The sequence below is a fragment of the Pseudomonas sp. WP18 genome (genome assembly GCF_036689585.1).
GTDB lineage: Bacteria > Pseudomonadota > Gammaproteobacteria > Pseudomonadales > Pseudomonadaceae > Aquipseudomonas > Aquipseudomonas chlororaphis_E.
Map to the genome: position 1 here is coordinate 4902595 of NZ_CP144758.1, position 113935 is coordinate 5016529.

At 62.0% G+C, this 113935-nt stretch carries 108 protein-coding genes, 1 tRNA gene and 1 pseudogene (2 of these 110 running past the window's edge); 60 read left to right on the forward strand and 50 right to left on the reverse strand.

Annotation, left to right across the window (positions count from 1 at the left end; all coding sequences use genetic code 11):
- From V5F23_RS21710 to V5F23_RS21740, 7 genes are all read left to right on the forward strand, one after another.
- A protein-coding gene (locus V5F23_RS21710) for an Rnf-Nqr domain containing protein (protein WP_338496515.1) crosses the window boundary here: on the forward strand, positions 1-66 show its final stretch. 507 nt of this gene lie to the left of the window's left edge; the window shows 66 of its 573 coding nt (coding positions 508-573); its start codon lies beyond the left edge, outside the window; it ends in the stop codon at positions 64-66.
- Positions 63-1082 carry an electron transport complex subunit RsxB gene (gene rsxB, locus V5F23_RS21715; protein ID WP_338496516.1) on the forward strand — a complete coding sequence of 340 codons (1020 nt, stop codon included), beginning with the start codon at positions 63-65 and terminating at the stop codon, positions 1080-1082. The genes V5F23_RS21710 and rsxB overlap by 4 nt, the downstream gene beginning before the upstream one ends.
- Positions 1069-2055, forward strand: coding sequence for an RnfABCDGE type electron transport complex subunit D (locus V5F23_RS21720; RefSeq protein WP_338496518.1), 987 nt, complete (start codon positions 1069-1071; stop codon positions 2053-2055). The genes rsxB and V5F23_RS21720 overlap by 14 nt, the downstream gene beginning before the upstream one ends.
- Positions 2052-2663: an RnfABCDGE type electron transport complex subunit G gene (locus V5F23_RS21725; protein WP_338496520.1), complete on the forward strand. Its 612-nt coding sequence runs from the start codon at positions 2052-2054 to the stop codon at positions 2661-2663. Before V5F23_RS21720 ends, V5F23_RS21725 begins: the two co-directional genes overlap by 4 nt.
- Positions 2656-3189 carry an Rnf-Nqr domain containing protein gene (locus V5F23_RS21730; protein WP_338496523.1) on the forward strand — a complete coding sequence of 178 codons (534 nt, stop codon included), beginning with the start codon at positions 2656-2658 and terminating at the stop codon, positions 3187-3189. The genes V5F23_RS21725 and V5F23_RS21730 overlap by 8 nt, the downstream gene beginning before the upstream one ends.
- The gene (gene nth / locus V5F23_RS21735) at positions 3186-3824 is read left to right on the forward strand and encodes an endonuclease III (RefSeq protein ID WP_053148056.1); all 639 of its coding nucleotides are present in this window, start codon (positions 3186-3188) and stop codon (positions 3822-3824) included. The genes V5F23_RS21730 and nth overlap by 4 nt, the downstream gene beginning before the upstream one ends.
- Positions 3825-3931: 107 nt before the next feature.
- Positions 3932-4114, forward strand: coding sequence for a hypothetical protein (locus tag V5F23_RS21740; protein ID WP_042729354.1), 183 nt, complete (start codon positions 3932-3934; stop codon positions 4112-4114).
- 70 nt (positions 4115-4184) lie between these two features.
- Here the strand turns inward: V5F23_RS21740 and V5F23_RS21745 are convergent, their stop codons facing one another.
- Positions 4185-4811, reverse strand: a complete 627-nt coding sequence (locus V5F23_RS21745; RefSeq protein ID WP_042729353.1) for a response regulator transcription factor — start codon at positions 4809-4811, stop codon at positions 4185-4187.
- A gap of 451 nt (positions 4812-5262) precedes the next feature.
- Between V5F23_RS21745 and V5F23_RS21750 the strand changes: the two are divergent.
- Positions 5263-5520, forward strand: a pseudogene (locus V5F23_RS21750) (hypothetical protein); the annotation flags it as partial.
- Positions 5521-5809: 289 nt separating this feature from the next.
- Here V5F23_RS21750 and V5F23_RS21755 read toward each other — a convergent pair.
- Positions 5810-7027, reverse strand: coding sequence for an argininosuccinate synthase (locus tag V5F23_RS21755; RefSeq protein WP_024779511.1), 1218 nt, complete (start codon positions 7025-7027; stop codon positions 5810-5812).
- A gap of 127 nt (positions 7028-7154) precedes the next feature.
- Positions 7155-8150 carry an OmpA family protein gene (locus tag V5F23_RS21760; RefSeq protein WP_047736610.1) on the reverse strand — a complete coding sequence of 332 codons (996 nt, stop codon included), beginning with the start codon at positions 8148-8150 and terminating at the stop codon, positions 7155-7157.
- Between the two features lie 191 nt (positions 8151-8341).
- Between V5F23_RS21760 and pyrC the strand changes: the two genes are divergently transcribed.
- Both pyrC and rnt read left to right on the forward strand, forming a co-directional pair.
- Positions 8342-9388 carry a dihydroorotase gene (gene pyrC, locus V5F23_RS21765; protein WP_042729350.1) on the forward strand — a complete coding sequence of 349 codons (1047 nt, stop codon included), beginning with the start codon at positions 8342-8344 and terminating at the stop codon, positions 9386-9388.
- The gene (gene rnt, locus V5F23_RS21770) at positions 9385-10062 is read left to right on the forward strand and encodes a ribonuclease T (RefSeq protein ID WP_003204947.1); all 678 of its coding nucleotides are present in this window, start codon (positions 9385-9387) and stop codon (positions 10060-10062) included. The genes pyrC and rnt overlap by 4 nt, the downstream gene beginning before the upstream one ends.
- Positions 10063-10279: 217 nt before the next feature.
- Here rnt and V5F23_RS21775 read toward each other — a convergent pair whose 3' ends face one another.
- Positions 10280-10882: a peroxiredoxin gene (locus tag V5F23_RS21775; RefSeq protein WP_338496525.1), complete on the reverse strand. Its 603-nt coding sequence runs from the start codon at positions 10880-10882 to the stop codon at positions 10280-10282.
- Between the two features lie 316 nt (positions 10883-11198).
- Between V5F23_RS21775 and V5F23_RS21780 the strand changes: the two genes are divergently transcribed.
- Positions 11199-11417 carry a bacterioferritin-associated ferredoxin gene (locus V5F23_RS21780; RefSeq protein ID WP_042729348.1) on the forward strand — a complete coding sequence of 73 codons (219 nt, stop codon included), beginning with the start codon at positions 11199-11201 and terminating at the stop codon, positions 11415-11417.
- Between the two features lie 199 nt (positions 11418-11616).
- Positions 11617-12090 carry a bacterioferritin gene (bfr, locus tag V5F23_RS21785; protein ID WP_042729347.1) on the forward strand — a complete coding sequence of 158 codons (474 nt, stop codon included), beginning with the start codon at positions 11617-11619 and terminating at the stop codon, positions 12088-12090.
- A gap of 226 nt (positions 12091-12316) precedes the next feature.
- On the opposite strand, the gene grxD is transcribed toward bfr, so the two are convergent.
- The 3 genes from grxD to V5F23_RS21800 all read right to left on the reverse strand — a co-directional run bounded on the left by grxD (position 12317) and on the right by V5F23_RS21800 (position 15277).
- A complete protein-coding gene (gene grxD / locus V5F23_RS21790) occupies positions 12317-12658 on the reverse strand; it encodes a Grx4 family monothiol glutaredoxin (protein ID WP_042730403.1) in 342 nt (113 codons plus the stop codon).
- A gap of 91 nt (positions 12659-12749) precedes the next feature.
- The gene (locus tag V5F23_RS21795; protein ID WP_212802959.1) at positions 12750-14858 is read right to left on the reverse strand and encodes a molybdopterin oxidoreductase family protein; all 2109 of its coding nucleotides are present in this window, start codon (positions 14856-14858) and stop codon (positions 12750-12752) included.
- A gap of 131 nt (positions 14859-14989) precedes the next feature.
- Positions 14990-15277 carry a hypothetical protein gene (locus V5F23_RS21800; RefSeq protein WP_042730401.1) on the reverse strand — a complete coding sequence of 96 codons (288 nt, stop codon included), beginning with the start codon at positions 15275-15277 and terminating at the stop codon, positions 14990-14992.
- 403 nt (positions 15278-15680) lie between these two features.
- Here V5F23_RS21800 and argF point away from each other — a divergent pair, with 403 nt between their 5' ends.
- Together argF and V5F23_RS21810 are read left to right on the forward strand one after the other, a co-directional pair.
- Positions 15681-16601: an ornithine carbamoyltransferase gene (argF, locus tag V5F23_RS21805; protein WP_042730400.1), complete on the forward strand. Its 921-nt coding sequence runs from the start codon at positions 15681-15683 to the stop codon at positions 16599-16601.
- On the forward strand, positions 16598-17707 hold the full coding sequence (locus V5F23_RS21810; RefSeq protein ID WP_338496530.1) for an ABC transporter ATP-binding protein: 1110 nt from the start codon (positions 16598-16600) through the stop codon (positions 17705-17707). The genes argF and V5F23_RS21810 overlap by 4 nt, the downstream gene beginning before the upstream one ends.
- A gap of 135 nt (positions 17708-17842) precedes the next feature.
- On the opposite strand, the gene V5F23_RS21815 is transcribed toward V5F23_RS21810, so the two are convergent.
- On the reverse strand, positions 17843-18625 hold the full coding sequence (locus V5F23_RS21815) for a PhzF family phenazine biosynthesis protein (RefSeq protein WP_338496533.1): 783 nt from the start codon (positions 18623-18625) through the stop codon (positions 17843-17845).
- A gap of 145 nt (positions 18626-18770) precedes the next feature.
- Complete coding sequence (ybaK, locus tag V5F23_RS21820; RefSeq protein ID WP_047736617.1) at positions 18771-19241, reverse strand: Cys-tRNA(Pro) deacylase; 471 nt, start codon at positions 19239-19241, stop codon at positions 18771-18773.
- A 321-nt stretch (positions 19242-19562) separates the two neighbouring features.
- On the opposite strand from ybaK, the gene V5F23_RS21825 reads away from it, so the two are divergent.
- From V5F23_RS21825 to V5F23_RS21875, 11 genes are all read left to right on the forward strand, one after another.
- The gene (locus V5F23_RS21825) at positions 19563-20414 is read left to right on the forward strand and encodes an MIP/aquaporin family protein (RefSeq protein ID WP_042730396.1); all 852 of its coding nucleotides are present in this window, start codon (positions 19563-19565) and stop codon (positions 20412-20414) included.
- Between the two features lie 78 nt (positions 20415-20492).
- Positions 20493-21998 carry a glycerol kinase GlpK gene (glpK, locus tag V5F23_RS21830; RefSeq protein ID WP_042730395.1) on the forward strand — a complete coding sequence of 502 codons (1506 nt, stop codon included), beginning with the start codon at positions 20493-20495 and terminating at the stop codon, positions 21996-21998.
- Positions 21999-22087: 89 nt separating this feature from the next.
- On the forward strand, positions 22088-22843 hold the full coding sequence (locus V5F23_RS21835) for a DeoR/GlpR family transcriptional regulator (RefSeq protein WP_042730394.1): 756 nt from the start codon (positions 22088-22090) through the stop codon (positions 22841-22843).
- Between the two features lie 323 nt (positions 22844-23166).
- Positions 23167-24705: a glycerol-3-phosphate dehydrogenase gene (gene glpD / locus V5F23_RS21840; RefSeq protein WP_123578451.1), complete on the forward strand. Its 1539-nt coding sequence runs from the start codon at positions 23167-23169 to the stop codon at positions 24703-24705.
- A 447-nt stretch (positions 24706-25152) separates the two neighbouring features.
- Entirely contained in the window at positions 25153-26067 is a 915-nt protein-coding gene (locus V5F23_RS21845) for a glutamate/aspartate ABC transporter substrate-binding protein (RefSeq protein WP_042730392.1), read from the forward strand.
- 195 nt (positions 26068-26262) lie between these two features.
- Positions 26263-27009, forward strand: coding sequence for an amino acid ABC transporter permease (locus tag V5F23_RS21850; protein WP_042730391.1), 747 nt, complete (start codon positions 26263-26265; stop codon positions 27007-27009).
- Positions 27009-27680 (forward strand): ABC transporter permease subunit, encoded by a 672-nt coding sequence (locus tag V5F23_RS21855; RefSeq protein ID WP_042730390.1) that lies wholly within the window; start codon positions 27009-27011, stop codon positions 27678-27680. The genes V5F23_RS21850 and V5F23_RS21855 overlap by 1 nt, the downstream gene beginning before the upstream one ends.
- Entirely contained in the window at positions 27677-28411 is a 735-nt protein-coding gene (locus tag V5F23_RS21860; protein ID WP_003204983.1) for an amino acid ABC transporter ATP-binding protein, read from the forward strand. Before V5F23_RS21855 ends, V5F23_RS21860 begins: the two co-directional genes overlap by 4 nt.
- 214 nt (positions 28412-28625) lie before the next feature.
- A complete protein-coding gene (locus V5F23_RS21865) occupies positions 28626-30527 on the forward strand; it encodes an ATP-binding protein (protein ID WP_047736619.1) in 1902 nt (633 codons plus the stop codon).
- Positions 30528-30571: 44 nt separating this feature from the next.
- Positions 30572-31852, forward strand: coding sequence for a sigma-54 dependent transcriptional regulator (locus tag V5F23_RS21870; RefSeq protein ID WP_244868300.1), 1281 nt, complete (start codon positions 30572-30574; stop codon positions 31850-31852).
- 26 nt (positions 31853-31878) lie between these two features.
- Positions 31879-32208, forward strand: coding sequence for a GlpM family protein (locus V5F23_RS21875; protein WP_170862026.1), 330 nt, complete (start codon positions 31879-31881; stop codon positions 32206-32208).
- A gap of 315 nt (positions 32209-32523) precedes the next feature.
- Here V5F23_RS21875 and V5F23_RS21880 read toward each other — a convergent pair whose 3' ends face one another.
- Both V5F23_RS21880 and V5F23_RS21885 read right to left on the reverse strand, forming a co-directional pair.
- On the reverse strand, positions 32524-33138 hold the full coding sequence (locus V5F23_RS21880; RefSeq protein ID WP_042731005.1) for an NAD(P)-dependent oxidoreductase: 615 nt from the start codon (positions 33136-33138) through the stop codon (positions 32524-32526).
- A 103-nt stretch (positions 33139-33241) separates the two neighbouring features.
- Complete coding sequence (locus V5F23_RS21885; protein ID WP_042731004.1) at positions 33242-34120, reverse strand: MBL fold metallo-hydrolase; 879 nt, start codon at positions 34118-34120, stop codon at positions 33242-33244.
- Between the two features lie 112 nt (positions 34121-34232).
- Between V5F23_RS21885 and V5F23_RS21890 the strand changes: the two genes are divergently transcribed.
- Positions 34233-35138 carry a LysR family transcriptional regulator gene (locus V5F23_RS21890; protein ID WP_047736622.1) on the forward strand — a complete coding sequence of 302 codons (906 nt, stop codon included), beginning with the start codon at positions 34233-34235 and terminating at the stop codon, positions 35136-35138.
- Between the two features lie 213 nt (positions 35139-35351).
- Positions 35352-36860, forward strand: a complete 1509-nt coding sequence (locus V5F23_RS21895; RefSeq protein ID WP_338496539.1) for a sigma-54-dependent transcriptional regulator — start codon at positions 35352-35354, stop codon at positions 36858-36860.
- A 46-nt stretch (positions 36861-36906) separates the two neighbouring features.
- Here V5F23_RS21895 and V5F23_RS21900 read toward each other — a convergent pair whose 3' ends face one another.
- Positions 36907-37824: an IS110 family transposase gene (locus V5F23_RS21900; RefSeq protein ID WP_047737935.1), complete on the reverse strand. Its 918-nt coding sequence runs from the start codon at positions 37822-37824 to the stop codon at positions 36907-36909.
- Between the two features lie 613 nt (positions 37825-38437).
- On the opposite strand from V5F23_RS21900, the gene gcvH reads away from it, so the two are divergent.
- The 6 genes from gcvH to V5F23_RS21930 all read left to right on the forward strand — a co-directional run bounded on the left by gcvH (position 38438) and on the right by V5F23_RS21930 (position 45514).
- Positions 38438-38821: a glycine cleavage system protein GcvH gene (gene gcvH / locus V5F23_RS21905; protein ID WP_042731001.1), complete on the forward strand. Its 384-nt coding sequence runs from the start codon at positions 38438-38440 to the stop codon at positions 38819-38821.
- 10 nt (positions 38822-38831) lie between these two features.
- On the forward strand, positions 38832-41681 hold the full coding sequence (gcvP, locus tag V5F23_RS21910) for an aminomethyl-transferring glycine dehydrogenase (protein ID WP_338496542.1): 2850 nt from the start codon (positions 38832-38834) through the stop codon (positions 41679-41681).
- Between the two features lie 105 nt (positions 41682-41786).
- Complete coding sequence (locus V5F23_RS21915; protein ID WP_047736629.1) at positions 41787-43163, forward strand: L-serine ammonia-lyase; 1377 nt, start codon at positions 41787-41789, stop codon at positions 43161-43163.
- A gap of 39 nt (positions 43164-43202) precedes the next feature.
- Complete coding sequence (gcvT, locus tag V5F23_RS21920; RefSeq protein WP_123578454.1) at positions 43203-44327, forward strand: glycine cleavage system aminomethyltransferase GcvT; 1125 nt, start codon at positions 43203-43205, stop codon at positions 44325-44327.
- A gap of 395 nt (positions 44328-44722) precedes the next feature.
- The gene (locus V5F23_RS21925) at positions 44723-44935 is read left to right on the forward strand and encodes a cold-shock protein (protein WP_042728773.1); all 213 of its coding nucleotides are present in this window, start codon (positions 44723-44725) and stop codon (positions 44933-44935) included.
- 90 nt (positions 44936-45025) lie between these two features.
- Positions 45026-45514, forward strand: a complete 489-nt coding sequence (locus V5F23_RS21930) for an RDD family protein (RefSeq protein ID WP_042728772.1) — start codon at positions 45026-45028, stop codon at positions 45512-45514.
- Between the two features lie 211 nt (positions 45515-45725).
- Here V5F23_RS21930 and nadA read toward each other — a convergent pair whose 3' ends face one another.
- On the reverse strand, positions 45726-46784 hold the full coding sequence (gene nadA, locus V5F23_RS21935; protein ID WP_047736635.1) for a quinolinate synthase NadA: 1059 nt from the start codon (positions 46782-46784) through the stop codon (positions 45726-45728).
- 392 nt (positions 46785-47176) lie between these two features.
- Here nadA and V5F23_RS21940 point away from each other — a divergent pair, with 392 nt between their 5' ends.
- The 6 genes from V5F23_RS21940 (at position 47177) to V5F23_RS21965 (ending at position 54109) form a co-directional block, all read left to right on the forward strand.
- The gene (locus tag V5F23_RS21940) at positions 47177-48952 is read left to right on the forward strand and encodes a copper resistance system multicopper oxidase (protein ID WP_338473843.1); all 1776 of its coding nucleotides are present in this window, start codon (positions 47177-47179) and stop codon (positions 48950-48952) included.
- A 10-nt stretch (positions 48953-48962) separates the two neighbouring features.
- The gene (locus V5F23_RS21945) at positions 48963-49880 is read left to right on the forward strand and encodes a copper resistance protein B (protein WP_338496545.1); all 918 of its coding nucleotides are present in this window, start codon (positions 48963-48965) and stop codon (positions 49878-49880) included.
- A gap of 54 nt (positions 49881-49934) precedes the next feature.
- Positions 49935-50321, forward strand: coding sequence for a copper homeostasis periplasmic binding protein CopC (copC, locus tag V5F23_RS21950; RefSeq protein ID WP_042728768.1), 387 nt, complete (start codon positions 49935-49937; stop codon positions 50319-50321).
- Positions 50322-50325: 4 nt separating this feature from the next.
- Positions 50326-51237, forward strand: coding sequence for a copper homeostasis membrane protein CopD (gene copD / locus V5F23_RS21955; protein WP_338496547.1), 912 nt, complete (start codon positions 50326-50328; stop codon positions 51235-51237).
- A gap of 156 nt (positions 51238-51393) precedes the next feature.
- A complete protein-coding gene (locus V5F23_RS21960) occupies positions 51394-52581 on the forward strand; it encodes a cyanate transporter (RefSeq protein WP_338496550.1) in 1188 nt (395 codons plus the stop codon).
- Between the two features lie 97 nt (positions 52582-52678).
- Entirely contained in the window at positions 52679-54109 is a 1431-nt protein-coding gene (locus tag V5F23_RS21965) for a hypothetical protein (RefSeq protein WP_338496554.1), read from the forward strand.
- Between the two features lie 149 nt (positions 54110-54258).
- On the opposite strand, the gene V5F23_RS21970 is transcribed toward V5F23_RS21965, so the two are convergent.
- The 18 genes from V5F23_RS21970 to V5F23_RS22055 all read right to left on the reverse strand — a co-directional run bounded on the left by V5F23_RS21970 (position 54259) and on the right by V5F23_RS22055 (position 68051).
- Positions 54259-54334: transfer RNA gene (locus V5F23_RS21970), tRNA-Lys, on the reverse strand.
- Positions 54335-54397: 63 nt separating this feature from the next.
- Positions 54398-55072 carry a 7-cyano-7-deazaguanine synthase QueC gene (gene queC / locus V5F23_RS21975; protein WP_161796097.1) on the reverse strand — a complete coding sequence of 225 codons (675 nt, stop codon included), beginning with the start codon at positions 55070-55072 and terminating at the stop codon, positions 54398-54400.
- 19 nt (positions 55073-55091) lie between these two features.
- Complete coding sequence (gene queE, locus V5F23_RS21980; protein WP_042728763.1) at positions 55092-55739, reverse strand: 7-carboxy-7-deazaguanine synthase QueE; 648 nt, start codon at positions 55737-55739, stop codon at positions 55092-55094.
- A 167-nt stretch (positions 55740-55906) separates the two neighbouring features.
- Positions 55907-56743, reverse strand: a complete 837-nt coding sequence (ybgF, locus tag V5F23_RS21985; RefSeq protein WP_123578462.1) for a tol-pal system protein YbgF — start codon at positions 56741-56743, stop codon at positions 55907-55909.
- A 6-nt stretch (positions 56744-56749) separates the two neighbouring features.
- A complete protein-coding gene (pal, locus tag V5F23_RS21990; protein ID WP_003178634.1) occupies positions 56750-57247 on the reverse strand; it encodes a peptidoglycan-associated lipoprotein Pal in 498 nt (165 codons plus the stop codon).
- A 52-nt stretch (positions 57248-57299) separates the two neighbouring features.
- Positions 57300-58580 (reverse strand): Tol-Pal system beta propeller repeat protein TolB, encoded by a 1281-nt coding sequence (gene tolB / locus V5F23_RS21995; RefSeq protein WP_172679705.1) that lies wholly within the window; start codon positions 58578-58580, stop codon positions 57300-57302.
- 17 nt (positions 58581-58597) lie between these two features.
- Positions 58598-59677, reverse strand: a complete 1080-nt coding sequence (gene tolA / locus V5F23_RS22000; protein ID WP_042728760.1) for a cell envelope integrity protein TolA — start codon at positions 59675-59677, stop codon at positions 58598-58600.
- Positions 59677-60129: a protein TolR gene (tolR, locus tag V5F23_RS22005; RefSeq protein WP_161796096.1), complete on the reverse strand. Its 453-nt coding sequence runs from the start codon at positions 60127-60129 to the stop codon at positions 59677-59679. The genes tolA and tolR overlap by 1 nt, the downstream gene beginning before the upstream one ends.
- Positions 60130-60152: 23 nt before the next feature.
- Positions 60153-60848, reverse strand: a complete 696-nt coding sequence (tolQ, locus tag V5F23_RS22010) for a protein TolQ (RefSeq protein ID WP_338496555.1) — start codon at positions 60846-60848, stop codon at positions 60153-60155.
- On the reverse strand, positions 60838-61305 hold the full coding sequence (ybgC, locus tag V5F23_RS22015; protein ID WP_003205037.1) for a tol-pal system-associated acyl-CoA thioesterase: 468 nt from the start codon (positions 61303-61305) through the stop codon (positions 60838-60840). Before ybgC ends, tolQ begins: the two co-directional genes overlap by 11 nt.
- 127 nt (positions 61306-61432) lie before the next feature.
- Positions 61433-62494, reverse strand: coding sequence for a Holliday junction branch migration DNA helicase RuvB (gene ruvB, locus V5F23_RS22020; protein WP_042728758.1), 1062 nt, complete (start codon positions 62492-62494; stop codon positions 61433-61435).
- Positions 62495-63103 carry a Holliday junction branch migration protein RuvA gene (ruvA, locus tag V5F23_RS22025; RefSeq protein WP_042728757.1) on the reverse strand — a complete coding sequence of 203 codons (609 nt, stop codon included), beginning with the start codon at positions 63101-63103 and terminating at the stop codon, positions 62495-62497.
- 112 nt (positions 63104-63215) lie between these two features.
- On the reverse strand, positions 63216-63740 hold the full coding sequence (ruvC, locus tag V5F23_RS22030) for a crossover junction endodeoxyribonuclease RuvC (RefSeq protein ID WP_024776477.1): 525 nt from the start codon (positions 63738-63740) through the stop codon (positions 63216-63218).
- A gap of 194 nt (positions 63741-63934) precedes the next feature.
- On the reverse strand, positions 63935-64681 hold the full coding sequence (locus V5F23_RS22035; RefSeq protein ID WP_014339920.1) for a YebC/PmpR family DNA-binding transcriptional regulator: 747 nt from the start codon (positions 64679-64681) through the stop codon (positions 63935-63937).
- A 118-nt stretch (positions 64682-64799) separates the two neighbouring features.
- The gene (gene aspS / locus V5F23_RS22040; RefSeq protein ID WP_338496557.1) at positions 64800-66575 is read right to left on the reverse strand and encodes an aspartate--tRNA ligase; all 1776 of its coding nucleotides are present in this window, start codon (positions 66573-66575) and stop codon (positions 64800-64802) included.
- Between the two features lie 75 nt (positions 66576-66650).
- Positions 66651-66872 (reverse strand): zinc ribbon domain-containing protein, encoded by a 222-nt coding sequence (locus V5F23_RS22045; protein ID WP_042728755.1) that lies wholly within the window; start codon positions 66870-66872, stop codon positions 66651-66653.
- A gap of 140 nt (positions 66873-67012) precedes the next feature.
- A complete protein-coding gene (locus V5F23_RS22050) occupies positions 67013-67357 on the reverse strand; it encodes a ribbon-helix-helix domain-containing protein (RefSeq protein WP_042728754.1) in 345 nt (114 codons plus the stop codon).
- 220 nt (positions 67358-67577) lie between these two features.
- Entirely contained in the window at positions 67578-68051 is a 474-nt protein-coding gene (locus tag V5F23_RS22055) for a Dps family protein (protein ID WP_030140806.1), read from the reverse strand.
- A gap of 395 nt (positions 68052-68446) precedes the next feature.
- Between V5F23_RS22055 and V5F23_RS22060 the strand changes: the two genes are divergently transcribed.
- A complete protein-coding gene (locus V5F23_RS22060) occupies positions 68447-69052 on the forward strand; it encodes a cold-shock protein (protein ID WP_338496559.1) in 606 nt (201 codons plus the stop codon).
- 70 nt (positions 69053-69122) lie between these two features.
- Here V5F23_RS22060 and V5F23_RS22065 read toward each other — a convergent pair whose 3' ends face one another.
- Together V5F23_RS22065 and V5F23_RS22070 are read right to left on the reverse strand one after the other, a co-directional pair.
- On the reverse strand, positions 69123-69329 hold the full coding sequence (locus tag V5F23_RS22065; RefSeq protein WP_042728752.1) for a SlyX family protein: 207 nt from the start codon (positions 69327-69329) through the stop codon (positions 69123-69125).
- A gap of 4 nt (positions 69330-69333) precedes the next feature.
- A complete protein-coding gene (locus tag V5F23_RS22070) occupies positions 69334-69759 on the reverse strand; it encodes an HIT domain-containing protein (RefSeq protein ID WP_338496561.1) in 426 nt (141 codons plus the stop codon).
- 887 nt (positions 69760-70646) lie between these two features.
- On the opposite strand from V5F23_RS22070, the gene V5F23_RS22075 reads away from it, so the two are divergent.
- Positions 70647-71993, forward strand: a complete 1347-nt coding sequence (locus tag V5F23_RS22075; RefSeq protein ID WP_047736650.1) for an OprD family porin — start codon at positions 70647-70649, stop codon at positions 71991-71993.
- A 94-nt stretch (positions 71994-72087) separates the two neighbouring features.
- On the opposite strand, the gene V5F23_RS22080 is transcribed toward V5F23_RS22075, so the two are convergent.
- Both V5F23_RS22080 and V5F23_RS22085 read right to left on the reverse strand, forming a co-directional pair.
- Complete coding sequence (locus tag V5F23_RS22080; protein ID WP_042728749.1) at positions 72088-72924, reverse strand: mechanosensitive ion channel family protein; 837 nt, start codon at positions 72922-72924, stop codon at positions 72088-72090.
- A 144-nt stretch (positions 72925-73068) separates the two neighbouring features.
- Positions 73069-73554, reverse strand: coding sequence for a YajQ family cyclic di-GMP-binding protein (locus V5F23_RS22085; RefSeq protein ID WP_042728748.1), 486 nt, complete (start codon positions 73552-73554; stop codon positions 73069-73071).
- Between the two features lie 141 nt (positions 73555-73695).
- Here V5F23_RS22085 and V5F23_RS22090 point away from each other — a divergent pair, with 141 nt between their 5' ends.
- Genes V5F23_RS22090 through V5F23_RS22100 form a run of 3 tightly spaced genes read left to right on the forward strand, consistent with a single transcriptional unit; the run spans position 73696 to position 77277 of the window.
- On the forward strand, positions 73696-74613 hold the full coding sequence (locus V5F23_RS22090; RefSeq protein ID WP_338496563.1) for a putative 2-dehydropantoate 2-reductase: 918 nt from the start codon (positions 73696-73698) through the stop codon (positions 74611-74613).
- Between the two features lie 46 nt (positions 74614-74659).
- Complete coding sequence (locus V5F23_RS22095; protein WP_047736654.1) at positions 74660-76696, forward strand: HAMP domain-containing sensor histidine kinase; 2037 nt, start codon at positions 74660-74662, stop codon at positions 76694-76696.
- 2 nt (positions 76697-76698) lie between these two features.
- Entirely contained in the window at positions 76699-77277 is a 579-nt protein-coding gene (locus tag V5F23_RS22100) for a cob(I)yrinic acid a,c-diamide adenosyltransferase (RefSeq protein ID WP_338496566.1), read from the forward strand.
- A 150-nt stretch (positions 77278-77427) separates the two neighbouring features.
- Here V5F23_RS22100 and V5F23_RS22105 read toward each other — a convergent pair whose 3' ends face one another.
- The 4 genes from V5F23_RS22105 to secA form a co-directional block, all read right to left on the reverse strand.
- On the reverse strand, positions 77428-78372 hold the full coding sequence (locus V5F23_RS22105; protein ID WP_047736659.1) for a Nudix family hydrolase: 945 nt from the start codon (positions 78370-78372) through the stop codon (positions 77428-77430).
- The gene (locus V5F23_RS22110) at positions 78369-79001 is read right to left on the reverse strand and encodes a glutathione S-transferase family protein (RefSeq protein ID WP_338496569.1); all 633 of its coding nucleotides are present in this window, start codon (positions 78999-79001) and stop codon (positions 78369-78371) included. The genes V5F23_RS22105 and V5F23_RS22110 overlap by 4 nt, the downstream gene beginning before the upstream one ends.
- 136 nt (positions 79002-79137) lie before the next feature.
- Complete coding sequence (gene argJ / locus V5F23_RS22115; protein ID WP_042731598.1) at positions 79138-80355, reverse strand: bifunctional glutamate N-acetyltransferase/amino-acid acetyltransferase ArgJ; 1218 nt, start codon at positions 80353-80355, stop codon at positions 79138-79140.
- A gap of 103 nt (positions 80356-80458) precedes the next feature.
- Positions 80459-83194 carry a preprotein translocase subunit SecA gene (gene secA / locus V5F23_RS22120; RefSeq protein ID WP_042731597.1) on the reverse strand — a complete coding sequence of 912 codons (2736 nt, stop codon included), beginning with the start codon at positions 83192-83194 and terminating at the stop codon, positions 80459-80461.
- Positions 83195-83501: 307 nt separating this feature from the next.
- On the opposite strand from secA, the gene V5F23_RS22125 reads away from it, so the two are divergent.
- Complete coding sequence (locus V5F23_RS22125; protein ID WP_042731596.1) at positions 83502-83957, forward strand: DciA family protein; 456 nt, start codon at positions 83502-83504, stop codon at positions 83955-83957.
- Positions 83958-84343: 386 nt separating this feature from the next.
- On the opposite strand, the gene V5F23_RS22130 is transcribed toward V5F23_RS22125, so the two are convergent.
- Positions 84344-85834 carry a helicase HerA-like domain-containing protein gene (locus V5F23_RS22130; RefSeq protein ID WP_338496571.1) on the reverse strand — a complete coding sequence of 497 codons (1491 nt, stop codon included), beginning with the start codon at positions 85832-85834 and terminating at the stop codon, positions 84344-84346.
- A gap of 186 nt (positions 85835-86020) precedes the next feature.
- On the opposite strand from V5F23_RS22130, the gene V5F23_RS22135 reads away from it, so the two are divergent.
- From V5F23_RS22135 to V5F23_RS22150, 4 genes are all read left to right on the forward strand, one after another.
- Complete coding sequence (locus V5F23_RS22135; protein ID WP_047736663.1) at positions 86021-87910, forward strand: methyl-accepting chemotaxis protein; 1890 nt, start codon at positions 86021-86023, stop codon at positions 87908-87910.
- Positions 87911-88097: 187 nt separating this feature from the next.
- Positions 88098-89219: a glycosyltransferase family 1 protein gene (locus V5F23_RS22140; RefSeq protein ID WP_042732170.1), complete on the forward strand. Its 1122-nt coding sequence runs from the start codon at positions 88098-88100 to the stop codon at positions 89217-89219.
- Positions 89220-89235: 16 nt separating this feature from the next.
- On the forward strand, positions 89236-90003 hold the full coding sequence (locus V5F23_RS22145) for a DUF2334 domain-containing protein (RefSeq protein ID WP_212802970.1): 768 nt from the start codon (positions 89236-89238) through the stop codon (positions 90001-90003).
- Positions 90000-90995: a lysylphosphatidylglycerol synthase transmembrane domain-containing protein gene (locus V5F23_RS22150; RefSeq protein WP_123578469.1), complete on the forward strand. Its 996-nt coding sequence runs from the start codon at positions 90000-90002 to the stop codon at positions 90993-90995. Before V5F23_RS22145 ends, V5F23_RS22150 begins: the two co-directional genes overlap by 4 nt.
- Here the strand turns inward: V5F23_RS22150 and V5F23_RS22155 are convergent.
- Entirely contained in the window at positions 90976-91173 is a 198-nt protein-coding gene (locus tag V5F23_RS22155; RefSeq protein WP_042732167.1) for a hypothetical protein, read from the reverse strand. The two genes, V5F23_RS22150 and V5F23_RS22155, sit on opposite strands and share 20 nt — an antisense overlap.
- A gap of 75 nt (positions 91174-91248) precedes the next feature.
- On the reverse strand, positions 91249-92097 hold the full coding sequence (gene purU, locus V5F23_RS22160) for a formyltetrahydrofolate deformylase (protein WP_003178545.1): 849 nt from the start codon (positions 92095-92097) through the stop codon (positions 91249-91251).
- Positions 92098-92403: 306 nt separating this feature from the next.
- Between purU and mvaT the strand changes: the two genes are divergently transcribed.
- Positions 92404-92781 carry a histone-like nucleoid-structuring protein MvaT gene (gene mvaT, locus V5F23_RS22165; RefSeq protein WP_042732166.1) on the forward strand — a complete coding sequence of 126 codons (378 nt, stop codon included), beginning with the start codon at positions 92404-92406 and terminating at the stop codon, positions 92779-92781.
- A gap of 83 nt (positions 92782-92864) precedes the next feature.
- Here mvaT and sbcB read toward each other — a convergent pair whose 3' ends face one another.
- Complete coding sequence (sbcB, locus tag V5F23_RS22170; protein ID WP_123578470.1) at positions 92865-94301, reverse strand: exodeoxyribonuclease I; 1437 nt, start codon at positions 94299-94301, stop codon at positions 92865-92867.
- 238 nt (positions 94302-94539) lie between these two features.
- Here sbcB and V5F23_RS22175 point away from each other — a divergent pair, with 238 nt between their 5' ends.
- From V5F23_RS22175 to V5F23_RS22200, 6 genes are all read left to right on the forward strand, one after another.
- Complete coding sequence (locus V5F23_RS22175; RefSeq protein ID WP_338496576.1) at positions 94540-95265, forward strand: RDD family protein; 726 nt, start codon at positions 94540-94542, stop codon at positions 95263-95265.
- Positions 95262-96236 (forward strand): stage II sporulation protein M, encoded by a 975-nt coding sequence (locus V5F23_RS22180; RefSeq protein ID WP_042732448.1) that lies wholly within the window; start codon positions 95262-95264, stop codon positions 96234-96236. Before V5F23_RS22175 ends, V5F23_RS22180 begins: the two co-directional genes overlap by 4 nt.
- Entirely contained in the window at positions 96223-97761 is a 1539-nt protein-coding gene (locus V5F23_RS22185; RefSeq protein WP_338496579.1) for a DUF4129 domain-containing protein, read from the forward strand. The genes V5F23_RS22180 and V5F23_RS22185 overlap by 14 nt, the downstream gene beginning before the upstream one ends.
- Positions 97758-98921 carry a DUF4350 domain-containing protein gene (locus V5F23_RS22190; RefSeq protein WP_338473847.1) on the forward strand — a complete coding sequence of 388 codons (1164 nt, stop codon included), beginning with the start codon at positions 97758-97760 and terminating at the stop codon, positions 98919-98921. The genes V5F23_RS22185 and V5F23_RS22190 overlap by 4 nt, the downstream gene beginning before the upstream one ends.
- Complete coding sequence (locus tag V5F23_RS22195; protein ID WP_042732447.1) at positions 98918-99922, forward strand: MoxR family ATPase; 1005 nt, start codon at positions 98918-98920, stop codon at positions 99920-99922. The genes V5F23_RS22190 and V5F23_RS22195 overlap by 4 nt, the downstream gene beginning before the upstream one ends.
- A 175-nt stretch (positions 99923-100097) precedes the next feature.
- Positions 100098-101429, forward strand: coding sequence for a DUF58 domain-containing protein (locus tag V5F23_RS22200; protein ID WP_338496581.1), 1332 nt, complete (start codon positions 100098-100100; stop codon positions 101427-101429).
- Between the two features lie 515 nt (positions 101430-101944).
- On the opposite strand, the gene V5F23_RS22205 is transcribed toward V5F23_RS22200, so the two are convergent.
- A complete protein-coding gene (locus V5F23_RS22205) occupies positions 101945-102304 on the reverse strand; it encodes a PilZ domain-containing protein (RefSeq protein ID WP_042728632.1) in 360 nt (119 codons plus the stop codon).
- Between the two features lie 291 nt (positions 102305-102595).
- Positions 102596-102967, reverse strand: coding sequence for a tetratricopeptide repeat protein (locus V5F23_RS22210; protein WP_212802975.1), 372 nt, complete (start codon positions 102965-102967; stop codon positions 102596-102598).
- Positions 102968-103236: 269 nt separating this feature from the next.
- Here V5F23_RS22210 and pyk point away from each other — a divergent pair, with 269 nt between their 5' ends.
- Positions 103237-104688, forward strand: a complete 1452-nt coding sequence (gene pyk / locus V5F23_RS22215) for a pyruvate kinase (protein ID WP_042728630.1) — start codon at positions 103237-103239, stop codon at positions 104686-104688.
- A gap of 185 nt (positions 104689-104873) precedes the next feature.
- Here the strand turns inward: pyk and V5F23_RS22220 are convergent, their stop codons facing one another.
- The 3 genes from V5F23_RS22220 to V5F23_RS22230 are packed head-to-tail and all read right to left on the reverse strand — an operon-like array spanning position 104874 to position 107686.
- A complete protein-coding gene (locus V5F23_RS22220) occupies positions 104874-105623 on the reverse strand; it encodes an enoyl-CoA hydratase (protein ID WP_047736672.1) in 750 nt (249 codons plus the stop codon).
- 28 nt (positions 105624-105651) lie between these two features.
- Positions 105652-106587: an iron-sulfur-binding ferredoxin reductase gene (locus tag V5F23_RS22225; protein ID WP_047736674.1), complete on the reverse strand. Its 936-nt coding sequence runs from the start codon at positions 106585-106587 to the stop codon at positions 105652-105654.
- Complete coding sequence (locus tag V5F23_RS22230; RefSeq protein WP_338496587.1) at positions 106580-107686, reverse strand: GGDEF domain-containing protein; 1107 nt, start codon at positions 107684-107686, stop codon at positions 106580-106582. The genes V5F23_RS22225 and V5F23_RS22230 overlap by 8 nt, the downstream gene beginning before the upstream one ends.
- A 388-nt stretch (positions 107687-108074) precedes the next feature.
- Between V5F23_RS22230 and V5F23_RS22235 the strand changes: the two genes are divergently transcribed.
- The 3 genes from V5F23_RS22235 to V5F23_RS22245 all read left to right on the forward strand — a co-directional run bounded on the left by V5F23_RS22235 (position 108075) and on the right by V5F23_RS22245 (position 112942).
- On the forward strand, positions 108075-109598 hold the full coding sequence (locus V5F23_RS22235; RefSeq protein WP_042728626.1) for a fumarate hydratase: 1524 nt from the start codon (positions 108075-108077) through the stop codon (positions 109596-109598).
- Positions 109599-109848: 250 nt separating this feature from the next.
- A complete protein-coding gene (locus V5F23_RS22240; RefSeq protein WP_042728625.1) occupies positions 109849-111615 on the forward strand; it encodes an ATP-binding protein in 1767 nt (588 codons plus the stop codon).
- Positions 111608-112942, forward strand: coding sequence for a sigma-54 dependent transcriptional regulator (locus V5F23_RS22245; RefSeq protein ID WP_042728624.1), 1335 nt, complete (start codon positions 111608-111610; stop codon positions 112940-112942). The genes V5F23_RS22240 and V5F23_RS22245 overlap by 8 nt, the downstream gene beginning before the upstream one ends.
- A gap of 284 nt (positions 112943-113226) precedes the next feature.
- On the opposite strand, the gene ispD is transcribed toward V5F23_RS22245, so the two are convergent.
- Together ispD and ftsB are read right to left on the reverse strand one after the other, a co-directional pair.
- Positions 113227-113934 carry a 2-C-methyl-D-erythritol 4-phosphate cytidylyltransferase gene (gene ispD / locus V5F23_RS22250; RefSeq protein ID WP_212802976.1) on the reverse strand — a complete coding sequence of 236 codons (708 nt, stop codon included), beginning with the start codon at positions 113932-113934 and terminating at the stop codon, positions 113227-113229.
- Positions 113931-113935, reverse strand: the 3' end of a protein-coding gene (ftsB, locus tag V5F23_RS22255; protein WP_003184873.1) for a cell division protein FtsB. 274 nt of this gene lie beyond the right edge of the window; the window shows 5 of its 279 coding nt (coding positions 275-279); the start codon falls outside the window, past its right edge — the gene reads right to left on this strand; the stop codon is at positions 113931-113933. The genes ispD and ftsB overlap by 4 nt, the downstream gene beginning before the upstream one ends.

Genomic DNA, 113935 nt, shown 5'->3' on the forward strand with positions numbered 1-113935 from the left:
CAGTTGATCAGCGCCGGACTGATGGCGGTGGCCTTTCTTGGATTGCGCGGGCTGGTCAAGACATGAGCCTGATTCAACGTATCGACGCGCTGCTGCCGCAAACCCAATGCGGCAAATGCGGGCACCCGGGGTGCAAGCCTTACGCCGAGGGCATTGCCCAGGGCGAGCCGATCAACAAGTGCCCGCCCGGCGGCCAGGAAACCATCGCGGCCCTGGCCGAGCTGATGAAAGTGCCCGTGCTGGAATTGGACACCAGCCGCGGCGCGGCCCCGGCGCAAATCGCCTTTATCCGTGAAGCCGAATGCATCGGCTGCACCAAGTGCATCCAGGCCTGCCCGGTGGACGCGATAGTCGGCGCGGCAAAGCTAATGCACACCGTCCTCATCGACGAATGCACCGGTTGCGACCTGTGTGTAGCGCCTTGCCCGGTCGATTGCATCGAGATGCGCCCCCTGCCGACAGCCAGCGTGCTGCCGATTATCGGCGGCCTGACCTCAAGCCTTGAGGAGCAACAAGCGCGCGCGGCCAAACGCAACCATGCCCGACGGCGCTTCGAGCAACGCAACGCCCGTTTGCGCCGTGAAGAAGAGCAGCGCCAGGCCGAACGCCTGGCCCGCACCCAACGCGCCGCCCAGGCCCCGGCTCAACCCCAGGCGCTCGACCCGGTTCAAGCCGCGCTGGAACGGGTGCGCGCGCAGAAAGCCGCCAACGCCGATGCCGCCTTGAAAAAGGCCAAGGTCGACCTGGCCATGAGCCGGGCGCAATTGAACAAATCCTTGAAGGCCTTCGGTCACCCGCCGACCTTCGAGCAACAATCGCAACTGATCGTGCTGCAACGCCAGTTCGAAGCGGCCGAGCAAGCCCTGATACAACTGGAAAGCGCCGCACCGCAAACCGCGCCAGCGCCAGCCCCGGCACCCGCGCCGAACGCCGAGCTGAAACGGGCCAAGATCCAATTGGCCATGCGCCGCGCCGAGCTCAGCAAGGCCCGCGCGGCGGCGGCCCCGGACAACCAGGTGTTGGCATTGGAGCAAGCGGTGAAGGACGCCGAGCGCCAGGTGGACGCCCATGTCACGCCCTGAGCCCATGGACGAACGACTGCGCCAGGCCATGCAGCGCGTGCTGCTGGCGACGCTGCCGGGGGCGCTGGCGCTGCTGTGGTTCCAGGGCTGGGGCATTTTGCTGAACCTGGCGCTGGCGGGGCTCACCGCAATGGCGATCGAAGCCGCGGTGCTGCGCCTGCGCCGCCGATCACTCGCCCCCGAGCTGTTCGATGGCAGTGCGCTGGTCAGCGCCACCCTGCTGGCCCTGGCCTTGCCAGCGTACGGTCCCTGGTGGCTGACCGTCACGGCGGTGGCCTGCGCCCTGCTCTTTGGCAAACACCTGTGGGGGGGCGTCGGCAGCAACCCATTCAACCCGGCCATGCTCGGCTATGCCCTGGCCCTGGTGGCGTTTCCTGCCCACATGAGTCAATGGCCTGCGCCCCACGCCGTGGGCTTGCTGGAAGGCCTGCAACAAGTGTTCGGCACACCGCCAGCACCCGACGCCTGGGCCGGGGCGACCGCGCTGGACAGCCTGCGGATCAACCGAAGCCTGACCATCGACGAGCTGTTCGCCCACAACCCGGCGTTTGGCCATTTCGGTGGCCGGGGCGCTGAATGGGTCAACCTGGCGTTCCTGGCCGGCGGCCTGTTTCTGCTGCAACAACGGGTGTTCAGTTGGCACGCACCGGTGGGCATGCTGGCCAGCCTGTTCCTCATCAGCCTGATCGGCTGGAACGGCTCAGGCTCCGATTCCCATGGCTCTCCGCTGTTTCATCTGCTCACCGGCGCAACCATGCTCGGGGCGTTCTTCATCGTGACCGAACCGGTTTCGGGCGCCAAGGCGCCACTCGCTCGACTGCTGTTCGGGGTCGGCGTGGGACTGCTGACTTACACCATACGCACTTGGGGCGGTTACCCCGACGGCGTGGCATTTGCGGTGTTGCTGATGAACCTTGGCGTCCCCGCACTGGAGCGCCTGGCCGCTGCACGGCAACGGCGGCAACCGGCATGAACAATCCCGGCGGCGTGGCCCTCCTGATCGCACTGGTTGCCCTCGGCAGCGGTGCCACTTACCTCACGCACCTGAGCACGGCCGGGCGCATTGAGGCGCAGCGACAAGCACAGCAGACCCGCGCCCTGCTCGACGTATTGCCCGTCGAGCGCTACGACAATCAGCCATTGGCGCAGCCGGTGATGACGACCGCCGTGCCCCTGGCACATAGCTCGTTGCTACAGGCCTACCGGGCCACTCGCGCCGGCCAACCCAGCGCGGTGCTGCTACGCAGCCAGACAACGGGGTATGAAGGCAGCATCGAACTGCTGATCGCAATCGACGTGCAAGGCCGCCTGCTGGGCGTGAAAACCCTGCATCAGTCCGAGACCCCCGGACTGGGCGCGGCGATTGCCGGTTGGCCAAATGCCTGGCTGCAAACCTTCACCGGCCAATCACGCCAGCAGACTGACGACAGCGCCTGGGCCCTGAAAAAGGACGGCGGACGATTCGACCAATTGGCCGGCGCGACCGTGACCTCCCGAGCCGTCCTGGAGGCGGTTCACGATACGCTGCGTTACTTCGACGAGCACCAGGCTCAACTGACCGGAGTGGTCGCGGATGAATAAGCCATGGGCCCTGACGCGCGGGCTGTTGCTCGTCCCATTGGTCGGCGCGAGCGACTCGCTGGCCGGTGCGCTGGGGGTATGGTTGGCCTGGGCATTGATCGTCGTTGCGCAAGACGCGGCGATGGGAAGTGTCCGACATCGCCTGAGCGCGTATCAACGCGTGTTCGCCTGTGCCGTGCTGGCGGCTACCCTGGCCGCTTGCACAGGCTTCGTGCTCCAGGCCTGGGCGCCGGAGCCGTTCCGGGTGTCGAGCCTTTACCTGGGCTGGATCGCCTTGAGCGGCGTGGTGCTGGAACAACAAGACGCCCTCGTTGAGCGGCGTCTGTCCGCTCGCCTCAGGCTTGCTGGCCTGTTCGGCCTCTGGATGCTTGGCCTGGGCGCCCTGCGCGAGCTGATCGCCAGCGCCCTGCCCCTGGCCGCGCTGGCCCCGGGCGGGTTCATCCTGCTCGGCTTGCTGCTGGCGGCCCGCCAGGCCTGGACGGCCGCCAGCCCTCATTCACCTACCAAGGACACGCCGCGCCCATGAACGCCGCCAAACGCCTGGAAATATTTCGTCGCCTTCACGAAGACAACCCGGAACCGAAAACCGAACTGGCCTACTCCTCGCCGTTCGAGCTGTTGATCGCGGTGATTCTGTCGGCCCAGTCCACCGACGTCGGCGTCAACAAGGCCACGGCCAAGCTGTTTCCGGTGGCCAATACGCCGGAGGCGATCTACGCCCTGGGCGTCGAAGGGCTGTCCGAGTACATCAAGACCATCGGGCTGTACAACAGCAAGGCCAAGAACGTCATCGAAACCTGTCGCCTGCTGATCGAGCGCCATGGCAGCGAGGTCCCACAGACCCGCGAAGCCCTGGAAGCGCTTCCGGGCGTCGGCCGCAAGACCGCCAACGTGGTGCTCAATACCGCGTTCCGGCAACTGACCATGGCGGTCGACACGCACATCTTCCGCGTCAGCAACCGCACCGGGTTGGCGCCCGGCAAGAACGTGGTGGAAGTGGAGAACAAGCTGATGAAGTTCGTGCCCAAGGCGTTCCTCCTGGATTCCCACCACTGGCTCATTCTTCACGGGCGCTACGTGTGTCTGGCACGCAAGCCCCGGTGCGGCAGCTGTCGGATCGAAGATTTATGCGAATACAAGCACAAGACCTCCGACGATTGAGGCGCTATTGGTTTTATTGATCTGTCGATTGAAAAAATCTTTTTTACCCGCCCGTGGTTTATCGATATAAGGAGCGCCAATGGCAGTCTTAGCCTGGAGTCGAACCCATGAGTACTGGCAAAGAACAACTGGATGTAGAAGACGAATTCATCGCCGTTGAGTCCGACGACGCAGAACCCGTGGTCGTGGAAGTGGCGAAAACCAACCTGAGCAAACGCCGCACCATTGATAATCTGCTGGAAGAACGCCGCTTGCAGAAGCAGTTGGCCGATTACGACTTTGACCTTTGACCGCTTGCTCCCAAACACCTAAAAGCCTCCCCGATGGAGGCTTTTTTATGGCTATGGGTGACCGCCAGACTCACACCAACCCATTGCGTTGTGCCAGCTCGATCAGATCGACCAGCGAACGCGCGTTGAGCTTCAACAATAAACGCGTCTTGTAGGTACTGACCGTCTTGTTGCTCAGAAACATCCCATCGGCAATTTCCTTATTGGTTTTTCCGCGCGCCAGTTGTTGCAGCACCATCATTTCCCGTCCGGACAAACGATCGACCATGTCCGACTCGCTGGCGTTACCCAGGCTGGAGCGCACGGTATGCAGCGCCTGGTTGGGGAAATAACTGTAGCCGGACAATACGGCCTTGATCGCGCTCAACAACTCGGTCAAGTCCTGTTGCTTGCACACATACCCGGCCGCTCCCGTCTGCATGCAACGCATGGAGAAATGCCCGGGCGACTGGGACGTCAGCACCAAGACTTTCATTGCCGAGGGAATGGCGCTCAGGCGGGCAATAACCTCCAGGCCATCCAACTTCGGAATACCGATATCGAGAATGACGATATCGGGCATAAGTTCCCGCGCAAGTTGCAACGCATCGACGCCGTTATCCGTTTCGGCCACAACTTCATAACCATGACGCTCCATCAGCAGACGTACAGCAAGACGAATGACGGGGTGATCATCCACGATCAGCACTTTATTCATGGGCAAATCCAACTTCGCTGTTCGAATTTTTAGAGCACGCACAATAGCCTAGTCATTTCTACCTTGGCATGCCGCCCCCCCCTGGCCGCTCGCAGCGAAAGACGAAACCTACAAGCTATACAGAAAAATCCTACAAATTCACCCGAAAAAAATGTGTCATGAATTTTTCGACGGCCCGCAAGCGACCTTTCTTAACCTCCCGGTAACCTCTGGACAAATCGTATTACGCCACGCTTCCACCCCGAGGCCGGTGGTTCAAGGCATGTGGCTAATAGGATCGTTAAAGCCTTGGTTAAATAGCCTCGCATCGAAGTGCCAGGCGCGTTCAATATAAAAAAACAGAAATCAAGGCAGCGTCCATTCACGCCTTGCCAGCGCCGCGGTATTGGACTAGTTATTAATAACCCTATCCATCAACTGACTCACCGAGCATATTGTATGAGCAACCCATATGAACAAACCCTTGAAGACCATTACCAACCCCATGACCCTCATCGCTGTATTTGCCACGCTATCGGAAACTTCCGCGGCCATCTCCCTGCCGTTTCTGGACGATGACGATCGCGAATACTATCTTTGGTTTTTGATCAGTTTTCCGTTTTATCTGTTATTGCTGTTTTTTACCACCCTGAACTTCAACTACCGCTCGCTGTATTCACCTTCCGACTTTCCCAAGGGCAAACATTTCCTCAAGACCCTGGATGATTCGCTCGGCCGGCGTAAACGGACGTTGCGCCGGACAAACAAACACCAGGCGTTGCCGACGCAATGTCATCGCCCCGGACGCAAGCGGCGGCGCCCTGGGTGCGTGGTGTGCGGGCAATCGCAACGCCCACGGTCCAAACGCGACAGACAAGCCACCCGCATCATCGTCTACGTCATTTACCGGGGCGCAGGCGAGGCCACGGCCAGGCAGGATGGATAATCCCTGCACAGAAAAGGGAGCCCCCAAAAAAAAACGGCCTGCGCAGGGCAGGCCGTTTTTTACACAGGCAGGGTCAGAACAGCTTGCGACCCTTGTTCGCCGCAATGCGCATGCGCAGGGCGTTGAGCTTGATGAAGCCGGCCGCGTCGGCCTGGTTGTAGGCACCGCCGTCTTCTTCGAAGGTCGCGATGTTGGCATCGAACAGCGAGTCGTCGGACTTGCGCCCGGTCACGATCACGTTGCCCTTGTACAGCTTCAGGCGCACGACACCGTTCACGTTGACCTGGGAAGCATCGATCATCTGTTGCAGCATCAGACGCTCAGGGCTCCACCAGTAGCCGGTGTAGATCAGGCTGGCGTACTTGGGCATCAGCTCATCCTTGAGGTGAGCGACTTCACGGTCCAGGGTGATCGATTCGATGGCGCGGTGGGCGCGCAGCATGATGGTGCCGCCCGGGGTTTCGTAGCAACCACGGGACTTCATGCCGACGTAGCGGTTCTCGACGATGTCCAGACGGCCGATGCCGTGCTCGCCACCGATGCGGTTGAGGGTCGCCAGCACGGTGGCCGGGCTCATTTCCACGCCGTCCAGGGCGACGATATCGCCATTGCGGTAGGTCAGTTCCAGGTATTGCGGGGTATCCGGGGCCTTCTCCGGGGAGACGGTCCAGCGCCACATGTCTTCTTCGTGCTCGGTCCAGGTGTCTTCCAGCACGCCACCTTCATAGGAGATGTGCAGCAGGTTGGCGTCCATCGAGTACGGCGACTTCTTCTTGCCGTGACGCTCGATCGGGATCGCGTGCTTCTCGGCGTAGTCCATCAGTTTTTCGCGGGACAGCAGGTCCCATTCGCGCCACGGGGCGATGACCTTAACGCCTGGCTTGAGGGCGTAGGCACCCAGTTCGAAACGAACCTGGTCGTTGCCTTTACCGGTGGCGCCGTGGGAAATGGCATCGGCGCCGGTTTCGTTGGCGATTTCGATCAGGCGCTTGGCGATCAGCGGACGGGCGATGGAAGTACCCAGCAGGTACTCGCCTTCGTAGACGGTGTTGGCGCGGAACATCGGGAACACGAAGTCGCGGACGAACTCTTCGCGCAGGTCATCGATGTAGATCTCTTTGACGCCCATGGCCTGAGCCTTGGCGCGTGCAGGCTCGACTTCTTCGCCCTGCCCCAGGTCAGCGGTGAAGGTCACCACTTCGCAGTTATAAGTGTCCTGCAGCCACTTGAGGATCACCGAAGTGTCCAGGCCGCCGGAATACGCCAGAACGACCTTGTTTACGTCCGCCATGCCATCACTCCACGGGTTCTACGGAAAGCCGTGAAGTCTAACGTCCAACGCGGATAATTTACAGGGGCGCGACAGCTTATGACGACGAAGCGACAGATTATGTCGAACGCGCGACGACCACGCGGGATCAGGACGTGCGTGCAGTGGCCCCGGCAGGCGCCTTGGCCGGCGCAGCGGCGGGGGCCGGAACCTTGGCAGGCGCGGCGGCCGGTGCGGGTGGCGCAGGGGCCGGTTGCGCAGCCGGCACCGGTGCTGGTGTCGGTGCCTGGGCAGGCTCCACACGCGCCAGTTGCACGACCACGCGACGGTTCTTGGCCCGGTTGGCGGCGGTGGTGTTGGGTGCCAGAGGGTAACGCTCACCGTGGAAACGCACGGTGATCTGCGATTCCTGGAAACCGTTGGCCTTGAAGAATTCCTGCACGGCCAGGGCCCGGCGGCGCGACAGCTCACGGTTGGTCAGGCGGTTGCCGCTGTTGTCGGAATGACCGTCAAGCTCGACATGATTGACGCTCGGGTCGGCCTTGATGAAGTCGAGCATCACCTGCAGTTGCGCCTTGGCACGGGCATCGAGCTCGATGGACTCACCGGGAAATGCGATCTGGGTCTGCTTGATCTGTTCGAAGTTCTTTGGCAACAGTTTGGCCACGCAGCCTTGATAGTCATTGAAGGCCTTGTTGAAGCGCACCGGCAGCAAGCGGACTTCCGAGACGCGCCCGTCCTCGCTGTTGCGGCGCACCACCGGGCTGCGACCTTCCATCAGCCCGCTGATCAGTCGCCCGGCCTGGACCTGAGAACTGTTGAACAGCACGTCGCCGCTGCCGATCCTCACCGAACCCAGGTTGATGTCGCCGCGTCCCGGCTGCCAGGGTGAGGCCGCCGCCAGCAAGGTGGCGGAACCGCCGCCCAGCATTGGGTTATAGGCCTTGAGACGGAACGTGGCCTGCTCGCCCGCCCGGCGCACGAATTCGCCGCTGCCGAAATCGGTGATCGGCTGGCTCAGCCGGCACTCGAACTTGTCGCCTTCGACCGTCCACTCAATGCTCTCCAGACGGGTCTGGAAAGTGAGCGCCATCGCGGGAAGGCTGGCAAACACACTGAGCAAGGCTAGATAACGCTGGCGCACGGGAGGCTCCACTGGCTTTATTACAAAGTTCGACACCTACTGAGAGTCTGACGCAGGTCCCAGGCACCCCACGGATTCGTGGCACACCTGTAGGGGCTATCGGTCGCCGGCGCCAGAACTTGATAGCGGGTGCCTGAATCGGTCTTTTCCGGTAGCATTCCCCAGAGTTTGACCCGCCTGGAAGCCCCCCAATGTCCGACCGCCTGACCCTGCTGCGTCCCGACGACTGGCATATTCATCTTCGCGATGGTGCTGTGTTGACCCATACCGTCGCCGATGTCGCGCGCACCTTCGGGCGCGCAATCATCATGCCTAACCTGGTTCCGCCGGTGCGCAACGCCGCCGAGGCCGATGGCTATCGCCAGCGCATCCTCGCAGCGCGCCCGGCTGGCAGCCGTTTCGAACCGCTGATGGTGCTGTACCTCACCGACCGCACCCAGCCCGAAGAGATCCGTGACGCCAAGGCCAGTGGCTTTGTCCACGCCGCCAAACTGTACCCGGCCGGCGCGACCACCAACTCGGACTCCGGCGTCACCCGCATCGACACGATCTTCCCGGTGCTGGAGGCCATGGCCGAAGTCGGCATGCCGCTGCTGATCCACGGCGAAGTGACCCGCGGCGACATCGACGTCTTCGACCGCGAGAAAATCTTCATCGACGAGCACATGCGCCGCGTCGTGGAACGCTTCCCGACCCTCAAGGTGGTGTTCGAACACATCACCACCGGCGACGCCGTGCAGTTCGTCAACGAAGCCCCGGCCAACGTGGGCGCGACCATTACCGCGCATCACCTGCTGTACAACCGCAACCACATGCTGGTGGGCGGGATCCGGCCGCACTTCTATTGCCTGCCGATCCTCAAGCGCAACACTCATCAGCAAGCCTTGCTCGACGCCGCCACCAGCGGCAGCGCCAAGTTCTTCCTCGGCACGGACTCGGCGCCCCACGCCCGCCACGCCAAGGAAGCCGCCTGCGGTTGCGCCGGCTGCTACACCGCGTACGCCGCCATCGAGATGTATGCCGAGGCATTCGAGCAGCGCAATGCGCTGGACAAGCTCGAAGGCTTCGCCAGCCTGCACGGTCCGCGCTTCTACGGCCTGCCGGTGAACACCGATCGCATTACCCTGGTCCGCGACGAATGGACCGCCCCCGTCAGCCTGCCGTTCGGCGAGCAGACCGTCATCCCGCTGCGCGCCGGTGAAAAACTGCGCTGGCGCCTGCTGGAGGAAAACGCGTGAGTGAAGATCATTTCGACGACGAACTGGACGGCAATGGTGGTTCGGGCGGTGCCCGTCACCCGATGGCAGCCCGGTTCCGCGGCTACCTGCCGGTTGTCGTCGACGTAGAAACCGGCGGCTTCAACTCCGCCACCGATGCCCTGCTGGAAATCGCCGCGACGACCATCGGCATGGATGAAAAAGGCTTCGTGTTCCCGGACCACACCTATTTCTTCCGCGTCGAACCGTTCGAAGGTGCCAACGTCGAAGCGGCGGCCCTGGAGTTCACCGGGATCAAGCTTGACCACCCGTTGCGCATGGCCGTCAGCGAAGAGACGGCCCTGACCGACATCTTCCGCGGCGTACGCAAGGCGTTGAAGGCCAACGGCTGCAAGCGCGCGATCCTGGTCGGGCATAACAGCAGCTTCGACCTGGGCTTCCTCAATGCCGCCGTCGCGCGCCTGGACATGAAGCGCAACCCGTTCCACCCGTTCTCCAGTTTCGACACGGCCACCCTCGCCGGCCTGGCGTACGGCCAGACCGTCCTGGCGAAAGCCTGCCAGGCCGCCGACATCGACTTCGATGGCCGCGAGGCCCACTCGGCCCGCTACGACACCGAGAAGACCGCCGAGCTGTTCTGCGGCATCGTCAATCGGTGGAAAGAGATGGGTGGCTGGCAGGATTTCGACGACTGACATCCGCCTGGCGTGGCTCTCTTGTGGCGAGGGGATTTATCCCCGTTGGACTGCGCAGCAGTCCCAGAAAGATGAGCCAGGCAAACAATTGGCAGGTTTGGGGGCCGCTTCGCGGCCCATCGGGGATAAATCCCCTCGCCACAGGATTGTGTTCTGCTTTAGAACACCCCAAAAAAAAACCGGCCCATCAAGGGCCGGTTTTTTATGCCAGGTTCGCTTACAGCTTGTCGCTGTGCTCGCCCAGGTAAGCGGCAACGCCTTCAGGCGATGCGGTCATGCCCTTGTCGCCTTTCTTCCAGTTGGCTGGGCAGACTTCGCCGTGCTCTTCGTGGAATTGCAGAGCGTCGACCAGACGGATCAGCTCTTCCATGTTACGGCCCAGTGGCAGGTCGTTGATGATCTGCGAACGAACCACGCCTTTGTCGTCGATCAGGAACGCACCACGGAAAGCCACGCCACCTTCGGACTCAACGTCGTAGGCCTTGGCGATCTCGTGCTTCATGTCGGCAACCATGGTGTATTTCACCTGGCCGATACCGCCATTGTTGATCGGGGTGTTGCGCCAGGCGTTGTGGGTGAAGTGCGAGTCGATCGAGACAGCGATCACTTCGACGTTGCGCGCCTTGAAGTCGTCCATGCGGTGATCCAGTGCGATCAGCTCGGACGGGCAGACGAAGGTGAAGTCCAGTGGGTAGAAGAACACCAGGCCGTATTTGCCTTTGATGGCCGAGGACAGGGTGAAGCTGTCGACGATTTCGCCGTTGCCGAGGACGGCCGGAACGGTGAAGTCAGGGGCTTGTTTGCCTACGAGTACGCTCATTGGATATCTCCTGGTGTAGTAACGTGAAAACAAGGTCCGGGCCAGCCTGTCACCCTCAGGCGACAGCCCTGTGACACGAACCCGCTTTGCAAGGACCGACCATCATACACCGGGCATTTGGACTGTCTTCAACGGTTTTTCCGCGACATTGAAAAATCAATGTTTCGCCTCATGATCGTGCAATGATCCTCGCGCAGAACCGTTCGTCAGGCAGGCACCGCTCTGGCCCGAGGGTTTCAGAAACCACTTTGACAATCATTCTCGTTAACATTAAGATCCGTCTCAATTGAGTCACAACCAGCGACGGTTCTCACTTATGTATGTATGCCTCTGCACTGGCGTCACCGACGGACAAATCCGCGAAGCAATCTACGAAGGTTGCTGCAGCTATCGCGAAGTCCGCCAGGCCACCGGCGTAGCCAGCCAATGCGGCAAATGTGCCTGCCTGGCCAAGGAAGTGGTACGTGAAACCCTCGCCAAGGTGCAGACGGCACAAGCCGCCATTCCCTACCCGGTAGAATTTACCGCCGCGTAATAAACAGCACTTCAAGGAACCGGACACCATGTCCGGTTTTTTTATGCCTGTAAATCAATTGGTTAGCGTCAAGACGCGGAACACAAACATTCTTATTCCGATTAATTTTCATTTATTATTCAATAACTTAGGTTTGACACTGGTCAATACGCGGCTCAAACTCTGCCCCATACACAGCTATTACAGGGCAGGCCTCATCATGAAAGGCGACATTACAGTCATCCAGCATCTCAACAAGATCCTTGCCAATGAACTGGTCGCGATCAACCAATACTTCCTGCATGCGCGCATGTACGAAGATTGGGGCCTGAACAAGCTGGGCAAGCACGAGTACCACGAATCCATCGACGAGATGAAGCACGCGGACAAGCTGATCAAGCGCATCCTGTTTCTCGAAGGCCTGCCGAACGTCCAGGACCTGGGCAAGCTGCACATCGGTGAACACACCCAGGAAATGCTGGAGTGCGACCTGCGCATCGAGCGCACCGGCCACGCCGACCTGAAAGCCGCCATCGCCCATTGTGAAAGCGTTGGCGACTTCGGTAGCCGCGAACTTTTGGAAGACATCCTCGAATCCGAGGAAGAGCACATCGACTGGCTGGAAACCCAATTGGGCCTGATCGATAAAGTGGGTCTTGAGAACTACCTGCAATCGCAGATGGGCGAAGAGTAACTTCCCCCCCCTGCCACTAAAAAGCCCCGCCCTCTTGTGAGAGGCGGGGCTTTTTATTGCCTGGACTTCCAGGCATGCCAAATCCAATGTGGGAGCGGGCTTGCTCGCGAAAGCGCTGGGTCAGCTTGCACAGATGTTGGATGTACCGGCCCCTTCGCGGGCGAGCCCGCTCCCACATGGTCCTTGTCCAACCACAATAGGTGCGGCAAACATGGACCATCGTAAATCAGGCTTCGGTCTTCTTCTCCGCAGCGGCTTGGACAGCTGCCTTGATCACATCCTGCAGCGAACCGTCAGCCGCCATCTCGGTCATGATGTCGCTGCCGCCAATCAACTCGCCACCCACCCACAGTTGCGGGAAGGTAGGCCAGTTGGCGTACTTCGGCAGGTTGGCACGAATTTCCGGGTTCTGCAGGATGTCTACGTAGGCGAACTTCTCGCCACATGCCATCACCGCCTGGGCAGCCTTGGCCGAGAAGCCGCATTGCGGAGCATTCGGCGCGCCTTTCATGTAGAGCAGGACGGTGTTGTTGGCAATCTGGTCTTTGATCGTTTCGATGATATCCATGGAGCACCTCGGCTTGAACTTCTGCGACTTAAGTCGTCGACACGGTGACGCATTGTAACGGAAAGCCGAGCACGCTGTCCCAGGGACAAATTCACGCAGCCGCGACCTTCACCGGTACGCCATTGAGTGCCGCGTTGCCGGACAACTCATCCAACTGGCACTCATCCGTCAGGTCGTTGGCACTGGAGCCCGGCTGGCCGCTGGCGATGCTCATCTGCACGCCTGGCCGGGCATGACCCCAACCGTGTGGCAGGCTGACCACGCCTTTCATCATGTCCGCGCTGCCCTGGACTTCCACTTCGATGGTGCCCACCCGGGAGCTGACTTTCACCCGCTGGCCATCGACCAGGCTGCGGCTGGCCAGGTCATCCGGGTGCATCAGCAATTGATGACGTGGCTTGCCTTTCACCAGCCGATGGAAGTTGTGCATCCACGAATTATTGCTGCGCACATGACGACGGCCAATCATCAGCAACTCATCCGGTGCGGGCGCCTGCACGGCGGCAAAACGCTCGATATCGGCCAGGATCACGGCCGGCGCGGCCTGCACGCGCTGGTTTTCGGTCTTCAGCCGTCCCGCCAGGTTGGGCTTGAGCGCACCCAGGTCGATGCCATGGGGGTGATCGAACAGCGTTGCCAGGGACAACTTGTGTGGCGACGCATCGCCATACGCCCCCGCCCGCAAGCCGAAATCGATCATTTGCGCCGGCGGCAGGGTGGGCTTGAGTTCCTTACCAGTCCTGGCGGCGAAGGCCTTGGCCAGGCCGACGAAAATTTCCCAATCGTGCAACGCGCCTTCGGGCTTGGGCAGGATCGCCCGGTTGAAACGGGTCACGTTGCGCACCGCGAACACATTGAACGTGGTGTCGTAATGGTCGTTTTCCAGCGCCGACGTCGAGGGCAGGATCAGGTCGGCGTACCGCGTGGTTTCGTTGATGTACAAGTCGACGCTGACCATGAACTCCAGGCCGTCGAGCGCCTGCTCCAATTGACGCCCGTTCGGCGTGGACAGCACCGGGTTGCCGGCCACGGTGACCAGCGCACGCACCTGGCCCTCTCCTTCGGTGAGCATCTCTTCGGCCAGGGCCGACACCGGCAACTCCCCGGCGTACTCGGGGCGCCCGGACACCCGGCTCTGCCAGCGATTGAAATGCCCGCCCGACGTGGTCGCCACCAGATCCACCGCAGGCTCGGTGCACAAGGCCCCGCCCACGCGGTCAAGGTTGCCGGTGACCAGGTTGATCACCTGGATCAGCCACTGGCACAGCGTACCGAAGGCCTGGGTCGAAACGCCCATCCGCCCGTAGCAGACCGCTGATGGCGCGGCGGCGAAGTCCCGGGCCAACTGCCGGATCTGCGCCGCCGGCACCGCGCAGAGCGGGCTCATCGCTTGCGCCGTGAACCGCTCGACGGCTTCACGCACCCGATGAAGGTCGTCTACCGGCAGATGGCTGTCGCGGGTCAGGCCTTCATCGAACAAGGTATTGAGCAAGCCCAGCAACAACGCAGCGTCGCCACCGGGGCGTACGAAGACATGCTGGTCGGCAATGGCCGCTGTCTCGCTGCGGCGTGGATCGACCACCACCACCTTGCCGCCACGGGCCTGGATGGCCTTGAGGCGTTTTTCCACGTCCGGCACGGTCATGATGCTGCCGTTGGACGCCAGCGGGTTGCCGCCCAGGATCAGCATGAAGTCGGTGTGGTCGATGTCCGGGATCGGGATCAGCAAGCCATGGCCGTACATCAGGTGGCTGGTCAAGTGATGGGGCAACTGGTCTACCGACGTCGCCGAGAAACGGCTGCGGGTCTTCAACAGGCCGAGGAAATAGTTGCTGTGGGTCATCAGCCCGTAATTGTGCACGCTGGGGTTGCCCTGGTAGACCGCCACCGCGTTCTGGCCATGACGTGCCTGGATGTCCGCCAGGCGCTCGGCGACCAGGGCGAAGGCCGCGTCCCAGGCAATGGGCTGCCATTGGTTGCCGACCCGCTGCATGGGCTGGCGCAAGCGGTCCGGATCATTCTGGATATCCTGCAGGGCCACCGCCTTGGGGCAGATATGACCCCGGCTGAAGCTGTCCAGCGCATCCCCCTTGATCGAGGTGATCGCCAGGCCCTGGCCTTCGGTTTCGGTGGTTTCGAGGGTCAAGCCACAAATGGCTTCGCACAGATGGCACGCACGGTGGTGAAGAGTCTTGGTCATGGCCAGCCTCTGTTTTATTCGTAGCGGGCACTGTCGGCCGCGGGAACAAAACTATGGCGCGTGATCCCCGGCGGCGCCAGCGACGTTCGTCCTGTGAATTGGCGGGCATCAGGCCCGCCGATGAAGTGCCGTCAAGACCGGTCGGGCGGCGGTGCCAGCAACTGGATCTCCTCGACGGTTTCCACCAGTTCCTGAGTGATCGGGTCGCCGGTCAACTCGCCAATCAGCCGCCAGTGTTCATCGATGCCGCCGCTGATGGTGGCCATGCGATCGATCATTCGACGGGCCGCCGCCTTGGTTACCTCATCCTCGCTGCGCAGCAACTCGAATGACATGGACGTCACCGAAGCGGTCAGGTGCGTCAGCGTGCGTGCCGTCAGCCCTAGCAATTCCATCAGTTGCTGCTCTTTCGAATCCATTTCGGGGCTCCTGTGTCACGCGGGGTTCATTTATAACCCAGGCCCTTGCATTAGGAAATGTTTCACAGCCACCGGTGGGCGGGTGGGCGCCTGCCCGGGGCGGCGAAACGCTCTTCCGGGTCGCCCAAGCCCCGTCCCGCTTGATTGCCAAGCGACGCGACGGCAGTGTACAAAGAGGCGCTGCTGTCAGGAAAACGGCCCCCAACCCGCCATCGCAACCCCGGCGATGGCCTCGCTGAATCCCCAAAAACCGTAGCCCTATTGGTAAGACGCGACATTTAATGTCAATATCGCGCCTTCCCCTATTTTCGTCGCCCCGTGCGGCTTTTGCCGCAGGTCTCGCCCGTTTTTCCCTAAACAAGGCTTTGAGCATCTGCGGTCAGTAACAAAAAGGTAGTCAATCATGAGCGCAAGGCACTTTCTCTCCCTGATGGATTTCACGCCCGACGAGTTGCTCGGCGTGATCCGTCGAGGCGTGGAGCTCAAGGACCTGCGTAACCGCGGCGTACTGTTCGAGCCCTTGAAAAACCGCGTGCTGGGGATGATCTTCGAGAAATCATCGACCCGCACCCGCATCTCTTTCGAAGCTGGCATGATCCAACTCGGCGGCCAGGCGATCTTCCTGTCGCCGCGTGACACTCAACTGGGCCGTGGCGAACCCATCAGCGATTGCGCCATCGTCATGTCGAGCATGCTGGATGCGGTGATGATCCGCACCTTTGCCCACAGCACCCTGACCGAGTTCGCGGCCCATTCCCGCGTGCCGGTGATCAACGGTCTGTCCGATGACCTGCACCCCTGCCAACTGCTGGCCGACATGCAGACCTTCCTCGAGCACCGTGGCTCGATCCAGGGCAAGACCGTGGCCTGGATCGGCGATGGCAACAACATGTGCAACAGCTATATAGAAGCGGCGCTGCAATTCGACTTCCAACTGCGCATTGCCTGCCCCGAAGGCTACGATCCCGACGCCAGGCTGGTCGCCAAGGCCGGGGACCGGGTGACAATTGTCCGCGATCCGAAACTGGCCGTGGCCGGCGCGCACCTGGTGAGCACCGACGTCTGGACCTCCATGGGCCAGGAAGAAGAAACCGCCAAGCGCCTGGAGCTGTTCGCGCCGCTGCAAGTCAACCGCGCCCTGCTCGACCTGGCGGATGCCGACGTGCTGTTCATGCATTGCCTGCCGGCCCACCGTGGCGAAGAAATCAGCGTCGACCTGCTGGACGACCCGCGCTCGGTGGCCTGGGACCAGGCAGAGAATCGCCTTCATGCACAGAAGGCCCTGCTTGAGTTCCTGGTCGAGCCGGCGTACCGCCACGCATGAGCCAGCCCCTGCTGCTGAATCTGCACAACCTGGCGTGTGGTTACCAGGACCAACGGGTTGTGCAGAACCTCAACCTGCACCTCAATGCCGGTGACATCGGTTGCCTGCTCGGTTCGTCTGGCTGCGGCAAGACCACCACGTTGCGGGCCATTGCCGGTTTCGAGCCGGTGCACGAAGGCGAGATCCAACTGGCCGGGCAAACCCTCTCCCGCGCCGGTTTCACCCTTGCCCCGGAAAAACGCCGCATCGGCATGGTGTTCCAGGACTATGCGTTGTTCCCCCACCTGAGTGTGAGCGAGAACATTGCCTTTGGCATTCGCAAGCATCCGAACAAGGCGCGGGTAGTGGAGGAACTGCTGGAGCTGGTGAACCTGAAGAACCTTGGCGGGCGTTTTCCCCATGAGCTCTCCGGCGGCCAGCAACAGCGCGTCGCCCTGGCCCGCGCGTTGGCGCCGGAACCGCAGTTGCTGTTGCTCGACGAACCGTTCTCCAACCTCGACGGCGAGTTGCGACGCAAACTCAGCCATGAGGTCCGGGCCATCCTCAAGGCCCGCGGCACCAGCGCGATCCTGGTCACCCACGATCAGGAAGAAGCGTTTGCCGTGAGCGACCATGTCGGGGTGTTCAAGGAAGGTCGACTGGAACAGTGGGACACGCCCTACAACCTCTATCACGAACCCCTGACGCCCTTCGTGGCCAGCTTCATCGGACAGGGTTATTTCATCCGTGGCCGCCTCGAAAGCCCCGAGTCGGTGCAGACCGAGCTGGGCATCCTGCGCGGTAACCGGGCCTACACCTGGCCGATTGGCGCCGCGGTGGACGCATTGCTGCGACCGGACGACATCGTCTACGCCCCGGACAGCCCGCTCACCGCCCAGATCGTCGACAAGACATTCCTGGGCGCATCGACCTTGTATCGCCTGCAATTACCGACGGGCGCCCAACTGGAGTCGATCTTCCCGAGCCATGCCGACCACCAGGTCGGCGCCCGTGTCGGTATCCGCGTGGCGGCAGAGCACCTGGTGCTGTTCCAGGCCTCGGGCAGCACGGCAGCGCATCTGCCTGCGGTGGAAAGCGGCGTGCGGCGGTACAGCGCAACCCACTGATCATCGATTGTTTGGATGGCTTTGTGGCGAGGGAGCTTGCTCCCGCTGGGGCGCGTAGTGGCCCCAAAAAACATGCGAGCACTGCGCACTCGAGCGCGAGCTTGCTCCCTTGCCACGCAAGCGCTTTCGCACTGATCAGCCCAGTGAAAGGGTCCCGCTGGCCACCAACCTCGCATCGCCGCCAATCCGCACCCGCTCCCCTTCCAGCCGGCAGAACAGGGCCCCGCCCCGGGCCGAACACTGGTAGGCCGTCAGCCCCCGCTTGCCCAGGCGCTTGGACCAGTAGGGAATCAGACTGCAATGGGTCGAACCGGTCACCGGGTCTTCGTTGATGCCGATCGCCGGGGCGAAATAGCGCGAGACGAAATCATGCTTGCTGCCCGGCGCGGTCACGATCGCACCCGGCCAAGGCAGTTTTGCCAGAGCGGCCATGTCCGGCTTGCAATCGAGCACCGCCTGCTCCGACTCCAGCACCACGAACAGCTCATTGGAGCTCAGCACGTCCACCGCTTCGACGTTCAGCGCGCTCTGGACCGCCAGGGACACTCCCAGCTCGGTAGGCACGATGACCGGGAAATCCAGCCATAAGCGGCCCTGGTCGCGGGTGACACTCAATGGACCGGACCGGCAAGTGAACTCCAGGCGCTCTGCGGTTTCGTGGTAGACCTCGAACAGCACATGGGCACTGGCCAGCGTCGCGTGCCCGCACAGTGGGACTTCCGTGGTGGGCGTGAACCAGCGGATATGCCACTGCTGGCCTTCACGCACCACAAACGCGGTTTCCGCCAGGTTGTGCTCGGCGGCGATCTTTTGCATCAAATCATCGGCGAGCCAGGCGTCGAGCCGATAGACCATCGCCGGGTTGCCGCCAAACGGGCGATCACTGAACGCATCGACCTGATGAAACGCAAGCTGCATGGCCCTTCTCCTTTTTATTGATGCGCCAGCATGAAGGGCGGCAACGGTGGTATCCAGTGACAGATCAGCAGAATTTTCACCCTACACCGCATGCGCCCCTGACAAGCAGGCTAGCCTCCGCTTGGACGCTGTGCTCATCCTGAAATCAGGCGCGGCCGATCTCGGCGAACTTCGCCCCGGTGTGTTCTGCCAGCACCGAAGGCGCCAGCTCCACTTCCAGCCCGCGCCTGCCAGCACTGACGAAGATGCTGTCGAACTGTTCAGCAGACGTATCGATGAACGTGCGCAGGCGCTTCTTCTGCCCCAGCGGGCTGATGCCGCCGAGCAAATACCCGGTCGAACGCTGTGCCGCCGCCGGGTCGGCCATCTCCACTTTCTTCACGCCTGCCGCGTGGGCCAGGCCTTTCAGGTCCAGGCTGCCTGCCACCGGCACAACCGCCACCAGCAGCTCACCTTTTTCACTGGCGGCCAGCAATGTCTTGAACACCTGGGCCGGCTCCAGTCCAAGTTTTTCCGCCGCTTCCAGGCCGTAGGACGCTGCCTTGGGGTCGTGTTCATAACTGTGGATACGATGTTCGGCGCGCACTTTCTTCAACAGATCCAACGCGGGGGTCATGACCGCTCCTGACAGGGAAATCAAAAAGAGTGGATGGATTCTAAGCCATCACTGGCCAAAAGGCTGTGGGCCGCAGTGTCGCTGTCGATGAGGGCTTGGCAAAGAAGCAGACATTCACGCCACGAATAGTTGAAATGTGACCGACGGTTCACTTTCGACCTTTGACACCAGCGTTTCTTGTCTATATTTTTTCGAAACTGAAAGCCATAACGCATGTCTCAAGCAACAACCCGAGGCCAAGGACTGCATCCTGCCTCGGCGGAAATCGCGCTGTAGAGCTTGCTCGAACGCGCCCGGAAAAAAACAAAAACCGAGGTTCGAATGACCATTGCTTCACAACAGCCGTCCCTTTCCAGCCAATGCCTGGCCGAATTCCTGGGGACAGCGCTATTGATCTTCTTCGGGACCGGTTGCGTTGCAGCGCTCAAGGTCGCGGGTGCGAGTTTCGGCTTGTGGGAAATCAGCATCATCTGGGGCGTCGGCGTCAGCATGGCGATCTACCTCAGTGCAGGCATCTCCGGCGCGCACCTGAACCCTGCCGTCAGCGTCGCCCTGTGCCTCTTCACTGACTTCGAAAAGCGCAAGCTGCCCTTCTATATCATCTGCCAGGTCGCCGGCGCCTTCTGCGGCGCGTTGCTGGTGTACACGCTGTACAGCAACCTGTTCTTCGATTTCGAACAGTCGCGACACATGATCCGTGGCACCGAGGCGAGCCTCGAGCTGGCGTCGGTATTCTCCACTTATCCACATCCAGCCCTCTCCACTGGCCAGGCCTTCGTGGTGGAAATGATCATCACCGCCATCCTGATGGGGGTGATCATGTCCCTCACCGATGATAACAATGGCTTGCCCCGCGGCCCGCTGGCGCCGTTGTTGATCGGCCTGTTGATTGCGGTGATCGGCAGTTCGATGGGGCCGTTGACCGGCTTCGCGATGAACCCGGCTCGGGACTTCGGCCCTAAACTGATGACTTTCGTCACAGGCTGGGGTGAAATTTCCCTCACCGGTGGGCGCGACATCCCATACTTCCTGGTTCCGATTTTTGCACCGCTGCTGGGTGCATGCCTGGGTGCTGCGGCCTATCGCGGGCTGATTGCCCGCCATCTGCCCAGCACCACGACAGCTATAAAGGATGCAGAACCGGCCATTGACGGCAAGCCCAGAACATCCTGAAAACAGTCGGCGCACGCTCCTGCCCGTTCGAGCGTGCGCCATGGCCTCAGCCCTTATTTTCGTCCCAAGGCAATCGACATGACCGACCTCCAGAACAAGAACTACATCATTGCCCTCGACCAGGGTACGACCAGCTCGCGCGCGATCATTTTCGACCGTGACGCCAACGTGGTCTGCATCGCCCAGCGCGAATTCGCCCAGCACTACCCCCAGGCCGGCTGGGTCGAACACGACCCGATGGAAATCTTCGCCACCCAGAGCGGCGTGATGGTCGAAGCCCTGGCCCAGGCCGGCCTGCACCATGACCAGGTAGCTGCCATCGGCATCACCAACCAGCGCGAGACGACAGTGGTCTGGGACAAGACCACCGGCCGGCCGATCTACAACGCCGTCGTCTGGCAATGCCGTCGCAGCACTGAAATCTGCCAGCAGCTCAAGCGCGACGGCCACGAGCAATACATCAGCGACACCACCGGCCTGGTGACCGACCCGTACTTCTCCGGCACCAAACTCAAGTGGATCCTGGACAACGTCGAAGGCAGCCGCGAGCGTGCCCGCAACGGCGAGTTGCTGTTCGGCACCGTCGACAGCTGGCTCATCTGGAAATTCACCGGCGGCAAGGTCCACGTCACCGACTACACCAACGCCTCGCGCACCATGCTCTTCAACATCCATACGCTGGAGTGGGATGCGAAGATGCTCGAGATCCTCGACATCCCCCGGGAAATGCTCCCGGAAGTGAAGTCGTCCTCAGAGATCTACGGCCGCACCAAGAGTGGCATCGCCATCGGCGGTATCGCCGGCGACCAGCAGGCCGCCCTCTTCGGCCAGATGTGCGTGGAGCCGGGCCAGGCGAAAAACACCTACGGCACCGGCTGCTTCTTGCTGATGAACACCGGGAACAAGGCGGTCAAGTCCAATCACGGCATGCTTACCACCATCGGTTGCGGCCCACGCGGCGAGGTCGCCTACGCCCTCGAAGGCGCGGTGTTCAATGGCGGCTCCACGGTGCAGTGGTTGCGCGATGAGCTGAAAATCATCAACGACGCCCTGGACACCGAATACTTTGCCAACAAGGTCAAGGACAGCAACGGTGTGTACCTGGTGCCGGCCTTCACCGGCCTGGGCGCGCCGTACTGGGACCCCTATGCCCGGGGCGCGTTGTTTGGCCTGACCCGGGGCGTGCGGGTCGATCACATCATCCGTGCGGCGCTGGAGTCCATCGCCTACCAGACGCGCGACGTGCTCGATGCCATGCAACAGGACTCCGGTGAGCGTCTCAAGGCCCTACGTGTCGACGGCGGCGCGGTGGCGAACAACTTCCTGATGCAGTTCCAGGCCGACATCCTGGGCACACGGGTCGAGCGTCCGAAAATGCGCGAAACCACCGCTTTGGGCGCGGCCTACCTGGCCGGCCTGGCGTGCGGTTTCTGGGGCAGCCTGGAAGAGCTGCGCGGCAAGGCAGTGATCGAGCGCGAATTCGAACCGCAACTGGACGAACCGGCGAAGGAAAAGCTCTACGCCGGCTGGCAGAAAGCGGTCAGCCGCACCCGCGACTGGGAACCCCACGAAGACGCCGAATAAGCCGACCCTGAGCAACACCTGGGTCTGAACTGGTCGGGAGCAGATTCCTGCGGCATCATGGGCATATTTCGGCAGCCCAAAGGACGCCCATGAATCTGCCTCCCCGTCAGCAGCAAATCCTCGAACTGGTCCGCGAACGCGGCTACGTCAGCATCGAGGAAATGGCGCAGTTGTTCGTTGTAACCCCGCAAACCATCCGCCGAGACATCAATCAACTGGCGGAAGCCAACCTGTTGCGCCGCTACCACGGCGGCGCCGCCTACGATTCCAGCGTGGAAAACACTGCCTACGCCATGCGCGCCGACCAGATGCGCGACGAGAAGCAGCGCATCGCCGAAGCCATTGCCGCCCAGATCCCCGATCACGCCTCGCTGTTCATCAACATCGGCACCACCACCGAATCCATCGCCCGGGCCCTGCTCAATCACAACCACTTGAAGGTCATCACCAACAACCTGCACGTGGCATCGATCCTCAGTGCCAAGGACGATTTCGAAGTCCTGGTCGCCGGCGGCAACGTGCGACGAGACGGTGGCGTAGTGGGCCAGGCCAGCGTCGATTTCATCAACCAGTTCAAGGTCGATTTCGCCTTGGTGGGCATCAGCGGCATCGATGAGGATGGCAGCCTGCTGGATTTCGATTACCAGGAAGTGCGGGTGTCCCAGGCGATCATCGCCAACGCCCGGCAAGTGCTGCTGGCGGCCGACTCCAGCAAGTTTGGGCGCAATGCCATGGTTCGCCTGGGCCCGATCAGCCTCATCGACTGCCTGGTGACCGACCAGCAACCGGTGCCAGCCCTGGTGCAACTGCTGAGCCAGCACAAGATTCGACTGGAAGTGGTTTAACCCCTCCCCCAATACCCTGTGGCGAGGGGATTTATCCCCGTTGGGCTGCGCAGCAGCCCACTTCAGTCATTCAGTTTGCCTGAGATACCGAATCGCCAGGTTTAGGCTCGCTTCGCAAGCCAGCGGGGATAAATCCCCTCGCCACAAGTGCACGCCGCGCCTTGAGCGTTATTTTTATGTTCGAAAATTTTCCTTTCAGCTTCCCTTGATCAGTTTTTTCAATCGAAATCGACTGGCCGTTGCTGTCCTTATGGGCTAGTATTTTCGCAAATGAACATTAATGTTCGAATTCAAATATTACGAAAAAAGCCCGAGGCCAGCCGATGCCCACTTCTACCTTGCCTACGCCCCCTCTCGCCGAGGTTTATGATGTCGCCGTGATTGGCGGCGGTATCAACGGCGTGGGGATTGCCGCGGACGCTGCCGGTCGCGGTCTTTCGGTGTTCCTTTGCGAAAAGGACGATCTGGCCAGCCACACGTCGTCGGCCAGCAGTAAATTGATTCATGGCGGCCTGCGCTACCTCGAACATTACGAGTTCCGCCTGGTGCGCGAGGCACTGGCCGAACGCGAGGTGTTGCTGGCCAAGGCGCCGCACATCGTCAAGCAAATGCGCTTCGTGCTGCCCCACCGCCCGCACTTGCGTCCGGCGTGGATGATTCGCGCCGGCCTGTTCCTCTACGATCACCTCGGCAAGCGTGAACAGCTCGCCGGCTCCAAGAGCTTGAAATTCGGTGCCGACAGCGCACTGAAAAGCGAGATCACCAAAGGCTTCGAATACTCCGACTGCTGGGTCGACGACGCTCGATTGGTCGTGCTCAACGCCATGGCCGCCCGGGAAAAAGGCGCCCATATCCACACCCGCACCCGTTGCGTGAACGCCCGTCGCAGCAAAGGCCTGTGGCACCTGCACCTGGAACGTGCCGACGGCAGCCTGTTTTCGATTCGCGCCAAGGCACTGGTGAATGCCGCTGGCCCGTGGGTGGCCAAGTTCATTCGCGATGACCTGAAGATGGAATCGCCCTACGGCATCCGCCTGATCCAGGGCAGCCACCTGATCGTGCCGAAACTCTATGAAGGCGAACATGCGCACATTCTTCAAAACGAAGACCAACGCATCGTGTTCACCATTCCGTACCTGAACCAGTTCACCCTGATCGGCACCACCGATCGCGAATACACCGGCGATCCGGCCAACGTGGCCATCACTGAAGGCGAAACCGATTACCTGCTGAAAGTGGTCAACGCCCACTTCAAGAAACAGCTCAGCCGCGACGACATCCTGCACAGCTATTCCGGCGTGCGTCCGCTGTGCAACGACGAATCCGACAACCCGTCGGCCGTGACCCGGGACTACACCCTGGCGCTCTCCGGCGGTGGCGAAGAAGCCCCCTTGCTCTCGGTGTTCGGTGGCAAGCTGACCACCTACCGCAAGCTGGCCGAGTCGGCCATGGCGCAACTGGCTCCGTACTTCACCCAGATGCGCCCGAGCTGGACCGCCGTCGCCACGCTTCCTGGCGGCGAAAACATGACCACCCCGCAAGCGCTGTGCTCGGCCATCCGCGACAAGTTCGACTGGCTGCCCACCGACATCGCCCGGCGCTGGGCCACCACCTATGGCAGCCGCACCTGGCGCATGCTGGAAGGCGTACAGACGCTCGCCGACCTGGGCGAACACCTCGGCGGCGGCCTCTATACCCGCGAAGTCGACTATCTGTGCAGCGATGAGTGGGCCGTCGACGCCCAGGACATCCTCTGGCGTCGTAGCAAGCTGGGCCTGTTCACCACTGCGGCCGAACAGCAAAAGCTTCAGCAGTACCTGGAAAAGGTCGAGCACAACCGCCGCAAGATCGAAGCGGCCTGAAGGCAAGACTGCAATGACCCAAGCCCCTGAATCATGCGATTCAGGGGCTTTTTGCTATCTGGCGTCCACCAATGCCCCTGTGGGAGCGAGCTTGCTCGCGATGACGCCTGCACATTCAACATCTATATGACTGGCACACCGCATTCGCGAGCAAGCTCGCTCCCACAATGGATTAATGCGACCTCAGGGCATTCGGTTTTCCGAACAAGACCCATCAGTCAGTTCGGCCAGCCGGATAAACAACCGGCAAATAAACCTGAAACAAAACATTAATTACTTTATAAAACATATAGTTAACCTGTATCGACTGGCCTGGCACGAGTCATGCTCTACACTCCTTCGAGACGAATGCCTGCATGCCAACACAACAGGAGCTGCCAGGCGTTTCGAAGCACTCAGGGCCGACGTACCGGCTGAAATAAAAAAAACAATGTCGAGGAAACATCGATGCGCATCGTTCCCCATCTTCTGGGCGCAGCCATTGCTGCCGCTCTGATCAGCACCCCGGTTTTCGCCGCCGAACTGACCGGCACGCTGAAAAAGATCAAAGAGTCCGGCGTCATCACGCTTGGGCATCGCGACGCTTCCATTCCGTTCTCCTACATCGCAGACGCTTCCGGCAAGCCGGTGGGCTACTCCCACGATATCCAGCTGAAAGTCGTCGAAGCACTGAAAAAAGACCTGGACCTGCCGAACCTGCAGGTCAAGTACAACCTGGTGACCTCGCAAACCCGCATCCCGCTGGTGCAGAACGGCACCGTGGACCTGGAGTGCGGCTCCACCACCAACAACGTCGAGCGTCAGCAACAGGTTGATTTCTCCGTCGGCATCTTCGAGATCGGCACCCGCCTGCTCTCCAAGAAAGACTCCAAGTACAAGGATTTCGACGATCTGAAGGGCAAGAACGTCGTGACCACCGCCGGCACCACCTCCGAGCGCCTGCTCAAGGCAATGAACGCCGACAAGCAGATGGGCATGAACGTCATCTCTGCCAAGGACCACGGCGAGTCCTTCCAGATGCTGGAATCGGGCCGTGCCGTCGCGTTCATGATGGATGACGCCCTGCTGGCCGGCGAAGCGGCCAAGGCCAAGAAGGCCGACGACTGGGCCGTCACCGGTACACCACAGTCCTACGAGATCTACGGCTGCATGATGCGCAAGGGCGACGAGCCGTTCAAGAAAGCGGTCGACGACGCCATCAAGGCGACCTATGCCTCGGGCGAGATCAACAAGATCTACGACAAGTGGTTCACCCAGCCCATCCCACCGAAAAACCTGAACCTGAACTTCCCGATGAGCGATGAGCTCAAGGCATTGATCGCCAATCCGACCGACAAAGCGGCTGACGACAAGAAGTCCTGATTTTTCTGACTAACCTTATCTCCTGAAGGGGTCCCGCCCTTTCAGGGGATGGTCACTCCCTGCTGGCATATCTGGAAACACTCGAGGCGGTGGTTGTCGAGCCGATCGCGTGTGCCTGGCCTTTACAGGCCAGGACGGGAACGGAGCTTCCCCAGGCGGGCATTTGCACATCGAACGATCTGAGGGGAGACCCTAATGAATTACAACTGGGACTGGGGCGTGTTCTTCAAGTCCACCGGCGTGGGCAGCGAGACTTATCTCGACTGGTACATCGCCGGCCTGGGCTGGACCATCGCCATCGCCGTCGTCGCCTGGATCATCGCCCTGATGCTGGGCTCTATCCTGGGCGTGATGCGCACCGTGCCGAACCGGCTGGTGTCGGGCATCGCCACCTGCTACGTAGAGCTTTTCCGCAACGTGCCGCTGCTGGTTCAGCTGTTCATCTGGTACTTCCTGGTGCCCGACCTGCTGCCCGAAAACCTGCAGGAGTGGTACAAGCAGGACCTGAACCCGACCACCTCGGCCTACCTGAGCGTCGTCGTGTGCCTGGGGCTGTTTACCGCCGCCCGGGTCTGCGAACAGGTGCGCACCGGTATCCAGGCGCTGCCGCGCGGCCAGGAATCCGCTGCCCGCGCCATGGGCTTCAAGCTGCCGCAGATCTACTGGAACGTGCTGCTGCCCCAGGCGTATCGGATCATCATTCCGCCGCTGACCTCGGAATTTCTCAACGTGTTCAAGAACTCCTCCGTGGCCTCGCTGATCGGCCTGATGGAACTGCTCGCGCAAACCAAGCAGACCGCCGAGTTCTCCGCCAACCTGTTCGAAGCCTTTACCCTGGCGACGCTGATCTACTTCACCTTGAACATGAGCCTGATGCTGCTCATGCGCATGGTCGAGAAGAAAGTCGCGGTGCCCGGCCTGATCTCCGTGGGGGGTAAATGATGGAATTCGATTTCAGCGGTGTCGTCCCGGCCATTCCCGGCCTGTGGAATGGCATGGTGATGACCTTGAAACTGATGGCCCTGGGTGTCGTCGGCGGGATCATCCTGGGGACGATCCTGGCGTTGATGCGCCTGTCCCACAACAAACTGATCTCCAACATCGCCGGCGCGTACGTCAACTACTTCCGCTCGATCCCGCTGCTGCTGGTCATCACCTGGTTCTACCTGGCGGTGCCGTTCGTGCTGCGCTGGATCACCGGCGAAGACACGCCGATCGGGGCCTTCGGCTCCTGCGTCGTGGCCTTCATGATGTTCGAGGCGGCGTACTTCTGCGAAATCGTGCGCGCCGGCGTGCAGTCGATCCCCAAGGGCCAGATGGGTGCGGCCCAGGCCCTGGGCATGAACTATGGCCAGACCATGCGCCTGATCATCCTGCCCCAGGCGTTCCGCAAGATGACCCCGCTGCTGCTGCAGCAGAGCATCATCCTGTTTCAGGACACCTCGCTGGTCTACACGGTCGGCCTGGTGGACTTCCTCAATGCTTCGCGGGCCAATGGCGACATCATCGGCCGCTCCAATGAGTTCCTGATCGTCGCAGGTCTCGTGTACTTCACAATCAGCTTTGCCGCCTCGCTGCTGGTCAAGCGTCTGCAAAAAAGGTTCGCCGTATGATCTCTATCAAGAACATCAACAAGTGGTATGGGGACTTCCAGGTACTGACCAATTGCAGCACCGAGGTCAGCAAGGGTGAGGTCGTGGTGGTGTGCGGCCCTTCGGGTTCGGGCAAGTCCACGCTGATCAAGTGCGTGAACGCCTTGGAGCCATTCCAGAAAGGCGACATCGTGGTCGACGGCACCTCCATCGCCGACCCGAAGACCAACCTGCCGAAACTGCGTTCGCGGGTGGGCATGGTGTTCCAGCACTTCGAGCTGTTCCCGCACCTGACCATCACCGAAAACCTGACCATCGCGCAGATCAAGGTGCTGGGCCGCAGCAAGGAAGAAGCCACCAAGAAAGGCCTGCAACTGCTCGAGCGCGTCGGCCTGTCGGCCCATGCCCACAAGCACCCGGGCCAACTCTCCGGCGGCCAACAGCAGCGCGTGGCGATTGCCCGGGCCCTGGCGATGGACCCGGTGGTGATGCTGTTCGACGAACCCACCTCGGCCCTCGACCCGGAAATGGTCAACGAAGTGCTCGACGTGATGGTGCAACTGGCCCACGAAGGCATGACCATGATGTGCGTGACCCATGAAATGGGCTTCGCCCGCAAAGTGGCGAACCGGGTGATCTTCATGGACCAGGGCCAGATCATCGAAGACTGCAAGAAAGAAGAGTTCTTCGGCGACATCAGCGCCCGCTCCGAACGTGCGCAGCACTTCCTTGAGAAAATCCTGCAGCACTAAGCGTCGCCTTCTTTTAGACGCGCTTGCTCTTGTGGCGAGGGAGCTTGCTCCCGCTGGGTCGCGCAGCGACCCCAAACCGGTAATTGCATTGCATCTGGCACACCGCACGAACCGTTTTGCGACTGCTTCGCAGCCGAGCGGGAGCAAGCTCCCTCGCCACAGAGCCGCGTTCGAAGGACGACCGCAGCACACTGGTTGACCCAAGGCTTCTGTGATGAAATGCGACCCCACCCTCTATCGCGCCGCGCCGCCATCACTTGCCGTGAAACCCCGCCTGATCCGCCACCTGTTCCTGCCGCCGCTGATCATCGCGTTGATGATCGGCCTGGGCTATCTCGGCTTCTGGATCAGCGAACACTACGGCGTGCGTGGCCTTGCCGAGAACGGCGAGCGCCAGCTGGAGCTGCATGCCCGGGCGGTGGAGAGTGAAATCAGCAAGTACACCTACTTGCCGAGCCTGCTGGAGCTTGAATCGAGTGTCTCGACGCTGCTCGACGACCCGACACCCGAGCACCGCAAGACCGTCAACGAATACCTCGAAGGCCTGAACCGGCGCAGCCGCAGCCGGGCCATCTACGTGATGGACACGACCGGCCGCGTCATGGCCACCAGCAACTGGCGCGACGTCGACAGTTACCTGGGTGAAGACCTGTCCTTTCGCGCCTATTTCCAGAACGCCGTGCGCGGCCAGCCGGGTCGCTTCTATGGCATTGGCAGCACCAACGGCGAACCTGGCTACTACCTGGCCCACGGCCTGGAAGAACAGGGCAAGATCATCGGCGTCGCCGTGGTCAAGGTGCGCCTCGAAGCCCTGGAGGAACGCTGGCAGCGGGCACGCCTGGAAGCGTTCGTCAGCGATGAGAACGGCATCATCATCTTGTCCAGCGACCCGGCGCGGCGGCTCAAGTCCGTGCGTCCCTTGAGCGACGAGACCAAGGAACGCCTGGCCCGCAGCCTGCAATACTACTGGTTCCCACTGAACGAACTGGTGCCCCTGGCCCGGGAGCGCCTGGCCGAAGGCATGGAGAAACTGACCTTCCCGGCCAACACCGAACTGGTGTCCGACGAACGCGCCATCAGCTATTTGTCGCAGACCCGGCCGCTGAGCGACACGCCGTGGAACTTCACCCTATTGACGCCGCTGGAAGACCTGCGCCGCCAGGCGATCAACCAGGGCATCCTGGTGGCCGTGGCCTTCGCCCTGGTGGCGTTCCTGCTGATCGCCTGGAACGAACGGCGCAAGGTCATCGCCACCCGCCTCGCGGCCCGGGAAGCCTTGCAGGAAGCCAACAGCCAGCTCGAACGTCGGATTACCGAACGCACCACCGACCTGCGCGCCAGCAACGAACGGCTCAAGAGCCAGATCCGTGAGCGTCGACAGGCCGAAGAGACCCTGCGCCGGGCCCAGGACGAACTGGTCCAGGCCGGTAAGCTGGCGGCCATCGGCCAGATGTCCACCAGCATCGCCCATGAACTCAACCAGCCGCTGGCGGCCTTGCGCACGTTGTCTGGCAATACCGTGCGCTTTCTCGAACGCGGGCAACTGGACATCGCCAGCACCAACCTCAAGACCATCAACGAATTGATCGACCGCATGGGGCGCATCACCGCCAGCCTGCGCGCCTTTGCCCGACGGGGCGACGATCAGGGCCGGGCGAGCCTGGGCAAGGCCGTCGAGGCCGCGCTGCAATTGCTGGGCGGGCGCCTGGAAAACCGCAACATCCAGATCCACAACGGCTACGCCGACGTCCAGTTGCAAATCGACCAGACGCGCCTGGAGCAGATCCTGGTGAACCTGATCGGCAACGCCCTGGATGCCATGCAGACGCAGCCCGAGCCACAACTATGGCTCGACGGTGAAAGCAGCCACGGCAAGTACCGCCTGCGGGTGCGGGACAACGGCCATGGCATCGACCCCGAAGCCCGCAAGCATTTGTTCGAACCCTTCTTCACCACCAAGCCCGGCGAACAGGGCCTGGGCCTGGGACTGACGCTCTCGGCGAGCCTGGCCGCCGCCGCGGGCGGGCACCTGGGCGTCGAATTCCCGGTCGAACGTGGCACCACCTTCGTCCTCAGTTTACCGTTGGTAAGCCTTCCCCCAGCCGAGCAACCATGAACAACGACCTGAGCGTACTGATCGTCGAAGACGACCCCCACGTCCTGCTGGGTTGCCAGCAGGCCCTGAGCCTGGAAGACATCCCGTGCATCGGCGTGGGCAGCGCCGAAGAAGCCTTGGAACAGGTGGGCGATGATTTTGCCGGCATCGTCATCAGCGACATTCGCCTGCCGGGCATCGACGGCCTGGAACTGCTGACCCGTCTCAAGGCTCGGGACAGTCGCTTGCCGGTGGTGTTGATCACCGGCCACGGCGACATTTCCATGGCCGTCGGCGCCATGCAGAAAGGCGCCTATGACTTCATGGAGAAACCCTTCTCCCCCGAACGCCTGGTGGACGTCGCCCGGCGCGCCCTGGAACAGCGCAGCCTGGCCCGCGAAGTGTCATCGCTGCGCCGCCAGTTGGCCGAGCGCGACTCCCTGGAAGGCCGTATCATCGGCCGCTCGCCGGCCATGCAGCACCTGCGCGAACTGATCGCCAATGTCGCCGACACCTCGGCCAACGTGCTGATCGAAGGCGAGACCGGCACCGGCAAGGAACTGGTCGCCCGCTGCCTGCATGACTTCAGCCGGCGCCACGGCAAACAGTTCGTCGCGCTCAACTGCGGGGGCCTGCCGGAGAACCTGTTCGAAAGCGAGATTTTCGGCCATGAAGCCAATGCCTTCACTGGCGCCGGCAAGCGACGGATCGGCAAGATCGAGCATGCCGATGGCGGTACGCTGTTTCTCGATGAAGTGGAAAGCATGCCCCTGCCCCTGCAAATCAAGTTGCTGCGGGTGTTGCAGGAACGCACCCTCGAACGGCTGGGCTCGAACCAGAGCGTGGCGGTGGACTGCCGGGTGATTGCCGCGACCAAGTCCGATCTGGACGAAATGGGCCGTGCCGGCCAGTTTCGCAGCGACCTGTATTACCGCCTCAACGTGGTGACGCTGGAACTGCCGCCCCTGCGCGAGCGGCGCGAAGACATCCTGCAACTGTTCGAACATTTCCTCCAGCAATCGTCCCTGCGTTTCGACCGCACGGTGCCGCAGCTGGATAACCAGACCCTGTCGAACCTGATGAGCCATGATTGGCCGGGCAACGTGCGCGAATTGCGCAACGTCGCCGAGCGCTATGCCCTCGGCCTGCCTGCCTTCAAGAAAACCGGTGCCAGTAGCGGCGGCCAGAGCCTGGCCTTCGCCGAAGCGGTGGAAGCGTTCGAACGCAACCTGTTGGTGGACGCCCTGCAACGCAGCGGCGGCAACCTGACCCAGGCCAGCCAGGAACTGGGGATGGCCAAGACCACCCTGTTCGACAAAGTCAAAAAATATGGCCTGAGCCATTAACAACGGGGCAATGACCTGTGGACCTGATTTTCAAGGCGGCGCTGGGGGCTGCCGTGGTGGTGATCCTGGCGATGCTCGCCAAGACCCGCAATTACTACATCGCCGGGCTGGTGCCGCTGTTTCCCACCTTTGCCTTGATCGCCCACTACATCGTCGGCAAGGGCCGCTCGGTGGACGACCTGAAGACCACCATCGTGTTTGGCATGTGGTCGATCATTCCGTATTTCGTGTACCTGGCGACCCTGTATGTCATGGTCGACCGGATGCGCCTGGAAGCATCCCTGGCGGTGGCGGCGGTGGCGTGGCTGATGGCCGCCACGGTGCTGGTCAGCGTCTGGGTAAGGGTTCACGGCTGAGGGCACAAGCGTGCCTTATCTCCCCTGTGGGAGCGAGCTTGCTCGCGAAAGCCGGGGGATCAGTCGACGCATCTGTTGGACAGGCCCGGCCTCTTCGCGGGCAAGCCCGCTCCCACACATTGATCGTTGGCGAGCACAGGATGTGTGTTCACCATAGATCCCCTGTGGGAGCGAGCTTGCTCGCGAAAGCGGTGTATCAGTCGACGCATCTGTTGGACAGGCCCGGCCTCTTCGCGGGCAAGCCCGCTCCCACACATTGATCGTTGGCGAGCACAGGATGTGTGTTCACCGTAGATCCCTTGTGGGAGCGGCGAATCAATAACCGACGGTGAACCGCGTCCGCGAAAACTGCGGCGTCTGCACTTCGTCGATCATCGCGATGGCGTAGTCGGCGAAACTGATCCAACTGCGGCCTGCCTCGTCGAACAGCAAGTGATCCTTGCCAAGGCGAAAGTGCCCGGTGCGCTCGGTCTCGACGAACTCCGCCGAAGGCGAAAGGAACGTCCAGTCCAGGTCCTGCTCCTGGCGCAGCACGTCCAGGAACAAGGCTCCGGCCGTGGCTTCGGCAAGGTATTCCTCGGGGAAACCATCGCTGTCGATCACCCGGCTGTTGTCCGGCAGCAGCAGCGAGCCGGCCCCACCCACCACCAGCAGGCGCTTGACCCCCGCCGCTTTCAACGGCGCGATGATCTTGTCGGCCGGTACGGTGGCAAAGTGCGCGGCACTGATCACGGCATCGTGACCGGCAACGGCGGCGGTCAGCGCTTCGCTGTCCAACACATCCAGGGATTGGCTGACCACGCCAGGCCTGTCACCGATGCTTGCCGTGTTGCGGGCAATGGCTGTCACGCTGTGGCCACGGCGCAAGGCTTCTTCCAACAGTTGGCTGCCAGCACGACCGGTGGCGCCGATGATTGCGATCTTGCTCATGATGTTCTCCAGTGATTACTCATAGATACCGGGCATGCAACCCCTTGTGGCGAGGCAGACAAGCTGATTGATTGCGGCAAAGGTGTCATCGGCCGTCAGGCAGTCACCACTTCATTTCCCCTTTTGCCACCTTGGCACTGAGCTCGAGCGAGCTGTCTTCGCCCAGGTCCGGGTAGCGTTGTTTCATGGCGGCGATCAGGGCGGCGGCGTCTTTGGCGCGAGCGGTTTCTTCGTCGAAAGCCTTGATGTAGCCGGCGGTGAACTTGACCGACGCCAGGGAGCGGGTGCTCTCGCCCAGGTAATGGCCGGGGATCACGCTGCGCGGCTGCAGCTTCTCGATGCTGTCCAGGGTCGCCAGCCAATCCTGATGGGACTGCGGCGTCTGGGTGTCGGCCATCCAGACATGGATGTTCTCGGCCACCACCACGCCCCCGACCACGGCCTTGATCGATGGTATCCAGACGAAACTGCGCTCCGGTTGCGGGCCATCCAGGCCGATGACCTGCAAGCGCTTGCCCTCCAGGGTCAGGCTGTCGCCCTTGAGCACCTGGGGCACGATGGCGTTGTCGGGTGCATCAGCCTTCAGGATCGGCCCCCAATATTTCAGCTTGCCGTCCATCGTGTGCTTGATGTGTTCGACGGTCGGCTGGGTGGCCAGCACCTTGGCCTCGGGGAAAGCGGCCGTCAGGGTCTGCAAACCAAAATAGTAGTCGGGATCGCCGTGGCTGATGTAAATCGTGGTCAGTCGCTTTCCGCTGGCGCGGATTTTTTCCACGACCTGCTCGGCCTGGGATTTACCGAACTGGGCGTCGACCAGGATGGCGTCGTGCTCGCCACTGACCAACACCGAGGACACCGGAAAGACCGCCGCGGCGCCAGGGTTGTAGACATCGAGTGTCAAGTCGGCTGCCCAGCTATGGGCCGCGAACGCCAGGGATGCGGTCGCCAGCAACAGGCGCTTGAGTGGGGTGAATCCGGTCATGCTGTACTCCGTTGTCCAAAAGCCCGTAGGCATTGAGACGAAGCTTAGTAGTCTGACTCGTCCTAAAAAATGCGATGATTCAACATAGTTTGTTTCTGAAAACGGGCAAATCATGGATCGTCTTCAAGCAATGCAGGTGTTCGTCACCGTGGTGGACCTGGGCAGCCAGTCGGCGGCGGCCGAGCACCTGGACCTGTCGCGACCGGTGGTGTCGCGGTATCTGGCGGAGCTGGAAGACTGGGTCGGCGCCCGACTGATGCACCGCACCACCCGCAAGCTGAGCCTGACAGCCGCCGGCACGGAAATCCTGCCGCGCTGCCGGCAGATGCTGGAGCTGTCCGGCGACCTGCAAGCGGCTGTCAGCAAGCCGGACGACGCACCACGGGGCCTGCTGCGCATCAGCACCAGCACCTCCTTTGGCCAGGCCCAACTGACCAAGGCCATGGCCGAGTACGTCAAGCGCTACCCCGGGGTGAGCGTCGACCTGCAGATGCTCGATCGCACCGTGAACCTGGTGGACGAGCGCATCGACCTGGCGATCCGCATGAGCAACGACCTGGACCCGAACCTGATCGCCCGCCGCCTTACGGTGTGCCGCTCGGTGATCTGCGCCTCGCCCGGTTACTTGCAGGAACACCCGACACCCCAGCGGGTCGAGGACCTGAGCCAGCACAACTGCCTGACCCACGCCTACGTGGGCAAGAGCCTCTGGCATTTCGAGCAGGACGGCGAGCAGGTCTCGGTGCCGGTGCAGGGCAATATCAGCAGCAACGAAGCCACCACCCTGTTGCAGGCGGCCATGGCAGGCGCCGGCGTGGCCATGCTGCCCAGCTATCAGGCCGGCCCCCACATCAGGCGCGGCGAGCTGGTACGCCTGGTGCCCCATGCCGAGCCGCGGCAAATGAACATGTACGCGGTCTACGCCTCACGCAAGCACATGCCCTCGGCACTGCGCAGCCTGCTGGATTTCCTGGTGCAGAAATTTCCCGAGACGCCGGAGTGGGATGTGGGGTTGTAAGCCGTGTCAGCTTCACCGAACACGTTGTGGGAGCGGGCTTGCTCGCGAAGGCGTCGTATCCGCAAAACATAGGTTGACTGATACGCCGCTTTCGCGAGCAAGCCCGCTCCCACAGGGGCCCGGTACGCCTCAAGTGCCGCGGCAGGATTCCACCAACCGCCCGCCCCAAGGCATACTTGCCACCCTCCATACGCCAGAACCCTAAGCCGCCCCATGCGTATCCACGTCAGTTTCATCGACCGCGTCGGCATCACCCAGGAAGTCCTGGCCTTGCTCGGTGGACGCAATCTCAACCTGGATGCCGTGGAGATGGTGCCGCCCAACGTCTACATCGACGCACCGACCCTCAGCCCGCAAGTGCTGGACGAATTGCGTGACGCCTTGTTCAGCGTGCGGGGCGTGCAGGCGGTGACGGTGGTGGACATCCTGCCGGGCCAGCGCCGGCACTTGCAGCTCGATGCCCTGCTGGCGGCCATGACCGACCCGGTGCTGGCCCTGGACAGCGCCGGCAATGTGCTGCTGGCCAACCCCGCGCTGATTGCCCTGTACGGTCGGGAGCCGGCGGGGGAAAGCGTGGCGGGGCTGTTCGGCGACGAGGCGCTGCTCAGCACGTTGCTGGAGAACGGTTTTCGCCTGCCACTGCGGGAAATCACCCTCAATGGCCAGACCCTATTGTTGGACGCCACCCCTATCACCGACGCCGGCGCCCTGCTGACGCTCTATCCGCCGAACCGCATCGGCGAACGCTTGTCGGCGCTGCATCACGACCACGCCGAAGGTTTCGACGCATTGCTCGGCGAATCCCCGGCAATCCGCACCCTCAAGGCCCGGGCCCAACGGGTCGCGGCCCTCGACGCACCGTTGCTGATCCAGGGCGAAACCGGAACCGGCAAGGAACTGGTGGCCCGCGCCTGCCACGCCATCAGCGCCCGTCACAGTGCTCCATTCCTGGCCCTGAACTGCGCCGCGTTGCCGGAGAACCTGGCCGAGAGCGAACTGTTCGGCTATGCCCCCGGAGCCTTCACCGGGGCGCAACGGGGCGGCAAGCCGGGGCTGATGGAACTGGCGAACCAGGGCACGGTGTTTCTCGACGAAATCGGCGAGATGTCACCGTACCTGCAAGCCAAGTTGCTGCGGTTCCTCAACGATGGCAGCTTTCGCCGGGTGGGGGGCGATCGCGAGATCAAGGTCAACGTGCGGATCCTCAGCGCCACTCACCGCAACCTGGAAAAAATGGTCAGTGAAGGCTCGTTCCGCGAGGACCTGTTCTATCGCCTCAACGTGCTCAACGTCGAAGTCCCGCCGCTGCGAGAGCGCGGCCAGGACATCCTGCTGCTGGCCCGTTACTTCATGCAGCAGGCCTGTGCCCAGATCCAACGCCCGGTCTGCCGCCTCGCCCCCGGCACGTACCCGGCGCTGCTGGGCAATCGCTGGCCGGGCAACGTGCGGCAATTGCAGAACGTGATCTTCCGCGCCGCCGCCATCTGCGAAAGCAGCCTGGTGGACATTGGCGACCTGGACATCGCCGGCACCTCTGTCGCGCGCCAGGGCGACGTGGAGGTCGAGAGCCTGGAACAAGCCATGGAAGCCTTCGAGAAACACCTGCTCGAAAGCCTCTACGTCAACTACCCTTCGACCCGCCAGCTCGCCAGCCGCTTGCAAACCTCCCACACCGCGATCGCCCACCGGTTGCGCAAGTACGGGATTTCCAACAAGCCCTAGCTTGACTCGGTCCCTGTGGGAGCAACTGTCTTACCTCTACCACCCGTCACCGCCATTCAGTGCCGTCTCGAAGCATGGCATTCAGTCTGATTAGCAATATTCGCATGCAGGCGATGAGCGCGACTTTCGCGCTCTTGCCTCGCCCTCGAAGTGCTTCGTACCGGGCCTTGAAGTCGGCGTGATAGCGGATGACAACCCAGCACGACATATAAAGCGCACGTCTGACCCGCGCTCTTCCTCCGTAAATCTGACGTTTGCCGCTGTGATTGCCACTGTCGTCGTTGTAGGGGGCGATTCCCGCCAGGGACGCGATCTCTCTGCGATCAAGCTCACCGAGCTCAGGCAGGTAAACCAACAAACTAGCAGTCGCCACAGTGCCGATCCCTTTAACTGATGTGAGTCGGTCGGCTTTCTCCGCATCCAGCTTACGCATGCTTTGATTAATGGCTTTGCCAAACTGCTTGATTTGGATTTGCAGGTAGCGAATATGATCTTTGATCACCTCGATAACCGCCGGAAGCTGAGCCTGCTGTAGCCGGCGCTTGTTGTCATCTCGTTGCTGGACGAAGTGTTCGCGCAGCTGAATCAGCTCCCGCAGTGCTTCACGCTCAGGTGAAATGGGCTTTTCGTGAGACGCATGCAGAGCTTCGGCAAAATCGGCAAGAACAGCCGCATCGATGGGGTCGGTCTTGGCATTCTTGCCCATTGCTACGGCGAAGGCTCTAGCCCGACGAGGGTTGATCCTGAGCACATTGAAACCTGCCTCCTGCAGTGCTGCCATAACCTTTCGTTCATAGCCGCCCGTGGCTTCCAGTAACACCCGGCCAATCGTGTACGGGCTTAGCTGTTCGACCAGTTGTGCAAAACCCTCAGGCGTATTGGGGACCTCGTAGCCTTGGTTCTGTGGTCGAACCCAAACGACGAGATTTGATTTGGATATATCGATACCGACCCAGGAAATCATGGCAAAACCCTCTTACACTCAGAAATGAGAGTGCTCTGGCTTTGCCCACGCTTGTGATTCGAGTGTCGCTCGTCCAACTGTTCGGGCTTATGGGGCAGAGTAGAAAGGTAGATGGCAGCTTTGCTCCCACTCGTGCTTCAAGCACCGCGGACTCACAGCTTGCCATCTACCCCTCTCACCCCAGAGTTTATTCCCTTACTCAGACACAAGCGGGCTTGCCCGCGAAAGCGGTGTGTCAGTCGACGTCAACCTGGCTGGCACACCGTCTTCGCGAACAAGCCCGCTCCCACAGGGTTCTGAGTCGTGGTCGAAATCGCGCCAAAAGCGACCTCTACCTGTACTGAAAGCGCTACAGTGGAACGATATCGCTACATCAAGCGGTAAGCTGCGCTGGATAAGGCTTTGATCCGGCAATGATTTTATCCAGGCATGCAGCTGTAGCGATTTCGCTACAGCGTCACCGCTCAACGCCGCTTCAATTCTCCTCAACTCATTGATCCATAAGCCCTTTTAAACATTGGCCGCATTCTTGCTATGGGTATAGCCATTCGGCCGGGCCAAGTCCCGCGCCTTTCTTCGCGTCCACCAGACGAATCTGGCCCCAGGAGTTTCCATGAGCGAGTTGCGTTTCACTGAAGATCACGAATGGCTGCGCACCGAAGCCGACGGCAGCGTTACAGTCGGCATCACCGCGTTTGCCCAGAACGCCTTGGGCGATGTGGTCTATGTTCAGTTACCGGAACTGCAAACCTACGCCAAGGGGGCTGAAGCCTCGACCGTGGAATCGGTGAAGGCCGCCAGCGGTGTCTACATGCCATTGGACGGTGACGTGCTGGAAGTCAACCCGGCCCTGGAAAGCAATCCGGAACTGGTCAACGAAGATCCGCTGGGCGAAGGCTGGTTTTTCCGCTTCACGCCGGCCAATCCCGCTGAAGTTGGCCAACTGTTGGATCAGGATGCCTACGACCGCCTGATCAAAGCCAACGCCCAAGCCTGAGGAGCGCCACATGACCGTTAATCTGGGCACCGCCAACGAATTCATCGCCCGTCACATCGGCCCACGGGCCAGCGACGAGCAAGCCATGCTAGAGCGCCTGGGCTACGACTCCCTGCAAGCCCTGAGCGCCAGCGTGATCCCTGAAAGCATCAAGGGCACCAGCGTGCTGGACATGGGGGACGGCCAGAGCGAAGCCGACGCACTGGCGTCGATCAAGGCCATCGCCAGCAAGAACCAACTGTTCAAGACCTACATCGGCCAGGGCTACTACAACTGCCACACGCCGGCGCCGATCCTGCGCAACCTGCTGGAAAACCCGGCCTGGTACACCGCCTACACCCCGTACCAGCCAGAAATCTCCCAGGGCCGCCTCGAAGCACTGCTGAACTTCCAGACCCTGATCAGCGACCTCACCGGCCTGCCGATCGCCAACGCTTCCCTGTTGGACGAAGCCACTGCCGCCGCCGAAGCGATGACCTTCTGCAAGCGCCTGAGCAAAAACAAGGGCAGCAACGCCTTCTTCGCCTCCGTACACAGCCACCCGCAAACCCTCGACGTGTTGCGCACCCGTGCCGAGCCCCTGGGCATCGACGTGGTGGTCGGCGACGAACGCGAACTGAGCGACACCAGCCAATTCTTCGGTGCGCTGTTGCAATACCCGGCCAGCAACGGTGACGTGTTCGACTACCGCGCCCTGACCGAGCGTTTCCACGCCAGCAACGCCCTGGTCGCCGTCGCGGCCGACCTGCTGGCCCTGACGCTGCTGACCCCGCCGGGTGAATTCGGCGCCGACGTCGCCATCGGCAGCGCCCAGCGCTTTGGCGTGCCCCTGGGCTTCGGTGGCCCACACGCGGCCTATTTCTCCACCAAGGACGCTTTCAAGCGCGACATGCCGGGCCGTCTGGTCGGCGTTTCCGTGGACCGTTTCGGCAAGCCGGCCCTGCGCCTGGCGATGCAGACCCGCGAACAACACATCCGCCGCGAGAAAGCCACGAGCAACATCTGTACCGCCCAGGTGCTGCTGGCCAACATCGCCAGCATGTACGCCGTGTACCACGGTCCCAAGGGCCTGGTGCAAATTGCCAATCGCATCCACCACCTGACCGCAATCCTCGCCAAAGGCCTGGGCGCGCTAGGGCTGAGCGTCGAGCAAGAGAGCTTCTTCGACACCCTGACCTTGCGCACCGGCGCGCACACCGCTGTCCTGCACGACAAGGCCCGCGCCCAGCGCATCAACCTGCGCGTGGTCGACGCGCAGCGCCTGGGCCTGTCCCTGGACGAAACCACCAGCCAGGCGGATGTCGAAGCACTGTGGAACCTGTTGGCCGACGGCAAGGCCCTGCCGGACTTCGCCGCCCTGGCCGCCTCGGTGCAAAGCCGCATCCCGGACGAGCTGACGCGCCAATCGGCGATCCTCAGCCACCCGGTATTCAACCGCTACCACTCCGAAACCGAGCTGATGCGCTACCTGCGCAAGCTCGCCGACAAGGACCTGGCCCTGGATCGCACCATGATCCCGCTGGGTTCCTGCACCATGAAACTCAACGCCGCCAGCGAGATGATCCCGGTGACCTGGGCCGAATTCGGCGCCCTGCACCCGTTCGCCCCAGCCGAACAGAGCGCCGGCTACCAGCAACTGACCGACGAACTGGAAGCCATGCTGTGCGCCGCCACCGGCTACGACGCCGTGTCGTTGCAACCCAACGCCGGCTCCCAGGGCGAGTACGCCGGCCTGCTGGCGATCCGTGCCTATCACCAGAGCCGTGGCGAAGAGCGCCGCGACATCTGCCTGATCCCGTCCTCGGCTCACGGCACCAACCCGGCCACCGCCAACATGGCAGGCATGCGCGTGGTGGTCACCGCGTGCGATGCCCGTGGCAACGTCGACATCGAAGACCTGCGCGCCAAGGCTATCGAACACCGCGAACACCTGGCCGCGCTGATGATCACGTACCCGTCCACCCACGGCGTGTTCGAGGAAGGCATCCGCGAAATCTGCGGCATCATCCATGACAACGGCGGCCAGGTGTACATCGACGGCGCCAACATGAACGCCATGGTCGGCCTTTGTGCACCGGGCAAGTTCGGTGGCGACGTGTCGCACCTCAACCTGCACAAGACCTTCTGTATTCCTCACGGCGGTGGCGGCCCAGGTGTCGGCCCGATCGGCGTCAAGTCGCACCTGGCGCCGTTCCTGCCGGGCCACGCGAACATGGATCGCAAGGAAGGCGCGGTGTGCGCGGCGCCGTTCGGCAGCGCGAGCATCCTGCCGATCACCTGGATGTACATTCGCATGATGGGTGGCGCCGGCCTCAAGCGCGCTTCGCAGCTGGCGATCCTCAACGCCAACTACATTGCCCGCCGCCTGGAAGAGCACTACCCGGTGCTCTACACCGGCAGCAACGGCCTGGTGGCCCACGAATGCATCCTCGACCTGCGCCCGCTCAAGGACAGCAGCGGCATCAGCGTCGATGACGTGGCCAAGCGCCTGATCGACTTCGGCTTCCACGCCCCGACCATGTCGTTCCCGGTGGCCGGCACGCTGATGATCGAACCGACCGAAAGCGAATCCAAGGAAGAGCTGGACCGCTTCTGCGACGCCATGATCTGCATCCGCGAAGAAATCCGCGCCGTGGAAAATGGCAGCCTGGACAAGGACGACAACCCGCTGAAGAACGCCCCGCACACCGCGGCGGAGCTCGTCGGCGAGTGGACCCACCCCTACAGCCGCGAGCAAGCGGTGTACCCGGTGGCCTCGTTGATCGAAGGCAAATACTGGCCGCCCGTGGGCCGGGTCGACAACGTGTTCGGCGACCGCAACCTGGTGTGCGCTTGCCCGTCGATCGAAAGCTACGCTTAAGAAGCAGCGACAAGTGACAAGCCGCAAGCTGCAAGTAAGAGCCACTCGGCTTTTAACTTGCAGCCTGTAGCTTGAAGCTCGTAGCTGCTCCCCCAGGAGCCCCCTATGTCGTTAAGCGTGTTCGACCTGTTCAAGATCGGTATCGGCCCTTCGAGCTCCCATACGGTCGGCCCCATGCGTGCCGCTGCCCGTTTTGTCGAGGGGCTGCGCCGTGATGATTTGCTTGAAAGCATCACCAGCGTCAAGGTCGAGCTCTATGGTTCCCTCGGCGCCACCGGCAAGGGCCACGGCAGCGACAAGGCCGTGCTGCTGGGCCTGGAAGGTGAGCACCCGGACACCGTGGACACCGAGACCGTCACCGCCCGCCTGCAGGACATCCGCAGCAACGGACGCCTGAATCTGCTCGGCCAACACCCCATCGAATTCAATGAAAAGCTGCACCTGGCGATGATTCGCAAGCCGCTGGCCTTCCACCCCAACGGCATGATCTTCCGCGCGTTCGACGCCGCCGGGTTGCAAGTGCGCAGCCGCGAGTACTATTCGATCGGCGGCGGTTTTGTCGTGGATGAAGGCGCCGCTGGCGCCGACCGGATCGTCGAGGACGCCACGCCCCTGACCTTCCCGTTCAAGAGTGCCAAGGACCTGCTGGGCCATTGCAGCACCTATGGCCTGTCCATCAGCCAGGTCATGTTGACCAACGAAAGTGCCTGGCGCCCCGAAGCCGAAACCCGCGCCGGCCTGCTGAAGATCTGGCAAGTGATGCAGGATTGCGTGGCGGCCGGTTGTCGCAACGAAGGGATCCTGCCCGGCGGGTTGAAGGTCAAGCGGCGGGCAGCGGCGTTGCACCGTCAACTGTGCAAGAACCCGGAAGCGTCCCTGCGCGACCCACTGTCGGTGCTGGACTGGGTCAACCTGTACGCCCTGGCGGTCAACGAAGAAAACGCCTACGGCGGACGCGTGGTCACTGCACCCACCAACGGTGCGGCGGGGATCATCCCGGCCGTGCTGCATTACTACATGCGCTTCATTCCGGGTGCCAACGAAGACGGCGTGGTGCGATTCCTGCTGACCGCCGCCGCCATCGGCATCCTGTACAAGGAAAACGCATCCATCTCCGGGGCCGAAGTCGGTTGCCAGGGTGAAGTCGGCGTCGCCTGCTCCATGGCCGCCGGGGCGCTCTGCGAAGTGCTGGGCGGCACCGTGCAGCAGGTGGAAAACGCCGCCGAAATCGGCATGGAACACAACCTCGGCCTGACCTGCGACCCCATCGGTGGCCTGGTGCAGGTGCCGTGCATCGAGCGCAACGCCATGGGCTCGGTGAAAGCCATCAACGCGGTGCGCATGGCGATGCGCGGCGACGGGCACCACTTCGTCTCCCTCGACAAGGTCATCCGCACCATGCGCCAGACCGGCGCCGACATGAAAAGCAAATACAAGGAGACCGCCCGCGGCGGTCTGGCGGTCAACATCATCGAATGCTGACGCGTGCTTCCCTGCCCTCTACCTCTTCCAGGAGCTGATATGTCCACCGAACCACTGCGCAAGACCCCGCTGCACGCGCTGCACCTCGAACTCGGCGCCCGTATGGTGCCGTTCGCCGGCTACGACATGCCGGTCCAGTACCCGTTGGGCGTGATGAAAGAACACCAGCACACCCGCGACCAGGCCGGGTTGTTCGACGTGTCCCACATGGGCCAGATCCGCCTGAGCGGCGCGGGTGCCGCCAAGGCCCTGGAGACCCTGGTGCCGGTGGACATCATCGACCTGCCGGTGGGCATGCAGCGCTACGCCATGTTCACCAACGAGCAAGGTGGGATCCTCGACGACCTGATGGTGGCCAACCTGGGCAACGACGAACTGTTCCTGGTGGTCAACGCGGCCTGCAAGGACCAGGACCTGGCCCACCTGCGCAATCATATCGGCAACCAATGCACCATCGAGCCTTTGTTCGAAGCGCGCGCCTTGCTCGCCCTGCAAGGCCCCGCCGCCGTCACCGTGCTCGCACGCCTGGCGCCAGACGTGGCGAAGATGACCTTCATGCAATTTCAGCGTGTCACGCTGCTGGGCGTGGAGTGCTTCGTCAGCCGTTCCGGCTACACCGGTGAAGACGGCTTCGAGATCTCCGTACCCGCCGCCGACGTGGAAACCCTGGCCCGCGCCCTGCTGGCCGAGCCGGAAGTCGCCGCCATCGGCCTCGGCGCCCGTGACTCCCTGCGCCTGGAAGCCGGCCTGTGCCTTTACGGCCATGACATGAACACCGAGACCACCCCGATCGAGGCGAGCCTGCTGTGGGCCATTTCCAAGGTTCGACGTGCCGATGGCGCCCGTGCCGGTGGCTTCCCCGGCGCTGAGACCGTGTTTGCCCAACAACAGGGCACAGTGAAGCGTAAACGCGTGGGCCTGCTGCCCCAGGAACGCACACCGGTGCGCGAAGGCGCTGAGATCGTCAACGAGGCGGGCGAGACGATCGGAACCGTATGCAGCGGCGGTTTCGGCCCGACCTTGGGCGGCCCGTTGGCCATGGGTTACCTGGACAGTGCCTATGTCGCGCTGGAGACGCCTGTCTGGGCCATCGTTCGTGGGAAAAAGGTGCCTTTGCTTGTAAGCAAAATGCCATTTGTTGCACAACGCTACTATCGCGGATGATTGACTGTTTCTATAAGTAACGCGATTGCGTTATACGTGCACTAATGTGTAACGCAACCGCCATAAAAAGGTGCATCTAATTGTCGCGGGCATCTTGCTTATAACAGTCAAGAAGTACCCAACTCGCCTTTCGAATAAGCCCACGCCAGCGAAGCGCTTAAATGCCAGCAACGTGAGCAAATACGGGCCCCTCAGGGGGGGTTGTTTTTTTGTTGGTGGTTGGCGTAGAGTTTGGCCACTGTGTTTGCATGGGTCGCTTGGAATCGTGACCTGGGCAGTAGCTTATGAAGTTCGCTACATCCCGCTCGACGTCTCTTACTTTCCTGCAACCCAGCCCCAGTACTCTTTCATGTGAAAGAGGCTGTCATCAATTTTAGCGTCAAGGAAATAAGAAAATGTCGAATCGTCAGAGCGGTACCGTCAAGTGGTTCAACGACGAAAAGGGTTTTGGTTTTATCACCCCTGAAAGCGGTCCGGATCTGTTCGTGCACTTTCGCGCGATCCAGGGCAACGGCTTCAAGACCCTGAAAGAAGGCCAGAAGGTCACTTTCGTTGCGGTGCAAGGCCAGAAAGGCATGCAGGCTGACGAAGTACAAGCAGAAAGCTAATTTTCTGAAATGAAAAAGCCCCTGATTGATATCAGGGGCTTTTTTATGGGCGCAATTCCGTAGAATGCCTTCTTTTTTTCCGAGGCCACCATGCCCAAGCACCTGCTCAATCCCCAGGGCGACTTCCCTCCCGTCGGCCTGGGCCGTCGCCTGGCGGCGATGTTCTATGACTTCCTGCTGTGCACGGCGCTGTTGATCGTCACCAGTGGCGCCTACAAGATGATCCAGATGGGAATCATCGGCGAAGAGAAGATGCGCGCCCTGACCGAAGCCGGCACGCTGGACGGTGACCCGTTGCTATCCACCGTGCTGCTGTTCGTATTGTTCGGTTTCTTCGCCAAGTTCTGGACCCACAACGGCCAGACCCTGGGCATGCAGGTATGGTGCATTCGCGTGCAGAACGCCGATGGCACGGCCATCAGCCTGTGGCAGGCACTGTTGCGCTTCGTGGTGTCGATTGCGTCATGGCTGCCGCTGGGGCTGGGCTTCATCTGGGCGCTGTTCGACAAGCGCAAGCGCAGCTGGCATGACATCTACTCGGACACGCAACTGGTGCGGATTCCGAAGAAGACCCGGTAACAGCGGCGCTTTGTCAGGGGAGCCCCATTGTGGCGAGGGGATTTATCCCCGCTGGGCTGCGAAGCAGCCCCAAACAGTCAACTCGATTGTCCTGGCGTACCGAATCGGCTGGCTTTAGGGGCGCTTCGCGCCCCAACGGGGATAAATCCCCTCGCCACAGATAAATCCCCTCGCCACAGATAACCCCCCTCGCCATAGGAGACAGCTCCGCTCAGGCGTTCCCCGCCAATTTCATCCGTGCGGCCTGGGTAAAGTCCAGCATGCGCTTGAGCGGGCGAATGGCCTGGGGAATCAGGGCCGGGTCGACGAAGATCTCGTTGGCACCTTCCTGCAAGCTCTTGAGCGTGCGCTCCAGAGTGTTCATCGCCATCCACGGGCAATGCGCGCAACTGCGGCACGCCGCGCCGTTACCGGCGGTTGGGGCCTCGATGAAGACCTTGTCCGGGCACAGCTGCTGCATCTTGTAGAAGATGCCGCGGTCGGTGGCGACGATCAGCGTCTTGTTCGGCAGGCTCTGGGCCGCAGCGATCAACTGACTGGTGGAACCCACTGCGTCCGCCAGCTCGATCACCGACGTCGGCGACTCCGGGTGCACCAGGATCGCAGCGTCCGGATACAGCGCCTTCATGTCCTCCAACTGCTTGGACTTGAACTCCTCGTGGACGATGCAGGCACCGTCCCAGAGCAGCATGTCGGCTCCGGTCTTGCGCTGGATGTAGGTCCCCAGGTGCTTGTCCGGGCCCCAGATGATCGTCTCGCCGTTGTCCATCAGACTCTCGACGATCTCCAGCGCGCAGCTGGATGTCACCACCCAGTCAGCTCGGGCCTTGACCGCCGCCGAGGTGTTGGCATACACCACCACCGTGCGCTCCGGGTGCTGGTCGCAGAACGCCGAGAACTCGTCCACCGGGCAACCCAGGTCCAGGGAGCAGGTGGCTTCCAGGGTCGGCATCAACACGCGTTTTTCCGGGTTGAGGATCTTGGCGGTCTCGCCCATGAACTTGACCCCGGCAACGACCACGGTCTTGGCCGGGTGGGCATTGCCAAAGCGGGCCATCTCCAGGGAGTCGGACACGCAGCCGCCGGTTTCCTCGGCCAGGGCCTGGATGATCGGATCACAGTAGAAATGCGCGACCAGTACCGCGTCCTGAGCCTTGAGCTCGGCGGCGATGGCGGCGCGGTACCAGGCTTCCTGTTCGGCGGACAGCGGCTTGGGCTGCTTGGCGTCAAGGTGGGCCTGGACCAGAAGGCGTTCAGAAATTTGCGTCATGTTCGCAAGACCTGCAAGCGCGTTTAGCGCGAAAGTCGAGTATACACCCGGCTCCGGACCACTCGGGTACCGCCGGGAAAGTGGGTATCAATCAGGCACGGGACAGCGTGAAGCCGGCAAGGCTACAGAATATCCCGGCGATGCAAAAGATCATTCTGACCTGTGCCCGACCTCAGCCCCGAACGCGATCCACCGTGGCGAGGGAGCTTACTCCCGCTGGGCTGCGAAGCAGCCCCAAACATGGCCGGCTCAAATCGACCGCCAACTTGCGTTCCCCTCAAGCTGACTGAAATGTAATCACTTGCCCCACTCGCCTGTGTCATCTTTTCGTTCAAACCTGCCAAGGAGATTGCTCCGGGCACGTGGCGAATCGACTGACGGACCTCCATCGTATGCAAACCAAAACTTCCCGGCGCACCTTCGTAAAGGGTCTGACTGCCGGCGGCATCCTCGGCGGCCTGGGCTTGTGGCGCGCGCCTGTCTGGGCGGTCACCGGCCCGGGCCAGCCCAACGTCCTGAGCGGCACCGAGTTCGATCTGTTCATTGGCGAAAGCCCGGTCAACTTCACCGGCACCCCACGTACCGCCCAGACCATCAACGGCGGCATTCCCGGCCCGCTGCTGCGCTGGCGTGAAGGCGACACCGTCACCCTGCGGGTGCGCAATCGCTTGAAGGATACAACCTCCATCCACTGGCACGGCATCCTGCTGCCAGCCAACATGGACGGCGTTCCGGGGTTGAGTTTCAAGGGCATCGAACCCGACGGCATGTATGTGTATCAGTTCAAGGTCCGGCAAAACGGCACCTACTGGTACCACAGCCATTCAGGCTTCCAGGAGCAATCCGGGGTCTACGGCCCGCTGGTGATCGACGCCAGGGAACCGGAACCCTTCCAGTACGAACGGGACTATGTGGTGATGCTCACCGACTGGACCGATGAAGACCCCGGCAACATCCTTCGCAAGCTCAAGAAACAGTCGGACTACTACAACTACAACAAACGCACCGTCGGCGACTTCATTGACGATGTGGGCAAGAACGGCTGGGCCAGCACTGTGGCCGATCGCAAGATGTGGGCCGAGATGAAGATGAACCCCACGGACCTGGCCGACGTCAGCGGTGCCACCTACACCTACCTCATGAACGGCCAGGCGCCGGACATGAACTGGACCGGCCTGTTCAAGCCTGACGAACGTCTTCGCCTGCGCTTTATCAACGGCTCGGCCATGAGCTATTTCGACGTGCGCATTCCCGGCTTGAAGATGACGGTGGTGGCGTCCGACGGCCAATACGTCAAACCGGTGAGTGTCGATGAGTTTCGGATCGCCGTGGCCGAAACCTATGACGTCATCGTCGAACCGACCCAAGAGGCCTACACCCTGTTCGCCCAGTCCATGGACCGCACCGGCTATGCCCGCGGCACCCTCGCGGCCAGGGCCGGGTTGTCGGCACCGGTGCCGCCCCTGGACCCGCGGCCATTGGTGACCATGGACGACATGGGCATGGGTGGCATGGACCACGGCTCGATGCAGGGCATGGCCGGGATGGACCACAGCCAGATGCAGGGCATGGATCATAGCCAGATGCAGGGCATGGGCGACATGTCCGGTATGGATCACGGTGCCATGCAAGGCACGGACGGCATGCTGTCGCACCCCGACACCGAGAAAGACAACCCTCTGGTAGACATGCAGGCCATGAGCGTCAAGCCCAAGCTCGACGACCCGGGCATGGGGCTGCGCGACAACGGCCGCAAAGTGCTGACCTACTCAGACCTGCGCAGCACCTTCCCCGACCCCGACGGCCGCGAACCGGGCCGTACGATCGAGCTGCACCTGACCGGGCACATGGAAAAATTCGCCTGGTCATTCAACGGCGTGAAATTTTCCGACGCCGCGCCGCTGCTGCTCAAGTACGGCGAGCGACTGCGCATCGTGCTGATCAACGACACCATGATGACCCACCCCATCCACCTGCACGGCATGTGGAGCGATCTGGAGGACGAGAACGGCCAGTTCATGGTGCGCAAGCACACCCTCGACGTACCACCGGGCGCCAGGCGCAGCTACCGCGTCACCGCCGATGCCCTCGGGCGTTGGGCGTATCACTGCCACCTGCTGTACCACATGGAGATGGGGATGTTCCGTGAAGTTCGGGTGCAGGAATGAGGAGCCGAGCATGACCACTGTTTTTCAATACCCCCTGGCACTCATGGCCAGCCTGACCCTCGGCGCCACCTCGGCCTGGGCGGCGGGCAACGACATGCAAGGCATGGATCACAGCCAGATGCACGGGATGGACCATAGCCAGATGCAAGGTATGGATTCGATGCAAGGCATGGACTCGATGCAGGGCATGGAACCCATGCAATCAGCGCCGACCACCAGCCGCACGCCGATCCCGGAACTGACAGCCGCCGATCGCGCCGCCGTCTACGAGGATCACGGCGGACACGCGGTGCATGACAGTTCAATCAATTCGTTTTTCCTCATTGACCAACTGGAGTGGCAAGACGCCGATGACGGCAGCGCCCTGAGCTGGGATGCCTCCGGCTGGATCGGTGGCGACATCGACCGTTTGTGGCTGCGCTCCGAAGGTGAACGCCTCAACGGCAAGACCGAAGAGGCGGAACTTCAGGCCCTGTGGGGCCACGCCATCAGTCCTTGGTGGGACGTGGTGGCCGGCGTACGCCAGGACTTCAAGCCGGGCGATGCGCAAACCTGGGCCGCCTTCGGCGTGCAAGGCATGGCGTTGTACAACTTCGAAGCCCAAGCCACCGCGTTCATCGGCGAAGGTGGCCAGAGCGCGGCGCGACTGGAAGGTGACTACGACATCTTGCTGACCAATCGGTTGATCCTGCAGCCCACCGCCGAGGTCAACTTCTATGGCAAGAACGACCCCGCCCGCGGTGTCGGCTCAGGGCTGTCGGACACCGAACTCGGCGTACGGCTGCGTTATGAAATACGCCGCGAGTTCGCGCCCTACATGGGTATTACCTGGAATCGGGTCTATGGGAACACCGCCGACTACGCTCGCGAAGAGGGCGAAGACCACAGCGAAGCCCGTCTGGTGTTGGGCGTGCGCATGTGGTTCTGAGCCATTGACCTGTTTCACAAAAAAACTAAAAAACCGAGCTGTAGGAGTCCTTGCATGTCACTCATCAAAACTGCTGTTGTTGCTGTCGCCTTGTCCACCGGCCTGTTGGTCAGTGGCCTGGCCCAGGCGCACCCGAAACTGCTGTCCTCTACCCCCGCCGAGGGCGCCGAAGGTGCGGCACCGCCAAGGATCGAGCTGCACTTTTCCGAAAACCTGATGACCCAGTTTTCCGGAGCCAAGCTAATGATGACCGAGATGCCCGGCATGGCGGCGCATTCGCCCATGCCCATGCCAGCCAAGGTCTCCGGCAGCGATGACCCGAAAACCATGGTCATTGTCCCAAATGGCCCTCTCACCGCCGGCACCTATCAGGTCCAGTGGCGCGCGGTGTCGTCCGACACTCACCCGATCACCGGTAACGTCACGTTCAAAGTGAAGTGAGTTGATGAGCGACTCGATCAACATCGCCCTGCGTTTTGCCCTGTATTTGGATCTGATGTTGCTGTTCGGCCTGGCCGCGTTCGGGCTCTATAGCCTGCGAGGCCAGGAGCGGGTGTCGGGCACGCAGTTGCCGTTCACACCACTGCTAGTGACCACGGCGATGTTGGGCGTGCTGCTCTCCTTCGCCGCCATGGCGTGCATGGCCTGGGCCATGAGCGGAGTTTCAGACTGGGCCGAACTGTGGCCGCACATTGAAATGATGGTGTTGGAGACCGACTTCGGCTCGAGTTGGACACTGCGGATAGCGGCGCTGCTGCTGGCCGGGGTCGCCGTGACGCTCAATAAACGTTGGCCGACTGCCAGCCTGGGCCTGGTCATGCTCGGTGGGGCCGTGGCCTTGGCGACGCTGGCCTGGGCGGGGCACGGCGCAATGGACGAAGGCACACGCCGCAACTGGCACTTCATCACCGACTTCCTGCACTTGTGGGCGGCGGGAGGCTGGGTCGGGGCCTTGGCCGCGTTTGCCCTGCTGCTTCGCCAGGCCAAACCGCAGCTGGCGGTACTGGCCCGGACGTTGACCGGGTTTGAAACCGCCGGGGCGGTGATCGTGGCGGTCATCAGCGTGACGGGAGTGGTGAATTATCTGTTCATCGCCGGCCCAAGCGTCGAAGGGCTGCTGGACAGCACCTACGGTCAGTTGCTGGCGCTCAAGCTCATCTTGTTCGCCGCCATGCTGGTGTTCGCCGCGTTGAACCGCTTTCACCTGAGCCCACTGCTGGAGCAGGCTCGACAGAGCGGCGAGCACAAAATCGCGGTGAATGCCCTACGGCGCAGCATGGTCCTTGAGTTCGCTGTGGCGGTGATCATTCTGGGATTGGTGGCGTGGCTGGGGACGCTGAGCCCGGAGATGGAATAACCGACTAGCGCCCCACTGAATCCGTGGCGAGAGAACTTGCCCCCTCGCCACAAAAGCGAGCAGCATTTAATTATTAAATAAGCCTCACCAGTTTTCAGTTTGCCCATCGCAAGGTGCCCTGGCCTAAATGGGGCTTTATCCAGCCAAGGCCCTGTTATGGAAAGCATTCGAACCTCAACCACCCACGCCATCTGGCTGATGGTCAGCATCGTTTTGGTAGCGCTGAACCTGAGGCCTTCGATGGCAGCGGTCGGGCCGTTGTTATCGGCCATTCGCGGCGAGGTTCCCTTGAGTTTCAGTACCGCCTCGCTGCTGACCATGTTGCCCGTCATGGCGATGGGCCTGGCGATGTTCCTGGGCATGCGCATCGCCCTGCGCATTGGTGAACACCGCACCATCGTGCTGTCGTTGTTGATTATTGGCATCGCCACGGCCTCGCGCTTGTATCTGGACAGCGCCGCCGGGTTGATCGCCAGTGCGATCGTGGCCGGGCTTGGGATCGCGTTGATCCAGGCAGTGATGCCGGCACTGATCAAGTCACGCTTCGCCGACAACGTCTCTCTGTTCATGGGCTTGTACGTCACCGCCATCATGGGCGGGGCGGCGATTGCCGCGTCGTTTTCACCCTTTGTCCTGACGCAAACGGGCAGTTGGCGCGTCGGCCTGGCGATCTGGGCATTGTTGGCGCTGGTCGCCTTGGGCTGCTGGTACGCCCAGCGATCGAACATCACGCCCTTGTCCGAAACAGCGCCCCGGCATCACGAAGCGTTCTCCAGCAACGCCCGGGCCTGGCTCCTGGCGATTTTCTTTGGCCTGGGCACCGCTTCCTACACCTGCGTGCTGGCCTGGCTGGCACCGTACTACGTGGAAAAGGGCTGGAGCGAACAGCACGCTGGCCTGCTGCTGGGGTTCCTCACGGCAATGGAAGTGTTATCCGGCCTGGTCACCCCGGCGATTGCCAACCGCAGCCGGGATAAACGCCTGGTCCTGAGCGTCCTGCTGGCCCTGATCATCGGCGGCTTCTGTGGCCTGATCCTCAGTCCGGAACGCTTCAGCCTGCTCTGGGCCTGCCTGCTGGGGCTGGGTATCGGCGGCCTGTTCCCCATGAGCCTGATCGTATCCCTCGACCACCTGGACAACCCACGCCGGGCCGGTGGCCTTACTGCGTTCGTGCAGGGTGTCGGCTATCTCATCGCCGGCCTCTCGCCATTGATTGCCGGGATGATCCGCGACCAACTGGGGAGTTTTGAGTGGGCCTGGTGGTCGCTCATGGCGATCATGGCGTTGATGATGGTGATGGGATTGCGCCTGGACCCGAAACATTACGGACAGCACATCCGCTGAGTTTCCAGTAGGAGGACTTGATAGGTTGAAGATTTAGCGGATGCGACTTGGCGTTACTATACCTGCCAGGATTTTTACCTCGTAAGGGAGCTACGCCTTGTCCGTCATTCCTGACAGAACCTTCGCTGAAGTGCTCAAGCACACCGTCAAACGCATTCTTTCCTATTGGACCCAGATCACCGTCACGTTAGGCCTGCTCGCGACAGGGCTAGGGTTCATCACGTTGTACCTGTATACCCGGACGATTGGACGAATCGATCTGTTCATGCCGTCCATCGATGTGAAGTCTGCACTGTTGGTCTGGGTCGTGCTCGTCCTGCTGCTGATGCTGTCGTATCTGTTCATCCTGGGGGCAACAACGTGGATGTTCGGCTGGTCGGTTTCGCTTTTTTCAAACATGAAGGACAACCAACCGAAGATTGTTTTCTATCTGGTGTTCCCCACGGTTGTGGGATTTAGCGCGTTCATCGGCGCCACTTTCTTTCTGTCCACATTGAACACCTGGATGATATTCGTGGCGTTACTCCTGATCGTCTTCGTTGCGTGCTTTCTCATGTACGCGCTCACGCCGTTCAAAAGAATCATCAGGAAAAGCACACTGGTCCAAGCCAGGCTGGAGCGAGCCCGCTTGAAACGCCTGGCAGCCCATCAACAAATAAAGCAGAAAAAGCTGCAGAAAAATAAGCCTGCCCGCCCCAAGAAGGCCTGCCTGCAAAAATGGCTCACCTATTGGCAGGCGTTCAAAGACAAGACGACGCCAACGTGGCTGCAGCTAAAAGAAAAATGGCAGCGGCTACAGTCGTGGGTAAGGGCTCGCAAAGCGTTCTGGCTCGTCACCCTGGTCTCGATCTTCATATTTGTCACCGTGATCTTCGCCGCCTTTCCAATCCTGCTGACGATACGTTCATACATGGAGAAAGAAACCCCTGACACCGTCCCCTACGTGGCGGGCCTGTCCTGGCTGACACTCATCTTCACCCTGTTACCGGTCGTCGTATTTTATTGTTTCAAGGGGGATATCTACCGGCGGACCTTCAATGGCCTGATCGCAATGATCCTGGCCTTCTGCGCCTTCACAATGCTCTCGCCGGGCAGTCTGAGCCAGATCACCTACATCGCAGCACAAGGCTTATCCGTTCGCCAACAAACGGCGGAACGATACGCCTTGCCAGAAGAGATAAAACTGCGAGACCTGAGCGCGACCCTGTGGAAAACACGTCAGGTTGCTGCGCAAAAAATAGAAGTCGAGGCCTTCCAGTTGTATTCCTTTGGGGACGTACTGTTACTGTGCCCAAAGGACATGCTGTCACTTGAACTCAAAGAGCTGAAAAACTACTCGAAGTTCTGTATCAGCACGCTCAATAGCAAGGTTGTGCGCAAACCTCCGTTACCGGTATTCGCCAGGAAATTACAGAAAGATTGGGCTTGCCGGGTGCCCTCATGGCAGATCCAGGCAGGACGCTGGCTCGCTTGGGAAGCGCTGGTTCCAGGCGTTCATCGCTCCGCGTCGGGCGAAAAAAAGGGCTGAAGGCCCTGGCAGTCGTGAGCATGGCGACTGCGCCACGACAGAACGGCTGACTCCCTGCCCTTGGGCGGGGGGACACTTGATTTCAGGCAAAAAAAAATCTGGAAATCCTCACTTTCGTGGGCCTTCCAGACTTTTAAAACTGCTAAAAATGGTGGGTCGTGTGGGATTCGAACCTACGACCAATTGGTTAAAAGCCAACTGCTCTACCAACTGAGCTAACGACCCGCTGTGTGGTGGCGCGTATAATACTGATTTCTAAGGACTATTCAACACCTAATTTGAAATAAATCAAAAATAAGGTGTTGGGTCGCTCACGCCCGCCGCTGCGAAGCCTTCGGCACGCAGGCGGCAGCTGTCGCATTTGCCGCAGGCACGGCCCTGATCGTCGGCCTGATAGCAGGAAACGGTCAGTCCATAGTCCACGCCAAGCTTTACACCCGCCTTGACGATGTCGGCCTTGCTCAGGTTCTGCAAAGGCGCCTGTATGCGGAACCCCAGCCCTTCCACGCCGGCCTTGGTCGCCAGGTTAGCCATGCGCTCGAACGCTTCGACGAACTCCGGACGACAATCCGGGTAGCCGGAATAATCCACGGCATTGACGCCGATGAAGATGTCACGGGCGCCCAGCACCTCGGCCCAACCCAGGGCAAGAGACAGGAACACCGTGTTGCGGGCCGGTACATACGTCACCGGGATCCCTTCGCTCGGCGCTTCGGGCACGTCGATGGAACTGTCGGTCAGGGCCGAACCGCCGATCCCGTTGAGGTTCAGGCCGATCACCTTGTGCTCTACCACCCCCAGGTCCCGGGCAACCCGCTCGGCGGCCTGGAGCTCGGCGCGGTGACGCTGGCCGTAATCGAAGCTCATGGTGTAGCAGCGGTAGCCTTCGGCCCGGGCCATGGCCACGACCGTCGCCGAGTCCAGGCCACCGGACAACAGAATGACCGCACGTTTTTCTGTAATGTTCGTCTGTTCAGTCATCTCAGCGCCCCGGCTCGTCGTTCCAAAGATATTTGTGCAGCTGCAATTGCAGGCGCACCGGCAGGTTATCCGCCACCACCCAATCCGCCAGGTCACGGGCATTCAAGTCATGATGGCTGGGCGACACCAAAACCTCGCCGGCCCGCTCGTCAAGCCGATACTGGATCAACTTGGACACGGCCCAGTCGTAATCTTCCCGCGAGCAAATGACGAACTTGACTTGGTCGTTGGGCGTCAGCAGTTCGATGTTCTCATAACGGTTGCGATGCGCTTCCTTTGAACCTGGGGTTTTCAAGTCCACGACGCGGCTGACACGCGGGTCGACGGCCGAGATGTCCAAGGCGCCACTGGTCTCCAACGAGACCTCGTAGCCGGCATCGCATAGCTGCTTGAGCAAAGGAATGGCATTGGGTTGTGCCAGTGGTTCGCCACCCGTGACACAGACATAGCGCGGGCGGTAGCCGGCAACTTGCTCAAGGATGTCGTCGAGGGTGCGCAAGGTGCCGCCACTGAAGGCGTAGGCGCTGTCACAGTATTGGCAACGCAACGGACAACCGGTGAGGCGCACAAATACCGTGGGCAGCCCGGCCGTTCGTGTTTCACCCTGTAACGAGTAAAAAACTTCGGTGATTCTCAATGTGTCTTGCATAGTCGCCACGGGCGTAACAGCTAAACAGGCTGTCCGCCTCCGTCAGGCACTTCAAGAAACCCCGCCAACGCGTAGATCCCAGGAAGCGTGTTTCAGAAAAAGGGCGTGAATTCTAACGAAAAAACCCGCGACAGGCGCGGGTTTCTTCAATACGGGCTCAAACCGGCTTACATGCGCTGCAGATCGCGCTGAGCCAGTTGGGCGGCGGAGGTGCCCGGGTACTGGGCCACCACTTGCTGCAAGATGCCCTTGACCTTGTCGGTGTGACCGAGGCGGCGCTCTACGTCAGCCAGCTTGTACAGCGAATCCGGCACCTTGGCGTGCTTGGGATACAGCTGGGAGACCTTGGCGAACGCCTGTCCAGCGCCTTGCAGGTCGCCTTTGGCCAGGTTCACTTCGCCCAGCCAGTATTGAGCATTGCCCGCGTACTGGCTGTTGGGGTACTTGCGCAGGAAAGCGGCGAAGGCCTGGCTGGCCTTGTCGAAATCCTTGGCCTTGATCAGGTCGAAGGCGGCATCGTAGTAGAGCTTTTCCTTCGCCGGGTCAGCCGGTTCGCCGCTGGCGGCAGGTGCCGGAGCGGCTGCCCCAGCGCCTGCGGCAGGTGCTGCACCGGGGGCGTTCAAGTCGCCACCGGTACCAGAATTCTCAGGAGTGGCGGCAGGTGCAACGCCGGTTCCTATGCGCCGATCAAGATCCTGGTATCGCTCCAGGTTTTCCTGCTTCATGCGCGAAATATCATTCTGCAGAACTTCGATCACGCCTTGCTGGCGCGACAGTTGATCCTGCATTTGCTGGAGCTGGTTGAACAGCTCGCCCTGTGCCGAGACAGGGGCCGAAACCCCTCCCCCGGCATAGGCGCCGTTCGTACCGTAACCTGCAGGCGGATTACTGCTCCCGCTATTGCTATAGCCGGCATCGTTATCGACCACAGGAACCGCAGCCCACGCCGCAAGCGGCGCGAGACTGAGAGCCAGAACAGTTACAGCACGACGGCACGTTCGCATGACGAATTACTTACGCAGTTCGACGCGACGGTTTTGAGCCCAGGACTGCTCGTCGTTGCCGGTAGCAACTGGACGCTCTTCGCCGTAGGAAACCAGTTCCAGCTGAGCTGGGGAAACACCTTGCAGTACCAGGTAGCGTTGAACGGCTTTCGCACGACGCTCGCCCAGTGCCATGTTGTACTCACGAGTACCACGTTCGTCGGTGTTGCCTTCCAGAACAACGCGAGCGCCGTTTGCTTTCAGGTCCTTGGCGTGAACGTCCAGAGCGCGCATGGCTTCTGGCTTCAGGTCCGAGCTGTCGTATTCGAAGTAGAAGGTGGTGATTGCGCGCAGAGCAGCTTCTTCGCTCAGGGAGCCATCAACTGCACCAGTGTTAGCGCCGTAACCAGCGTTTGGATCAACAGCGCCTTCACCGGCGTTGTCGCCGCCTTTGGACGAGCAACCTACAGCTACAGCCATGGCCAGAGCCAGCGCAGCAAATTTACCAAACTTCAGCATTTCCATCGTGAAACTCCTAATGAACCCCAGTGTGTTAAGTAAAACGTATTGCGCCGCGTCAGTTCAGGTAAGGGGACCAGGACGGTTCTCTGACTTCGCCTTGTGCGGTAGGAAGCGGGAGCCTCACGCGTCCATTAATGGACACGAGCATCAAGACTCCCCGGCCCTGCTGGCGGGTGGCGTAGATTACCATGGTGCCGTTGGGCGCAACAGTAGGTGACTCGTCCAGAGTGCTATCAGTGAGGATTTTTACGCTACCGCGCTGCAAATCCTGGGCCGCCACCTTGAAATTGGTGAAACCGTCCTGGCGGTGGATCATCACCAGGGTCTTTTCATCAGCCGACAGTTTAGGGTTGGCGTTGTAGTTACCCACGAACGTCACGCGTTCGGCACCGCCGCCACCAGCACTGGTCTTGTAGATCTGAGGCTTGCCACCGCGGTCGGAGGTGAAGTAGATGGTCGAGCCATCCTTGCCCCAGAACGGTTCGGTGTTGATGCCCGGGCCATTGGTGACGCGGGAGATCGAGCGCGAGGCCAGGTTCATCACGTAGATGTCAGGGTTGCCGTCCTTGGACAGCACGAACGCCAGGCGCGAACCGTCCGGCGACCACGACGGCGCGCCATTGAGGCCTTCGAAGTTGGTGATCTGCTCACGACGACCGGTGTCGATGTGCTGCACGAAGATCCGAGGACGCTTCTGCTCGAACGAAACATAGGCGATGCGCTTGCCATCGGGGGCAAAACGCGGCGACAGGATCGGCTCGCGCGATTGCAGCAGGGTCACCGCGCGGGCGCCGTCATAGTCGGAGCGCTGCAGGGTGTAACGGGTGTTGTTCTCGGAGAAGCGCTCGGCGGTCACGTAGAGCATGCGCGTGGAGAACGCGCCCTTGATGCCGGTGAGTTTCTCGAAGGACTGGTCGGCGATGTAGTGCGCCATGTCGCGCAATTGATCGACACCGCCCGACACGCTGCCGGTCAGCACTTGCTGCTCGGTGGCGACGTTGAACAGGGCGTACTGCACCTGCAGGCGACCGCCGGCCGGGACAATGCTGCCCACCATGATGTACTGGGCGCCCAGGGCCTTCCAGTCACGGTAGATGACTTCGCTGGCCTGGGTCGGCAGGCTGATCATGTTCTGTTTCGGAATCGGCGCGTAGTAACCCGAGTTGCGCAGGTCATTGCCGATGATCTCCGCCATATCGTCCGGCAGGACGCTACCGCCCTGCCAGCCGAACGGTACGACGGCGATCGGGGTCGCCCGGTCGCTGCCGCTGGTGACCAGAATGTTCTTTTCCTCTGCTACCGCCATCCCTGCCAGGCAGCAGATAACGACAAGCATTGATCGAAGAATGTTTCTCACAAGGCTAGATCCTCAGGTGTGAATGTCATCTTGAACGAACGATAGGGAGCAAAGTCGCTCGGTTTCATTCCTTGCATTTCCGTCAGTCGTCCAATGTTCTTGACCGCCGCGACCGCCGAAGCGTCGAACGGACCGTCACCGCTGGACTTGGCGACGCTGACCGAGGTAACCGTACCGTCGGGCAACATGCCGATTTGCAATACTACCGTCATGCCTTTGCGCGCCGAAGGTGGACGGGCCCAACCTTCTGCCGCCCGGGCACGAATCAGATCATCGAAACTGCCGGCGACTTCATCGCCCTGCTCGTCGGCCAAGGCCTGCTGGCGCTCCGGCTTGTCGGAAAGCAGGTCTGCCAAGGCCTGGGCCTTCTTGTCTTCGGCAGATTTACGCGCTGCGTCCTGGGCCTTTTTCTTGGCGGCGTCGGCGGCGGCTTTCTTCTTCGCTTCTTCGGCGACCTTTTTCTTGGCCTCTTCAGCTTCGGCTTTCTTCTTGGCGTCTTCGGCCGCTTTCTTCTTCGCGTCCTCGACAATCTTTTTCTTCGCTTCTTCAGCGGCCGCTTTCTTGGCCTCTTCTTCGGCGGCTTTCTTGGCTTCTTCCTCGGCCTTCTTCTTGGCTATATCAGCCAATTGTTTCTCTTCTGCCTTCTTGGCCTCGGCCGCCTTCTTCGCGTCGTCGGCTTTCTTGGCTTCATCAGCCTTTTTCGCCTCGTCCGCTTTCTTCGCCTCATCGGCCTTCTTGGCTTCCTCGGCCTTTTGAGCCGCTTCCTCTTTCTTTTGTTCCGCGGCCTTGATCGCTTCCTGCTCGACCTTTTTCTGCTCCATCTGCTCGACTTCGGTCTGGCGCGCGGCGGATTTCTTCGCCTCGCCCGCAAGCTTCTGGTTGGTCTGGGTGGTGGCCTGGCTTTTGGACTTGAGCTGGTACAACGTCGCCTGCACGATCGGCTTGGCCGGTGGCAGCTCCGGTGTCATGGCAAAACTGACGAACAGCATGCCGAACACCAGCACGTGCAGGCCGACGGCCAGGACAGTGGGCCAGAAGTAGCTTTCCGAGGCGGACGGCTCTCGCTGTTGCTGCATCAGGGGGCCTCGGTGATCAAGCCAACATTACCGACCCCGGCTTTCTGCAGACCGCCCATGGCGCCCATCACGGCACCGTAGTCGACGGTCTTGTCGCCGCGAATGAAGACCTGCGTACGCTTGCCGGCGTCATTGCCGACACGAATGATCTTGGTCACCGCATCGGTCATCTGCGGCAGGGTCATGGCCCGGTCCTGCTGCTTCTCGGTGTCGACTTCGCTGCCAAGGTTCCAGTAGTAGGTCTTGTCAGCCTTGATCGAAATGGTCAGGACCTGGGTGTTGTTGTCCTGCGGCAAGGCTTCGCTGGAAACCTTGGGCAGATCAACCTTCACGCCCTGGTTGAGCATCGGCGCGGTCACCATGAAGATGACCAGCAGCACCAGCATCACGTCGATGTAGGGCACCACGTTCATCTCGGCAACCGGCTTGCGCTTGTTTCGGGCTCGAGCGATTAAAGCCATCGGGAAATACCTGCTTATTCTTCGCTGGTGTGCACTTTGCGGTGCAGGATCGCCTGGAACTCATCGGCGAAGGTGTAGTAACGGCCGATCAGCGTTTCGCTGCGGGCAGCGAAGCGGTTATAGGCAATGACGGCCGGGATGGCCGCGAACAGGCCGATGGCGGTGGCAACCAGGGCCTCGGCGATGCCCGGGGCCACGGTGGCCAGGGTCGCTTGCTGGGCCGATGCCAGGCCACGGAAGGAGTTCATGATCCCCCACACGGTGCCGAACAGACCGATGTACGGGCTGACCGAACCGACGGTGGCGAGGAACGGCAGGCTCTGCTCGAGCTTCTCTTCCTCGCGGGAAATGGCCACGCGCATGGCACGGGCCACGCCTTCCATCACCGCTTCAGGGTCGACGCCCGGCTGCTGGCGCAAGCGGGAGAACTCCTTGAAGCCGGCGCGAAAGATGTGCTCGACGCCCGAGTCCGGGTCCGGGTTGCTGCCCGCCTGGCGGTACAGCTTGGACAGGTCGATGCCCGACCAGAAGCGCTCTTCAAAGCTCTCCAGGGCTCGGCGACCGGCGCGCAGCAGGTTGCTGCGCTGAAAAATCATGATCCATGAGGTCACCGATGCGGCTACCAGGGTCAGCATTACCAGTTGCACCACGACGCTGGCATTGCTGACCAGGCTCCACATGGAGGTATGGTCGACGACGTTAGCTTCCACGCTTTATCTCCTGCTCTGAGTGTGTACCCGCGCCGCTCACGCCGGCAAAGGCCGCACGTAGAGCTTCGGGAATGGCCCGGGGTTTCAAACTATGGGTGCGCACACAGGCCACCAGGAACTGCCCTTCACAGAGCAGCACATTATCCGTAGCCCGCCTGACCTGCTGCTTGAAGCGCAGGCTGACACGGTTCAACTCGATGACATCGGCACTTACCACCAGCTCGTCGTCCAGTCGCGCCGGCGCGTGGTAGCGCGCTTCGCTGGAATGCACGACGAATAACAGGTCCTCCCCTGCCAGCGCGGATTGGGCGAAACCCAGTTCCCGCAGCCGTTCGGTTCGAGCCCGTTCCATAAACTTGAGGTAATTGACGTAGTAAACGATGCCGCCGGCATCGGTGTCCTCGTAATAAACGCGACAGCGATGTGCGAACGACTCCAGCCCGTTTTGCGCGCGCATACTCTAGTGCTTACTCCTCAGGTTGCCAATCGGCCAGGCAACTGTTTTTTCATTCTCGAATGCATTGACGCTCCAGACGTCGTCTGGGACAGCACGAGCCGGAAAAAAGTCAGCCTATCGAGCGCGTTCAATCGTCCACGGCATCGAGGAATTCGTCTACTACCGGCATCTCGCCCATTCGTGTCGGGATGTTTAAGCCAAAGTGCAGGTAAGCATGGCGGGTTACCACGCGCCCGCGGGGGGTACGCATGATGTAGCCCTGCTGGATCAGGTACGGCTCCAGCACATCCTCGATGGTGTGACGCTCTTCGCTGATGGCGGCGGCCAGGCTGTCGACGCCCACCGGGCCACCGTCGAACTTCTCGATCATGGTCAGGAGCAAGCGCCGGTCCTGATGGTCGAAGCCACGCTCGTCAATGTCCAGCAGGTTCAACGCCAGGTCGGCAATCGGCTTGGTGATGTGGCCCTTGGCACGGACCTCGGCAAAGTCCCGGACCCGCCTCAGCAGTCGATTGGCGATCCGCGGCGTGCCTCGCGCCCGACGGGCGACTTCGTACGCGCCGTCCGGGTCCAGCGGCAATCCGAGGATGCCCGCCGAGCGGCTGACAATCGTCGCCAGGTCGGCATTGCTGTAGAACTCCAGGCGCTGGACGATGCCGAAACGGTCCCGCAGCGGGTTGGTCAGCATGCCGGCCCGGGTGGTCGCCCCCACCAGGGTGAACGGCGGCAAATCCAGCTTGATGGAACGCGCCGCCGGACCTTCGCCGATCATGATGTCGAGCTGGAAATCTTCCATGGCCGGGTACAGCACTTCTTCGACGATCGGCGACAGACGGTGGATTTCGTCGATGAACAATACGTCATGGGGTTCGAGATTGGTCAGCAACGCCGCCAGGTCGCCCGGCCGCTCGAGGACCGGCCCCGAGGTACTCTTGATCGACACCCCCATTTCCTGGGCAATGATGTTGGCCAGGGTGGTCTTGCCCAGGCCCGGCGGGCCGAAGATCAAGGTGTGGTCCAGCGACTCGCTGCGCCCACGGGCCGCCTGGATGAACAACTCCATCTGCTCGCGCACGGTCGGTTGGCCAATGTAGTCGGCCAGGCTGACGGGGCGAATCGCGCGGTCCTGGATTTCCTCGCGGTCACGGGGCGCACCCGTGGCGGCGATCAGACGGTCAGCTTCAATCACTTAGATCATTCCCTTCAGGGCACGGCGGATCATGTCTTCAGTGCTCAGGCCTTTTTCCTTGATGGCGGAAATCGCCTTGCTGGCTTCCTGCGGCTTGTAACCCAGGGAAATCAGCGCGGTAACCGCATCGTTCTCGGCGCTGACCGCCGGGGCCGGCGCGTCCGGCTGGTTTGGCACCAGGGCGAACATGGCCGGCACCGTTTCCCAGGCCTTGAAGCGGTCCTTGAGTTCCACCAGCAGGCGCTCGGCGGTCTTCTTGCCAACCCCGGGCACCTTGGTCAGTGCCGAGGTGTCCTGGGACTGCACGCAGCGCACCAGTTCATCGACCTCCAGGCTCGACATCAAGGCCAGGGCCAACTTCGGGCCGACGCCATTGAGGCGGATCAGCTCACGGAAGAAATCCCGTTCGCGCTTGCCAATGAAGCCATAGAGTAACTGCGCATCCTCGCGCACGACCAAATGGGTGTGCAGTGTCAGCGGCTCGCCGACCGACGGCAGGCGATACAGCGTGGTCATGGGCACTTCGAGTTCATAACCGAGCCCGTTCACATCCAGAATCAGGTGCGGCGGCTGTTTTTCAGCCAGGGTGCCGCGCAAGCGTCCAATCACGTTTCAGATCCTTGGGCGTTGGCCAGCCGTGGGCTGGCGAATAACGGCCCGGCATAAGGGCCGACGACGCGGCGCACCCTACCCGGGTTCACGAATGAGTGCGCTGATGCTATCAGAGACGCAGGCGCCCGCCACGACTGCGTGCAGTGCCCAAGCCGTGCGGCAGCAGGCTGGAGCGGGTATGCGCATGGCAAATGGCGATGGCCAGGGCGTCGGAGGCGTCGATCTGCGGCTTGCTGACCAGTTTCAACAGGTGCATCACCATCATTTGCACCTGTTCCTTGTTCGCCGCGCCCGTTCCGACGACCGCCTGCTTGACCTGGGTAGCGGTGTATTCGGCGATTTCCAGGCTTTCCTCGGCACCGGCAACAATGGCCGCGCCCCGGGCCTGGCCCAGCTTCAGGGCCGAATCGGCGTTACGGGCCATGAACACTTTTTCGATGCCCATGGTGACCGGCCCGTAGGTCTGGATGACCTCCCGCACGCCGCGATAAACAATCTGCAGGCGCTCGTGCAACTCGCCCGCCCCCGTGCGGATACAACCGGAAGCCACGTACACGCAGCCACGCCCGGTATCACGAACCACGCCGTAGCCGGTGATGCGTGAACCGGGGTCGATGCCAAGGATTAAAGTCATAACGCCTGCGAAAAAAAGTGCGATGGCAAGAAGGTACAACTCATCAAAGGCCTGCAGTGAACCCGTGGCGAGGGAGCTTGCTCCCGCTGGGCTGCGTAGCAGACCTTTTTTGGGAGCGCTTCGCACTCCAGCGGGAGCAAGCTCCCTCGCCACAATGGTTTCAAACAAACCTTAAGTGAGCAGCATTACACCTGTCAGCCCAGTTGCTCTGCCACCGACTCTGGAATGTCAGCATTGGAATAGACATTCTGCACGTCATCCAGGTCTTCGAGCATGTCGATCAGCTTGAGCACTTTCTCGGCGCCGTCCAGGTCCAGCTCGGCGCTGGTGGTCGGCTGCATGACGATTTCCGCGTCGGCCGGCTTGAACCCGGCCGCTTCCAGGGCATTGCGCACGGCATAGAAGCTGGCGAACGAGGTGAACACGTCGAACGATCCGTCTTCATGGCTGACCACGTCGTCGGCGTCGGCTTCCAGGGCGGCTTCGGTCAAGGCGTCTTCATCCAGGCCCGGCGCGAAGCTGATCTGCCCCTTGCGCTCGAACAGGTATGCCACCGAACCGTCGGTGCCCAGGTTGCCACCGCATTTGCTGAAGGCGTGACGCACGGCCGCCGCGGTACGGTTACGGTTGTCGGTCATGCATTCGACCATGACCGCCACGCCGCCTGGGCCATAACCTTCGTAGGTCAGTTCTTCAACGTTGTCGGCCTCGGTCGCACCGGCGCCACGGGCGATGGCCCGGTCGATGATGTCGCGGCTCATGTTGGCACCCAGTGCCTTGTCCAGGGCCAGGCGCAGGCGCGGATTGGAACCCGGATCGCCGCCACCCTGGCGGGCCGCGACCGTCAGCTCACGGATCCACTTGGTGAAGATCTTGCCCCTCTTGGCATCCTGACGTTCTTTGCGGTGCTTGATGTTCGCCCACTTGGAATGACCTGCCATAACTCGCTCCGGTTTTTCTTGAAACGTTGCCCGCCCTGCACCGATGCAGCGGCAGGCAAGCAGAAATATCGACACCAACGAAAAGGCGCATCCGAAGATGCGCCTTCAGGTGTCAGCCTTACTCAGCCTTGGGCTGTTCACGCAGACGGATGTGCAGCTCGCGCAGTGCCTTGGCATCCACCACACCCGGAGCCTGGGTCATGACATCGGCCGCGCTCTGGGTTTTCGGGAAAGCGATCACTTCACGGATCGACTGGGCGCCGGTCATCAGCATCACCAGGCGATCCAGGCCGAAGGCCAGGCCACCGTGAGGCGGTGCGCCGAACTTCAGGGCGTCGAGCAGGAAGCCGAACTTCTCTTCCTGTTCCGCTTCGTCGATGCCCAGCAGGCGGAACACCGCCTGTTGCATTTCCTTGCGGTGGATACGGATCGAACCGCCACCCAGCTCGGTGCCGTTCAGGACCATGTCGTAGGCACGCGACAGCGCGGTAGCCGGGTTGGCCTCCAACTCCTGCGGGGTGCATTTCGGCGCGGTGAACGGGTGATGCAGCGCGGTGAAGCTGCCATCTTCGTTTTCTTCGAACATCGGGAAGTCAACGACCCACAGCGGCGCCCACTCGCTGGTCAGCAGCTCAAGATCGTGACCGACCTTGATGCGCAATGCGCCCAGGGCTTCGCTGACGATCTTGGCCTTGTCGGCGCCGAAGAACACGATGTCGCCATCGACCGCGCCAACGCGATCGAGGATCACGTTCAGGTTGGCCTCAGGGATGTTCTTGACGATCGGCGATTGCAGGCCTTCGACGCCCTTGGCGCGCTCGTTGACCTTGATGTACGCCAGGCCCTTGGCACCGTAGATGCCGACGAACTTGGTGTAGTCGTCGATCTTGCTGCGCGGCATGCTCGCGGCGCCCGGCACGCGCAGGGCGGCAACGCGGCACTTCGGATCGTTGGCCGGCCCGCTGAAGACCTTGAATTCGACGTCCTTGAGCTGGTCGGCCACGTCCACCAGTTCCAGCGGGATACGCAGGTCCGGCTTATCGGAACCGTAGCGGCGCATGGCCTCGTCCCAGGTCATGTGCGGGAAGTCGCCGAATTCCAGACCCAGCACTTCCTTGAACAGGTTGCGGATCATGCCTTCGGTCAGGCCCATGATGTCTTTTTCGTCGAGGAAGCTGGTCTCGATGTCGATCTGAGTGAACTCAGGCTGACGGTCGGCACGCAGGTCTTCGTCGCGGAAGCACTTGGCGATCTGGTAGTAGCGGTCGAAGCCGGCCACCATCAGCAGTTGCTTGAACAACTGCGGCGATTGCGGCAGGGCAAAGAAGCTGCCGGGGTGGGTGCGGCTCGGCACCAGGTAATCGCGGGCGCCTTCCGGCGTGGCGCGGGTCAGGATCGGCGTCTCGACGTCGAGGAAACCGTTCTCGTCCAGGTAGCGACGGATGCTGGTGGTCATGCGCGAACGCAGGCGCAGCTTCTCGGCCATTTCCGGACGGCGCAGGTCGATGAAGCGGTAGCGCAGGCGGGTTTCTTCGCCCACGTCGGAAAATTCGTTGAGCGGGAACGGTGGGGTTTCCGCTTCGTTGAGCACTTCCAGCTCGTGGCCCAGCACTTCGATCATGCCGGACGCCATGTTGGCGTTGCCAGCACCGGCCGGACGCAGGCGCACCTTGCCGGTGACCTTGACCACGTATTCGCTGCGCACGCGGTCGGCGGTGGCGAAGGTTTCAGCGCGGTCCGGATCGAACACCACCTGGGCCAGGCCTTCACGATCACGGATATCGAGGAAAATCACCCCGCCATGGTCACGGCGACGATGAACCCATCCGCAAAGAGTAACTTCCTGACCTTCCAGGCTTTCGTTCAGTTGGCCGCAATAATGGCTGCGCATCATGGTAGTGGTTTCACTTCTCGTAATTCGACATTCGGTTGGAGGCCCTGCCCATGCAAGAACTCGCGCGTATTCAACTCAGTCTGCTTTGTCGCCACCGGCCAGGTTCTTCTTGGCGCCGGTTTTGAAGTCGGTTTCATACCAGCCCGTACCGCCGAGGCGGAAACCAGGCATGGACAGCATCTTTTTCAGTTCTGGCGCCTGGCAGGCAGGGCAGTCGACCAGCGGTGCCTCGCTGATCTTTTGAATGACTTCCATCTGATGACCACAGGAAGCACATTGATAGTCGTACATCGGCATGGGGTTGTCTCGGCGATCAGGTTACTCGCGCAAAGGCGGGCTTTGCGGCAAAGGGCGAGATTATATCCATTAAATGCAGCCTGTGCAGCCGTAAGACCGCACAGGCCGCTCCCGGCCCGTTTCAAGCACTGGCCTGGGCCTCAGTGCCGTCCGACGACCTCCAGCCCGGTTTCCTTCAGACTGTGCACAACGCAGACCACACGCACCAGGCCACTGAAATTGCGCACGCCACCATGGCGTAAGTGCACCTCCCGGTCCACATGGGACAGCAAGGTGCTGATGGAACAGCGGTTGAGCCGGGCCATGTCGGCGAGGATATCCCAATAGACCTGCTCCAGACGCAGACACGTGGCAAAGCCATTCAGGCGGATGGACCGGGCCCAGGGCCGAGCCAATTGCATGTCGAAGCCCCTGACGAACGGATCGACGTGGATGGGCTGACAGCGCCCGCGCGCGCCCTCGCCGGGTTCTTTTCCTTGAATCATACCGTTGACACTCCTTTGCCAGACGAACCTTTCAGGTGGAACACTCCGCCTGTGGCGCTTATTGGAAGCTCAACGGCATCGGCAGATCCAGACGACTTTATGGCCATCGACGTAGGACAAGCCGACAGCCGGCAGGCGACGAATTACGCCGTCCTACCCGCTGCCTACAAATCCCGGCGCCCTGCTCCCGGAGAACAAGGGCTCGGCAGCCCTGCCAGGCTTATTTATCTTCCAACAGCGAGCGCAGCATCCATGCGGTCTTTTCATGAACCTGCATGCGCTGGGTCAGCAGATCGGCGGTGGGCTCGTCGCTGACCTTGTCCAGGAGGGGAAAGATGCCACGGGCGGTACGCGTCACCGCTTCCTGCCCTTCCACCAGTTGCCGGATCATATCCTCGGCACCGGGCACGCCCTCTTCTTCCTTGATGGAAGACAAGCGCGCGTACACCGAGTAGGCACCCGGCGCCGGGAAACCGAGGGCACGGATGCGCTCGGCGATCAGGTCCACCGCCAGCGCCAGTTCGTTGTATTGCTCCTCGAACATCAGGTGCAGGGTGCGAAACATCGGCCCGGTGACGTTCCAGTGGAAATTGTGGGTCTTGAGGTAGAGCACATAAGTGTCCGAAAGCAGGCGTGAAAGCCCGTCGACGATGGACTTGCGGTCTTCTTCACTGATACCGATATCAATGGCCATGTTGATTGATCTCCTGACGGTGATGAATGAGACAGCGGCTCCTCCACTGTAGTGGTTTTTGCCGCCGGCAGCCTGCGACAGATCGCCGGCCCTCCTGAACCGACAAGCCGGGACGCCGGGCGGTTCCGACACACGGGCCCCTTTAACGGCGCTCGCCTGGCCCCTGCAAGCGTCCACCGGGTGGCTGGCCGACGAACAGCGCGGTATGGGTCCGCGACGCGTTTGAGAAGGCCAAGGCTTTACTGTTAAATAGGCAGTGTGTCGCTACGCCTATTTTCCAGGACGTGGCGCATAGGCTGGTTCGAATACGTGTCCAACGCCTCTCCATTTTTCCGAAGCGAACCGTCCTCGACCCGCTCTTCCTTGTGATCTGTCTTAACCGTGAGCCAATTAAAATGTTGAAAATCGTCCACTTGCTAATGGGCGCAGCTGCCTTGCTGCTGTCCTTCATCCCTAGCCTGGGTTCCGAAGCCACACCTTACCTGCAACATCCCGATGCACTGTACCTGGCCTTTTTCGGCCTGCTCAACCTGACCCTCGCGCCCGTCATTCCTTACTGGAATAAAGGCCCCCGTCATCAACTGCAAAACCTCGTCAGCGTCCTGCTGGTACTGGCCGTCGCCCTGCAAACCCTGGCGTTGCTGGCCCCCATGCCGGAAATCGCCGGCCAACCGGCCATTGCGTTCAGCCTTGGCTGTACGTTGCTGGCCGTGGCCGTGCACCTGGGCGTCAGCTTCTACAAGAAGTCGTCGCCCGCTGCTGCCTCGCAGAACTACGACATGTCCAACCGCGATACCGGCACCGTGAAGTGGTTCAACACTTCCAAAGGCTTCGGCTTTATCTCCCGCGATTCCGGCGATGACATTTTCGTGCATTTCCGGGCCATCCGTGGCGAAGGCCATCGCGTCCTGGTGGAAGGCCAGCGCGTAGAGTTTTCCGTGATGAACCGCGACAAGGGCCTACAGGCCGAAGACGTGATCGCCGCGCTGCCGCGCCGCTGATCCTGCCGTAAAAAAACCGCGATGCAGCCTCGCTGCTCGCGGTTTTTTTGGGCCTGGCACTCGGTGCCGGTCAGTAATGAGGAGGCGGTGCCTCTTCTTCGAAGGATTCGAACTGCCCAGCCATCTCTTCCTGGCGCTTGAGCAACGCCGCCATTTGCAACTGCAGCCGCTCGACCACGCGCTGCTGCTCCACCAACACATCATTCAATGCCTGGATGGTATCATCCTGAAACGCCAGGCGACTTTCCAGATCGGTTACACGGTCTTCAAGGTTCATGGTTTCAGCCCTCCAGAAACTTGAAATCATCGGTCAATGCCACGCGCAAGCGTTCGCGAATGGCCTTCACTTGCACGTCATTATAAGGCTGTGCCGGGTGTTTGCCCCAGACCGGTGCCGGCCACGCGGCATCATCGCGTTTGCGCACGATGACATGCATGTGCAATTGACTGACAACGTTACCCAGCGTCGCGACGTTCAGCTTATCGGCGTCGAACGAGTCCTTGAGCGTTTCGGCCAGGGCCGTGGTTTCTTTCCACAGTTGCTGCTGGTCCATGTCATCCAATTGAAATAATTCGCTGATATTTTCCCGCCGCGGTACGAGTATGAACCACGGGTAGTTGGAATCATTGGACAAGAGCAACCGACACAGCGGGAAATCGCCGATCGGCAATGTGTCTTGTTGCAGTCGTAGATCTAAGGCAAACACCGCGCGCACTCCTGATGGTTGATCGGTCCGGTTTCCGGGCACAGGCCGCGCCGGACACAGACCGGGAGCATACCTGCGAATGCCGAAGGGTTCACGGGGCACTCGTTCGACACGCCTGCATCGCCTTTTTGTTCACCGCTCTTTCAAGAACCGGTATGAACGAGGGCGGGCGGCGCACCAACACGGCGCAGGGTCCAGTGTGCAGTCCGACAGCAGCGTCCCAGGGCCTGGCAAATGCACCGGAGCTGTCAGATTTTCGTACAGCTTGAAAATTTTTTGCACCAAAACAGCACAGTGGGTCTACGCTCAGTGCACGAAGCATCCGGGATTTACTCACTCGATGGGGTGAACCGGTAACGTTTTTGGTTGTCGCGCACCGCTTCAAGACGTTCAACACGAGAGCCGCGCAGCCGTCAACCCTATTTAAAACAAGGCCTTTGGAGCCCGGTCTCATGAGGTTTCACCGCGTCAATCGGCAGAATGTGAAAAAAATGTAAAAGAAATTCGGGTTTGTGCATGCTTGTTGCATTCATCCGCACATCGTCCAAGGGCTTCGCCGGAAGCGAAAACCCGCAGACCTATAAATTAAAGTGGCAAGGCTGCCCTCAGGAGCTTCAAGCGCGGTAATGACGGACTCTTTACGCCAATGCCGGAGAGAAAAAACAACCTTAGAAGTTGTGAATCCGATTGCGTTGGTTCAGCCGAAATACGACATGGATCGAGCCATTGGCGACACGGTCGTAAAGAAGCTGAAAGGTTGTATGGGCAAGTATCGCCAATAGGGTCGGCGTGATATAAGTTTGCGCCGACACAAAAAGAAAGAGCCGCCCAGATAATAAAACAGGTGGGACGGCAGTACTCTTCTAAAACCAAAGGAGCAAATCACGATGCGCGTGATGAAGTGGAGCATGATCGCACTGGCCGTTGCTGCAGCAGCCAGTACTCAAATGGCTACGGCCGCACCTTTCGTAAGTGACCAAGCTGAAGCCAAGGGCTTTGTCGAAGACGCCAAGTTCGACTTGCTGCTGCGCAACTATTACTTCAACCGTGACCGCAAAAACGGTTCAAACGACCAGAAAGACTGGACTCAGGGTTTCTGGGGCAACTTCAGCTCCGGTTACACCCAAGGCACGGTAGGGGTCGGTGTTGATGCATTCGGTTATCTGGGCATCAAACTGGACGGCGGCGACGGCACGGCAGGTTCGGGCAACATGAGCCGCAACTCCCAAGGCCACAACGAAGACGACTTTGGTAAGGCCGGTGCAGCCGTCAAGCTGCGTATCTCCAAAACCGAACTGAAATTCGGTCAAATGCAGCCTAGCACCTCCCCAGTGTTCGCTGTCGGCGGTTCCCGCCTGTTGCCTCAAACCGCTACCGGTTTCCAACTGCAAAGCAGCGAAATCAAGAACCTGGATCTGGAAGCAGGTCACTTCTACTCGGCCTCCAGCCAGGACGAGATGAACAGTGACGGTGAGCTGCACGCTACATACGCATCCGGCGACAGCATTGCCGTTACCGGCAAGACCATGGATTACGTTGGTGGCAAATACGGCATCTCCGACGATCTGAGCGTTTCGCTCTACGGCTCCAAATTCGAAGATATTTGGGACCAGTACTACGCCAACGTGAACTACACCATCCCTATGGGTAACGACCAGTCGCTCAATCTGGATGGTAACATCTACCGCACCGTCGATACCGGTAGCGCCAGAGCGGGTGATATCAGCAACACCACGTTCTCGCTGGCAGCTGCGTATTCGTTCCTGAAAGCGCACACCGTTACCGTGGCCTTCCAGAAAGTGGACGGCGACACTCCATTCGACTACGTCGGTGTGGGTGACAACAACCGTGGCGGCGACTCGATCTTCCTCGCCAACTCCATCCAGTACTCTGACTTCAACGCCCCTAACGAGAAGTCTGCTCAGGTTCGTTACGACCTGAAGATGGCTGAGTACGGCGTACCAGGCCTGAGCTTCATGGCCCGTTACGTTAAAGGCTGGGATATCGACGGTACCAAGATGGATGCCTCCAGCCCATACAACCAATACGGCTATGGTGAAGATGGCAAGCATCACGAAACCAACGTCGAAGCCAAGTACGTGGTTCAGAGCGGCCCTGCCAAGGACCTGTCGTTCCGCGTTCGTCAAGCATGGCACCGCGCCAACACCGACCAGGCTGAGGGCGATATCAACGAGTTCCGCCTGATCGTCGACTACCCGATCTCGGTTCTGTAATTGCCGAAAGTTAGTTCGCGGTAATCAAAAAAAGGCCCATCTTCGGATGGGCCTTTTTCATTGCTGGCTATTCATGAATAGTCTGACCAACAGGTCAAACAGACTCCTGAACCACCCGAATCACACGCTGTGGGAACGGAATATCGATCCCCGCATCCTTCAAACGGTCCCGAGCCTGTTCATTCAACATGAACATCACGCTCCAGTAATCGGCCGTCTTCACCCAGATCCGCAACGACACTGTGATCGAACTGTCACCCAAGGTGGAAATCACTGCTTCAGGCGCCGGATCAGCCAACACGCGCTCATCCTTCGCCAGGTCCAGCAACACCTGCCGGGCCTTCTGCAGATCCGCCTGGTAATCCACACCCACGTCGAATACCACTTTGCGGGTCGGCTGGCGGTTGGTGTTGGTGATGATGCCGTTCGACAGGTTGCCGTTGGGCACGATGACCGTCTTGTTGTCGCCAGTGCGCAGTACGGTGTGGAAGATCTGGATCGCATCGACCGTACCGGCAACGCCCTGGGCCTCGATCCAGTCACCGATGCGGAACGGACGGAACAGCAGGATCAGCACGCCACCGGCGAAATTCGCCAGGCTGCCCTGCAACGCCAGGCCAATCGCCAGGCCAGCCGCACCGATGGCGGCGACGAACGAGGTGGTTTCCACGCCGATCATCGACGCGACGCTGACGATCAGCAGCACTTTCAAAATGATGTTCGCCAGGGTACTGATGAACCCTTGCAGCGCCAGGTCCGCGTTGCGCAGGGCCAGCAGCGCGCCCAGTTTCTGCGTAACCTTGTTGATCAGCCACCAGCCGATGGCCAGGGTGATGATCGCCAGCAGCACCCGGCTGCCGTACTCCATGATCATCGGGATCCAGGCCTGGGAAGCCTTGACCAGGTGGTCCACTTCAGCGTTCAAGTCCATCGTTGTCTCCTTTTCCTGTTACACGCGGCATTGTGGTAAGAGAGGATGCTCGCGCTTGGGTGCGTAGCGCTCACCGATAAGGGGCTGCTACGCAGCCAGCGGGAGCGAGCTCCCTCGCCACAGGGTCTCCATGCAACTGAAATATCAGTCGCGGAAGTTATTGAATTGCAACGGCATGCCGAATTCCTTGCCGCGCAGTGCCGCAATGGCCTCTTGCAAGTCGTCACGCTTCTTGCCGGTCACCCGCACCTGCTCGCCCTGGATGGCGGCCTGTACCTTGAGCTTGGCGTCCTTGATGTGGGCAACGATCTTCTTCGCCAGTTCCTTGTCGATGCCTTCCTTGAGCACCGCTTCTTGCTTCATCAGCTTGCCCGAGGCGAAAGCGTCCTTGACCTCGAGGCACTGTACGTCGATCTTGCGCTTGACCAGCGCGAGCTTGAGGATCTCGATCATCGCCTCGAGCTGGAAATCGGCTTCGGCGGTCAGGTTGACGGTCAGGTCCTTTTCCTTGAACTCGAAACTGCCCTTGCCCTTGAGGTCATAGCGACGGTCGAGTTCCTTGACGGCGTTTTCAACGGCGTTGGTGACTTCGTGTTTGTCCAGTTCGGATACCACGTCGAATGACGGCATGTAGTGTTCTCCAATAAAAAGGCGCGCCGGTAACAAAGGCGCGCGCTTGGCTTGTGGTTAAAATCGGGCTCATTATAACGGGTCTTTCCCCACTGACACTGCGAGCTCCCGGATGCCTGCGCCAAACCGAGTAAAAAACTGATGCCCACCACCTGGCATGTCCTGGGGGCCGGCAGCCTCGGCACGTTGTGGGCCGCGCGCCTGGCCCGGGCCGGCCTGCCAGTGAGGTTGGTACTGCGCAATGCAGACCGCCTGCAAGCCTATCAAGCCGCCGGCGGGCTGACGCTGGTGGAACAGGGCCAGGCGCAGTGTTACCCGGTCCCCGGCGAAACGGCGGACCACCACGAGCCGATCAAGCGCCTGTTGCTGGCCTGCAAGGCCTATGACGCCGAGGCCGCCGTCAGCTCGGTGGCCCACCGCCTGGATGCCGACTCGGAACTGATCCTGCTGCAGAACGGCCTCGGCAGCCAGGACGCAGTGGCCAACCGCGTGCCCCTGGCCCGTTGCATCAGTGCCTCCAGTACCGAAGGGGCGTTTCGCGACGGTGACTGGCGCGTGGTGTTCGCCGGCCATGGCTACACCTGGCTCGGCGATCCGGCGCATCCGGTGGCCCCGTTCTGGCTGGACGACCTGGTGGCCGCAGGCATTCCCCACGAATGGAGCGCCGATATCCTCACCCGCCTCTGGCGCAAACTGGCGCTCAACTGTGCGATCAATCCACTGACGGTGCTGCACCACTGCAAGAACGGCGGCTTGCAAAGCCACCACTGCGAAGTCGCCACCCTGTGCGCGGAACTCACCGATCTGCTCGAACACTGCGGCCAGCCCGCCGCCGCCGAAGACCTGCAACCGGAGGTCGAGCGGGTGATCCAGGCCACCGCTACCAACTACTCCTCGATGTACCAGGATGTCAGTAACCGGCGCCGCACCGAGATCAGCTACCTGCTCGGCCACGCCTGCAAGGTGGCCCAGCGGCACCGGTTGGCGGTACCGCACCTGGAACAACTGCGCCAGCGACTGATTGTCCACTTGGACAACCTCGGATTGCCCAGCGACTGAGCAGCGGCTACGCTGGCCCTCGTGTTCCTTTTTAGCGACCAGTCTGATGCCATTGCGCCAGCGCCTTGAGAACCTCCCGGTCGGCCAGAAGCTGCTGGCCGCCCTGTTGGTGTTATTGACCACTGTCCTGCTGGTGGCCAACCTGACCTTTATCAGTGCCGCCTACTACATCTCCCAGGAGAGCATGGCGCCCCAGGCCTTGCAGACCATTGGCCGGCTGGTGGCAAACCCGAGCCTGATCTCCGATGCCGTGCAGTCGCCGCAGAGCGCCAAGCGCCTGCTGGACGAACTCAACAGCTACGCACCGCTTCGGGCGGCGGCCCTGTACGACGGCCAGGGCGAACGCCTGGCACAACTGCAACAGGGCGAAAAGCTCAAGCTGCCGGACCACTTTCGCAAGATGCAGGCCTGGCAGGCCGGTGAGTTTCGCAGCAACCAGGTCATCACCCTGCCCCGTCCCGGCATGGAGCCCGGCCATCTGCTCCTGGTGGCCAGCAGCGAACTGCCGACCGCGTTCTACACCGGCACCCTGACCGCCAGCCTGGGCATCCTGATCTTCAGCGTGCTGCTGTGGCTGGTCATCGCCCAGCAGATCAAGCGCCTGATCACCCAGCCGATCCACCAACTCGAAGAGCTGTCACGCCAGGTCACCCGCGAGGAAAACTATGCCCTGCGCGCCGCCCGGGGCAACCACGATGAAATCGGCAGCCTGGCCGAGGCGTTCAACACCATGCTGTCGCGGATCGAAGCCCGGGAGCAACAGCTCAAGCGCGCCCGGGACGATTCCCAGGCCGCCTACGACCAGGCCCAGGGCCTGGCGGAAGAAACCCGCCACACCAACCGCAAGCTGGAGCTGGAAGTCCAGGTGCGTAGCAAGATCGAGAAGAAGCTCACGGGCTTCCAGAACTACCTCAACAGCATCATCGACTCCATGCCGTCGGCGCTGATCGCCCTCGACGAACAGCTCTACGTCACCCAATGGAACCAGGAAGCCAGTGCCCTTTCCGGCACGCGCCTGGACGAAGCCCTGAACCAACCGATCTTCCTCGCCTTCGAACCGCTCAAGCCCTACCTGCCCCAACTCAAGCAGACCGTCGAGCAGCACACCGTGGCCAAGATCGAACGCGTCACCTGGACCAAGGACGACGAGGCTCGCCACTACGCCCTGACCTTCTATCCGCTGATGGGCGGCGCCGGCCGCGGGGTGGTGATCCGCATCGACGACATCACCCAGCGCCTGTCGCTGGAGGAAATGATGGTGCAATCGGAGAAGATGCTCTCGGTCGGCGGCCTCGCGGCGGGCATGGCCCACGAAATCAACAACCCCTTGGGGGCGATCCTGCACAACGTGCAGAACATCCGCCGACGCCTGTCGCCGGACCTGCCAAAGAACCTCGAACAGGCCGAGCAACTGGGCATCGAACTGCAGGTGGTCAATCGCTACCTGGAAGGTCGGGAGATCCCGCAGTTGCTGGACGGCATCCAGCAGGCCGGCGCCCGGGCCGCGAAGATCGTCACCCACATGCTCAGTTTCAGCCGCCGCAGCACGCGGCAGATGGCGCCTTGCGACCTGCCCGCGCTGATCGACCAGGCAGTGGAAATCGCCGGCAACGACTTCGACCTGGCGATCGGTTTCGACTTCAAGGGCCAGGCGATCATCCGTCAGTTCGACCCGAACCTGGGCCCGGTCCCCGGCACCGCCAACGAGCTGGAACAGGTGCTGCTCAACCTGTTGAAAAACGCCGCCCAGGCGATCCACCAACGCCAGGACGACAGCGAGCCAGGGCGTATCATCCTGCGCACGCGGCTAAACCCGCCGTGGGCCGAGATCCAGGTCGAGGACAACGGCATCGGCATGAGTGAGAACGTGCGCAAGCGCACCTTCGAGCCGTTCTTCACCACCAAGGAAATCGGCCAGGGCACGGGCCTTGGGCTATCCGTGTCGTACTTCATCATCACCAACAACCACAAGGGCCAGATGGAAGTGCAATCGGCACCGGGCCAGGGCACCTGCTTCACCTTGCGCCTGCCCTTGGCCGGCACGTCCCTCACCCAGCAGGAAAACATACAACTGGAGCGCTGAGCATGGGCTTTCGCCTGTCGAAGATTTACACCCGCACCGGCGACACCGGTGAAACCGGGTTGGGCGATGGTCGCCGCGTGGCGAAGGACCACCCACGGGTCGAGGCCATCGGCGAAGTGGATACCCTGAACAGCCAACTGGGGTTGCTATTGGCTGGACTTGCCGCCGAAACCACGCACTACCCGGCGCTGAAGGAAGTCAGTGACGTGCTGGCACCCTGTCAGCACCGGCTGTTCGACCTGGGCGGCGAACTGGCGATGCCGGCCTATCAGGCGTTGAATGCGGCAGAAGTCGAGCGACTGGAAACGGCGATCGATGTCTGGAACGAGGAATTGGGACCGTTGGAAAACTTCATCCTGCCCGGTGGCTCGACGCTGATTGCCCAGGCCCACATCTGTCGCAGCCTGGCCCGCGGTGCCGAGCGTCGTTGCCAGCAGTTGAACGCCGTGGAACCGCTGGCGGGGCCGGGGCTGGCTTATATCAATCGGTTGTCGGACCTGTTGTTCGTGGCGGCGCGAATCATCGCCCGGCGGCAAGGGATAGCAGAGGTGCTGTGGGAGGCGGCCAAGCCTGGGGGGTGATCAAAAGAGATGTATCGCCGGTCAGGCCGCCTTCGCGGGCAAGCCCGCTCCCACAAGGTGATCGGTTGTGCCCCCTGACTTTATGTCTGACGCAGATCCAATGTGGGAGCGGGCTTGCCCGCGAAGGGGCCAGCAGCCCCACCACAAAAATCATGCCCCAGGCCAGAACGCCCGAATCCCCGCCACACCCTGAGCCCCAGCCTCCCAGGCCTGCCGCCGTTCAGCGGGCCCTACCCCACCCAACAGATAGACCGGCTTGTTGAAGCCCTCGATCAGCCGGGCCGCCTCGTCCCAACCCAACGGCTGGGCCTCGGGGTGGGTCTGGGTCGGCTGGACAGGCGAGAGCGTCACGAAGTCCACGTCCATCTGCTGCGCCAGGGACAACTCCTCGGCGTTATGGCAGGAAGCCGCCAGCCAGCGATCCTTGCCGAACGGACGACCGGCCGCCGCATGCTTGCGCAACTGCGCGGCGGTGATGTGCCAGCCAGCGGACGGGAAATCCCCCAGCCATTCGAACGGGCCCTTGAGCATCAATTGCGCCTTGCCGGCGCACAGCCCCACCGCATCCACCGCCAGGTCGCGGTACTGCGGATCGTAGCCGTTGGGCGCGCGCAGCTGGACCAGCTTGACCCCACCGGCAATCGCCTTCTGCAGGCCGCGCAACAAGGCCGGTGTTTCCAGGCCATCGGGGGTGATCAGGTATTCGCCAGGCAAACGGGCGGCGGCCACGATCGGCTGATTGGCCGCCGGAAATTCATAGCCCGTCAGCTCGCGTGCCGTCACCCAGGCCAATGGCTGTCCTTCGGCACCGTGGGGTTCGCCGGTGAACGCCGAGACTTCCCAGACGTCCAGCAACACCTGTTTGTCCGGGTAATCGTGGCGCACCTTGATCAGCGGCCGGGCGGCGCCGACCACAATGCCCAGCTCTTCATGAAGCTCCCGGGCCAGGGCCGCCTCGACGGACTCATCCGCCTCGACCTTGCCGCCGGGAAACTCCCACAGGCCACCCTGGTGCTGGGTGTCGGCCCGACGGGCGATCAGGATCCTGCCGTCGGCGTCGCGAATGACCGCCGCCGCTACGTGTACTCGTTTCACCGCGCTGCTTCCTCCAGGCCGGCCTGTTGCCAGGCCTTGAAGGCCGGCCATTGGTAAAGGGTTTCAACATAGGCCGCATCGATCGCCGGCAGTTCCACCTGGTAGGTACGCAGACGCACGGCAACCGGCAGGAAAAACGCATCCGCCAGGCCCAAGGTGCCGAACAGGTAAGGCCCGGCGTCGGTCGCCGCAGCCCGGCATTCGGCCCACAGCGCCAGCATCCGTTCGATTTCCGCCTGGACATCGGCCGGCATGGGCGACAACGGCGCATCATGGGCCAGGTCAAACGGCATGTGGGTGCGAAGGGCGAAGAAACCGCTGTGCATTTGCGCACATGCCGACCGCGCCTGGGCCCGGGCCGCTACATCCCTGGGCCAGAGGCCCGCCTCGGGAAACTGCTCGGCCAGGTACTCGGCGATCGCCAGGGAATCGGCAATGACGCCCGATTCGGTCTTGAGCAGCGGAACCTTGGCGGTGGCCGAATACTTGAGCAACTTCTGCCGCGTGTCGGGTTGATAGAGCCTGACCAGTTCTTCAGTGTACTTCGCGCCAGTCAGCGTCAACGCCAACCAGGCACGCAGGGACCAGGAAGAGATTTTCTTGTCGCCGATGATCAGGTGCAGGCTCATGTCTGGAATCCGTTCTTAGGGGTACAGAAATTGGCTGATGTCTATCGGGCCGCCTTCGCGAGCAAGCCCGCTCCCACAACGGCATCCCGTAAACGCCTGTGGGCGTGGGCTCGCTCGCGAAGAGGACGGCTCGATGTTAAGTCCGGTACTCGGCGTTGATCTTCACATACTCGTGGGACAGGTCGGTGGTCCAGATCGTCTCGCTGCACTCACCACGGCCCAACTCGATGCGGATGGTGATCTCTTCCTGCTGCATCACCGCCGCCCCCTGGGCCTCGGTGTAGCTCGCGGCACGAGCGCCCTGGCTGGCGATGCAGACGTCGCCGAGGAACACGTCGATCTTGCTCACATCCAGGTCTGGCACGCCGGCACGGCCGACGGCGGCGAGGATCCGGCCCCAGTTCGGGTCGGACGCGAACAGCGCGGTCTTGATCAGCGGCGAGTGGGCCACGGTGTAGCCAACATCCAGGCACTCCTGGTGATTGCCACCGCCATTGACCTGCACGGTCACGAACTTGGTCGCGCCTTCGCCGTCACGGACAATGGCCTGGGCCACTTCCATGCACACCTCGAACACGGCTTGCTTGAGCGCGGCGAACAGCGGGCCGCTGGCTTCAGTGATCGGCGGCAGGTTGGCCTTGCCGGTGGCGATCAGCATGCAGCAATCGTTGGTGGACGTGTCACCGTCGATGGTGATGCGGTTGAACGACTTGTTGGCGCCGTCGAGCATCAGGTCTTGCAGCACTTGCCGGGAGACATTGGCGTCGGTGGCGATGTAGCCGAGCATGGTCGCCATGTTCGGGCGAATCATGCCGGCGCCCTTGCTGATGCCCGTCACGGTGACGGTCACGCCGTCATGCTCGAACTGGCGGCTCGCGCCCTTGGGCAGGGTGTCGGTGGTCATGATGCCAGTGGCGGCAGCGGCCCAGTTGTTTTCCGACAGGTCATCGAGGGCGGCCTGCAGCGCGCCTTCGATCTTCTCGACCGGCAGCGGCTCGCCTATCACACCGGTGGAATACGGCAGCACCTGGCTGGCGTCCACGCCCGTCAACTCCGCCAGCTTGGCGCAGGTGCGCTCGGCGGCGGCCAGGCCTGGCGCGCCGGTACCGGCGTTGGCATTGCCGGTGTTGGTCAACAGGTAGCGCACCGGCCCCTGCACGCGTTGCTTGGCCAGGATGACCGGAGCGGCGCAGAAGGCGTTGAGGGTGAAGACACCGGCAACCGTCGAGCCCTCGGCGCAACGCATCACCACGACATCCTTGCGCCCGGGGCGCTTGATGCCCGCCGAAGCGATACCGAGTTCAAAACCGGCAACCGGGTGCAACGTTGGCAACGGACCAAGACCAACAGCCATGAATGCGCTCCTTAAATAAAATGTATGTCTGAATCAAATGGCAAAACGCCGCGACGGTCGGAAACCGGTCGCGGCGCAGGTCGTTCAGCGTTGGAAACGGGTGTTACTGGATCTGCCCGTGACAATGCTTGTATTTTTTGCCCGAACCGCAGTAGCACAGTTCGTTACGGCCCAGCTTCTGCTCGTTGCGCACTGGCGCGGTCGCCAGGGCAACATCCACGTCGACGCCCTCTTCGGCGACAACGTCCAGGCCAGGGGCTTCGGCGTGTTCGAACTGCATGCGCGCGGCCAGGGCCTCGGCTTCCTGACGCAGGCGCGCCTCTTCCTCGGCAGGGTCTTCGCGGCGGACTTGAACGTGGGACAGCACACGGATCGAGTCGCGCTTGATCGAATCCAGCAGGTCGGAGAACAGCGTATAGGACTCGCGCTTGTACTCCTGCTTCGGGTTCTTCTGGGCGTAACCGCGCAAATGGATGCCGTGGCGCAGGTGGTCCATGGTCGACAGGTGGTCTTTCCACAAGTCGTCCAGGACCCGCAGCACGATCTGCTTCTCGAAGGAGCGCAGCGCTTCGGCACCGGCCTGGTCTTCCTTCTCGTTGTACGCGGCGATCAGTTCGGCGAGCAGCTTCTCGCGCAGGGTCTCTTCGTACAGGTGATCGTCTTCGTCGAGCCACTGCTGGATCGGCAACGACACGCCGAAGTCACTGCGCAAGGCCGCTTCCAGGCCAGCGATGTCCCACTGCTCCGGCAGCGATTGCGGCGGGATGTGGGCGCTGACGGTCGCGTTGAGCACTTCCTGGCGGAAATCGGCGATGGTGTCACCGATGTTGTCGGCGGCCAACAAGCTGTTACGCATGTGATAGATCACTTTGCGCTGCTCGTTGTTGACGTCGTCGAACTCCAGCAATTGCTTGCGGATATCGAAGTTGCGGCCTTCGACCTTGCGCTGGGCCTTCTCGATGGCGTTGGTCACCATGCGGTGCTCGATCGCCTCGCCCGGCTGCATGCCCAGGGCCTTCATGAAGTTCTTCACCCGATCAGAGGCGAAGATGCGCATCAGGCTGTCTTCCAGGGACAGGTAGAAACGGCTGGAGCCAGCGTCACCCTGGCGACCGGCACGGCCACGCAGTTGGTTGTCGATGCGGCGCGACTCGTGACGCTCGGAGGCGATCACCTGCAAGCCACCGGACTCGAGCACCTGCTGGTGACGCTTCTGCCAGTCGGCCTTGATCTGCGCGATCTGCTCGGGGGTCGGGTTTTCCAGGGAGGCGACTTCCACTTCCCAGTTGCCGCCCAGCAGGATGTCGGTACCCCGACCGGCCATGTTGGTGGCGATGGTCAATGCACCTGGGCGACCGGCCTGGGCAATGATCTCGGCTTCCTTCTCGTGGAACTTGGCGTTGAGGACCTTGTGCTCGATGCCTTCCTTGTTCAGCAAGGCGGACATGTGCTCGGACGTCTCGATGGTGGCGGTACCCACCAGGATAGGACGGCCCTGGGCCATGCCTTCCTTGATGTCGTTGATGATCGCCGCGTACTTCTCTTCGGCGGTCAGGAACACCAGGTCGTTGTAGTCCTTACGGGCCAGCGGCTTGTTGGTCGGGATCACCACCACTTGCAGGCCGTAGATCTGGTGGAACTCGAACGCTTCGGTGTCAGCGGTACCGGTCATGCCGGACAGCTTGTTGTACAGGCGGAAGTAGTTCTGGAAGGTGGTCGAGGCCAGGGTCTGGCTCTCGGCCTGGATGTTCAGGCCTTCCTTGGCTTCGATGGCCTGGTGCAGGCCCTCGGACAGGCGACGGCCCGGCATGGTACGGCCGGTGTGCTCGTCCACCAGCACGACCTGGCCGTCCTGCACGATGTATTCGACATTGCGATGGAACAGCTTGTGGGCGCGCAGGCCGGCATAGACGTGGGTCAGCAGGCCCAGGTTATGCGCCGAGTACAGGCTCTCGCCCTCGGCCAGCAAGCCGACGCGGGTCAGCATGTCTTCGATGAACTGGTGACCGGCTTCGTTGAGTTCGACCTGGCGGGTCTTCTCGTCGATGGTGTAGTGACCGGCCTGGGTGACCTGGCCCTCGACCTCCTCGACGTGCAACTTGAGCTGCGGGATCAGTTTGTTGATCTCGGTGTACAGCTTGGAGCTGTCCTCGGCCTGACCGGAAATGATCAGCGGGGTACGGGCTTCGTCGATGAGGATGGAGTCGACTTCGTCGATCACGGCGAAATTGAGTTCACGCTGGAATTTTTCTTCCATGCTGAACGCCATGTTGTCGCGCAGGTAATCGAAACCGAATTCGTTGTTGGTGCCGTAGGTGATATCGGCGGCGTAGGCGGCACGCTTCTCTTCCGGCGGCTGGAACGGCGTGACGACGCCGACGGTCAGGCCGAGGAATTCATAGAGCGGACGCATCCAGTTGGCGTCGCGGCGGGCCAGGTAGTCGTTGACCGTCACCACGTGCACGCCCTTGCCGGACAATGCGTTGAGGTAGACGCCCAGGGTTGCCACGAGGGTCTTGCCCTCACCGGTGCGCATTTCGGCGATCTTGCCTTCGTGCAAGGTCATGCCGCCGATCAACTGGACGTCGAAGTGACGCATGCCCATGACCCGCTTACCGGCTTCGCGGGCAACCGCAAAGGCTTCGGGCAGGAGCTGGTCGAGGGTTTCTCCCTTGGCGATGCGGTCCTTGAATTCGGCAGTCTTGGCGCGTAACTGATCGTCCGAAAGGGCCACCATTTGCTCTTCGAAGGCATTGACAGTCTGTACCGTCTTGAGCATGCGCTTGACTTCACGCTCGTTCTTGCTTCCAAAGAGTTTCTTTAACAAAGGCGCAAACATATCGGCAGGATCTTCCACACTAAAGGGATGGAGGGCGGCCCCGTGAGTCGCCCGTGCAGCCCTCATGGCCGCATGCGAACGAGCATTCTACCCGGAAACGATGGAGAGGAAAGTGGCGTTATTCCACGATGCTGGCACAGCGCTGTGACGGGGCTTGCTTAAAATAAGGGCTTTTGCGCGAACTTCAACCCACAAAACGCAGAAGTTAAGCGTTGATTGCTCAGGTAAAACGCCCCGGACCACCGGGCCCAGGCGCCTGCGATGCTTTCTGTTACCATGGCGCCTCTGTCACTTGCGGTATTCATTCATGGCCTTTCGCCCCCTTACCGCCAAGGCGCCCGCCATCCTGCTGCGCGAAGCCAAGCCGCTGAAAGCCATCTTCGGCCATGCCAGGCGCCTGGGCCACCTGCAGCGGCTGCTGGACAGCCAACTGCAACCTGCCGCTCGCGAGCATTGTCACGTGGCGTCCTGGCGCGAAGGCAGTTTGTTGCTGATTGTCACCGACGGCCACTGGGCCACGCGCCTGCGCTACCAGCAAAAACGCCTGCTGCGCCAGTTGCAGGCGTTCGAAGAGTTCGCCGGCCTGGTGCGGATCCAGTTCAAGGTCCAGCCGCCTACCGTGCAGGTCGGTGCCAAGGGGCACACGCTGGACCTGTCCCAGGATGCCGCCGCGACCATCCAGTCCACGGCCGAGGGCATCAGCGATCCCAACCTGCGGGCGGCGCTGGAGCGCCTGGCGGCGCACGCGCGCCCCAAGACTTGAGACGTTGCTTCGTCCAGTCGATCGCCTTCGCGAGCAAGCTCGCTCCCACAAGCGTTTTTCAGCGGCCACAAAAATTGTGTTCACCTCGGCTCTTCTGTGGGAGTGGGCTTGCCCGCGAAAGCGGTCTGTCATTTAAGAATAAGTGGCTGACCCAACGCCTTCGCGAGCAAGCCCGCTCCCACAAGAGTTTTCAGCGGCCACAAAAATTGTGTTCACCTCGGCCCTTCTGTGGGAGCGGGCTTGCCCGCGATAGCGGTCTGTCATTTAAGAATAAGTGGCTGACCCAGCGCCTTCGCGAGCAAGCCCGCTCCCACAGGGATTGCGTCGAGCAGAAATCCTGTGTCGGCAAAATCCCCCTGCTGGCGAAGGGCGCGACTCGGTCCTGACTACCGGCGGCGCTTGCTGCCGCCCAGCAATGAGCCCATCAACCCGCGCACCAATTGACGGCCCAACTGGTTGGCCGCCTGACGCATTGCCGACTTGAGCGCCTGCCCCGCTGCCGTGCCGAGGAACTCCCCGGCCCTGTCGGCAAGGCTCGGCTGTTCAGCCGCCGGTTTGTCCGACGCGGCCTCAGCTTCAGGCTCCAGCCCTTTGCGCCCCATCAACACTTCATAGGCCGACTCGCGATCAATGGGCTTGTCGTAGCGCCCTTGCAGTGGCGAGCGGGCGATCAACGCGGCGCGCTCGGCCTCGCTCAACGGCCCGATGCGCGATTGCGGTGGTGCCACCAGCACGCGCTGGACCATTTCCGGCGTACCTTTTTCCTGCAGGGTGCCCACCAGGGCTTCACCGATGCCCAGCTCGGTCAGCACCGCCAAGGCATCGAACTGCGGGTTCGGGCGGAAACCGTCCGCCACCGCCCGCAGGGATTTCTGCTCCTTGGCGGTGAAAGCCCGCAAGCCGTGCTGGATACGCAAGCCCAATTGCGCCAGTACATCGTCTGGTAAATCGCCCGGCGACTGGGTCACGAAATACACCCCGACACCCTTGGAACGGATCAGCCGCACCACTTGTTCCAGGCGCTCCTGCAAGGCCTTGGGCGTGCCGGCGAACAACAGGTGCGCCTCGTCGAAAAACAGCGCCAATAGCGGTTTGTCCGCATCGCCGCGCTCGGGCAACTGTTCGAACAACTCGGCCAGCAGCCACAGCAGGAAGGTCGCGTAGACTTTCGGCGCCTCATGGACCAGCCGACTGGCGTCCAGCAGGTGGATGCGTCCCCGGCCATCGCTGGCCGGTTGCAAGATGTCTTCGAGCTGCAAGGCCGGCTCGCCGAACAACGCTTCCGCACCTTGCTGCTCCAGGCTGGACAAGCGTCTTAGCAAGGCCTGGCTGGAACCGGTGGTCATCAGCGCCGCGTCGTCCCCCAGCAACTCGGGGTTGTCCCTGAGGTGGTTGAGCAACGCCTTGAGGTCCTTGAGGTCAAGCAGCAACAGCCCTTCACGGTCAGCCACCTTGAACGCGGCGTACAGCGCCGACTGCTGGCTGTCGGTGAGCTCCAGCAGGCTGCCGATCAGCAACGGGCCCATTTCACTCAAGGTGGTGCGCAGTGGATGACCGGATTGGCCGTGGATGTCCCACAACGTCACCGGATAGGCCTGGGGCGTGTGGCCGAGCCAAGGCATGCCGGCGATCCGCTCGGCCACTTTGCCCTGGGGGTCGCCGGCAGCGCCGAGGCCGCACAGGTCGCCCTTGATGTCCGCCGCGAACACCGCCACACCCGCATCGCTGAACGCTTCGGCCAGGCGCTGCAAGGTCACGGTCTTGCCGGTGCCGGTGGCGCCCGCCACCAAGCCGTGGCGGTTCGCCAGGCGCATCGCCTGGGAGAGGGGTTGGCCGGTCGGGTCGGCGCCGATAACAAGCTTGAGTGAGTCAGGCATTTCGTCACCTGTGGTTAATCTGTGGCCCTGCTTGGCCGATACCTGGAATGACAGACCCTACTGAAAACAAGGTCGGATAATTCCCAGGGAGATGGAAATATCAGCTTTTTTCAATACGGCGATATTTAGCGAACTTTCCATATAAAAGCACGCCCAGAGCCATAAGACTCAGCGGAACCTCGAACCATGAAGAAAAACCTGCGTTTCAGCCATAAAATCCTCCTTGCCGCCGCCCTGATCGTCGTTGCCGCCTTCGCCTCCTTCACGTCATACAACGATTACCTGCAACGCAATGCCATCCGCGACGACCTCGACGGCTACCTGCATGAAATGGCCGAGGTCACCGCAAGCAACATCCAGACCTGGCTCAGCGGGCGGATCCTGCTCATCGAAAACCTGGCCCAGAACATTGCCGCCAGCCCGGACTCCGCCAGCGTCACCCGGCTGCTGGAGCAGAAAGCACTGACCGCAACCTTTATGGCTTCCTACCTGGGCGACGCCCAGGGCAGCTTCATCATTCGCCCCGACGCGAAGATGCCCGACGGCTTCGACCCTCGCGTACGCCCCTGGTACAAGGGCGCGCAGAGCAGCAGCACCTCGACCCTGACCGAACCGTACATCGACGCCGCCAGTGGCGGGCTGATCATCTCCATTGCCAGTGCTGCCCGGAACGCCACACAGACCGTCGGCGTCGTGGGCGGCGACCTGAGCCTGCAAGCCATTGTCGACAACCTCAAGACCGTGGACTTCGATGGCATGGGCTATGCTTACCTGGTCAGCGCCGATGGCAAGATCCTGGTGCACCCGGACAAGGCCCTGGTCATGAAAACCCTGGCCGAAGCCTACCCAGGCAACACGCCGAAAATCAGCGAACAGATCACCGAAGTCGAGGTGGACGGCCACTCGCGCATTGTCACTTTCGTGCCGATCAAGGGCCTGCCTTCGGTGAACTGGTACGTCGGGGTCTCGGTGGATAAAGACCTGGCCTACGCGATGCTGAGCGATTTCCGTACCTCGGCAGTCGTGGCGACGATCATTGCCGTGATCTTCATCATCGCGCTGTTGAGCATGCTGATCCGCCTGCTGATCCAGCCGCTGCACACCATGACCCGGGCCATGGAAGACATCGCCGACGGTGAAGGCGACCTGACCAAGCGCCTGACGATCCAGAACCAGGACGAATTCGGCATTCTGGGCATCGCCTTCAACCGTTTCGTCGAGCGCATCCACGGTTCGATCCGCGAAGTGTCCTCCGCCACCGAACACGTCAATGAAGTCGCCCTGCGCGTGGTGAGCGCGTCGAACTCGTCAATGGTCAACTCCGACGAACAATCGAGCCGCACCAACAGCGTGGCCGCCGCGATCAACCAACTGGGCGCCGCCGCCCAGGAGATCGCCCGCAATGCCGCCCAGGCGTCCCATCAGGCCAGCGACGCCCGTGGCCTGGCCGAGGACGGCCAGCACGTGGTAGACCGCAGCATTGCCGCGATGAATCGCCTTTCCGAGCTGCTGAGCACGTCGAGCAACAACGTCGAGACGTTGAACAGCAAAACCGTGAACATTGGCCAGATCCTGGAGGTGATCACCAGCATTTCCCAGCAGACCAATCTGCTGGCCCTCAACGCCGCGATCGAGGCCGCACGGGCCGGTGAAGCCGGACGCGGGTTTGCCGTGGTGGCGGACGAGGTGCGCAACCTCGCCCACCGCACCCAGGAATCGGCGCAACAAGTGCAGACCATGATCGAGGAACTGCAGGTCGGCGCCCGGGATTCGGTCATGACCATGAACGACAGCCAGCGCCACAGCCAGGAAAGCGTGGAGATCGCCAACCTGGCCGGCGAGCGCCTGAACAGCGTGACCCAGCGCATCGGTGAAATCGACGGCATGAACCAGTCCGTGGCCACCGCCACGGAAGAGCAGACGGCCGTGGTGGAATCGATCAACGTCGACATCACCGAGATCAACACGCTGAACCAGGAAGGGGTGGAGAACCTGCAATCGACCTTGCGCGCCTGTGCCGACCTGGAGCGGCAGGCGGCGCGGCTCAAGCAGTTGGTGGGCAGTTTCAGGATCTAAAGCGCCTGAACTGGCCTCATCGCGAGCAAGCTCGCTCCCACGGGGATTTGCGCTAACCCTGTGGGAGCTCGCTCGCGATGAGGGCCTGTCAAATCAAGCAGCACTCCACTGACACCCCGCCCCACCGCAACCCAACCGAACATCTATTCTTCATAAAGGTCAACAAAGGAGAACACAGACCGGAGGGATGTTCATCGTGCATATAGCGGACATAACCATGTTCTACGCCCCTGCCAGCGGCGGCGTGCGCACTTACCTGGATGCCAAGCACCGGCGCCTGGGCGATCGGCCCGGTATTCGCCACAGCCTGCTGATTCCCGGCGCACATTTGAGCGAGCACGACGGGGTCTACAAGGTCCCGGCCCCGGCGCTGCCTTTCGGCAAGGGCTACCGCTTCCCCCTGCGCCTGGCGCCCTGGCGCAATGTCCTGCGTGATCTGCAACCGGACCTGATCGAAGTCGGCGACCCCTACCTCACCGCCTGGGCCGCCCTGGATGCCCGCCGCCAGCTCGACGTGCCCGTCATTGGTTTCTATCACTCCGACCTGCCACTGCTGGTGAGCAACCGCATGGGCAACTGGTTCACCCCCAATATCGAAGCGTATGTCAGCAAGCTGTATGGCAACTTCGACCGGGTCCTGGCGCCCAGCCAGGTCATGGCTGACAAGCTGACCGGGCTGGGGGTCAGGAATGTCCACGTGCAACCCCTGGGCGTGGATCTGCAAACCTTCACCCCCGCCGCCCGTGACCCGGAGCTGCGGGCGGAACTGGGGATCGCCGAAGACACCCGCCTGCTGATCTTCGCCGGTCGCGGCTCCAAGGAAAAAAACCTGCCGGTGCTGCTCAAGTGCATGAAGCGCCTGGGCGAGCGCTATCACCTGCTGCTGGTGGGCTCATCGATGCCGGCGCTGGTGCCGGACAACGTCACCGTGGTGGATGAGTTCTGCCCGGCACCGCAAGTCGCGCGGCTCATGGCCAGCGCCGACGCGCTGTTGCATGCCGGCGACCAGGAAACCTTCGGCCTGGTGATCCTCGAGGCGATGGCCAGCGGCATCCCCGTGGTGGCCGTGGCAGCCGGCGCCTTCACCGAAATCGTCCATGAAGACTGCGGCCTGCTGTGCACACCGAACAATCCACAAGCCATGGCCAACGCCGTGCGGCAACTGTTCGCCGAGGGCTGCCAGCGCCGTGGCGTGCTGGCGCGCCGGCACGTGGAGCGTTATTACGCCTGGGATTCAGTGGTCAACAACCTGCTGGGGCATTACTACGCGGTGCTCGGCGAGCAGATGCCACTGCTGGCCAATGGTTGAAGCGAGGACCGTGCCGATGAATACCTCGCCCAGCGTGCTTTTGGTGCTGCACGACGTAGCGCCGCAAACCTGGCCCGACTACCAACCCTTCGTCGAAGCCGTCGACGCCCTGGGCGATGTGCCGATGACCTGGCTGGTGGTGCCGGATTTCCACCACACCAATGCATTGCAGGACCACCCCGACTTCCGACGCCTGCTCGACCGACGCGTGGAGCGCGGCGACGAACTGGTGTTGCACGGCTATTACCATTGCGATGATGGGCCGGCGGCTCGCCACCCCAAGGACTGGTTCATGCGCCGGGTCTACACCCATGAAGGCGAGTTCTACAGCCTGGGCGAAGAAGCCGCCCTCGCCCGCCTGCGCGCCGGCATCGAAACCTTCGAACGCTACCAATGGCCGCTGGAAGGCTTCGTCGCCCCGGCCTGGCTGATGAGCGAAGGCACGCGCCGGGCCTTGCGTCAGTTACCGCTGAGCTACACCAGCGACACCCAGCACCTGTATCGCCTGCCCGACTTTACTCCGCTCGACGCTCCCGGGCTGGTGTGGAGCGCCCGCAGCGCCTGGCGCCGGGGGCTGTCGAAAGTCCTCAGCGACCAGTGTGAACAACGCTGGCGCCAGGCACCGGTGATTCGCCTGGGCCTGCACCCAGTGGACATGCGCCATCGGTTTTCCCGAGACTACTGGCTGCAGACCCTCGAACGCCTGCTCAATGAAGGCCGCGTGCCAATGACCAAGGTCGACTGGCTGGCCACCCAGGGCCTGCGGGTCAGCAGCGCGGCATGAAGCGGCTGCTCTGGCTGGCCGCCGCGCTGCTCATGGCCTTGCTGGTCCCGCTGTTGGTGGGCGGCACGGACATGTGGGCACGGGTACAGCGCTTTCCCTTGTCCTTGCTGCTGATCATGCTCGGCATGATCATACTGTGCTGGGCCCTGAACTCGCTGCGCCTGCGCCTGTTGCTGGGTGAGCACCGGGGGCGCCTGGGCCGGTTCAAGAGCCTGGGGGTGGTGATGTCCACCGAGTTCGCCATGTGCGCGACACCCGGCGGCAGTGGCGGGCCACTGACCTTGATGGCCCTGCTGGCGCGCAATGGCGTACGGCCGGCCCACAGCAGCGCCGTATTCGCCATGGACCAGTTGAGCGACCTGCTGTTCTTTCTCTGCGCCCTGGTGGGCATCCTGTTCTACGCGCTGTTCCAGAACCTCAGCCAGCGCATGGAATGGATGCTGGCCGTGAGCGCTGTTTCATTGTTTGGCGGGCTGTTCGGCTGCGTGCTGGTGGCGCGCTATCACCGCCGGTTGATCCTGCTGGGCGCGCGCCTGCTGCGGCATCTGCGAGTGAAGACCGCCACCCGCCATCGCTGGGGACGCAAGATCCTGCATTTTCTCGCAGCGTTCACCGACACCCTGAAACTGCCACGCCAGACGCTGTTCCAGGTATTCGGCCTGACTTGCCTGCATTGGGCGTTGCGTTACAGCGTGCTGTACCTGGCCTTGAAGGGGCTGGGGGCGGACTTGCAATGGGCCTGGAGTTTCCTGATCCAGATGCTGTCCTTGAGTGCCGGGCAATTCAGCCTGCTGCCGGGCGGTGCGGGGGCGGCAGAACTGACCTCGGCGGCGCTGCTCGCGCCGATGGTGGGCAAATCCACCGCGGCCGCGGCCATCCTGATCTGGCGGGCGGTCACCTATTATTTCTATCTGGTGGCCGGTGGGCCGGTGTTCTTGCTGATGGTCGGGCGACCATTGATCAAGAAGCTGATCAGCCTGCGTCAGGCGTGAGAGCTGGCTGCTCGGGATCGGGATGATCTTCGGGATGGGTCTGTTTCCACAGTTCGGCGGCGTCGGGAAACTCCGTACCGTCTTCCGGGCCCAGCTCCTCGGGATCGTAGCGGCTCAGGCAACCCTCACCGAGGGTGGCCGGCGCCTTCGAAGTGGCTTTGTCCAGTGGATCGGTCATGGTGCACCTTCGGTAAACATCTGGCGGGCATGCTGTGGTGAGGGCGCTTGATCCCCCACCACGATGGCCGTTCGGTCAGAACACCACAGTCTTGTTGCCATGCACCAGCACCCGGTCTTCCAGGTGATAACGCAAGCCCCGCGCCAGGACCATTTTCTCCACGTCACGCCCGAAACGCACCATGTCTTCGATGCTATCGCTGTGGCTGACGCGGACCACGTCCTGCTCGATGATCGGACCGGCGTCCAGCTCCTCGGTGACGTAATGGCAAGTGGCGCCAATCAGCTTCACGCCGCGCATCGAGGCCTGGTGGTACGGCTTGGCACCGACGAAGGACGGCAGGAAGCTGTGGTGGATATTGATGACCTTGTGCGCGTATTCGCTGCACAGGGCCGGCGGCAGGATTTGCATGTAGCGGGCCAGCACCACCACCTCGGCATCGTGCTGCTTGACCAGGCGCGAAACCTCGGCGAATGCCGGCTGCTTGTCCTGCGGGTTGACCGGTACGTGGTAGTACGGGATGCCGTGCCACTCGACCATGCTACGCAGGTCGTCGTGATTGGAAATCACACAGGCGATATCGCAATCGAGCTCATCGCTGTGCCAGCGGTGCAGCAAGTCTGCCAGGCAGTGGGACTCGCGACTGGCCATCAGCACCACGCGTTTTTTCTGCGCGGTGTCGGTGATGCGCCAGTCCATCGAGAACTCTTCGGCAATCGGCGCGAAAGCCTCGCGAAAAGCCTCGATGCCAAAGGGCAGCGAGTCGGCACGAATCTCGTGACGCATGAAAAACCAGCCGCTCTGATTGTCCGAGTGATGGCTTGCTTCAGTGATCCAGCCGTTATGGGACGCCAGAAAGTTACTGACTTTAGCAACGATACCGACGCGGTCCGGGCAAGCAATCACCAGCCGAAAAGTGCGCATTAGGGGAACTCCAGAACTTCGCAAAGGCGGCTATTCTAGCCATTGCGCGGCAAAACTGCAGTATCGATCAAGCAATCGGTGCCCCACGCGCCCCTGAGCCGCGCAAGGCGCAGCTCAGGGCGGCTAGCTATATGTGTGAACGGGCGTGAAGTCGGCAGGACGGTATTTAACTGCAATAGCGATTTTTGTGGCACAGCACTAATTAATTAAATAAAACATCGGTTAAATGTTTACTTGATGAAACTGTCTGATTACTATTGCCGCACTGTGCCCTTGTCACCCCAAGCCCTACATAAGGTAGTCCACATGTCCCTGATCAATGAATACCGTGCCACCGAAGAAGCCATCAAAGAACTGCAAGCCCGTCTGAAAAACCTGTCCCAGGACGACAAGCTGCAGACCGAGCTGGAATTCGAAGGCAAACTGCGCACGTTGATGGGCGAATACTCCAAGTCCCTGCGCGACATCATTGCCCTGCTGGATCCGGATGCCAAGTCGAGCAAGGCTCCACGTGGCGCCGTCAAAACTACCGGCACCAAACGTGCTCGCAAAGTTAAGCAATACAAAAACCCGCACAACGGCGAAGTCATCGAAACCAAAGGTGGCAACCACAAGACGCTGAAAGAGTGGAAAGCCAAGTGGGGCGGTGACGTGGTTGAAGGCTGGGCAACCCTGCTGGGTTAAGCCTCACCGGCTCGCACCGTTCCTTGCGAACAAAAAAACGCCAGCATTGCTGGCGTTTTTTTATGCCTGTCATCTTGCTTACTTCACGGCAAATCAAGGCTTAAACGTTTACGCAATTGCTGGCTGTAGCCTTGCCATTGCATGAGTACTTCTCGCTGTAAGGGTGTCGCCAGGGACAGCCACTCTGCCATTGCCACATCAAAACTTTCCAGGGTATTAGGCGCGCCCCATTGCGGGGAAGACAGGCGTTGTTGACAGAAAACTCTCCAACGCTGCTGCTCTTCAGCATTCAATGTGTCCGGGAAGTTGCGCGCACGATAACGGAACAGTAGTTCCGGTAAACGCTCATCGTCGAACGGCCAGCGCTCTTGTGCCAATTGTGCCGGATCGGCCAGTCGGACTTGTTCACATAAACGCCGGTCACGATCGCCAATGAAGCCTGCGTATAACTGTTGCTCGGGATCGTCGCTGGCGGCGAAATCCTCCCGTGCGTAAATGGCCTGAAGTTTGTCCTGCCAAACTTGTTGCGCGTCCGTCAGTTGTAACGCCCGCTGCTGGTAGCCGGCCATGTCCAGTTGCAAGCGCTGCTGGTCCTCGGCCCGCAGCACCGAGAGCGGCGCGACCACCGGGCATTTGTTGATGTGGATGAGCTTGAGCGGCACCGGCAGCTCGCCTTCGAGCAGCGCTTCGCGGCGGGTGTACAGACGCTGGCGCAGGGTTTCGGCGTCGTGGTCCAGCAACCCCTGGGGATCAAGGTGCAAGTCGCAGACAATCAGCGCGTTGCGGTTTTTCGGATGCCAGGCCAGCGGCAGCACCACACCGATAAAATTTCGCGCGGCCGAGAAGCGCCCGGAAATGTGCACCATCGGCTGTAACAGGCGCACCTGGTCCATCACCTTCTGTTTGCTGCGCAGCTGGAACAGCCAATCGTAGAGCCGGGGTTGCCGCTGGCGAATCAGGCGGGCCAGGGCGATGGTGGCGCGCACGTCCGACAACGCATCATGGGCCTGGCCATGATCGATGCCATTGGCGGCGGTCAGGCGCTCGAGCTTGAGAGTGACGCGGCCATCTTCCTCCGGCCAGACGATGCCGTCCGGGCGCAGGGCATAGGCGGCGCGCACCAGGTCGATCAGGTCCCAGCGGCTGTTGCCGCCCTGCCACTCACGGGCATACGGGTCGAAGAAATTGCGATAGAGGCTGTAGCGGGTCATCTCGTCGTCGAAGCGCAGGGTGTTGTAACCGGCGCCACAGGTACCCGGCGCGGCCAGTTGGGCATGGACGCGGGTCATGAAGTCGGCTTCGCTCAAGCCGTTTTCCGCCAGGCAGTCCGGGGTGATCCCGGTGATCGCACAGGCCGCCGGATGAGGCAGGATGTCGTCGCTGGGCCGGCAATACAGGTTCACCGGCGCGTCGATTTCATTGAGTTCGAAATCGGTACGGATCCCCGCCACCTGCAAGGGCCGGTCGCAACGCGGGTTGATGCCGGTGGTTTCGTAGTCGTACCAGAAGATGGAAGTCACGGGCTGTTCCTGAACTGTAGACGGGCGAAGTCTAGGCGCTCGACCCTACCGCCGGCCAGCACTGTGCCTGTTTTGGAAACACTTCTGAGGGGCGCGAGCCTGCTCGCGAAGGCAGCGCCACCATCCGCCTCGACATCACCCGCCTCACCGCGTTCGCGAGCAGGCTCGCGCCCACCGTTTTCTGCTAGCATCGACGCCGACATCGACCGTTCGACCCGGCCCATCACTCAGGTTGCCCATGCTCGAGACACCAGCACTGCAAAGGACCGCGACGCTGCCACCGCCATTGGACACGCGGTATCAGGTCGAGACGCCCGAAGGCATCGACCTGCCATTGCGCCCGGCGGGGTTGATGCCCCGTTCACTGGCGTTTGCCATCGACCTGGCGATACGCGGCCTGGTGCTGGGCCTGCTGTTCGTCATCCTGGCGTTCTTCGGTGAGCTGGGGATTGGCTTGGGCTCCATCCTGCTGTTCGTCATCAGTTGGTGGTACATGGTGCTGTTCGAAGTGCTGCACCAGGGCCGCTCCCCCGGCAAACAGATCATGGGCCTGCGCGTGGTGCAGGACGACGGCCGGCCCATCGGCTGGTCGGCGTCGCTGATCCGCAACCTGCTGCGCTTTGTCGACATGCTGCCCTTCGGCTATACCTTCGGCGCGATCAGTTGCCTGCAGCATCCGACCTTCAAACGCCTGGGCGACCTGGCGGCCGGCACGCTGGTGGTGTATCGCGAGCAACCGGTCAAGCGCCCGGCGCTGCCCATGGCAACGCCGATCCGCCCGCCTTTTGCCCTGAGTGTCGACGAGCAACGTACCGTGCTCGGTTTCGCCGAACGCCAGGCCGAACTGTCCAAGGCACGGGTCAGCGAGCTGGCCGCTATCCTGGCCGAGCCCTTGAATGTCCAGCCGCCACGGGCCGTGGCCGAACTCAACGGCATTGCCCGTGGCCTGCTGGGGCCTACATGAAGCAAAGTCTTTTCGAAAGCCGTCACCAAGAGGAATGGGACCGCCTGTCCCGGCAGCTCGACCAACTGGAACGCAACCGCCGCGTGCCCCAGGACAGCGACTTCCCGCCCGCCTACCGACGGCTTTGCCACCATCTGGCGCTGGCCCAGGCCCGGGGCTACAGCAGCTTGCTGGTGGATACCCTGCAACAACTGGCGTTGCGCGGCCACCAGCAACTCTACCGGGACCGCAGCCGACCGTCGGCGAGCCTTTCGGATTTTATCCTGGCCGGTTTCCCGCGACTGGTCCGCGCGCAATGGCGCTTCGTGCTGGCGGCGAGCGTAATGTTCCTCGGCAGCCTGATCGGCATCGGGCTGCTGGTGTACCTGTTTCCCGACCTGGTCTACAGCATCCTGGGCGCCGAGGAAGTCAGCCAGGTGCGCGGCATGTACGATCCGGCCGCCGGACACCTGGGACGCTCCGTCGAGCGCGCCTCCAGCGAAGATTGGATCATGTTCGGCTACTACATCATGCATAACATCGGCATCGCCTTTCAGACGTTCGCCAGTGGCTTGATGTTTGGCTTGGGCAGCGCGTTCTTCCTGTTTTTCAACGGACTGACCATCGGCGCAATCGCCGGTCACCTGACCGAGATCGGTTCCGGCGGGACGTTCTGGCCCTTCGTGATCGGCCACGGCGCGTTCGAACTGACCGCCATCGCCCTGGCAGGCGCCGCCGGCCTGCAATTGGGCTGGGCGTTGATCGCCCCGGGCCGCCTCACCCGGGGCGAGGCGCTGCGGCTCGCCGCCGGCAAGAGCGTGCAGATCATTGCCGGGGTCATCCTGTTCCTGCTCATCGCCGCGTTCATCGAGGCCTATTGGTCTTCCAGCGCCGTGACGCCTGCCACCAAGTACACGGTCGGCGCACTGCTGTGGCTGCTGGTGATCAGCTACCTGTCGCTTGCCGGACGAGCCCGCCATGCGCCTGAGTGACGCCACCGTCGTGATCCGCCCCCGCACCACCTGGGAAGCCATGGACCTGGGCGTGCTGATGAGCCAGCAGCATCGACGGCTGCTGATGACCAGTTGGGCCATCAGCACCCTGCCCGTGTATGCGTTGCTGACGCTGTTGTTGTGGAAGTCACCAAACCTGGTGATGTTCCTGTTCTGGTGGCTGAAGCCGGCCTTCGACCGCCTGCCGTTGTACATTCTGTCCAAGGCGCTGTTTGGCGAAACCCCGACATTGCGCCAGGCCTTGCGCCAATGGCCAGCGCTGCTCAAGCCACAGTTGCTGGCAAGCCTGACCTGGCGTCGGCTGAGCCTGAGCCGCAGCTTCCTGATGCCCGTGGTGCAATTGGAGGGCCTGGCCGGCGAGGCCCGGGAGCAGCGCTTGCGGGTGTTGTTGCAACGCAATGGCGGCGCCGCGCAATGGTTGACCGTCATCGGCGTGCATTTGGAGACCGCCCTGTGGTTCGGCCTGATGGTCCTGTTCTATCTGTTCGTGCCGCAACAGGTCGAACTGGAATGGGACTGGCAGAAGCTGATAACCGCGACCGAACAGGACTGGTTGTGGTTCGAGCACCTGGTCAACGTTCTTTATCCCCTGCTGCTGATCGTCTGGGAGCCGATCTATGTCGCCTGCGGCTTCAGCCTCTACCTGAACCGGCGCACGATCCTCGAGGCCTGGGACATCGAACTGGTGTTCCGACGCCTGCGCCAGCGCCTGCTCGGCGTCGCGCCATTGCTGCTGTTGCTGGCCTTGACGCTCGCGCCCATGCCCCCTGCGGCCTGGGCCGACGAAGACAGCAACGCTCCCGAGCGCCCACGCCTGCTCAACCAGCCTCTCACCAGCGAAGCCTCCAGGGACAGCATCAAGACGATCCTGCAAGCACCGCCGTTCAAGAACCCGGAAACGATCACCCGCTATCGCTTTGGCGAAGAGAAAAGCCAATCACCCGAGGCCGAGGCCAATCCGGACTGGCTCAAAGGGTTGTTCAAGTGGATGGCCGGCCAGCGTTTCGACCTCGCCGCCGGGCTGATCCAGATCCTGCTCTGGGCCTGCCTGGCGAGCGCGATCGTCTGGCTGGTCTGGCGCTATCGGGAACGACTCAACCTGTTGATGGTTCGCCGCCCGGCCAAACAGCCCCACCTGGGCCGACCGGCTCCGACGCAGATGTTCGGCCTGGATATCCGCGAAGAAAGCCTGCCGGTGGATGTCGCGGCCAGCGCCGAGCAACTGTGGTCGGCCCATCCCCGGGAAGCGCTGGGCTTGCTCTACCGGGCGCTGCTCAGCCGCTTGCACCATGACTTCAAGGTGCCCTTGAAAGCCGCCGACACCGAAGGCCAGGTGCTGCACCGGGTCGAACAGCTCGAAAATGAACGCCTGCTGGGGTTCAGCAAACGCCTGACCCTGCATTGGCAGAACATCGCCTATGGGCACCGGGCACCGCCGCCCGACCTGCAACAGCAACTGTGTGACGACTGGCGTGGGCTGTTCGGCCCGGGAGCCACCCCATGAGCCGGCGCGCCGCTTGGCTGACCCTGGCCCTGGTGGCCGCGCTGCTCGCGGCGCTGGTGAGTTACCTCAGCGCCAAGGCCGTGCCGTACCAGGAAACCGTCGATCACGGCCCGTCCCCTGAAGCCCAGGCCAACCCCTACCTGGCCGCCGAACAGTTCTTGCGCCAGCAAGGCATCAACGTCGCGCACGCCAACAACCTGGATGGGCTACCGGCCCTGGAACCGCGCCAGAACAGCCTGCTGTTGCTGGGCGAACGCACCAACATGACACCCCGCCAGGTCGAGCAACTGCTGAACTGGACCCGGGCCGGTGGCCGCCTGTTGTTTGTCGCCGAGGCCCTTTGGGATGACAGCACCGGCAGCAGCGGCGATCTGCTGCTGGACCGCGTGCGCCTGCGCCAGTCCTTGAGCAAGGACCTCAAGCAAGCGCCACCCGAACTCATCAAAGACCGCTATCCCGAGCTGACCAAGCTGTACCTGGAGGACGAAGAGGCCCCGGCGTATGTCGGCTTCGACACCGACTTCCACCTCGAAGACCCGCACAACCTGGCCCAGGCCTGGGCGAACAGCGCACAGTCCACCCACATGATGCAACTGAACCATGGCCTGGGTTCGATCACGGTGATCACCGACGCCGAGTTGTGGAAGAACGATCAGATCGAGCAGTACGACAACGCCTGGCTGCTCTGGTATCTGACTGCCGACACCGATGTCACGCTGCTGTTCAACACGGACCACGACAGCCTGCTGACCTTGCTGCTGCGCTATTTCCCACAAGCGCTGGTGGCACTGCTCGCACTGGTTGCGCTGTGGCTCTGGCGCTCGGCGGTACGCCTGGGCCCGATCCAGCCGCCGGCGCCCAAGGCCCGGCGTCAGCTGGAAGAGCACTTGCAGGCCAGCGCTGGCTTCCACATGCGCCACAATGGCCGGCAGTACTTGCTGCAGGCCTTGCAGCAGGATGTGTTGCGCCGCGCCCGGCATCTTCATCCGGGCTTCGAACAACTGGCGGTTGCCGACCAATGGCAGGTGCTCGCCCGCTTGACCCGCCAGCCCACGCGAGCCATCAGCCAAGCCTTGAGCCCGCGGCCGAAACAGCGCCTGTCCAACGCGGAGTTCTGCCGTCAGGTCGCCCATTTGCAAACCCTCAGGAATGCCCTATGACTGAACAGAACGAACCTGTCGACGGCCAGGCCCACGCCGTCCAACAGCGCCAGCGCGCCAGTCAGTTGGCCCAGGCCATCCGCACCGAACTGCACAAGGCGGTGGTCGGCCAGGCGGCGGTGATCGACGATGTGCTCACGGCGTTGATCGCCGGCGGTCATGTCCTGCTCGAAGGTGTTCCGGGCCTTGGCAAGACCTTGCTGGTGCGTGCGCTGGCCCGCTGTTTCGGTGGCGAGTTCGCGCGCATCCAGTTCACCCCCGACCTGATGCCCAGCGATGTCACCGGTCATGCGGTGTACGACTTGCAGACCGAGCAATTCAAGCTGCGCAAGGGGCCGGTGTTCACCAACCTGCTGCTGGCCGACGAAATCAACCGCGCGCCGGCCAAGACCCAGGCCGCGCTGCTCGAAGCCATGCAGGAACGCCAGGTCACCCTCGAAGGCCGCGCCCTGCCCATCGCCCAGCCGTTCATGGTGCTCGCCACCCAGAACCCCATCGAACAGGAAGGTACCTACCCGCTGCCGGAAGCCGAGCTCGACCGCTTCATGCTCAAGGTGCGGATGGACTACCCCGACGCGGAGCGGGAGTTGGACATGGTTCGCCAGGTCAGCCGCTCGACCCGTGCCGACATGCTCGACGTGCAGCCGCTGCGCACGGTGTTGCAGGCCAAGGACGTGCAGGTGCTGCAACGTATCGCCAGCGACCTGCCGATGGACGATCAGGTGCTCGACTACGCCGTGCGCCTGGCCCGCACCACCCGCAGCTGGCCGGGCCTGACCCTTGGCGCCGGACCTCGCGCCTCGATCGCGTTGGTGCGTTGTGCCCGGGCCCGGGCATTGTTGCGTGGGGGCGAATTCGTGGTGCCGGACGACATCAAGGGCTGCGCCCTGGCCGTGTTGCGTCATCGGGTACGGCTGGCACCGGAGCTGGACATCGAAGGGCTCTCGGTGGACCAGGTGCTCGGGCAACTGCTGGACCAAGTGCCGGCGCCGCGGTTGTGAGTCACACCAACATGATCAGGAACACCTTTGTGGCGAGGGGATTTATCCCCGTTGGGCTGCGAAGCGGCCCCCGGATTCCGACTGATACACCGCAAAGGGCCGCTTCGCGGCCAGCGGGGATAAATCCCCTCGCCACAAAAGCTCGCTCTGCATTTCTTTCGCAGGAAACGTTCCGATGAAACCCTCCCACCTGCTGCTGACCTGGCTCGCCGTCCTGCTGGCCGTGAGCATCCTACTGGGTGCATTGCGGGCATTGGGCGTGGCGCTGCCGGCGACGCTGCTGTCGATCGACTGGGGCTTGATGCTGGCCCTGTTGGCCCTGGCGCTGATCGACGCCGTGCGCCTCAAGCGCTTGCCCTCGCCGCGGGTGCAACGGCAGATGCCGGGCAGCCTGGCGCTGGGACGCTGGGGTGAAGTCCGGTTGGACATTACCCATGATTTTGCCCAGCCCTTGCAGATTCAGCTTTTCGACCACGTACCGGACGGCCTGGATTTCGACAACCTGCCGCTGTCGGTCGAGCTTCAACCCGGCCAACGCAGCCAGGTCGGCTACCGCCTGCGCCCGCTCAAGCGCGGCCATTTCAGCTTCGAACACTGCGAGGTCAGCCTGCCGAGCCCACTGGGGCTGTGGTCTGACCGGCGCCTGCTGGACGCCCTCGACGCCACCCGCGTCTACCCCGATTTCGCCCGACTCTACGACGGCCAGTTACTGGCGGTGGACAACTGGCTCAGCCAGCTCGGCATACGCCAACGCCAGCGGCGGGGCCAGGGCCAGGAATTCCATCAACTGCGGGAATTTCGCGAAGGCGACAGCCTACGGCAGATCGACTGGAAAGCCACCGCCCGCCATCGCACGCCGATTGCCCGGGAGTATGAGGACGAGCGCGACCAGCAGATCATCTTCATGCTCGATTGCGGCCGCCGCATGCGCAGCCAGGACGGCGAACTGTCGCATTTCGATCACGCACTCAACGCCTGCCTGCTGCTCAGCTACACCGCGCTGCGCCAGGGCGACGCCGTGGGCCTGAGCACCTTCGCCAGCGACCAGGCCCGCTACCTCGCCCCGGTCAAGGGCAGCGGCCAGCTCAATGTCCTGCTCAACGCCGTATACGACCTCGACAGCAGTCAGCGTCCCGCCGACTACCAGGCAGCCGTCACTCAACTGCTGGCCCGGCAAAAGCGCCGGGCGCTGGTGGTGCTGGTGACCAACCTGCGCGATGAAGACGATGAAGAACTGCTGGCCGCGGTGAAACGGCTGGGCCAACAGCATCGGGTCCTGGTGGCCAGCCTGCGTGAAGAAGCCCTCGACCGATTGCGTCAGGCGCCGGTGCAGACCCTGCCCGAAGCCCTGGCCTATTGCGGCACGGTGGATTATTTGAATGCGCGGGCCCAATTGCACCAGCAGTTGAGCGCCCACGCCATTCCCACGCTGGACGCCCGCCCCAGTGAGCTGGGCGCGCAACTGGTGACCCAGTACCTGGCCTGGAAGAAGGCCGGAACCGCTTAGACCGGATCTGTAAGAAAGGTCTGGGCGACTACTGCGCCGTGCGCAACGGACTACAGACCCGCCAGAATCCGCCGACTTGTGCGCCTTGGCCTTGCCCCGTAACTTGATTCGCGTCGCTGATTTCCAGCGATCGGGTTTAGTCGCCCGGTGGTAAAGGTGATGCGCACAGGCTTCATCCAGTCGGGTCCCCCTATCCCCGCACTTGATGGTGGCTGTTCGCAGGGTGCCCTCGGGCGCGCCGGGCTTTCGCTTTTCCACCGGTCGACTAACCTGCGTTCAGCCGCCCCCCTCGTTTAGTCGCGAGTGTGTGGCAGCCCACCAAGCGAAGGTCCAGCGCTGACTTGCAGAACTGGAGAACGATGAAGGACCTGTGGGAGCGGGCTTGCTCGCGAAGGCGGCGTGCCAGGCAATACATGTGCAGTTGCCCCACCGCCTTCGCGAGCAAGCCCGCTCCCACAAGGGTTCGCCTGTGACCGCTAAACCCATGACGATTCCCTCGTTGGCTCAGGTATGGATCAGGCCGACGCTGGCAACGTGTGGAAACTGAAATACTGGCGCAACGCATTGACCAGTTGGCTGTACTCCGGCGGCGCCCAATGCAGGCTGAAGCCGGCGTCGAAGTGTTGCGGCGTCACGTCTTCGTGGCACCACAGGCAGGTGGCTTTCAACTTGATGTTCAGCGACGGCCCCTCATCGGCCGGCAGCTTGAGGAGCAAGTCAAAGTCGGCCCCCACCATCAACGGCAGATGGCTGATCAACATCAGGCCATCCTGAGAGACATTACCCAGGAATCCGAGGGGCTTGTCATTGACGCCGTTAAACACTTTCAGGAAGTACGGCAGCTGTTGCCGTTCGATACGCCTCTTTTTGTACATGTTTTGTATCGCTTTTTGGACGACCCCGCGCAGGGGCTACCGATACTTCGGAACGAGCCAAAGGACCTGCTCGCTCTCCCCGATCCCGGTGCCAGACGCTCGCCAGCGCCTAAGCCTAGTTATTGCCGGTCACAGGTGCCCCTTGTTTTAGAGGGTTAGCTCTAATGCGACTTGTACAACTATAGCCGAAGGTTTCGACGCGGCCAGTACACGCGCCATGTTTAATGTAGGACAGCACGACAACGCGCAAGTGGCCGGGAATTTCACCGACCATGCGCCAGGGGGCAGGAATCAGGACGCTGGACGGATCGCCGCGGCACTGCGCGTCGGGTAATGCCCCAGGCTCTGCAAGGTTTCAAGACGGGCGCGGGCGCGGAATGCATATTCGCTGTAAGGGTACTGCGCAATGATGAACTGATACGTTTGCGCCGCATCGATGAACAGCTTCTGGCGCTCCAGGCACTGGCCACGCAGCATCGAGACTTCCGGCTGCATGTAGCGGCGGGCACGGCTGGCGCGGTCGACCTGGGACAGCTCGAGCATCACCTGCTCGCAATTGCCACGGTCATAGGCCTTGTAGGCCAGGTTCATGTGATGGTTCATCGACCAACGGGTGCAGCCCGTGATACCCAGGGCCAGGGCAATAAAAAGCACGAATCGCATGGGGAGGTTCTCCTGTCTTGAGTTCTTTATCGACCTGGGCAAGAAAATCTTCAGCCTCAAAACGTCTACCTTAGGTAAATGCAAATCCCGTGGCGAGGGAGCTTGCTCCCTCGCCACAACAGCAATGTTCGGCCTTCGTGCTTAGCAGGCGCAAAAATTTTCAGGAATGTTCATTTCGAAAAAGAAACGAATAAGTAGTGCATATGAACAATGACTACACCCAAAGAGCATAGTAGCCTTCGCTGGCGCTTGAACTTGAGGAGTCTTGCATGTCCGTCCGTCGCACCAAAATCGTCGCTACCCTTGGCCCGGCCAGTCACTCGCCGGAAGTTCTCGAACAGCTGATTCTGGCTGGCCTGGACGTCGCCCGCCTGAACTTTTCCCACGGCACCCCCGACGAGCACAAGGCTCGTGCCAAGCTGGTGCGCGACCTCGCCGCCAAGCACGGCCGCTTCGTGGCCCTGCTGGGTGACCTGCAAGGCCCCAAGATCCGTATCGCCAAATTCGCCAACAAGCGCATCGAGCTGAAGATCGGTGACACCTTCACCTTCTCCACCAGCCATCCGCTGACCGAAGGCAACCAGCAGGTGGTGGGTATCGACTACCCGGACCTGGTCAAGGACTGCGGCGTGGGCGACGAGCTGCTGCTCGACGACGGTCGCGTGGTGATGCGCGTCGATACCGCCACGGCCACCGAACTGGTCTGCACCGTGATCATCGGCGGCCCGCTGTCGGACCATAAAGGCATCAACCGTCGCGGCGGTGGCCTGACGGCGCCGGCCCTGACCGAAAAAGACAAGGCCGACATCAAGCTGGCCGCGGAAATGGAAGTCGACTACCTCGCCGTGTCCTTCCCTCGTGACGCTGCCGACATGGAATATGCCCGTCAACTGCGCGACGAGGCCGGTGGCACCGCCTGGCTGGTGGCGAAGATCGAACGCGCCGAAGCCGTGGCCGACGACGACACCCTCGACGGCCTGATCAAGGCATCCGACGCCGTGATGGTGGCCCGTGGCGACCTCGGCGTGGAAATCGGTGACGCCGAGCTGGTGGGCATCCAGAAGAAAATCATCCTGCACGCACGCCGCCACAACAAAGCGGTGATCGTGGCGACCCAGATGATGGAGTCGATGATCCAGAACCCGATGCCGACCCGCGCCGAAGTCTCCGACGTAGCCAACGCCGTGCTCGACTACACGGACGCCGTGATGCTCTCGGCCGAAAGCGCCGCCGGCCTCTACCCGCTCGAAGCGGTGCAGGCCATGGCCCGTATCTGCCTGGGCGCCGAGAAGCACCCGACCAGCAAGACCTCCAGCCACCGCATCGGCAAGACCTTCGAGCGGTGTGACGAGAGCATCGCCCTGGCGACGATGTACACCGCCAACCACTTCCCGGGCGTGAAGGCGATCATCGCCCTGACCGAAAGTGGCTACACCCCGCTGATCATGTCGCGCATCCGTTCCTCGGTGCCGATCTACGCGTTCTCCCCCCATCGCGAAACCCAGGCCCGTGCCGCCATGTTCCGTGGCGTCTACACCGTGCCCTTCGACCCGGCCGCCCTGCAACCGGGCGAAGTCAGCCAGGCGGCGGTGGATGAACTGGTCAAGCGCGGCGTGGTGCAGACCGGCGATTGGGTGATCCTGACCAAAGGCGACAGCTACCACACCATCGGCGGCACCAACGGGATGAAAATCCTCCATGTTGGCGACCCGATGGTCTGAGTGACCGGCTGAAAAACAAAAGCCCTGCCATGTGAATGGCGGGGCTTTTTGGTTTTCGGCCTTGGAAATATGTCGCTCCCACTGGCGTTTTCGCGAGCAAGCTCGCTCCCACAAAGGTTATGCATACGCAGGCTTTTGTGGGAGCGAGCTTGCTCGCGAAGGCGTCGACCCAGGCGCCGGAGAGCTCAACGCCGCTCGATAAACCCCGACAACGCCGCCATCGCTTCCGGCGAGCGCAGTCGCTGGATGAACAAGGCACCCTCCTCCTCGATCGCCCGGCGCAACGATTCGCGACCCGGTGCCTTCATCAACTGCTTGCTGATGCGCACGGCTTCAGGCGGCAGCGACTCGAACCTCAGCCCCACCTCACGCGCCTTGGCCAAGGCCGCGTCCCCCGTGTCCAACGCCTCGGTGGCCAGGCCCCAGGCGACCGCCTGTTCACCACTGAAGCCCTCGCCCAGCAACAACAATTGCGCCGCCCTGGCCTGGCCCAGCAATCGCGGCAGGATCAGGCTGGAGCCGAACTCCGGACACAGCCCCAGGTTGACGAACGGCATCCGCAGCCGCGCATCCCGGCTGACGTAGACCAGGTCGCAATGCAGCAACAGCGTGGTGCCGATGCCGACCGCCGGCCCAGCGACGGCGGCAATCACCGGCTTGCGGCACTCCAGCAGGGCGAGCATGAACTGGAACACCGGGTTATCGAGATCGTCCGGCGGCTGTTCGAGGAAGTCGACGATGTCGTTACCGGCGGTGAAGCAGTCGCTGGAACCGGTCAGCAGGACCGCGCGAATCTTCGGGTCGGCGTCGGCCGTCGCCAGGGCCTGGGCCAATTGACTGTACATGGCCCGGGTCAGGGCGTTTTTCTTGTCCGCACGGTTCAGCCGCATCGTCAGCAAGCCGCGCTCGCGGTCAAGTAACAGGGTTTCGCTCATGGTCGGTCTCGCGTCTGGAAATCAGCGCTCAACCACGGGGCAGGAAGACGTCGGCCAGCAGTTGATTGCGCGGCAGGCCGGCCAGGTACAGGCGCTTGGCAAAGGCCTCGACCCGGTCGGGATGGCCGCAGAGTAAGGCTTGGGTTTGCCGGGAAACAAGCCGCAGTTGCGTCAACACGGATGGCGCCTCGGTCGCGGTCAGAAGCTCCACGTCCAGGTTTGCATGCTTGGACGCCAGTGCGGCCAAGGGTTTGGCCAAATAGTGCCCGGCTTCATCATGAGCCACGTGAATAAGGCGGATGGCGCCCTGGTGATGCTGGCGCAAGGCTTCGCGAAGCAGGCCGAACAGCGGCGCCAGCCCGGTGCCGGCGGCGAGCAACCAGAGCGGCTTGTCGGTCCAGTCGGGGTCATAGTGCAGGGCGCCGCCACGCAGTTCGCCGAGGCGGATCGGGTCACCGACCTTCAACTGTCGAGCCGCATCGACAAACTGGCCGGGCTCGCGACAATCAAGGTGAAACTCCAGGAAACGGTCTTCCTCCGGCAGGCTCGCCAGGGAATACGGCCGTGCCACCTCGCCGGCCCACAGCACCAGGTGCTGGCCGGCACGGTAGCGCAGTGGTCGCTCGGGGGTGATCCGCAGGCGCAACACATCGGCGCCCAGCCAATCCACCGCCGCTACCTGAGCCGCGCGACCGTCGCGTTGCGGGTCGAAGGTGTGGACCTGCACATCCTCGACCACCTGGCACTGACAGGCCAGCCGCCAGCCCTGATCACGCTGGGTCGGGCTCAGGGCATCGGGCCGGCTGTCACGCACATCGCCGCTCAGGCATTGCACCAGGCACGCATGGCAACTGCCCGCCCGGCAACTGTAGGGCACCGCCACACCGGACGCATTCAATGCGTCCAACAGGTTACTGCCCACCGCCACCGTCCATTGCCGGCCAGCGACTGTCAGTTCAGGCATCGACGCTCTCCCAAGCGGCAGCGCAACGATTGCGGCCGTCTCGCTTGGCACGGTACAGGGCCTGGTCGGCGCGTTGCAACGCGTTGTCCAGGTCATCGCCCATTTCCAGCATCGTCATGCCCGCCGACAAGCTCAGCGACCCGACCTGCAGCCCGACCAACTCGACCTCGGTGAACGCCAGGCGCAATCGCTCGCAGCAGGCCGTCAGACGCGACGGGTCGCAGGCAGGCAGGAGCATGACGAACTCCTCGCCGCCGTAACGGGCCAGCACATCGCCTTCGCGCAGGCAGGCCGTGGCGACACTGGCGAACGCTTGGAGCACCTGGTCGCCGGCGGCGTGGCCGTGCAGATCGTTGATGCGCTTGAAATGGTCGAGGTCGATCAACGCCAGGCCATGGGCAACGCCGGGCCGCAGGGTGTTGAGCTCGCGGGACGCCAGGCGCAGGAAATGCCGGCGGTTGAACAACCCGGTGAGCTCATCGGTGGCCACCAGGTCTTCGAGCTGGCGCATCATGCCGCGCAACGTGTCCTGGTGCGCCTGCAAGGCAAACCGTCGCTGGCGCATGCGCTGGCGCGAGGTCTGGACGTAGCGCGCGTAGAACACCAGCCACACCAGCACCATGAACAGCACGCACACCTGCAACCCGGCCAGCGTGGGGTCGGGGAGCCGGAAGAAATAGCCATCCCAGAGGGTAATGCCGGTAAAGCTGAAGAACACCAGCATCGCGCAGCGCACGAAGACCCGGCGTGTCAGGTGGAACAGGCCGAACAGCAGGATGAGCACGTAGAACACCAGGAACACGCCTCGGGCCTGGTCCAGGTGCGCCATCATCCAGGTCTGCCAGCCGAGGCCGATCAACACTTGTATTTCGGTCAGGCTGGGGTCCGCGAAGCGCAGGTTGCGACCGGTGATGAACAACGCGAACAACCCTGCCTGGCACACCACCACGAGCAAGCTGCCGATGACGACACCGCGCAACGAATCGAGGTAGTGACCACTGAAAAATGCCAGCCACAACAACACCAGTGCCAGCGCGTAAGTCGCAGCCGCCAGAGCGAAGCGTTTCAGCAAAAGACGTTGGATGGCGTTATGGGTCAATCGTTGACTCACCATGGGAAAGAGAAACTGACAGGAGGCGTCCTACGCTACAGGCCAGACGCCACTTTAGTGGCGTGCAGGCCAAATGACCATTCAATTCTGGAGCAGAAAAATGGCGTCAAAGCAATGGCCTGGATTGACGCGTTTGATGCCCCCTGTGGCGAGGGAGCTTGCTCCCTCGCCACAGGTTTTCACCCACGCACCTGTTCAATCCGTCGCTATCGCGAGCAACCTCCCCCACAGGGTGCCTGCCTGCGATATACTGCCGCGCCTTTTTAGCGTCGCGCCAGCATGCCCGGCGTGCCTTAAGAGGTGTCGTCCGTCGACCGATGCACCCAAGCGGATGACACCTTATTGAATGTTCCCGTCTTTTAGAGGAGCGCGACTCATGACCGTGATCAAGCAAGACGACCTGATTCAGAGCGTTGCCGACGCCCTGCAATTCATTTCCTACTACCACCCCGTGGACTTCATCCAGGCGATGCACGAGGCCTACCTGCGCGAAGAATCGCCGGCGGCCCGTGACTCCATGGCGCAGATCCTGATCAACTCGCGCATGTGCGCCACCGGCCACCGGCCGATCTGCCAGGACACCGGCATCGTGACCGTGTTCGTGCGCGTGGGCATGGACGTGCGTTGGGATGGCGCGACCATGAGCCTGGACGACATGATCAACGAGGGCGTACGTCGCGCCTACAACCTGCCGGAAAACGTCCTGCGCGCATCGATCCTCGCCGACCCGGCAGGCGCCCGCAAGAACACCAAGGACAACACGCCAGCGGTCATCCACTACTCCATCGTCCCGGGCAACACCGTGGAAGTGGACGTGGCGGCCAAGGGCGGCGGCTCCGAGAACAAGTCCAAGATGGCCATGCTCAACCCGTCCGACTCCATCGTCGACTGGGTACTCAAGACCGTTCCGACCATGGGTGCCGGCTGGTGCCCGCCGGGCATGCTGGGCATCGGCATCGGCGGTACCGCCGAGAAAGCCGCCGTCATGGCCAAGGAAGTGTTGATGGAATCCATCGACATCCACGAGCTGAAGGCGCGCGGCCCGCAGAATCGCATCGAAGAAATGCGCCTGGAGCTGTTCGAGAAGGTCAACCAGCTGGGCATCGGCGCCCAGGGCCTGGGTGGCCTGACCACCGTGCTCGACGTGAAGATCATGGACTACCCGACCCACGCCGCCTCCCTGCCGGTGTGCATGATCCCCAACTGCGCCGCCACCCGTCACGCCCACTTCGTGCTCGACGGCTCGGGCCCGGCGGAGCTGGAAGCGCCACCGCTGGACGCCTACCCGGAAATCGTCTGGGAAGCCGGCCCTTCGGCTCGCCGCGTTAACCTCGATACCCTGACCCCGGAAGAAGTGCAGAGCTGGAAGCCGGGCGAAACCGTGCTGCTCAACGGCAAGATGCTCACCGGTCGCGACGCGGCGCACAAGCGCATGGTCGAGATGCTGAACAAAGGTGAAACCTTGCCGGTGGACCTCAAGGGCCGCTTCATCTACTACGTCGGCCCGGTCGACCCGGTGGGTGACGAAGTCGTGGGCCCGGCAGGCCCGACCACCGCCACGCGGATGGACAAGTTCACCCGCCAGATCCTCGAACAGACCGGCCTGCTGGGCATGATCGGCAAATCCGAGCGCGGTCCGACCGCCATCGAAGCGATCAAGGACAACAAGGCCGTGTACCTGATGGCCGTCGGCGGCGCCGCTTACCTGGTGGCCCAGGCGATCCGCAAATCCAAGGTCCTGGCGTTCGCCGAGCTGGGCATGGAAGCGATCTACGAGTTCGAGGTCAAGGACATGCCGGTGACGGTCGCCGTGGACAGCCAGGGTGAGTCGGTGCACATCACCGGCCCGGCCATCTGGCAAAAGAAAATCAGCGACAGCCTGGCGGTAGAAGTGCAGTAACACGCCCTTCGATGCGCTGAAAAAGGCCGGTGAGCTCAATGCCCACCGGCCTTTTTCGTACCCGGATACCGCCTTGAACCCTGTGGGAGCGGGCTTGCTCGCGAAGGCGGTGCATCAGTGGACATCGTGGTTAACCGCTACACCGCCTTCGCGAGCAAGCCCACTCCCACAAGGGTTTTTGGTTGTCTGCGAAAACGGTGTTCAAGCCATGCTATGGTGCCCGCCCGACTTTCAATCTGTTCACGCCAGCATGTTGCCAACCACCCGCACCTTGCGCCTGTCGCTGTACACCTTGCTGATCCTTGCCGGCGCGGCAGTCGCCGCCACCCTCGCCATGCGCCACGCCGAGCGTGCCGCCCTGGAAGAGGACGCTCACCGAGCGAGCCAGCAATTGGCGCTGTACGCCAACTCCCTGCACACCCTGATCGAACGCTACCGCGCCCTGCCCGCCGTGCTGGCGCTGGACCCCGAGTTGCGCTCGGCCCTCAAGGGGCCGGTCGAGGGCGCGCAGCAGGACGCCTTGAATCGCAAGCTGGAGCAGATCAACGGTGCCGCCCAATCGTCCACCTTGGAGTTGCTCGACCATAACGGCCTGGCCGTCGCGGCCAGCAACTGGCAACTGCCCAGCAGCTATGTCGGACACAACTACGGGTTCCGGCCCTACTTCATCCAGACCCGCACCCAGGGCACCGGGCGCTTTTATGCGGTGGGCGTCACCAGCGGCATACCGGGCTATTTCCTCTCCAGCGCGGTGACCGGCGACCACGGCGAATTCCTCGGCGCCATGGTGGTGAAACTGGAGTTTCCAGAGCTTGAACGCGAATGGCGCCAGGGCAGCGACACCCTGCTGGTCAGTGATGCCCGGGGTATCGTGTTCATCGCCAATCGGCCGGGCTGGCGCTATCGCCACTTGCAGCCGTTGACCGACAGCGACCGCGCCGAACTCAAGACTACCCGCCAGTACGACAAGCAACCGCTGCAACCGTTGGCCATCGAATCGCTACGACGCTTTGACGACAACAGCCATCTGGCCCGTGTCGCCGCCCCCAACGGCACTGCCGACTACCTTTGGGAGTCCCTGCCGTTGAGCGCCGAAGGCTGGACGCTGCACCTGCTGCGCCACCCGCAGATCGCCTTCGAGGACCTGCGCAACGCCGGGCTTGCCGCCGCCGGATCATGGCTGGCGCTGGTGTTCCTGCTGCTGTTTCTCAACCAGCGCTGGCGCCTGGCCAAACTTCGCCAGCGCAGTCGCGAAGAGCTTGAGCGGCTGGTGGAAGTCCGTACCCGAGACCTGCGCACGGCCCAGGACGGCCTGGTGCAATCGGCCAAGCTGGCGGCCCTGGGGCAGATGTCCGCGGCCCTGGCCCACGAGATCAACCAGCCACTGACCGCCCAGCGCATGCAACTGGCCACGTTGCGCCTGCTGCTGGACCATGGCCGGGTCGACGATGCCTATAAGGCCCTCAAGCCGGTGGACGACATGCTGACCCGCATGGCCGCCCTCACCGGCCACCTGAAAACCTTCGCCCGCAAGAGCCCCAGCGGCCTGCGCGAACGGCTCGACCTGGCGGCGGTGGTGGACCAGGCCCTGCAATTGCTGGACACCCGTCTACGGGACGAACAGGTCAGCACCGTGCTGCACCTGACGCGTCCGGCATGGGTGCGTGGCGATGCGATCCGCCTCGAACAGGTATTGATCAACCTTCTGCGCAACGCCCTCGACGCCATGGCCGGGCAGCCCCTCAAGCGCCTGGAAGTACGCCTGGAGGCCGATGAACAACTGTGGCGCCTGTGCGTGAGCGACAGCGGCTGCGGGATCGCCGAGGAGCACCTGGCCCAGGTGTTCGACCCGTTCTTCACCACCAAGGCAGTGGGCGACGGCCTGGGGCTGGGGCTGGCGGTGTCGTTTGCGATCATTCATGAGTCGGGTGGGCGCCTGACAGCGGACAACCATGAACACGGCGCGGTATTCTGCGTGACCTTGCCCATCGACCAGGAGGCGCAGTTGCATGCTTGATTCAGTCATGGTCGTGGATGACGAAGGCAGCATCCGCAGTGCCGTCGAGCAATGGTTGAGCCTGTCGGGGTTCCAGGTGCAGTTGTTCAGTCGCGCCGAAGACTGCCTGGCGCAATTGCCGGAGCACTACCCCGGGGTGATCCTCAGCGATGTGCGCATGCCCGGCCTCAGCGGCCTGGAACTGCTGGCCGAAGTGCGCCGCCGCGACCCGGACCTGCCAGTGATCCTGTTGACCGGCCACGGTGACGTGCCGATGGCCGTGGAAGCCATGCGCGACGGCGCCTACGACTTCCTGGAAAAGCCCTTCAGCCCCGAAGCCCTGCTCGGCAGCCTGCGCCGGGCCCTGGACAAGCGCACCCTGGTCCTGGAGAACCGTCGCCTGCACGAACAGGCCGACGCCAGGGCCCGCCTCGACGGGACGCTGCTGGGCGTGTCCCGCGCCTTGCAGAACCTGCGCCGCCAGGTGCTGGACTTGGCCGCGTTGCCGGTCAACGTCCTGATCCGCGGCGAAACCGGCAGCGGCAAGGAATTGGTCGCCCGTTGCCTGCACGACTTCGGCCCGAGGGCGAGCAAGCCTTTTGTCGCACTGAATTGCGCGGCCATTCCCGAACCGTTGTTCGAGGCGGAGCTGTTCGGCCATGAAAGCGGCGCGTTCACCGGCGCCCAGGGCAAGCGTATCGGCAAGCTCGAATACGCTCACGGCGGCACGTTGTTCCTCGATGAAATCGAGAGCATGCCCCTGGCCCAGCAGGTCAAGCTGCTGCGGGTGCTGCAGGAACAGAAGCTCGAACGGCTGGGCTCGAACCAGAGCATCCACGTCGACCTGCGGATCATCGCCGCGACCAAGCCCGACCTGTTGGATGAGGCCCGGGCCGGGCGCTTTCGCGAAGACCTTGCCTATCGCCTGAACATCGCCGAGCTGCGCTTGCCACCGCTACGGGAACGGCGCGAGGACATCCCGCTGCTGTTCGAACACTTCACCCACAGCGCCGCCGAGCGCCTGGGCCGCACCGCCGCGCCCCTGAGCGGCCCGCAGTTGAATCACCTGCTCAGCCATGCCTGGCCGGGCAACGTGCGTGAACTGGCCAACGTCGCCGAACGCCAGGTACTGGGGCTGGACCAGCCGCACACCCTGGACAGCGAGCCCGGGCAGTCACTGGCCGCCCAGCAGGAGGCCTTCGAAGCCCAATGCCTGCGCGCCGCCCTGACACGGCACAAGGGCGACGTGAAAGCGGTGCTCGAAGAGTTGCAACTGCCGCGCCGCACCTTCAATGAAAAGCTGCAGCGCCATGGTTTGAACCGGGAAATGTTTTTGCAAGACAACTGATGGCAGGTCGACTGGGCCGACGCCTTCGCGAGCAAGCTCGCGCCCACATTGGACTGTGTACACAGCTTCCTGTGGGAGCGAGCTTGCTCGCGAAGCGGGTTAACTGGAACAGGACATCCCCGGTACTGGCGTAATGCTGTTCACTTGAGGTTCATCACTTATCGTGGCGAGGGAGCTTGCTCCCGCTGGAACGCGCAGCGGTCCCAAGCTTTTAGGGCTGCTACGCAGCCCAGCGGGAGCAAGCTCCCTCGCCACGGAGCGGTGACGCCCTTACGGGTACGGGACTAGCGGCGATGCGCCCAACGCTGGCGCAGCCACTCCAGGTCTTCAGGGCGGGTGATCTTGATGTTGTCGGAACGCCCCTCGATCAAGCGAGGGGCCTGCCCCGCCCACTCCATGGCCGAAGCTTCATCGGTAATGAGCGCATCCGCCACCAGGCTGTCGGCAAGGGCCCGGTGCAGCGCGCCGAGGCGAAACATCTGGGGCGTGTAGGCTTGCCAGATCACGCTGCGATCCACGGTTTCCACTACGCGGCCGTGTTTGTCGACGCGCTTTAAGGTGTCCCGGGCCGGAACCGCCAGCAGGCCCCCGACCGGATCGTTCACCAACTCGCCGAGCAAGGTGTCCAGGTCATCGCGGGACAGGTTGGGCCGCGCCGCATCGTGCACCAGCACCCAGTCATGATCGTCGGCGCCCTGCCCGTGCAGATGCAACAAGGCATTGAGCACGGAGTCCGCACGCTGCTCGCCGCCGTCCACGCGCTGGATGCGCGGATCGCTGGCGCAAGCCAGGCTCGGCCAGTAGGGATCATCATGGGCAATGCTCACCACCACGCCCTTGACGGTGGGGTGATCGAGGAAACAGCCAAGGCTGTGTTCAAGAATTGTGCGTCCACCCAGTTGCAGGTACTGCTTGGGTCGGTCCGCGGCCATCCGGGCACCCACGCCCGCGGCAGGAATCACGGCCCAGAAGGCCGGCAAACGAATACTCATT

Bases quoted from the DNA above. Each gene is read 5' to 3' on its own strand.
- V5F23_RS22035 (WP_014339920.1), bottom strand. From the start codon at position 64,681: ATGGCAGGTCATTCCAAGTGGGCGAACATCAAGCACCGCAAAGAACGT.
- V5F23_RS21835 (WP_042730394.1), top strand. From the start codon at position 22,088: ATGAATCTGCCTCCCCGTCAGCAGCAAATCCTCGAACTGGTCCGCGAA.
- V5F23_RS22080 (WP_042728749.1), bottom strand. From the start codon at position 72,924: ATGGACTTGAACGCTGAAGTGGACCACCTGGTCAAGGCTTCCCAGGCC.
- V5F23_RS22045 (WP_042728755.1), bottom strand. From the start codon at position 66,872: ATGCCGATGTACGACTATCAATGTGCTTCCTGTGGTCATCAGATGGAA.
- V5F23_RS22145 (WP_212802970.1), top strand. From the start codon at position 89,236: ATGAATACCTCGCCCAGCGTGCTTTTGGTGCTGCACGACGTAGCGCCG.
- V5F23_RS22175 (WP_338496576.1), top strand. From the start codon at position 94,540: ATGCTCGAGACACCAGCACTGCAAAGGACCGCGACGCTGCCACCGCCA.
- V5F23_RS21755 (WP_024779511.1), bottom strand. From the start codon at position 7,027: ATGGCGGACGTAAACAAGGTCGTTCTGGCGTATTCCGGCGGCCTGGAC.
- V5F23_RS21780 (WP_042729348.1), top strand. From the start codon at position 11,199: ATGTATGTATGCCTCTGCACTGGCGTCACCGACGGACAAATCCGCGAA.
- tolB (WP_172679705.1), bottom strand. From the start codon at position 58,580: ATGCTTGTCGTTATCTGCTGCCTGGCAGGGATGGCGGTAGCAGAGGAA.
- V5F23_RS21900 (WP_047737935.1), bottom strand. From the start codon at position 37,824: ATGATTTCCTGGGTCGGTATCGATATATCCAAATCAAATCTCGTCGTT.
- V5F23_RS21850 (WP_042730391.1), top strand. From the start codon at position 26,263: ATGAATTACAACTGGGACTGGGGCGTGTTCTTCAAGTCCACCGGCGTG.
- V5F23_RS21815 (WP_338496533.1), bottom strand. From the start codon at position 18,625: ATGCAGCTTGCGTTTCATCAGGTCGATGCGTTCAGTGATCGCCCGTTT.
- V5F23_RS21865 (WP_047736619.1), top strand. From the start codon at position 28,626: ATGAAATGCGACCCCACCCTCTATCGCGCCGCGCCGCCATCACTTGCC.
- argF (WP_042730400.1), top strand. From the start codon at position 15,681: ATGAGCGCAAGGCACTTTCTCTCCCTGATGGATTTCACGCCCGACGAG.
- nadA (WP_047736635.1), bottom strand. From the start codon at position 46,784: ATGACGCAAATTTCTGAACGCCTTCTGGTCCAGGCCCACCTTGACGCC.
- V5F23_RS21800 (WP_042730401.1), bottom strand. From the start codon at position 15,277: ATGGATTCGAAAGAGCAGCAACTGATGGAATTGCTAGGGCTGACGGCA.
- V5F23_RS21730 (WP_338496523.1), top strand. From the start codon at position 2,656: ATGAATAAGCCATGGGCCCTGACGCGCGGGCTGTTGCTCGTCCCATTG.
- tolA (WP_042728760.1), bottom strand. From the start codon at position 59,677: ATGCAGCAACAGCGAGAGCCGTCCGCCTCGGAAAGCTACTTCTGGCCC.
- copC (WP_042728768.1), top strand. From the start codon at position 49,935: ATGTCACTCATCAAAACTGCTGTTGTTGCTGTCGCCTTGTCCACCGGC.
- V5F23_RS22130 (WP_338496571.1), bottom strand. From the start codon at position 85,834: ATGCCTGACTCACTCAAGCTTGTTATCGGCGCCGACCCGACCGGCCAA.
- V5F23_RS21855 (WP_042730390.1), top strand. From the start codon at position 27,009: ATGGAATTCGATTTCAGCGGTGTCGTCCCGGCCATTCCCGGCCTGTGG.
- pyk (WP_042728630.1), top strand. From the start codon at position 103,237: ATGTCCGTCCGTCGCACCAAAATCGTCGCTACCCTTGGCCCGGCCAGT.
- V5F23_RS22240 (WP_042728625.1), top strand. From the start codon at position 109,849: ATGTTGCCAACCACCCGCACCTTGCGCCTGTCGCTGTACACCTTGCTG.
- V5F23_RS21895 (WP_338496539.1), top strand. From the start codon at position 35,352: ATGCGTATCCACGTCAGTTTCATCGACCGCGTCGGCATCACCCAGGAA.
- ybgC (WP_003205037.1), bottom strand. From the start codon at position 61,305: ATGCGCGCGCAAAACGGGCTGGAGTCGTTCGCACATCGCTGTCGCGTT.
- V5F23_RS22085 (WP_042728748.1), bottom strand. From the start codon at position 73,554: ATGCCGTCATTCGACGTGGTATCCGAACTGGACAAACACGAAGTCACC.
- queE (WP_042728763.1), bottom strand. From the start codon at position 55,739: ATGCAAGACACATTGAGAATCACCGAAGTTTTTTACTCGTTACAGGGT.
- V5F23_RS22195 (WP_042732447.1), top strand. From the start codon at position 98,918: ATGACTGAACAGAACGAACCTGTCGACGGCCAGGCCCACGCCGTCCAA.
- V5F23_RS22125 (WP_042731596.1), top strand. From the start codon at position 83,502: ATGGCCTTTCGCCCCCTTACCGCCAAGGCGCCCGCCATCCTGCTGCGC.
- V5F23_RS21810 (WP_338496530.1), top strand. From the start codon at position 16,598: ATGAGCCAGCCCCTGCTGCTGAATCTGCACAACCTGGCGTGTGGTTAC.
- glpK (WP_042730395.1), top strand. From the start codon at position 20,493: ATGACCGACCTCCAGAACAAGAACTACATCATTGCCCTCGACCAGGGT.
- ispD (WP_212802976.1), bottom strand. From the start codon at position 113,934: ATGAGTATTCGTTTGCCGGCCTTCTGGGCCGTGATTCCTGCCGCGGGC.
- V5F23_RS22060 (WP_338496559.1), top strand. From the start codon at position 68,447: ATGTTGAAAATCGTCCACTTGCTAATGGGCGCAGCTGCCTTGCTGCTG.
- V5F23_RS22050 (WP_042728754.1), bottom strand. From the start codon at position 67,357: ATGATTCAAGGAAAAGAACCCGGCGAGGGCGCGCGCGGGCGCTGTCAG.
- V5F23_RS22100 (WP_338496566.1), top strand. From the start codon at position 76,699: ATGGGCTTTCGCCTGTCGAAGATTTACACCCGCACCGGCGACACCGGT.
- V5F23_RS22150 (WP_123578469.1), top strand. From the start codon at position 90,000: ATGAAGCGGCTGCTCTGGCTGGCCGCCGCGCTGCTCATGGCCTTGCTG.
- secA (WP_042731597.1), bottom strand. From the start codon at position 83,194: ATGTTTGCGCCTTTGTTAAAGAAACTCTTTGGAAGCAAGAACGAGCGT.
- pyrC (WP_042729350.1), top strand. From the start codon at position 8,342: ATGTCCGACCGCCTGACCCTGCTGCGTCCCGACGACTGGCATATTCAT.
- V5F23_RS21930 (WP_042728772.1), top strand. From the start codon at position 45,026: ATGCCCAAGCACCTGCTCAATCCCCAGGGCGACTTCCCTCCCGTCGGC.
- V5F23_RS22155 (WP_042732167.1), bottom strand. From the start codon at position 91,173: ATGACCGATCCACTGGACAAAGCCACTTCGAAGGCGCCGGCCACCCTC.
- V5F23_RS21725 (WP_338496520.1), top strand. From the start codon at position 2,052: ATGAACAATCCCGGCGGCGTGGCCCTCCTGATCGCACTGGTTGCCCTC.
- V5F23_RS21860 (WP_003204983.1), top strand. From the start codon at position 27,677: ATGATCTCTATCAAGAACATCAACAAGTGGTATGGGGACTTCCAGGTA.
- V5F23_RS21945 (WP_338496545.1), top strand. From the start codon at position 48,963: ATGACCACTGTTTTTCAATACCCCCTGGCACTCATGGCCAGCCTGACC.
- V5F23_RS22185 (WP_338496579.1), top strand. From the start codon at position 96,223: ATGCGCCTGAGTGACGCCACCGTCGTGATCCGCCCCCGCACCACCTGG.
- ruvC (WP_024776477.1), bottom strand. From the start codon at position 63,740: ATGACTTTAATCCTTGGCATCGACCCCGGTTCACGCATCACCGGCTAC.
- V5F23_RS21740 (WP_042729354.1), top strand. From the start codon at position 3,932: ATGAGTACTGGCAAAGAACAACTGGATGTAGAAGACGAATTCATCGCC.
- V5F23_RS21890 (WP_047736622.1), top strand. From the start codon at position 34,233: ATGGATCGTCTTCAAGCAATGCAGGTGTTCGTCACCGTGGTGGACCTG.
- pal (WP_003178634.1), bottom strand. From the start codon at position 57,247: ATGGAAATGCTGAAGTTTGGTAAATTTGCTGCGCTGGCTCTGGCCATG.
- V5F23_RS22180 (WP_042732448.1), top strand. From the start codon at position 95,262: ATGAAGCAAAGTCTTTTCGAAAGCCGTCACCAAGAGGAATGGGACCGC.
- V5F23_RS22225 (WP_047736674.1), bottom strand. From the start codon at position 106,587: ATGCCTGAACTGACAGTCGCTGGCCGGCAATGGACGGTGGCGGTGGGC.
- V5F23_RS21795 (WP_212802959.1), bottom strand. From the start codon at position 14,858: ATGACCAAGACTCTTCACCACCGTGCGTGCCATCTGTGCGAAGCCATT.
- V5F23_RS22190 (WP_338473847.1), top strand. From the start codon at position 97,758: ATGAGCCGGCGCGCCGCTTGGCTGACCCTGGCCCTGGTGGCCGCGCTG.
- copD (WP_338496547.1), top strand. From the start codon at position 50,326: ATGAGCGACTCGATCAACATCGCCCTGCGTTTTGCCCTGTATTTGGAT.
- V5F23_RS21720 (WP_338496518.1), top strand. From the start codon at position 1,069: ATGTCACGCCCTGAGCCCATGGACGAACGACTGCGCCAGGCCATGCAG.
- V5F23_RS22055 (WP_030140806.1), bottom strand. From the start codon at position 68,051: ATGGCCATTGATATCGGTATCAGTGAAGAAGACCGCAAGTCCATCGTC.
- gcvH (WP_042731001.1), top strand. From the start codon at position 38,438: ATGAGCGAGTTGCGTTTCACTGAAGATCACGAATGGCTGCGCACCGAA.
- V5F23_RS21775 (WP_338496525.1), bottom strand. From the start codon at position 10,882: ATGAGCGTACTCGTAGGCAAACAAGCCCCTGACTTCACCGTTCCGGCC.
- V5F23_RS22095 (WP_047736654.1), top strand. From the start codon at position 74,660: ATGCCATTGCGCCAGCGCCTTGAGAACCTCCCGGTCGGCCAGAAGCTG.
- V5F23_RS21960 (WP_338496550.1), top strand. From the start codon at position 51,394: ATGGAAAGCATTCGAACCTCAACCACCCACGCCATCTGGCTGATGGTC.
- V5F23_RS22205 (WP_042728632.1), bottom strand. From the start codon at position 102,304: ATGTACAAAAAGAGGCGTATCGAACGGCAACAGCTGCCGTACTTCCTG.
- V5F23_RS22200 (WP_338496581.1), top strand. From the start codon at position 100,098: ATGAAACCCTCCCACCTGCTGCTGACCTGGCTCGCCGTCCTGCTGGCC.
- V5F23_RS21940 (WP_338473843.1), top strand. From the start codon at position 47,177: ATGCAAACCAAAACTTCCCGGCGCACCTTCGTAAAGGGTCTGACTGCC.
- V5F23_RS22075 (WP_047736650.1), top strand. From the start codon at position 70,647: ATGCGCGTGATGAAGTGGAGCATGATCGCACTGGCCGTTGCTGCAGCA.
- purU (WP_003178545.1), bottom strand. From the start codon at position 92,097: ATGCGCACTTTTCGGCTGGTGATTGCTTGCCCGGACCGCGTCGGTATC.
- mvaT (WP_042732166.1), top strand. From the start codon at position 92,404: ATGTCCCTGATCAATGAATACCGTGCCACCGAAGAAGCCATCAAAGAA.
- ybgF (WP_123578462.1), bottom strand. From the start codon at position 56,743: ATGCGAACGTGCCGTCGTGCTGTAACTGTTCTGGCTCTCAGTCTCGCG.
- V5F23_RS22235 (WP_042728626.1), top strand. From the start codon at position 108,075: ATGACCGTGATCAAGCAAGACGACCTGATTCAGAGCGTTGCCGACGCC.
- V5F23_RS22210 (WP_212802975.1), bottom strand. From the start codon at position 102,967: ATGCGATTCGTGCTTTTTATTGCCCTGGCCCTGGGTATCACGGGCTGC.
- bfr (WP_042729347.1), top strand. From the start codon at position 11,617: ATGAAAGGCGACATTACAGTCATCCAGCATCTCAACAAGATCCTTGCC.
- V5F23_RS22090 (WP_338496563.1), top strand. From the start codon at position 73,696: ATGCCCACCACCTGGCATGTCCTGGGGGCCGGCAGCCTCGGCACGTTG.
- V5F23_RS21925 (WP_042728773.1), top strand. From the start codon at position 44,723: ATGTCGAATCGTCAGAGCGGTACCGTCAAGTGGTTCAACGACGAAAAG.
- V5F23_RS21880 (WP_042731005.1), bottom strand. From the start codon at position 33,138: ATGAGCAAGATCGCAATCATCGGCGCCACCGGTCGTGCTGGCAGCCAA.
- V5F23_RS21845 (WP_042730392.1), top strand. From the start codon at position 25,153: ATGCGCATCGTTCCCCATCTTCTGGGCGCAGCCATTGCTGCCGCTCTG.
- V5F23_RS21825 (WP_042730396.1), top strand. From the start codon at position 19,563: ATGACCATTGCTTCACAACAGCCGTCCCTTTCCAGCCAATGCCTGGCC.
- aspS (WP_338496557.1), bottom strand. From the start codon at position 66,575: ATGATGCGCAGCCATTATTGCGGCCAACTGAACGAAAGCCTGGAAGGT.
- V5F23_RS21745 (WP_042729353.1), bottom strand. From the start codon at position 4,811: ATGAATAAAGTGCTGATCGTGGATGATCACCCCGTCATTCGTCTTGCT.
- gcvP (WP_338496542.1), top strand. From the start codon at position 38,832: ATGACCGTTAATCTGGGCACCGCCAACGAATTCATCGCCCGTCACATC.
- V5F23_RS22065 (WP_042728752.1), bottom strand. From the start codon at position 69,329: ATGAACCTTGAAGACCGTGTAACCGATCTGGAAAGTCGCCTGGCGTTT.
- glpD (WP_123578451.1), top strand. From the start codon at position 23,167: ATGCCCACTTCTACCTTGCCTACGCCCCCTCTCGCCGAGGTTTATGAT.
- gcvT (WP_123578454.1), top strand. From the start codon at position 43,203: ATGTCCACCGAACCACTGCGCAAGACCCCGCTGCACGCGCTGCACCTC.
- grxD (WP_042730403.1), bottom strand. From the start codon at position 12,658: ATGGATATCATCGAAACGATCAAAGACCAGATTGCCAACAACACCGTC.
- V5F23_RS21885 (WP_042731004.1), bottom strand. From the start codon at position 34,120: ATGACCGGATTCACCCCACTCAAGCGCCTGTTGCTGGCGACCGCATCC.
- V5F23_RS22110 (WP_338496569.1), bottom strand. From the start codon at position 79,001: ATGAGCCTGCACCTGATCATCGGCGACAAGAAAATCTCTTCCTGGTCC.
- V5F23_RS22220 (WP_047736672.1), bottom strand. From the start codon at position 105,623: ATGAGCGAAACCCTGTTACTTGACCGCGAGCGCGGCTTGCTGACGATG.
- nth (WP_053148056.1), top strand. From the start codon at position 3,186: ATGAACGCCGCCAAACGCCTGGAAATATTTCGTCGCCTTCACGAAGAC.
- V5F23_RS22135 (WP_047736663.1), top strand. From the start codon at position 86,021: ATGAAGAAAAACCTGCGTTTCAGCCATAAAATCCTCCTTGCCGCCGCC.
- rsxB (WP_338496516.1), top strand. From the start codon at position 63: ATGAGCCTGATTCAACGTATCGACGCGCTGCTGCCGCAAACCCAATGC.
- V5F23_RS21915 (WP_047736629.1), top strand. From the start codon at position 41,787: ATGTCGTTAAGCGTGTTCGACCTGTTCAAGATCGGTATCGGCCCTTCG.
- argJ (WP_042731598.1), bottom strand. From the start codon at position 80,355: ATGGCTGTTGGTCTTGGTCCGTTGCCAACGTTGCACCCGGTTGCCGGT.
- V5F23_RS22140 (WP_042732170.1), top strand. From the start codon at position 88,098: ATGTTCATCGTGCATATAGCGGACATAACCATGTTCTACGCCCCTGCC.
- ybaK (WP_047736617.1), bottom strand. From the start codon at position 19,241: ATGACCCCCGCGTTGGATCTGTTGAAGAAAGTGCGCGCCGAACATCGT.
- V5F23_RS22245 (WP_042728624.1), top strand. From the start codon at position 111,608: ATGCTTGATTCAGTCATGGTCGTGGATGACGAAGGCAGCATCCGCAGT.